We start from the raw sequence: 83,462 nt of genomic DNA on the forward strand, positions 1-83,462 counted from the left end.
CCAACATCCCCAAATTGCTCCCTCAATCCTTTGAGGAAGCTTCTGAAACGAAATATCAGGGGGGTCACTTTTGGACGCCGATTACCCCAATACAGGGGTCAAATTTGCATGCCGGTTCACAGAATAGCGTTTCCGCTTCGTCATCTGGGGTATTCCTTCGTCAGTCGCTAAAGCTTAGCAACTGGTCCGAAATCTCGCGACCACCTCTGCTGTTGATCGTCTTGGCCGCGATCTTCTTGTGACCGGGTTCCTTGATGACCTGCATCAACGGCATGGCTTTCAACTTGGGCTTGGTGTTCCGGCTGGACGGTAGCGCCTGCAAGACCTTCTTGACCTCGCTTGCATCCTGCTTGGTGATCGTGGCAAGCAAACGATCAGGGCCGAAGTACTCGACAAGGATGTTCAGGTAAGCCCGGTTCTGGCCGGTCGTCTTGTCGGCCCATTGGCGGGAATGCTCTGCAATGAAATCATCCACCGCCAAGCCCAAGGGCGATGAGGCGGGCGGAGGAGCGGCAGGAGCTATGGCTGGGGCATCGTCATAGGAATAATGCTCAAGGCGCTCAGCGGCTTCCAGTACGCGCCTGAGCATGTCCCGGCGTCCCTTGCGCCATTCCCGCCGCAGAGACGGCAGGTTTTCGTCCCATTGCAAGCCGCTAAGACCTGACGCCTCGCAAAAGGTTTCGCTGTTGAGATAAGCGTCTGCGAGTAGGTCTTCGCCTTCAATCGCGTTCTCGTGCACGGCCAACTCTTGCTGCATTGCGCCAATCGACTGTTCGGGGAAGCCCTTATCATTCATGTGCTCAACATACGTATCGAGTTGCGACCGAAAGTATCGCTGTACAAGTGTACGTATCTCGTCCTGCCTTAGTCGCATCAACGCTCTGTTATCCCGCAGCAATCTACCACAAGATGCAAGATAACGGGCCAAATCACCAGCCCGATCCGGGCAACGTGTGCGCAAAGAGATGCGAACAGTGGTCCGCTTTCCCTCTATGTACGGAGGGATAGGCCACCGGAAGTAGTAAATCCCGTGTCTTGAGGGGCTTAGATAGGATGACAGCATCATAGGGCGTGTGTCCCACTTTGTGTCACACCCGACTGCTAAGCCGCTAACCCTATGATTTAGAAGTGAATGGAGGCGAGTACCGGAATCGAACCGGTGTACACGGATTTGCAATCCGCTGCGTCACCACTCCGCCAACTCGCCAGACTCGTGGTCTGGGGTCGATGTAATCAACTGTTTTCGGATTGTCCATCCACAGAGTGCCTTTTGCCGTGCCCGGCTTTCAGAAAGACCGGCTTTGGCGTTCGGCGGCTTGCGATGGCTGTTTCGCTTGGAAAGCCGATGCGGCCCGGCGGCATCCGGCATGTCGGCGCTGGACATTTCCGGTTTCCCTCCTGGGTGGGTATCAATGACCTCACTGTCGGTGATTTCGCGTTGCGCCCTGTTGCCCGCGCCGATGCGATGTGTCAGAACCAATACAATCGACTGAACAGAAGAGTTTAGCAATGACAGACTTTGCCGCCCGCAGACGACTGATGGTCGATACGCAGATCCGTCCGTCGGACGTGACCAAATACCCGATCATCGACGCCCTGCTGTCCGTGGAACGCGAGAAATTCCTGCCCGAGAGCCTGGGCGAAGCGGCCTATGCCGGCGAGAACCTCGATCTGGGAAACGGGCGCGTGGTGCTTGAGCCGCGGACGCTTGCGAAGATGCTGGATGCGCTGGATATCGAGGGCGACGAGCTGGTCATGGACCTGGGATCGGCCTTTGGCTACTCCGCCGCGGTGGCGGCCCGTATGGCGCAGGCGGTGGTGGCCGTCGAGGAAGACGCCGCCCTGGCGGACGAGGCGCAGGCGATCCTGTCATCGGCCGGAGCCGACAATGTCATCGTGCATGCCGGTCCCCTGGCCGAGGGCGCGGCGGAGCATGGACCCTATGACGTGATCCTTCTGCAAGGGGCGGCGGAAACGCTCCCGGAAGCGATCGAGGCCCAGCTCAAGGATGGCGGGCGCATCGCCTGCCTGTTCATGGAGGGTGCCCTGGGCGTGGTGCGTATCGGATACAAGTCCGCAGGACGTATTTCGTGGCGGTTCGACTTCAACGCCTCCGCACCCGTCTTGCCGGGTTTCGAGAAGGAAAAGGCATTCGCTCTTTAGGCAGGGGCGCAGAAAATTGGTCGACCGCCGTGACTTCGGAATCGTCACAGCTTTGAGCAGGAGGCTGAAATGAGCAGGAAATGGACGGCAGGATGGATCAGGACCGGGGCGTTTTCGGCGGTTCTGGCGCTTGCAACCGTCGGTGCCGGAGCGACGAGGGCCGAGAATCTCGCCGATGCGCTGATCGGGGCCTATAACACCAGCGGGTTGTTGGAACAGAACCGGGCCGTGCTCCGGGCCGCGGATGAAGACGTGGCCCAGGCCATTTCCACATTGCGGCCGGTGCTGGATTTCGTCGCGCGGGCCAGGACCACGAACCAGCGTCTGAATCCCGGTGGGATCCTGAGCGAACTGGCCAGCAACCGCATCACGGCCGGCCTTGAGCTGACCTGGCTGCTGTTTGACGGCGGTGCCCGCGAGCTGGGGCTGACAGCCGCGAAAGAGATCGTTCTGGCGACGCGCCAGACCCTCCTGTCCTTCGAGCAGCGGGTCTTGCAGCGCGCCGTGGCGGCCTATATGAACGTCATCCTGCAGACGGAAAACGTGTCCCTGCGTGAAAACAACGTGCGGGTGCTGGGCGAGGAATTGCGGGCGGCGCAGGACCGGTTCGAGGTCGGCGAAGTGACGCGCACCGACGTGGCGCTGGCGGAATCCCGGCTTGCCGCCGCACGCAGCAACCTGGCCGCGGCGCGCGGGCTTCTGGTCAATGCGCAGGCGGAATATACCAATGCCGTGGGGCGCAGACCCGGAACACTGGTGACGCCGACAAATCTTCCGAGGAAACCGGCGTCGATCGAGGCGGCCCAGGCCGTCGCGGTGCGAACCCATCCGGATATCCTCGCGGCTCAGCGACAGGTCGCGGCATTGGAATTGCGGATTCTCCAAGCCGAGAGAGGGCTTGGGCCAAGCGTGGCCGGCAGTGTCGCGGTCGGGCTGATCGATAGCTGGGACAGTGACAATGATGGCTTCGATTCCTCCGTTTCCCTGGACCTGAGGCAGCCGATCTATCGCGGCGGCGCGTTGCAATCCAATGTCCGCAGCGCGATGGCCAACCGGGACGCCGCGCGCGGAAATCTTCTGAATGTGCAGCGAGATACGGTTCAGGGGGTGAATGACGCCTACGTACGTCTGGAGGTGGCCAGGGCCAGCCTCGTGGCGACCGCCGAACGTGTCCGGGCGGCGCAGGTTGCGTTTGACGGCATCCGCGAAGAGGCGACTTTGGGCGCGCGCACCACGCTGGACGTTCTGGCCGCCGAGCAGGAATTGCTGGATGCGCTGACCTCGCAGATCTCAGCCCGCGCCGAAGAAGTCATCGCCTCTTACCAGCTGCTTGCGACGCAGGGCCTGTTGACGGCGGAACGTCTTGGGCTTGCGGTCCAGATCTATGACCCGACGATCTATTACAACCTCGCCAAGGATGCGCCGGCCAGGGTATCGAGGCAATCCAGGGACCTGGATCGCGTATTGGAAGCGCTTGGGAAAAAGTGACAATTTTTCCTGTCGGTTGTGAGGCACTCTGACAGACGCTAGGCTCGGATGCGAGTTGCGAGTGGTTCTTGTCGATGTCCGATCCCGTTTCAAAGGCCGATATCGAGGATGTCCTGTCTTCGATACGGCGGCTGGTTTCCCATCAGAACCGGCCTCAAGAGGCCAAGCCCAGCTTGGTTCCCTCCGATCCGAAGGCGCCATTGATCCTGACATCGGCCCATCGGGTGTGCTTGGCCGATACGGCGCCGGACAAGGTGAAGGATGCGGGAGGGACGCCGCAGTCCGATTATCCGACGCATGCGGCCAGAGTCACCGCGGATGACCAGATCGGCGTATCTGCCGCAGGCAGCGGCGCGGACCGCCAGGGGCATCCGGCGTCCCGTCCTGCCGATGGTGAATTTCCCATGAAGGCAAAGACGTCCTTGCCGATGCCGGATGCGGTGCGGTCAACACCGGAGGACGGTCAGGGCATGGATCGGGCAAGATCCCGCGAAGAAACCCCAGCAGACGATGGTTGCGGACCGGTCCCGGCTGGTTTTGCACCGGCCCCGCCGCGAACGCCTGTCAGTGGCATGGGATGTGCGCCCACCGACCTGCGCGCCGGCGCGGATGCACCGGAAATCCACGGCGCCGACAAGACCTCGCCTGACCGCGCGCAGGCGGATTCCGGCAATGCCGTTTCAAATGACGGCATCGGCGAAACGACCGCCTGGCCTGGGCCCGAACACGGGCCGGCCGGGTCCCCGGAGGCTGGGAGGGACGGAACGTCGCGACCGCCGGATTTCCATTTCGCCGGGAACCTGCCGGAGCCCGACCGCCTCAGGGAACTCGTCGCTGAAATCGTCCGAGAGGAACTGACAGGTGTTCTGGGCGACCGGATCAAGCAAAATATGAGAAAGCTGGTACGGCGCGAAATCCACAGGGTCTTGACGATACAGGATCTCGATCCGGCCTAGCCCTCTTGCGCCGTGCAATGGGGCTTGCAGTATCGCGGCAGCAGACGTGCAGACCCGGGACAGGGCTGGCACGGACGCGCATCCACGGCCGGAAGGCCCAAAAAGAAATCGCGCAGCCGGGGACCGGACTGCGCGGTTTCCTTGATCCTGGCTGATTCAGGCCGCTTCGGCCTGTTGCGCGGCGTTGCGCCGTTCGCTTTCTTCGCGGGACAGGGCGACGGATGTGCGCACACCACGTCCGACGAAATCCATCAAACCCGTCACGACCCGTTCATTGGGGTCGATACCGGCGCAGGACAGCACCTCGCGCCCGTCGCGCGACCTTGCCCATCGGGCGATCTGTTCCGGGCCGTTGCCGTATTTCTTGTCATCGGCGATGGCGTCGTCCAATGCAGCCAATACGACGGCCGCAAAAAGTTTACGTGCACGATTGCCTTGTTCATTGTTAAAGGCTGTGCCGTCAACGAAATCTCTCATCTCGTCTTCCTTGTTATTCTTGCTCTTGCGTTTTCGGCGTGGCGTTCCTTATGACTGATCGCGAACGATTCGGGTACCCCGAAACTGCATATCACCCTTGCGTAATTTGCATGGCTTTCTGCGCGTGCAGCACGAGATATCGTTGTCTTGCCAGCCCCTGACTCGCCATATATAGGTGCCGCAGTTTCTGTATCAAGCATGCGCGAAGGTCACATCCATGCCCAAGATCAACGGCAATGAAATCCGCCCCGGCAATGTACTGGAGCATAACGGCAGCCTGTGGGCCGCAGTGAAGGTCGATCATGTCAAACCGGGCAAGGGCGGGGCTTTCGCCCAGGTGGAACTGCGCAACCTGCGCAACGGAAGCAAGCTCAATGAACGCTTTCGCAGCGCGGACAAGGTCGAGAAAGTGCGCCTGGAACAGAAGGACCAGCAGTTTCTCTACGAGAACGACGGCATGCTGGTCTTCATGGATGCGGAAACCTACGAACAGGTTGAACTCCCGGCAGAAATTCTGGGCGACAGGCGTCCGTTCCTTCAGGACGGCATGACGGTCGTGGTCGAGTTCCACGAGTCCGAGGCGCTCAGCGCGTCGCTGCCGCAAAAGGTGACGTGCAAGATCGTCGAAACCGAACCGGTGGTCAAAGGTCAGACGGCGGCCAATTCGTTCAAGCCGGCGATCCTGGACAACGGCATCAAGGTCATGGTTCCGCCCTTTGTCGGGCAGGATGAAATGATCATCGTGAACACCGAAACCATGGAATATTCCGAACGCGCCTGAGGCCGGCGGGGATTGGATCAGACCGCCATTTTGCTTGGGCGTCGAGGCGCGATCTCGACAAGTTCCCGCACCAGATCGAACTTGACGCGGGCGGCGCTGACCTGCCGGTAGAATGCGATCAGGAACGATGTGGGGGATTGCAGGCGGGCAAGCCCCATCGTAGCGGCGACAACCGTGCCCACATCGGTGCGCCCCTGCAAGACCAGCCAGCCCCCAAAGGCCAGCACCCCGACGGTGGCTGCGGCATTGAGCGAGCTGAGAACGAATTTCGTCGACAGTTTCCAGATGAACATCTGCCGGCGGGTTTCAAAGATCGCGTCGAACTCCTCTTCGATGGTGATATCCGGAGCGGAGTCGTGTTGCCTGACGAGCTGGTTCGTCGCGCCCCGCAGGATCCGTACCCGTCGCGCGACCAGCTCGTTCACCTTCCGTTGCGTGATCAGCACGATGATGACCTGTGGCGTGATCATCGCCAGCGCGATGACGCCCAGACCGGGTTGCGAGGTCGCGATAAAGCCGACCACCGCGATCAAGGTGCCAATCTGCACCACCGGATTGGAAACGGCGCCGCCAGCGAATTTACCCAGTTCTTCGGCCTCGGCGGAAATCGTGGTGGCCAGCGTACCCTGCGGGATCTGCTTGCCGTCGCTGCGGACACTGGCATCGGAGTTCTCATAGAGGTGCTTGCGCAACCGCCGCGTGATGTCCTCACCCAGTGTGCCCGACCGATAGGAGACCAGCCATTTCAGAAACAGGCTGAGCAGGACGATTCCCATCATCTCGGCACACATCAGAAATAGGGCCGACGCTCCGATCTCGGCTTCGCTCAGCGCGTTAATGATGTCTTTCTGATAGCTCAGCGGCACCGCAGACAGGCCGGCAACCGCGAGCGACAGAAGGATAAGGATCAGCTGGCGCCGACCGCTGGAGCGCCAGATGGCCAAGTAGAGTTCGATCACGCCGCACGGTTCCTATGAAGATGGGGTCGAGCGGCAACCTTACCGAGGCGGCCGCCAAACTCAATCGGTGATGCGTATCATTCCGCCAGAACCGTCGCAGTTCCGGCGGTCATGTCATCGCTGATCCGGTCAAATCTAAGATGGGCGAGGGCCTGATCGCCGGAGCGCGTGAACAGCGTCCCGACAGGCTTTCCATCGGCGGTGATCGGGGCGCCCGCAGGTGCCGCCCCGTCGATCCGGACCCGGCGCAGCCCCTTGCGCAGCTCGGTCTTGTGGCGCATGCGCGCGGTGACTTCCTGCCCGACATAGCAACCCTTGCGGAAATCGACCCCGTTCAACCTGTCAAAACCCATTTCGAGAATGAACGAGTCCGGCGTCAGTTCGATGCCGGTTTCGGGGATGCAATGCGCGACGCGGATGGCGTCCCAGTCGGTGCCGTCGTCGCTGGCCGGATTGGCCGAATAGGCGCGCCATCCCATGTCGGGATGGCGGGGGTCCGCATCGGCATTTTCCGGCGCTGTGCCGGTGCCGCGCTGAAGGTTCAGGCCGGAATCCGCTATCGTCACATCGGCCCGCAACTTGTAGAGCGACAGCCGGCGGACCAGGTCGTCGGCCAGCGCTTCGGCCACGTCCAGCAGGATCGCCTCGCCATCGCGTTTCAACATGAAGTCGGCGATATACTTGCCTTGCGGGGTCAGAAGCGCGGCATAGACCAGCCCGTCCGTCAGGCGCGCGATGTCATTCGTGACCAGTCCCTGCAGGAAACTGTCGGCATCTCGACCGGACAGTCGAAGAATGCGGCGCTGCGTCATTGGTGAACTCCCGGTTTTCATTGCCTTGTCATATAGGTAAGCGTGTCCGAAAGAACAGGGGAACACCAGTGCCTGCCGAACTCTCCGTCGTGGTTCCGACACTGAACGCCGAAGACGGCCTCCCGGACTGCCTGTCGGCGCTGATCGAGGGGCTGACGGCAGGGCTGATCCGGGAACTGATCGTCACCGATGGCGGCAGCAGCGATCATACGCTGCGCATCGCCGAAGCGGCCGGCGCCGAAATCGTGACCGGCGCTGCGTCGCGCGGCGGGCAGTTGCGGCGCGCTGTTGCATGTGCGCGCGGCGCATGGATACTCGTCCTGCACGCCGATACCGAGCTTGAACCCGGCTGGGCGCGGGCGGTGAAGGACCATCTGGAGACGGGGCAGGGGCAGAGCGCCTGTTTCCGGCTCGCGTTCCGCGAACGGGGCTTCTGGCCGGGTTGGGTGGCTGGCTGGGCGAACTTCCGCTCCTCGCTGGTGTCCTTGCCCTATGGGGATCAGGGCCTTCTGATGACCCGCAGCGCCTATGAGCGCGCCGGTGGTTATCCGGATCAGCCCCTGATGGAAGATGTGGCGCTGGTGCGGGCCTTGCCCCGACCGCTCCTGATCCTGCCGGTGCGGGCGTTCACGAGCGCCCGGCGGTATCGACAGGCCGGATGGCTGCGCCGCGGCGCGCGCAATCTCTGGACCCTCACGCGTTATCTCTGCGGGGCGGATCCCGTGGCGCTGGCAAGGGACTACCGCCGCTGACGATCAGCCGAACAGGCGCTGGCCGATGCGGCGCATCCAGGACGGCTGCGGCGCCGACAGGGCGGGCGCGCGCGGCAACAGCGCCGCCGCGCCTTTCGGGTCGATCACGGTCTTTCCGCCCTTGAACTGCAGATGATACAGGTCGGCATAGATTCCGCCGCGATCCAGCAGTTCCTGGTGGGTGCCCTGATCGACCATCTGCCCGCTGTCCATGACGATGATCTTGTCGGCGCTGATGATGGTGGCCAGGCGATGCGCGATCACCAGCGTCGTGCGCCCGCCCGCCAGCCGGTCCAGCGCGCTTTGCACGACCTTTTCGGATTGCGCGTCCAGCGCGCTTGTGGCTTCGTCCAGAAGCAGGATCGGCGTGTCCCGAAGCAGGGCGCGGGCAATCACCACCCGCTGGCGCTGCCCGCCCGACAAGGCCGAGCCGCGCGGACCCACCAGGGTATCAAGCCCGTCCGGCAGGTTCGCCAGGTAGTCGCTGACATGCGCGGCGTCGAGCACCGGTTTGAGGTCCTCGTCGCTGACATCCTTGCGCCCCAGCAGGATATTCTCCCGCAGGGTTTCGTCAAACAGCAAGGCTTCCTGGCTGACGACAGAATAGAGATCGCGCAGGTCTTGCAGGGCAATGTCCTTGACGTCGATGCCGCCGACACGGATCGTTCCCGCTTGCGGGTCGACCAGCCGTGTCAGCAGGTTGAATATTGTCGATTTCCCGGCTCCGGAGGCGCCGACAAGCGCCGTCGTCTTGCCGGATTCAGCCCGCAGCGACAGGTTGTTCAGGACTTTCGCATCGCCATAGCTGAGCGATACCTCGTCGAGCTGGATATCGGGCAGGCCCTCGGGGGGCGGCACCGGGTGTTCCGGAGATTTGAGCCGGATCGGTGCGTCCATCAGTTCCTTCAGGCGCTCCAGAGCGGCGGCGGCGGCCTGCCAGCTGCCGCTGAGACTCGCAAGGCGGCGCATCGGGTCGAATGCAAGGCCGATCGCGGTAAAGAAGCTCATGAACTGGCCGACGGTCTTTTCACCTGAAATGATCTCGGACCCGCCGTAGAGCAACACGCCCATGAAGCCGACACCGGCCATGATGTCGATCATGCCGGTGATCGCCGCGGTCCCGAAGGCGGCGCGGATTTCGGATCGTACGAAGGTGTCGGTGTAGCCGGAATAGCGTTCGGCCTGATAATTCTCGAGCCGGTTCAGCTTGATCGGAACGATGCCGTGAAACACCTCGTCAAGGCGCGTCGACAGGGTGGCGCCCAGGTCGCGGGCGGCGGAGGCTTTCTTTCGCACATAGCGTTGTCCGGCGCCGATCGGCAGGAACATCAGCGGCACGCCGATCAGCATGATCGCGGTCCAGACCCAGTCTATATTGATCGCGACGCCGATCAGGATGATCAGGGATATCGCATCCCGGCCGGCCCCGGTGATGATCCCGCGCCAGACATCGTTGACGGCCCCGACATCTCCCTGAATGCGCTGGATCAGAAATCCGGGAGGATGGGTCTGATGAAATGACGTATCCTGCCGGATCATGCGATTCAGCAGGTCGATCCGCAGGCTCGCCGCCGTCAATTGCGACACCCGTGCCAGCAGAACCTTCTGGACGACGCCCGCCACACCCCGCATCGAAAAGATCAGCAGGAACGCGATGCTGACCCATTTCAGGGCCGAGGTGTTGCCGGCGACGAGCACTTCATCGAACATCGGCTGCATCATGTAGCTGACCGCACCGATCATGCTGCCTTCGACCAACATGAACACCATGGCGATCGCCATGGTGCCGGTGTGCTGGTGCAGGTAGTTGCGCCATAGCCACCCCAGCAATTCGCGTGAGGATTTCGGGGGGCTGCTCATAAGGGATTGATCCGATTGAAGAGTGGGACTAGGCATCCCCGCGTTTGCACCTGGGCCATTTAACCAAATGGGCCGTTTGACGCAACCCGCGTGATCGGGTGCATTGACGGCGGGTTCGACTTGGATAGGGTGAGCGAGAAATGCAAACGAGGGTGCAATGGGCAAGTCACTGACGCTGTCGCAGGGGCGTGAATATCTGGCGATACCGGGGCCTTCCGTGATCCCGGACAGGGTGTTGCAGGCGATGCATCAACCCGCTCCCAACATCTATGCCGGGGCGCTGCTGGACATGACAGCCACGCTCATTCCCGACCTCAAGAGAGTCGCGCGCACCGGCCATTCGGCGGCGATCTACATCAGCAACGGGCATGGCGCCTGGGAAGCCGCGCTGGCCAATGTCATTGCGCCGGGCGAACGGGTCCTGGTGCCGGCCACCGGGCGTTTCGGGCACGGCTGGGGCGAAATGGCGGCCGGATTGGGAGCCGAGGTCGAGGTGATCGACTTTGGCAAGTCGTCTCCGATGGACCTGTCCCGCGTCGCCGAAACGCTTCGGGCCGATGCGGGCCACCGGATCAAGGCCGTCCTGGCGACCCATGTTGATACATCGAGTTCGGTCCGCAACGACATCGCCGCCCTGCGGGCTGCGATGGACGAGGCCGGCCATCCCGCGTTGCTGATGGCGGACTGCATCGCCTCACTTGGCTGCGACCGGTTCGAAATGGATGCCTGGGGCGTCGATGTCGCGGTCACAGGTTGCCAGAAGGGTCTGATGGTGCCGCCGGGCGTCAGCTTCGTGTTCTTCAATGAAAGGGCGGCGGAAAAGCGGCGCTCCATGCCGCGCGTCAGCCGCTACTGGGACTGGGCCCCACGCAGCGACCCGGACGAGTTCTATCAATTTTTCGGCGGCACCGCGCCGACCCACCATCTTCTCGGGCTGCGGGCCGCGCTGGACATGATCCATGCCGAAGGCATCGAACATGTCTGGGACCGGCATGAACGGCTCGCGCAGGCCGTCTGGGCCGCCTGCGAGGCATGGGGGCGGGACGGCGGCCCGTTGCGCCTGAACGTGGCCGACCGGGCGGATCGCAGCCACGCCGTCACCGCGCTCCGGCTGGAGGCGCCGAACGGAACCGCGTTGCGGAACTGGGTCCAGGAAAACCTCGGACTGACCCTTGGAATCGGACTCGGCATGGCCGCCCCGACGGACCCGTCCTGGCATGGCTTCTTCCGTCTCGGCCATATGGGGCATGTCAATGGCCACATGATACTGGGGCTGCTCGGCGGGATCGAGGCCGGCATGAACGGACTGGGCATCGCCCATGGGGCGGGTGCGCTGGATGCCGCGGCCAGGGTGATCGCCGGTGGCTAGCGGGTCCGCGCGGCCTTGCGGTGGATCAGATGATTGATCGCGGTGGCCAGCAGCAGGACCGGGATCAGCCCGAACATCGCCCAGATCGTCACGAACACCCATGTGAGGTTGACCCCCAGCATGATCAGCGCGGCGTTGGTGTAATTCGGGGCGGGGGTCAGGCGGCGTTCGCTCATGGTAGAGTCCTTCGGACCGGTCCGGGCCAGTTTAGCGCAGTTTGCGCAAAAGTCAGGTCAAACCGCTGCGATCAGCTTCGCGCCGCCGCCAGGGCTGCCGGCAGGGCTGCCGCGAATGCATCCATATCCGCCGGCCTGCCGCAACTGACCCGGATGCAGCGGTTCTGCGGGGCGGCGAATGGCATTCGCACAAAGATCCCTTGCGCGATCAACCCGTCAAGAACTGCCTTGGCAAAGGCGCCATCCCGCCCGCAGTCGATGGCCACGAAATTGGTCGCCGAAGGCAGCGGAACAAGTCCGTTGTCGCGGGCGATGCTTGCGATCCGGTCGCGCGCGGATGCGATCTCGCTCCGGACATGGTCCAGCCATGCCCGGTCCCGAAGCGCCGCGAGCGCGCCTGCCTGAGCCGTCCGGTTCATGCCGAAATGGTTCCTCACCTTGTTGAAGGCGGAAATCAGGCCCTTGGCCGCTATGCCATAGCCGACACGAGCCCCGGCCATGCCGTGAACCTTCGAAAACGTCCGCATCCGGATCAGCCGCGGGTCGTCGACGGAAACGGGCGCTTCGGTTCCGTGTGGGGCGCATTCGACATAGGCTTCGTCCAGCACCAGAAGGCACCCGTCGGGCAGGCTGTCCAGCGCCGCCACGATGTCCGCCCCTGCGTGCCAGCTTCCCATCGGATTGTCGGGATTGGCAAGGTAGACCAGTTTCGCATCGACTTCTGCCGCCCTGGCGAACAGCCGCGCCGGGTCTTCGCGGTCGTCCACATAGGGCACCTTGTGCAGCGTGCCGCCAAAGCCCGCCACATGGTAATTGAAGGTCGGATAGGCACCCTCGGACGTGACCACCGCGTCACCCGGCTCGACGAGCAGTCGCACGACATAGCCGAGCAGGCCGTCGATCCCTTCGCCGACCACGATGTTGTCGGCGGACACCCCGTGGTGATCGGCGAGCGCCTGCCGCAAATCGTGGTTTTCCGGGTCGCCATACATCCAGACCCCGTCGACGGCCTGCCGCATCGCTTCGGCGGCGCGCGGGGACGGGCCGAACACGCTTTCATTCGCGCCGAGCCGCGCCAGGAAGGCGGCGCCTCGCTGCCGTTCCTGCGTTTCAGGGCCGACGAACGGCACGGTTGCGGGCAGGGACTGGGCGAGCGGTGTGTATCTGGGATCGGTCATGGCCGCAGATAAGCCCAACCCCGCGCGGGCGGCAAGCATTGCTTTGCGCCAGATCCGCGGCGGACAATCCTGACCGGACTGCCCCCACGTTTCACTGGCATCCCGGCCCGGATTTCGGCAGGGTTGCGGAAAAAGCGGAGGACACCGGGATGGCGCGCGTATCAGTCGAGTATTCGGATCACATCGCGCGGGTCACTTTGACCCGCGGCGACAAGATGAACGCCCTGGACGATGCCATGTTCGAGGCGATCGTGAACGCGGGCGAAGAGGTCGCCGCATCGGACGCCCGCGCAGTGGTTCTTTCCGGCGAGGGAAAAAGTTTCTGCGCGGGACTCGATCTGGCCAGCTTCGCCAAGATGGGGCAGATGGATCCCGTGGAATGGCTGATGGGCCGCAGCCATGGCGACACCAATCTCTTGCAGGAGATGTCCCTGTGCTGGCGCCGGGTTCCGGTTCCGGTCATCGCGGCGCTGCACGGTGCGGTCTTCGGCGGCGGGCTGCAACTGGCGCTGGGGGCCGACATCCGCATCGCCGGACCCGATGCGAAACTGTCCCTGATGGAAATGAAATGGGGTCTCGTGCCCGATCTTGGCGGCATGGTGTTGCTGCCGCATCTCGTGCGGTCGGATGTATTGCGGCAACTGACCTACACGGCGCGGCCGATCAAGGCGGATCAGGCGGAACGATGGGGGCTTGTCACCTCGCAGGCGGACGACCCGCTGGCGGCGGCGATCGATCTGGCCAGGGAAATCGCGGAAAAGAGTCCCTCGGCGATCCGGGCGGCCAAGCGGCTGATCGACGTGGCGGAAACCAGATCTCGCCAGGACGTTCTTCTGGCCGAATCCCGCGAATCCGCCAGTCTGATCGGCAAGCCCGATCAGATGGAAGTGGTGGCGGCGCAGATGGAAGGCCGCAAGCCGTCGTTCAAGTAAGCCGGCGCCGTCAGCGCAGGAATGCGCGCCGCGCATCGCGGGCCATGTTGTAACGCATTTCGAGATCGGCCACGCGGGCCATTGCCGCCTTCCGCTCCTGCGGCTCCGTCAGAGCCGCCAACTCGGCGCGGGCGGCGAGCAGTTGCTCCTTGAGGTCGAATTCCTCCGGTTTCACACCTGCCTGCGCCATGATCCGCATGCCCGCCGCCAGCACCGGATCGACCATCGCCGCTTCGGGGCGGTCGGGCAGGGGGTCGCCCTCTCCCTCAAGCCCGGTCAATTCGCCCCGAGCGCGGGCTTTCTGGATCTGACGTTCGATCAGGGCGCGTAAGGATCTGGACATGCGGCGACGATACCGCACGGCCCCGGCAAAGGCGAGGGCCGGGTTGCGAGGCGTCCTAGGCGAGTTCCGCCAGGCGCGCGAGCGCTTCCTTGATCCGGCTTTCCTCTTCTTCGCGGGCGGCCAGATTGGCGCGGGTTTCCTCGACCACGTCGTCCGGCGCGCTCTCGGCGAATTTCGGATTGTTCAGCCGTCCGCGCAAACCGCCCAGTTCCTTGGCCAGCTTGCCCAGCGTCTTTTCCAGCCGTTCTTTTTCCGAGTCGATATCGATGATGCCGGCAAGGGGCAGACCGAAACTCGCGCCTTCGGCGGTGATCGCCACGGTGCCCTTGGGCAGGCTGTCGGCATCGGTGAGGCTTTCGATGCGGGCGAGCCGCTTGATCAGCACCTCGTTGCGGGCCCATGCGGTGCGGCCCCGGTCGTCGAGTTCGGTGACCAGCATCGGCACGTGCAGGCCGGCAGGCACATGCATCTGCGCGCGGGCAGAGCGGACGCTGTCGATCAGTCCGATGACCCAGTTCATTTCCTGATCCGCCGCCGAATCCACCAGTTCGGTTCCGTAGTCCGGCCAGTCGCCGTGGATCAGCATCTTGGCCCGGTCGCCGGACAGCCCCCAGAGTTCTTCGGTGATGAAGGGCATGATCGGATGCAGCATCAGAAGGCACTGATCCAGGACCCATTTCATCACCTGCCGGGTCTCGTCCCGCGCCGGGTTTTCGTCCTGAAGCAGCGGTTTGGAAAATTCCACATACCAGTCGCAGACCTTGCCCCAGACAAAGGCGTAGAGCGCATTGGCCGCATCGTTGAAGCGATAGCCTTGCAGCGCCTCGTCCACCTCGACGCGCACCTTTGCGACCTCACCGATGATCCACCTGTTCAGCGTTTGCCCGGCGCTGGGGATGCCGTGGCCGGGCGCGGTGAACACGTCGTTCATCTCTGCGAACCGCATCGCGTTCCACAGCTTGGTGCCGAAGTTCCGGTATCCCGCGATACGCTGGGTATCGAGCTTGAGCGCCCCGCCGAGGCTGGCCATCGCCGCGTTGGTAAAGCGCAGCGCGTCGGCACCGTATTCGTCGATCAGGTCCAGCGGATCGACGACATTGCCGGTCGACTTGGACATCTTCTTGCCCTTGGCGTCGCGCACGAGGCCATGCAGGTAGACGGTATGAAACGGGATCTGTCCGACCACCGAAAGCTGCATCATCATCATCCGCGCCACCCAGAAGAACAGGATGTCGGTGCCGGTGATCAGGTCGCTGGTCGGGAAATACTTGCGCAGTTCCTCCGTATCCTCGGGCCAGCCCAGGGTGCCGATGGGCCAGAGACCGGAGGAGAACCAGGTGTCCAGCACATCCGGGTCGCGCCAGACCGGGTAGACCAGTTTCGTCGGGTCCTGATTCAGCGCGTATTGCGCCAGGCTCTCGGCCAGCATGTGGATGGCCGCGTGCTTGTCGGCGACTTCGACGATCGCGGCGTGATTGATCGGCACCGGCGTATCGGCGATCTCGTCGCGGAACGCGTCCTGCACCGCGTCAAAGGACGGGGCGCAATGCATCACCGCGCCCGCATGCAGCATGCCGCCGTCGATCAGCAGGCGGTGCAGTTCGACAAGGTCCAGCGTCCCGTCGCCTTCGTCGTCCAGGAACTCCGGAGCCGACAGGTCCAGACCGTACCAGACCGGGATCTGATGGCCCCACCACAACTGGCGGCTGATGCACCAGGGTTCGATATTCTCCAGCCAGTGGAAATAGACCTTCTCCTCGCGCTCGGGCAGGATCTTCACGTCGCCGTTACGCACCGCGTCAAGGGCGGGGCCGACGATCTTGCCGGTGTCCACGAACCACTGATCGGTCAGCAGAGGTTCGATCACGACCTTTGAGCGGTCGCCAAAGGGCTGCATGATCGGCTTGTTCTCGACCAGGGGCTCGGACAGGACGATATCCTCGCCGCTGTCCGGATCGGTCTTGGCGATGGCTTGCATCACCGCCAGCCCCTCGGAGGTGATCTGTTCGACCACCTTCGCCCGCGCCTCGAAACGGTCCAGCCCGCGCAATTCGTCCGGCACCAGGTTCATCGCGGCGATCATCGCTTCGTCGAAGTCCTGTTCACCCGCTGCGATGGCCTGGGCCACGGCGGCCTCTTCGGCATAGGGTTTACCGTCGCTGCGCATCGCGCCCCTGGTGTCCATCAGGTTGTACATCGGAATGTTGCCGCGCTTCGCGACCTGATAGTCGTTGAAATCATGCGCGCCGGTGATCTTGACCGCGCCAGAGCCGAAATCCGGGTCCGGGTAGTCGTCTGTGATAATCGGGATCAGGCGGCGATGTTCCTTTGGGCCGACCGGTATTTCGCATAGTTTTCCAATAATTGGAGCATACCGTTCATCCGATGGATGAACTGCGACAGCGCCGTCGCCCAGCATGGTTTCAGGCCGCGTGGTCGCGATCGAGATATAGTCGCGGGTCTCGCGCAGGGTGACGTTTCCGTCCTCGTCCTTCTCGACGTATTCATAGGTTGCGCCACCCGCCAGCGGGTATTTGAAGTGCCACATATGGCCCGCGACCTCGACATTCTCGACTTCCAGATCGGAAATCGCGGTTTCGAAATGCGGGTCCCAGTTGACCAGGCGCTTGCCGCGATAGATCAGGCCACGGTTGTACATTTCGACAAAGACCTTGATGACGGCGTCGTGGAAATTGCCCTCTTCTCCCGCCGGCGCACCCGGAGCCCCGGACATGGTGAAGGCGTTGCGCGACCAGTCGCAGGAGGCCCCGAGGCGGCGCAGCTGGTTGATGATGGTGTCGCCGCTTTCGGTCTTCCATTCCCAGACCTTTTCCAGGAACTTCTCGCGGCCAAGATCACGTCGGCCCGGCTGGCCTTCCGTGGCGAGCTTGCGTTCCACGACCATCTGCGTTGCGATGCCCGCATGATCCTGGCCCGGCTGCCAGAGCGTGTCGAAGCCGCGCATCCGGTGCCAGCGGATCAGGATGTCCTGCAACGTGTTGTTGAAAGCATGGCCCATGTGCAGGCTGCCGGTGACATTGGGCGGCGGGATCATGATGCAATAGGTTTCGGGGAGCGAGGCATTCGCGCCGGCCTTGAAGCACCCGGCGTCTTCCCAGGCCTTGTAGATCCGATCCTCGGCCGATGCCGCATCGAAGGTTTTGTCCAGTGCCATCTTCGCTGTCCTTTTCCGGTCGCGCTCCGTCTAGCGAAAGCCGGCCTGAAGGGAAAGATGGCCGAATGCTTTTCTTTCCCGGCAGGTGCAGCCGGCGGGCGCGACCGGCCATGCTTCAATGCCGGGCCGATCAGTCGGCGCGGTCGTTTTCCGGCCGGCCTGGGACGGACTGGACCGCCTTCCGGGCAGGCTGGATATGTCCTGAGACTGCCAGGCGGGCGATCAGGTTCTTGTTGACGGGATGGGCGCCTGTTCCATCGCAAAGAGCACGGCATTCAATGGCTATGGTTTGCGCCACGTGGTTTCGGTGCGTCGACCGACTGGACATCGCTCCCTCCGGGGCTAGTGTCGCCATGATGCAGCATCAGGGGTATGGCCGTGGAAAAGTTCGGAAAAAGCCAGCCGGTTTCGCGGGTCGAAGACCAGCGGTTCCTGACCGGGAAGGGGCGGTATGTCGGCAATGCCCGATTGCCGGACGCCCTGCATGGCTATGTCCTGCGCAGCCAGGTGGCGCATGGGGAGATTGAAAAACTTGACGTTTCGGCGGCAAAGGCGTCGGAGGGGGTGCATCTCGTCGTCACTGCCGCCGATCTGGAAGCCGCCGGTGTCGGTATCGCGATGGATGCAACGGTCGTGACGAACCGGGACGGAACCGAGGCGGCGCAGCCCCTGCGCCCGGTGCTGGCCAGGGATCGGGTCAGGTTCGTCGGCGAACCGGTCGCGATGGTCTTTGCCGAAACGCTGGATCAGGCCCGCGATGCGGCGGAACGGATCGAACTGGACATCCGGGATCTCCCGGTGAAGCTGGATGTCTGCGCCGGCGGTCCGCTCATTCACCCGGAAGCGCCGGAGAACCGCGCGTTCGACTGGGGCATGGGCGACGAGGACAAGACCCGCGCCGCCTTTGAGGCTGCGGCGCGGGTCGTCAGCCTTCAGGTCGAGGACAATCGCATCTTGGTCAACGCGATGGAACCGCGCGCCTGTCATGCGAACTGGGTCGACGACCGGTTGCATTTTTCCTTCGGCGGCCAGAACGTGTGGAGCATCAAGGACCGGCTGGCCAAGGCGTTCGGCCTGGACAGCAACCGTGTCCGGGTCACGATCCCCGATGTCGGCGGCGGGTTTGGGATGAAGGCTATGGCTTATCCCGAATACTATGTCGTCGCCCATGCGGCGCGGGTTCTTGGCCGTCCGGCGCGATGGGCGTCTGATCGGACCGAAGCGATGCTGAGCGACAATTCGGGCCGTGACCTGACGTCGCTGGCCGAACTGGCTTTCGACGACACCGGCAGGATCACGGCATACCGGGTCCATACCCGCGTGAATCTCGGCGCGTATAACAGCCAGATGGGGCAACCGATCCAGACGCAGCTTTTTTCGCGGGTGCTGATGGGCTGCTACGACGTGCAGGCGGTCTGGCTGCGGGTCGAAGGGTTCTACACCAACACCACGCAGGTCGATGCCTATCGCGGCGCGGGGCGGCCCGAGGCGATCTATGTCCTGGAACGGGCGATGGACCGGGCCGCGCGGGAACTTGGCATCGATCCCTGGGAGCTGCGCACGCGCAATTTCATACCCGCCGCGCGGTTCCCCTACATGAGCGCGACCGGCGAGCTTTACGATGTCGGGGAGTTCCAAAGGGTGCTCGGTCGCGCCGCCGTCGAGGCGGACAAGGCGGGGTTCGAACGCCGCCGGGCCGCCGATGCGGCGCGCGGGCTGCTGCGCGGGCAGGGACTCTGTTACTATATCGAAAGTATTCTGGGCGATCCTTCGGAAGGCGCGAAGGTCGAATTTCACGAGGACGGGACGGTGAGCATCTATGTCGGCACCCAGAGCAACGGACAGGGGCATGAAACCGTCTATGCCCGGTTCCTGTCGGATCAGACCGGGATCCCGGCGGAACGGATCCGGGTGGTTCAGGGCGATTCCGGCCTGATCGCGCAGGGCGGCGGCACTGGCGGGTCGCGTTCTGTGACGACCCAAACCCACGCGACCCTTGCCACGGTGGACAAGATGATCGCGGCCTTTTCGCCCTACCTGGCCGACCGGTTCGGGACAGACGGGCAGGGCGTGACCTTTGACGGCGAAACCTTCCGCTTGCCGGGGTCGAACCTGACCCCGACGCTGCTGGAAGCCGCCGACATGGCGCGTGACGACGGGCGCGCCGATCTCTTGCGGCACGAGGCGCGCGCCACCTTGCCCGCGCGCAGCTTTCCGAACGGCGCGCATGTCGCCGAAGTGGTGGTCGACCCTGAGACCGGCGTCGCGCGGGTGGACCGCTATACGGTGGTGGATGATTTCGGGAACCTGATCAACCCGATGCTGGCCGAGGGGCAGGTGCACGGCGGGGTGGCGCAAGGCATAGGTCAAGCCATCGCCGAACATGTGGTATACGATGAAGATGGCCAGATTCTGACCGCCAGTTTCATGGATTACGCGATGCCGAGGGCCACCGATGTTCCGATGATCCGGTTTGTCTCCGAACCGGTGCCATCGACGGCGAACCCCATGGGGATGAAAGGCTGCGGAGAGGCGGGGACCGTCGGCTCCATGGCCGCGGTGGCGAACGCGGTCCAGGATGCGCTGTGGGAACGGGGCGTCCGGCAGGCGGACATGCCGTTCACGCCGCTAAGAGTATGGGAAATGTTGAACGATGAACCTGTCATGGCTGACCGGTAAGATTTTCGGATGGCTCGGGCGGCCGCTTCGGTCCGAGCATTCCGCTGAAACGAGGACACGCGGTCCTCTGACCCATGTCATCATCCTGGATGGCACCTTGTCCTCGCTCGAGCCCGGATTTGAAACCCATGCCGGGGTGACCTACCGGCTCTGCCGGGAAATGGGTGCGCAGGTTTCCGTGTTCTACGAAGCCGGGGTGCAGTGGAACAACTGGCGCAATACCGTCGATGTCATGATGGGGCGCGGCATCAACCGGCAGATCCGCCGCGCCTACGGCTATCTCGCGTCGCGCTATCGGCCCGGCGACAGGATTTTCCTGATCGGTTATTCGCGCGGCGCATTCGCCGTGAGATCGCTTGCCGGGGTGATCGACATGGTCGGTCTTCTGAAGACGGAACATGCGACCGAGCGGAATATCAAGACCGCCTACCGCCACTATGAACTGCGGTCCAGCGCGCTGCATGCGGCAGCCTTCCGGACGGCGTTCTGCCACGCCGAAGTGCCCATCGAAATGGTAGGGGTCTGGGATACGGTCAAGGCGCTCGGCCTGCGCCTGCCCCTGTTCTGGAAAGTTTCGGACGCGCAGCACGCGTTTCACAATCACCAGCTCGGCGGCAGTGTCCGCAACGGATTCCATGCGCTTGCCCTGGACGAAACGCGCCAGGTCTACGAACCCGAAATGTGGGTCTGTCCGCCGGATTTTGCCGGCCACGTCGAACAGGTCTGGTTCCGTGGGACGCATGGCGACATCGGCGGGCAACTCAGCGGCTATGAGGCGGCGCGCCCGCTGTCCAACATTTCTCTGGTCTGGATGCTGGAGCGCGCCGCCGCCTGCGGGTTGCCGCTTCCGGAAACCTGGCGGGCGCGGTTCTTCACCGATCCCGACGGCCCGTCCGTCGGAACCTGGCGGGGCTGGGGCAAGATCTTCTGGCTGCGCCGCCGCAGGATCGTTGGCCGGGACCGATCCGAATCGATCCATGACTCGGTGCGTCTGGACAGCCTGCCCAAGAACGCCAGGGGGATATTGCGGTTCCGGTCAAAGGACGCCTGATCTCGCGGCGGGGGCGACGCCGGGCGATCTAGCTGCGGGCCATGTCCATGATGATGCAGGTGGTCGACCCGGTCGCATAAAGACGCCCGTCCTCGACACCACGGATTTCGCCATGCGCGATACCCGTCGATCTGCCCGCGTGATCGGTTTCGCCGATGCAGTCGATCACCATGCCGATGGGGATCGGGCGTATGATGTTGATCTTGTATTCGAGCGTTGTGTAGACCGACCCGCGCGGCACCTTGGTCATCACGGCGCAGGCCATGGCGCTGTCCAGAAGGGTGCCGTACCAGCCGCCGTGCACCGTGCCCATCGGGTTCGTCACGCTGAATTCGGGGGCGCCGCGAAACACCGCCCGGCCGTCCGAAACGGCATGCAGCGTATAGCCCATGGTCCGGCTGATCGGCGGGCCGGGATGGCGCCCTTCGAGCATGCCGCGCATGTATTCCAGCCCGGACATCGACAGCACGTCGTCCAGGGGCATCAAGTCCGAAGGGTCATTGGCGATGTTCATCTGCGTCTCCCGTTTCGGGAGACGCTAGCAGCAATTTCCGGGTGCGCAATCGCTACGCGACGTTCTGCAATTGCGCCTTCGGTGAAACCCCCAGCGCATGACAGACATCCCGTGTCAGTTCCGGCCGGTTCAGCGTGTAGAAGTGCAGCTTGTCGACGCCGCCTTCGATCAGGTCGCTGCAAAGCTCCGTGCAGAGCGCCGTGGCCAGCAGGTCTTCACGACCGTCGCGCAGCGCCTTTGCGAAGGCTTCGTCGATCCATGCCGGAACCGGCGTTCCGCAGCGCAGGGCGAAATTGCGCGCACCTTTCCAGTTCTCGATCGGCAGGATGCCCGGCGTGATGTCCGCGTCGATCCCCGCCTTCGCGCAGGCGTCGCGGAAGCGGAAAAAGGTTTCCGCTTCGAAGAAGAACTGGGTCAGAGCCTCGCTCGCGCCGACGTCCAGCTTGGCCTTGAGCCAGGCGATGTCCGCGTCTAGGTCGGCGGCTTCCGGGTGCTTGTCGGGATAGGCCCCGACCCGGATGTTGAACCGGCGGGTTTCCGCCAGCGCCCCGATCAGTTCGACGGAATTGGCGAAGCCGTCGGGATGCGCCACGAAGGCGCCGCTGCCCCTGGGCGGATCGCCCCGCAGGGCGACGATATCGCTGACACCGGCCTCGGCGAATGTGTCGGCGATGGCCAGCGTCTCGGCGCGGGTCGCGTTGACGCAGGTCAGGTGCGCGGCGACGTTCAGGCCCGACGACTTGTGCAGGGTCGCGACCGCGTCCCGCGTCAGGTCGCGGGTGGTTCCGCCGGCGCCATAGGTGACCGAGACGAACCGCGGGTCCAGCGGGGCCAGGGTCTGAACCGTGTCCCAAAGGCGAAACGATCCCTCCAGATTCTGGGGCGGGAAGAATTCGAAAGAGATGCTTGGAACGGTCATGGCGGAATCCTCTGATTTCACCCCTTGTTGCACGGGTTTTGTTGTGAGACAATTTCATAATACTCAAGAACAACATGAGTCAGATATGAGATTGATCATTGCGCTCCTCCTGCCTTTCCTGGTGTTCTTCACCATCGGGCGGCCGTTTCAGGGCATGCTCTGCCTGCTTCTGCAGCTGACGCTGATCGGATGGATTCCCGCCGCGATCTGGGCGGTCTACGCGCTAAGCCAGTATAACACCGACAAGAAAATCGCCGCCAGCCGCCGTGGCGACTGACGGAACGGGGGGCGGATGCATCTGGAATTTCGACATCTTCGCACGATCAAGGCGATTCACGATTGCGGCGGCCTGGCCCGCGCCGCCGATCAGTTGAACATCACGCAAAGCGCGCTCAGCCATCAGATCAAGGGGCTTGAGGAACAGGCCGGTGTCGACCTGTTCGTGCGACGGTCCAAGCCGATGACCCTGTCGCCCGCCGGATTCCGGTTGCTCAGGCTCGCGGAACAGGTTCTTCCGCAGATCGAAGCGACGCTGGCGGATTTCGGAAACCTGCGCGATGGCAAGACCGGGCGGATGCACATCGCGATCGAATGCCACGCGTGTTTCGAATGGCTTTTCCCGGTGCTCGAAGAGTTCCGGAAGAACTGGCCGGATGTGGATGTGGACATCCGGCCGGGGCTGGCCTTCGACGCGCTGCCCGCCTTGCAGAAGGAAGAGGTCGATCTGGTGGTCTCGTCCGATCCCGAAGATCTGCCGGGCGTGGAATTCATCGAACTGTTCGACTATGCGCCGGTCTTCGTGGCTTCCGCCGCGCATCCGCTGGCGAAGAAGGACTGGATCGCCGCCGAGGATTTCCGCGGCCAGACGCTGATCACCTATCCGGTCGAACGTAGCCGTCTCGACGTTTTCAGCCAGCTTCTGATCCCGGCAAAGGTCGAACCCGCCGCGATCCGGCAGGTGGAACTGACGGCGGTGATCCTGCTGCTGGTGGCGTCCAACCGCGGCGTTGCCGTGTTGCCCGACTGGGTGGTGCGCGAGGTCAAGTATTCTTCGGATTACGTGACCCGCCCGCTCACCGAAACCGGCATCACCCGCAGGCTCTATGCCGCGATCCGGACCGAGGACCGGAACAAGCCGTTCATGCAGAACCTGCTGTCGCTGGCGGGCATCGAAGCGCGCAAGTTGCAGGCGCAGTAGGACGTGCCGGTTTCAGGTGTCTGAAAACATTGCCTTGACCCGCTCGATATCCAGCGGGTTTTCATGCAGCGAATCCGGATCCCATTCGGAGCGTTCCGCTTCGAAAAAATCGCCGCCATAGACATGCAGCGCGCCTGTCAGCCTGGGGATCGGGTTGGTCACGGAGTGGATGATATCCTGACCGAGGGGCGTCCAGTCCCCGGTTCCCAGGTTGCGGGCGCCCGCCGCTTCGATCCGGTCATCGGGGTCGTCCCTGAGCCGCCGCCAGAAGATGTTGTCTTCGCGTCCGTTGTAGATGCCGATCGTGGCCCACATTTCGTGGTTGTGGGGCTGCACGGTCATCAAGGGCTTCCAGACCACGTTGAGAATGGTCAGCCGGTCGGATCGGTATATCGGCGTGATCCCCGAACCAGAGGGTTCCCCAAGAGCCGACGTCACCGCGCAAGGGTCGTGCATGGCGTGATCGAGCAGGCTCCCGATCGCTTGCTGACTGTCGGAGCGGTCGATTGCGTCCACGCAATCCGCAACGAAGTGTTCCAGGTTCCACATGATGTTCTCCCCGTCCGCAGAAGGGGAGAATACCATATTTTGCTCAAGATCGGTAGGTGGCGATCAGGCCACCTTGACGATCTGCTTGCCGACGTTCCTGCCCTGAAGCAGGCCCATGAAGGCTTCGGGCGCGTTTTCCAGCCCTTCCGCGATGTCTTCGAGATAGGCGATTTCGCCCTTGGCGACCTTCGGCCCGATCTCGCCCAGGAAGGTCGGGAAGCGGTCCCAGTGGTTGGAGATGATAAAGCCGTTTACCGACAGGAACCTGACGAGGATGTTGCGCCACAGCGCCGGGGCGGTCAGCTGGTCCTGCGCCGCACCCGCGCCCAGCCCGCCGGCATTGTACCAGCTGATCATGCCGCAGATCGGAATGCGCCCGTGCGGGTTCATCAGGGGGAACACCGCTTCGAGCACCTTGCCGCCGACGTTTTCGAAATAGATGTCCACGCCGTCCGGGCATTCGGCGGCCAGCGCCTTGCGCAGATCCGGTGCGCTGTCATAGGCGCGATGGTCAAGGCAGGCGTCAAAGCCGAATTTCTCGACCGCCAGCTTGCATTTGTCGGCCCCGCCCGCGATGGCGACAGTGCGCAGGCCCAGGCCCTTGGCGACCTGGCCGACCATGGACCCCACGGGACCGGTGGCGGCGGCGACGACGAGCGTTTCACCCGCTTTGGGACGGCCGTATTCCATCAGGCCGTGCCAGCCGGTGAAGCCCGGCATTCCAAGGACGCCGAGGGCGGCGGTGATCGGGCCATGCGCGGGGTCGAGCTTGCGCAGCATCTTCGCCGGTTGCACGGCATGGGTGGCCCAGCCCAGCATGCCGAAGGCAAAATCGCCGATCTTGAAATCGGGGCTGTTGGAGGCGATGACCTCGCCCACGCCGCCGGCCTCCATCGTCCCGCCGAGCGGCACCGGCGCGGCATAGGATTTCGCGTCGTCCATGCGCCCCCGCATATAGGGATCCAGCGACATGTAGTGGACCTTGACCAGAACCTCTCCGTCGCCGGGCACAGGCAGGGGATTGCTTTCCAGGCGGAAGTTCTCGGCTTTGGGCGCCCCGTCCGGGCGGCTGGCAAGTGCGATGCGCTGCATCTGTTCGGTCATGTCTGGCGTCCTCCGGTTGATTGTGCGGAACGGTGGCGCTCTGTCCGCCAAATGGCAAGGGCCATCGGCGCTGACGCGGCGGCATCGCGGCGAAGGGGCGTCGCGACGGCTTGGCAATGGCGGCTGTCACGCGTATACGCGCGGCCTGACCCGACAGGAGCGTGTGACAATGGTAGGCAGTGCAAATCTCAACGTGATGATCAAGGCCGCGCGCAAGGCCGGTCGGTCGCTGGTGAAGGATTTCCGCGAAGTCGAGAATCTCCAGGTCTCCAGAAAGGGCGCGGGCGATTTCGTGACCAAGGCCGACCTGGCGTCCGAAAAGATCATCCGGGACGAACTGATGGGCGCACGGCCGACCTATGGGTGGATCGCCGAAGAGGGCGGCGCGGCCGAAGGTCAGGATCCGACGCGGCGCTGGATCGTGGACCCTTTGGACGGCACCACCAACTTCCTGCACGGATTGCCGCATTGGGGCGTTTCGATCGCGCTGGAACACAAGGGCGAGGTCGTCGCCGGGGTCGTGTTCGATCCGGCCAAGGACGAGATGTTCTTTGCCGAAAAGGGGGCCGGCGCCTGGATGAACGACACGCGTCTGCGGGTTTCGGGACGGCACCGGATGATCGAAAGCATCTTTGCCACCGGCCTGCCGTTTGCCGGGCGCGCGGACTTGCCGGAAACCCTGCAGGATCTGGCTCGGCTCCTGCCGGTCTGCGCTGGCGTGCGGCGGTGGGGCGCAGCGGCGTTGGACATGGCCTATGTCGCCGCGGGTCGCTATGACGGCTTCTGGGAGCGGCGGTTGCAGGCATGGGACATGGCGGCAGGCGTCGTCATCGTGCGCGAGGCAGGCGGTTTGATCGAACCGCTGGATCCGCGCGGCGACATTCTGGGCGACGGCGAGGTGATCTGCGCCAACGACGCCCTGTTTGACGGTTTCGCCAAGGTGATCCGCGGCTGAACCACGCCCGGAACTGAACGAGCGTCAGCGGATCGGGTCCGGTCGGCGACGCGGGACCGTTTCCGGCATGAGTATTTGGACAAAGATGAAGAGCCGGGCGCGTCTTACTTGCGGGGCACGCGCGGGATGCGGGTCTGGCTGAGCCGGTAACGGGTTTCCGGATGCTGCGGCAGGCCGTGGGTTCGGCTCCAGAACGCCGGACCGCCCAGGCGGAACCAGACCGGTGCAATCAATGCAAGACCGATCGCGAAGCCGCCGGCATGTGCCCAGTAGGCGACCCCGCCCGCGTCCGGATCTGCACCAAGACCGCCGATGAACTGCATTGTGAACCAGGCCGCCAGCATGACCCAGGCCGGGATCGCGAAAACGCGGAAGAACACAATCAGGATCAGCAGAATATCCACGCGCGCCCTTGGAAACAGCAGCAGGTAGCCGCCCATGACCCCGGCGATCGCACCCGAAGCGCCAACCGTCGGCACCATGGAAACCGGGGCCGCGAGCACATGCACGAGTCCGGCCCCGATGCCGCAGGCGAGATAGAAGGCGAGGAACCTGCCATGGCCCAGCTTGTCTTCGAGATTGTCCCCGAAGATCCAGAGAAACAGCATGTTGCCGGCCAGGTGCATCCAGCCGCCGTGCAGGAAGATGGAACTTACCAGGGTGTGATAGCCGTCGCCGCTGCTGATCCGGGCCGGAATGATCGACCAGTCGAAATAGAGTTGCGACAGGGCGCGGCCGTCGGACATGATGCCCAGTTGGCTGAGAAAGACCAGCACGTTCGCCGCGATCAGCCCGTAGACGACATAGGGCGTTCGCCCGGACGGATTGTGATCGCGGATCGGAAACATGGCCGGACGCTGGGCGCAATCCCGCCCGGCGTCAAGATCGCTCAGGCATTTCCGCCCAGAAGCGCGGCGTTGCCGCCCGCCGCCGTCGTATCGACGCAGACATGGCGCTCGCCCAACACGCGGGCGATATCGGGCGTGCCGGGGATCAGGGGAACGATCGGGCCATCGCGCAGGGCGAGCGCCTTTTCGATCTTCCGGGCGGTTTCGCTGTCGCCCCACCAGAGCACCCCTCCGATGCCTGACAGCGTCGTCAGGCGGTCCGGGTCGATCTGGCCATTGGCGACGATGGCGCGCCCGCCAAGGCGACGAACGCTTTCAGCTTGCCGGCTGGCGGTCTGTGCGCCCGGTCCCATGCAGAGGATCGGCGAACGGGCCATCAGCGACAGGCGGTTGGATTCGCCGGTCGGACCAGGCAGGGTGCGGGTCGCCGGGGGTGTCGCGGTGCCGGTCGGGACGGGCAGCGCCGTTGACGGCTGCGTCCAGGTTTCGGCGCTGGTCTGCCGGTCGGGGGCGCAGAAGCGGGGCATGTAGTTGGGGCCGCCCGCCTTGGGGCCGGTACCCGAAAGACCCTCGCCGCCAAAGGGCTGGCTGCCGACAATGGCGCCGATCTGGTTACGGTTGACATAGATGTTGCCCGCATGCACCGCCTCGGTCACCTGCTGCACCCGGTCGTCGATGCGGGTGTGCAACCCGAAGGTGAGACCGTAGCCGGTGGCGTTTATATCGTCGATCACCTTGTCGAGTTGGTGCGACCTGAAGCGCGCGACATGCAGGACCGGGCCGAAGATTTCGCGGGTGAGATCGCCGATGCCGGTGACCGAGATCATCGTGGGGGCGACGAAGGTGCCGCCGGCGGGCGGGCGCAGTTCCTTGAGCACCCTTCCCTCGTTGCGGGCGGCGTCGATATGGGCGTTGATGCCTTGTTGCGCCTGCGCGTCGATCACCGGGCCTGAATCTGTCGAAAGCAGCCAGGGGTCGCCGATCGAGAGCGCGTCCATCGCGCCCCTGAGCATCTTGAGCAGGTCCTCGGCCACGTCGTCCTGCACGTAGAGGCAGCGCAGCGCCGAACAGCGCTGGCCCGCCGATTGGAAGGCGCTTTCGACGATCGCCTGCACCGCCTGTTCCGGCAACGCGGTGGAATCCACGATCATCGCGTTCAGACCGCCGGTTTCGGCGATCAGCGGCGCGCCGGGGGCGAGGTGTTCGGCCATGGCGGCGCGGATTTTCAGCGCGGTGGCGGTGGAGCCGGTGAAGGCGACGCCATCGACGCGGGGGTCGGAGGTGAGCGCGGCACCGACCGCACCACCGCCGGGCAACAGTTGCAGCGCGGTGGCGGGCACGCCGGCCCGGTGCAGCAGGGTGACGGCGAGTTGGGCGATCAGCGGGGTCTGTTCCGCCGGTTTCGCCAGCACGGCGTTGCCGGTGGCGAGGGCAGCGGCGATCTGGCCGGTGAAGATGGCCAGCGGGAAGTTCCACGGGCTGATGCAGGTGAAGGTGCCGGCGGGCGCGGCATCTGGAATGTTGGCGGCGTAGTAGCGCAGGAAATCCACCGCCTCGCGCAGCTCGGCGACGCCGTCGAGCAGGGATTTCCCGGCCTCGCGGGTGAGGATCGCGAAGATCTCGCCGAAATTTTCCTCGTAGAGATCGGCGGCGGCGTTGAGGATTTCGGCGCGTTGGGCGGCGGGGGCGCCCCAGGGTTTTACGGAGGCGAGCGCGGTCTCGATATCGGCAGCACTTGCCGGGGCCACGGTGCCGGTTTCGGTGCCATTGGCCGGGTTGGTCATGGGCTGTTCGGCATCGGGGGCGACAGGGCCGGCGAGCAGCGGCGCGGCGTTCCAGTGATGGGTCTTGAACGGCGCGCGCGCCGCGTCGATCATCTTCAGCGTCGGTGCATGAGTCAGATCGAAGCCGCGCGAGTTGCGCCGTTCGGGCAGGAACAGGTCGGCGCCAGTGGGCAGCCTAGGGGCGCTGTCGGCAAGCTGGGCGAAAGGATCGGCGGCGACGGTTTCAGGCGGTACGGTTTCATCGACGATCTGGTTGACGAAGGAGCTGTTGGCGCCGTTTTCCAAGAGGCGGCGCACCAGATAGGCCAGCAGGTCGCGATGTGCGCCGACCGGGGCGTAGATGCGGCAGCGGGTGGCGTTCCGGGTCTTGACGATCTGGTGCAGGGTTTCGCCCATGCCGTGCAGGCGCTGGAATTCGTAGGACGTGTTGTCACTCGCCATGTGCAGGATCGACGCGACGGTATGCGCGTTATGGGTGGCGAATTGCGGGTAGATGCGGTCGGTCATCCCCAAAAGCTTGCGCGCGTTGGCGATGTAGGAAATGTCGGTATGCACCTTGCGGGTGAAGACCGGGAAGCCGGTCATGCCGTCGACCTGGGCGCGTTTCACCTCGGTGTCCCAATAGGCGCCCTTGACCAGCCGCACCATGATGCGGCGGTCGTGGCGGGTGGCCATGTCATAGAGCGTGTCGATGACGATGCCGGCGCGGGGGCCATAGGCCTGCACCACCACGCCGAACCCGTCCCAGCCGGCCAGCGCCGGTTCGCCCAGCACCTCTTGGATCACGTCGAGCGACAGGGCGAGGCGGTTGGCCTCTTCGGCATCGACATTGAGCCCCATGCCGGCGGATTTGGCGAGCAGGGCGAGCGAGCGCAGGCGCGGCACAAGATCGGACATGACGCGGGCCTCCTGTGCCACCTCGTAGCGGGGGTGCAGGGCCGAGAGCTTGACCGAGATGCCGGGATTGGCGCGGATGTCGTCGGAAGTGCAGGCGGCGGCGATGGCCGAGATCGCGTGGGAATAGCTGAGATGATAGCGGGAGGCATCGGCCTCGGTGCGGGCGGCTTCGCCCAGCATGTCGTAGCTGTAGGTATAGCCCTTGGCCTCCATGCCGGCGGCGCGTTTCATCGCCGAATCGATGGTTTCGCCCAGCACGAACTGCCGGCCCATCTCCTTCATCGCGCGGGTGGTGGCGGTGCGGATCACCGGTTCGCCCAGCCGCTTGATGGCACCGCGCAGGGCGCGCACCGGGCTGGGGCGGTCATCGTCGAGCACCTTGCCGGTGAGCATCAGCGCCCAGGTGCTGGCATTGACCAGCGAGGAGGAGGAATGGCCCAGGTGCTTGCCCCAATCGCTGGGGGCGATCTTGTCCTCGATCAGCGCGTCGATCGTGTCGGCATCGGGCACCCGCAAGAGCGCCTCGGCCAGGCACATCAGCGCGATTCCCTCGTCGGTGGAGAGGCCGTATTCGGCGAGGAACACTTCCATCAGGCCGGGCGCGGTGCTGGCGCGGATGTTGCGCACGAGGTCGGCGCCGGCGGCGCGGATCGCCGCGCGGTCGGCAGCCGACAGCCCGGCCTCTTCGATCAAGCGGGCGATGACGGCGGCTTCATCGGCGAATTTCTCGGCATCGATGCGGTGGCGAAGAGTGGGTGTGGCGGTCATATCGGGTCTCCGGGTTGTCCGGGCACTATAGACGGAAATATCCGGGCGATTGTCCTGAAAATGGTCTATGCTCGGGCGAAATGGCTGAAGATAAGGGAAAATGCGATGCAAATGGACTGGCCGGGGCTCGACCGCTATGATCGGAAGATTCTCGAGGTGCTGTCGGAGGACGGGCGCATCAGCATCGCCGATCTCGCCCGACGGATCGGGTTGAGCAAATCACCCACCCAGGCAAGGCTGCGCAGGCTGGAAGGCGAAGGCGTCATAACCGGCTACCGGGCGCTGATCGACCCGATCCGGTTGGGTCTGGATCACGTCGCCTTCGTCGAAGTCCGCCTGAAAGACACGCGGGAAGCGGCCCTTGCGGCGTTCAACGCGGCGGTCGCGAAAATCGGCGAAATAGAGCAGGTGCACCTGATCGCCGGGAGTTTCGATTACCTGATGAAGATACGAACCCGGTCGATGAGCGAATACCGCCTTGTTCTGGCGGAAAAAATATCGACACTGCCGCATGTTTCCGGAACCTCGACCTATGTGGCCATGCAGGCGGTGAAGGAAGACGCGTCGCTCGGTCCGCTCGGAAACGTGACTTGACCGCGGGCGGTCGACGGTCAGCATATGAACCATGAAACGGTTCGGCATATCGCTGCTCACCGGCATCCTGTCGTCCGGCCCGGTCCTTGCGGACGGATGCCCAGCGGCACCGGACCATTCCGGTCGTCTGAAGGACCTGGTCGCGCAGATTCGGGCCGCGACGACGGAAACCCAGGCGCGCGACCTGTCAAACCAGATGTGGGCGCTTTGGGCCGATGCGCCGGACGAACCGTCCCAGGAAATGCTTGACCACGGGATGAGTCGCCGCGGCGCCTATGATTTTCTGGGCGCGCTCGAATCCTTCAACCGGCTGGTGGATTATTGCCCGCACTATGCCGAAGGCTACAACCAGCGGGCCTTTGTCAACTACCTGCGGCACGACTTTGCCGCCGCGCTGATCGATCTCGATCAGGCCATCGCCCTGTCGCCCAATCATGTCGCCGCGATTTCGGGACGCGCCCTGACCCTGCTCGGGTTGAACCGGCTGGACGAGGCGCGCGAGGACATGGCGCGCGCGCTGGAGCTGAACCCCTGGTTGCCGGAGCGCGGTCTGGCCGCGCCGGGCGGACCGCTGGCCCCGCCCGGCAAGGATATCTGACAGCGCGCCGCTGGCGCGGCGGATCGGGCGCAAAGGTTGCGCGTCCGGCGCGAAACGGTCAATGTCCCCTGTGCGCAGCCTGAGGAAGACCGCCGAGATGACTGGACATGATTCCGACCTGGATGCGTTGATCGCCTGCCCGGTCTGCGATGCGTTGTATCGCATGGCCGAGGTGCCCAACGGCGGCAGGGCCCGGTGCCGGCGCTGCGACACCGTGCTGATGGCGCCGCGCGCAGGGGCGATGACCCAGATCGTGATGCTGTCGGCGACGGCGCTGATCCTGATGATCGCCGCGATCTTCTTTCCGTTTCTGGAAATGAGCACCGGGGGAGTCGACCGCCGCAGTTCGGTGATCGACGCCATCCTGGCTTATTCCAACGGGCTGATGCTGCCGTTGTCCGTTGCCGTGGCGTCGCTGATCGTCATCCTGCCGACGCTGCGCCTGATGGCGATTCTTTACGCGATCGGGCCGATGATGATCGGCCATGCGCCCTGGCGCCATGCGACAGAGGCATTCCGGCTGGCGACTGCGCTGAAACCCTGGGCGATGGCCGAGGTGTTCATCGTCGGGGTCGCCGTCGCCCTGGTCAAGATGTCCGGCCTGGCAACGGTGTCCATGGGGCCGGCCTTCTGGGCCTTTGTTGCGCTGGTTCTGGTGACGACGCTCAAGGACACGTTCATGTGCAGGCTCACGGTCTGGAAAACCATCGAGGAGCGCCAGCGATGACATCGGTGGCAGATTCCGGCGCAGGGCCGCAAACCGACACGCATTTCCGTGATCCACCAGCGCAGGCGCCGGCTCTGACGGCGCGCAGTGCCGGCCTCGTGGCGTGCACGAGCTGCGGCCGGGTGCACAGGCCTGACGAACCGGTCTGCGTGCGCTGCGGCTCCGCATTGTCGAGCCGAGACAGGAAAAGCCTGCAAAAGGTCTGGGCCTGGTTGGTCGCCGGACTGATCTGCTATGTGCCCGCCAATATCTATACGATGATGCGCACGTCCATGTTTGGATACGAGCTTGACAGCACCATCGTCGGCGGGGTGATCGACCTGATCGAATACCAAAGCTATAGCGTGGCAGTGATCGTCTTTTTCGCGTCGGTGATGATCCCGATCGGCAAGTTCATCGCGATCGCCTTTCTGGCCTACAGCGTTCACAACCCGGCGATTCTGGGTGGCCGCGCGCGGCAACGCCTCTATGATGTCGTCGAGTTCATCGGCCGGTGGTCGATGATCGATGTCTTCGTCGTCGCGATCCTGTCGTCGCTCGTGCAGTTCAATTTCATCGCGACGATCAATCCGGGAATCGCCGCGGTGTCTTTCGCCTTGTCGGTTGCATTCACCATGCTTTCCGCCCAAAGCTTCGATTCCAGATTGATCTGGGACGCAGACGAGATCGCAGACGCATGACAGACGAATTCGCACCGGGGGACCTGGACGTGCAGGCCGCCAGACCATCGCGCTGGCGCAATCTGTCGGTGGTCTGGCTGGTTCCGGTCCTGGCCCTGGCCGTATCGCTGGCGGTCGCCTGGCGCAGCTTTGCCGATCGCGGCGAACTGATCGAGATCGTGTTCCAGAACGCGGCGGGCGTGACGGCCGGCGAAACGACTCTGAACTACCGCGAAGTCGTCATCGGAAAGGTGGAAAAGGTGGGGTTCACCGACGATCTGGAACAGGTGGTCGTAACGGCGCGAGTGGACAAGACGATCGCGCCCTTTCTGAATTCCAGCGCGCAGTTCTGGGTGGTGCGGCCCGAAGTGTCCGCCTCGGGGGTGTCCGGGCTCTCGACGGTTCTGTCGGGCGTCTACATCGAAGGGACCTGGGACAGGTCCGGCGGACCGGCGCTGACCCGGTTCCAGGGTCTCGAGCAACGGCCGCTGATCGGGCTGAACAACCAGGGCACCCGGATCACGCTGCAAACCGAGGACGGCAGCATCATGTCGGCCGGAATGCCGGTGTTCTACCGCGGCGTCGCGGTCGGCCGGACCGAAAAACCACGCCTGGACGACTCCGGGGCGGTGGTGCTTCTGGAAGCGTTCGTCGAAGCGCCCCACGATCGGTTTCTGACCACGGCCACCCGGTTCTGGGATACCTCCGGGTTTTCGGTGTCCTTTGGCGCCGGCGGCCTGAAGCTGGACGTGGGGAGTTTCGCGACGCTTGTCACCGGCGGCATTGCCTTTGACACGTTTTTTTCGGGTGGCCAGCCCATCGAATCCGGACAGATCTACGAACTCCATGCCGACCGGAGCGCCGCCCGCGAGGACGCGTTTTCCCGCGCGTCCGGCAACGTCGTGACCCTTGCCACTACCTTTGACGGCGGCGTGTCCGGACTGTCGCCCGGCACGGCCCTGCAATACGAAGGGCTGAAGATCGGAAAGGTCTCGGCGCTTTCGGCTTTCGTGACCGGGGAAGGTCGGGACATGCGGGTGAACCAGAAAGTGATCCTGGAGGTCGAACCGGAATTGATGGGCCTGCCGGACGACGCCACGCTTGCCGATGTGCTCGACCTGCTGGAACCGGCGGTCGAAGCGGGGCTGCGCGCACGGGTTTCCAGCGCCAATCTGCTGGGGTCGTCCCTGATCGTAGAACTGGTCGAGATTGAGGATGCTGCGCCCGCGACGCTGGATCTCGAGGCCGATCCCTATCCGACGATCCCCAGTGTGCAATCCGATCTGAAGGACATCAACGCCACCCTGGAAGGGGTCATGAAGCGGGTGAACAGCCTCAAGATCGAAGACCTGATCGAGCAGGCGATCCGTGCGATGGCCAGCATCGAAGCAATCGCCTCGGACGAGAGACTGCGTGAAGTCCCCGAACAGATCGCCGGGATTCTCGAAGACGCGCGGGCGCTGATCGGCAGCGAGGAAACGCGCGCCTTGCCCGGCGAACTGCGCGACACGATCGCCGACTTGCGCGCGACCGTGAAACGGATCACGACCGACGGCGTGATCGAACGGCTCGTGTCGACCCTCAAGAGCGCGGATGCGGCGATGGCGAACCTGTCCACGGCCTCCGATGAGTTTCCGGCACTGGTGGCCGACCTGCGCGCGGTCGTGGCCAAGGCGAACGATCTCAAGGCGCAGGAACTGATCGAATCCGCTACTGCTTTCCTGGACAGCGCGGATGCCCTGATCGCCACCGAGGATGCGCGCGCCGTGCCCGCCTCGCTGAACGCGTCGCTGGACGAACTTCGCACGCTTCTGGGGGAATTGCGCGAAGGCGGGGCCGTGGACAACGCCAACGGTGCGTTGGCCTCGGTGCGCTCGGCCTCCGACAGCCTGGACAGGGCGACACAGAACCTTCCGGAACTGACGGCCCGGTTGGACCGGCTGATCGCAAGATCCGAAGACCTTGTCACGGCCTATGGCACCCGGTCGGATTTCAACGCCGAAACCCTGTCGATGCTGCGCGAAGTGCGGTCCGCGGCCCGCACCATCACCGCGCTGGCCCGGTCGCTCGAACGCAGCCCCAATTCCATTCTTTTCGGAAAGTGAAGCCATGACCGCCTGTTTTCCCGCCCGTCTGATGCTTCTCCTGTCGCTCGCGGTGGCGGCCTGCGGCGACAATTCGGCGCGCTTTCTGCTGGACACGCCGCCGCCCCAGCAGAAGACCGGCGTCAGGGTATCGACCATCGAAATCCGCGACGTGACGCTGCCCGCCTATGCGGCGGCGTCCGAGATCATGGTCCAGTCCGAAGACGGGGCCTTGCGCCCGGTGTCGCAGGCCGTCTGGGCGGACGACCCGGTGCGCGCGGTGACGCTGTCCCTGGCGCGCGATCTCGAGGCGGTTTCGACGGCGACGGTTTCGACCGAACCCTGGCCGCTGGCCGATCCGGCGCAGGTGCGGATCGACGTGCGCCTTGACCGCATGGTGGCCCGGAACGACGGGCAGTTCCAACTGGCCGGCCAGTTCGCGATTGCTGCGCCGGACGGCGCGGTGCGCGAGTCGATCAACAGGTTCGACATCATGCAACCGATTGCCGGAGATACACCGGACGCAATCGCGCGGGCCACGAGCTCTGCGCTGCTGGCGCTGGCGCGGCAGATCGCAGCCCGGCTGGGGCGCTGAGCACATCCGGCCAGCGGTCCGCATAAGGCGTTGAGATGGCGTTCTTTCTGCTCTAGTAAGTGGGTCTGATGCGGGCGTGATGGAATGGTGGACATACCAGACCTAAAATCCCGGCATCTCGTCCGGGAAGTGAATTGTTTTCAGCGTCTTAGGGCGGTAGGGAGAATCTCGGGTCCGAAAAAGGCCCCGAACGCGCCGTGCGGGCGTGGTGGAATGGTAGACACAAGCGACTTAAAATCGCTAGAGCGTAGCTCGTGCGGGTTCGACTCCCGCCGCCCGCACCAGTTTTTTGCTTATTGGGAGGCGGATAGGGCAAGGAGAAAGGGAAATCAGTTCTATCATTATTTGACCAGCGCCTATGTTGGCAAATTATCTGGTCAACCCCTTTCGCATCGCGCAGCCCTCGACATGTGCGGTTTTTGTCGATCGTTCGAACGACGGTTTGGGCTCGATATGGACGACTTAGTCGCGACGACCTACGATCTTACTTCTACGCTTGAAGCAATTTCTACGGAAAGAAATGAGCGGAACGCTTTAAACCCAATCCATCAGATGCCAGTCCGGACCGGCCAGCTTCAACGAGCTTTCGGCAAACCCTGCCGTCTGCCGCGGCGGCGGACCGGACATGCCCGGGACGCCCTTCGCCCTTCATCGTCAGACAGGTCCGGATCGCCGCGTCGCCGCCGACCACGTTTCCCGCTCGGTGGCGGCGTCCGGTTCATCTCGGGATCGAACCAGACCGAAAGCGATCCGCGCCGCTTCAACGCTTCACTGCAAGCCGACCCGTTCGCGGTCTTGTGCTTCGTGGGAGCCCAACGGCTCATGCCGCCCGGCTCTCATGCTGGATGCATGCGGTGAAGCCCTCAGTCGATTTGTGCGGCAAGGGCCGGAAGCGCCAATGGTCTTCATCGATTGACACAAATCACGCAGAAGAATTGACAGGAAGATCCCTTCTGCCTCCCATCAGCACACCCGCTCCACATAATCTGCCCAACGCTGCATCAGTTCGCGCCGCTGCTCCAGGAAATCCGTCCGCTTGTAGGACCGTTCCACCTTGCCCCCGGTTCTGTGCGCGAGACAGGCCTCGGCCACCTCCCAGGGGACGTTGGCGGCCTCCGAACACCAGTTCCCGAAACTCGAGCGGAAACCGTGAGGGCGCGCCTCCATGCCGCGCCGCTCCATCAGGCGGGCATGGTGGCGTCGGAAATCACGCCTTTCCTGACGCTCGGGAAGAAATATCCGTCGCGCTTGTATTCGGCGGCCTGCTCGACAATTCTCAGGGCCTGCGTTGAAAGCGGGCACCGGAAATCCGTGCCGGCATCGTGCCGCCCTTTCATGACCTCGGCGGGCACGACCCAGATGTCCCCCTGTACTTGCTCTTCCCGCAGAAAACGGAGCGGCCGCGAGCGCGTCCAGATTGTCCGGATCAGCAGGCGCAGGGCCAGGTGCGCGACCGTTCCCTGGTCCAGCGAGGCGTAGAAGACGGGCACCTCCGACCACGGCAGGAACGGGGTGTGGGTGACCCGGTGGCGTTGGGCGCCCAGCAGCGCGCGCCTTCGCCGGCGCCTGCAGATCGACGTCGAGGCCCGGCGCCGCACCGTGCTGGAGGCAGACGGCCAGGCGATCCATCGCCTTCTTGGCGGTCGCCGCCTTGTTGTGCCAGATCGGGGCGAGGGCGTTGCGAATGTCGATCTGGTCGATCTCGGCCACGGGCACCTTGCCGAGCTTTGGCAACACGTGAAGTTCAAGCGGCGAGAACCAGCATCCCGCCTTGCCGTCGCCTTTCAGCCCGGCCTTGCGCGCTTCCAAGCAATCCCGCGCCACATCCTTCAACTGGTGCAGATTGCGTTCAGCCTGAAGACGCTGCCGCTCACGTTCCTTGATCGGTTCCTTGCCTTCCTGGGCCACCGCGCGCCACGTCTCGGCCTCCCTGCGCGCCTCTTTCAGGGAAACAGCGGGCAGCCCTCCCAAGCCATCTCCCGTCGCCGTCTGTGAGCTGTCAAGCGAAGCACCCACTGCGCGCCACCATCCCGGCACTGGTGAAGCCAGAGTCCGCCACCATCGGAATGTTTTCCCAAGGGTGCGGATTTGACGAAAGCCGCCGAAAGTTTGTTCAATGCCCTGCTCAACCTGTCCCCCTCTCTGTCCACCCCAGGATGTGGGATGCCTTGATGCATCGTGATACCATGAGAAACGGAAAATTGATTAAAAACAGACGAATACACCATGTACCAGACATCATGAGACAACAAGATATAGGGCTTCAATGCGCACCACCCGCACCAGCAACCTGAAAAGCGGACCCAAGGGCGACCTTTCAGAACGTGGCGCATGGGGTCCGGCGATGGCGGGCCATCGCGGGTTCGCGAGACCAGTCCGGGCCTTGCGGAAACAATGGACAGAGTCGGGAAAACCGGGAAGATATCCGCCAGTGAACCTGCGGCCGAAGTGGTTGAACAAGAGAACGCCGATGCGCCAAACGATATTCTCCCTGTTGTGTTGTCTTTTCGCGGTGTTGGTCGTGACCCCGCTCGCCGCGACGGCCCAGCAGGCGCAGGAACAAAACCCCTGCGCGCTACCGTCCTACCGGACGGATGTCCGGCCCGATCCCACCGGCGAACCGACCGAGGTCCTGATCGGCATGCGGCTGGTCGATCTGCTGGCGATCAACGACGTGGATCAGACCATTTCACTGGACCTGTCGATCAGGATGCAATGGACGGACAGCCGTCTGGCGGCCTGGGAAGGCTGCAAGTTGCCGATCGGGTCGATCTGGTTTCCCAAGCTCGCCCTGAAGAACTCGGGCAGGATTTTCGAACGCTGGCCGGACATGGTCAGCGTCGGGGAGGGCGGCCGCATCATCTATCTGCAGCGGTCCTCGGGGACGTTTTCGAGTTACCACAAACTCGGGGAGTTCCCGTTCGACACGCAGAATATCTCGCTGCATTTCTTTCCGCTGGATTGGAGCGCCGAGAAACTGGTGTTCATGAATGATACCGCCTTCACCGGTGCGTCCGAGGTGCTGAACATCTCGGACTGGCAGTTTCTCGGGATCAAGGCGGCTCTGCGCGAGGCGAATTTCGAGTTTCTGGACCAGGTTCGCGCCGGCTATGACCTGACGATCACCGCCAAGCGGCACCTGAGTTTCTACATGTGGAAGATATTTCTTCCGATCACCATGATCGTGATGATGTCCTGGTCGGTCTTCTGGATCGACCCGGCGCAATACGGCACGCAGATCGGGCTGTCCGCAACGACGGTTCTGACGATGGTGGCGTTCATCTTCGCCACGACCAGCATGCTTCCGAGCCTTGGGTATTTCACGATGCTGGACCGCTACATCGCTTTGGCGACGCTGTTCGTGTTTCTGGCCCTGCTGCAATCGCTGACAACCAGTTTTCTGGTGTCGCGGAAACACGTGGAACAAGCGAAGACACTGGATATCGTCAGCCGTTTCGCCTTCCCGATCGGATTTGTCGCGATTTGCTGGCTGGTCTATTCCAAGGCGATCTAGGCAACGGGCGGCCTGCCTGCAATCCCGTCGCCGTGATCATGATTTCCGCAAGAGCGCCCCTGCGGCCGTGGCCGCCGAAAACAGAAAGGCCGCCACGCAGACGATACTGGGTCCGGTGGGCGTGTCCAGCATCAGCGCGCCCCACAGTCCGCCCAGAACCGACCCCATGCCGATGAGCGTCGCGCCGACCGCCATCGCTTCGGGCGTGCGCACGAGCGGCCGGGCCGCCGCCGCGGGAATCACCAGGAGGGCGGCGATCAGAAGCACGCCCACCACCTTGATGGCCACCGCGACCACGATGGCCAGCGCCAGGGTCATGGCGAATTCCTCGCGCCGCGGGTTGACGCCACTGGCGCGCGCAAGGTCGGGATTGAGGGTCGCCGCGAGAAGAGCGGACCAGCGCCAGGACATAAGCGTCAGAACCAGCGCGGCGCCCGCCCAGATCACCAGGAGATCCGACCGGGTCACGGCGAGGATGTCGCCGAACAGGAAGGCCATGAGATCCAGGCGCACATCGGCCATCAGGGCGACCGCGACCAGTCCGATCGCCAATGCGCTGTGCGCCATGACCCCAAGGACCGTATCCATCGCGTATCCGCGGCCGGTCAGGGCCGACACGGCGCTGGCCATGATCAGCGCGGCGGTCAGGATCATCGGCAGCACCGGGAGGCTCAGAGACAGGGCCAGCGCCACGCCCAGGATCGCGGCATGGGCCGTCGCCTCGCCGAAATAGGCCATGCGCCGCCAGACGACGAAACAGCCCAGAGGCGCCGCTGCCAGAGCCACGCCGAGACCGGCCAGCGCGGCCCGGATCAGGAAGTCATCCAGCATCAGGCGGACTTTTCGTGATCGTGACCATGGTCGTGATCATGGTCATGCCTGTGGCTGTGTTCGTGACGGTAGAGCGCCAATGCGCCCCTGGTGCCGGTTCCGAACAGGGCGCGATATTCGGGCGCGCTGGCGACGGTCTCCGGCGCGCCTTCGCAGCAGACATGGCCGTTGATGCACAGCACCCTGTCGGACGCCGCCATGACCACATGCAGGTCGTGACTGACCATCACAACCGCGCAGCCGAGTTCGCGCCGCACCTCTTCGATCTGCCGATAGAATGCAGCGGATCCGGGCTGGTCCAGACCCTGCGTGGCTTCGTCCAGCAGCAGAAGTTCCGGTCGTTCCATCAATGCGCGCGCCAGGAGAACCCGCTGGAACTGACCGCCCGACAGGTCGGCCATTTGCCGTGGACCGAGATCGGGAACGCCTGCCTGTTCCAGCGCGCGCGCCGCGGTGGCGTTGTCGATCCGACGGGGCAGGGACAGGAACCGCCGGACCGTCATCGGCAGCGCGCCGTCGATCGCAAGTTTCTGCGGGACATATCCGATGCGCAGGCCGGCGCGTTTCCTGACGAATCCGTCGGCCGGCCGGATCGCCCCGATCAGGGCGCGCAGGAGCGTCGATTTGCCGGACCCGTTGGGACCCACCACGGTCACGATCTCACCCGGCGCGATGTCGATGTTCACATCCCGAAGGACGGTGCGATTGTTCACGTCGATCCGGAGGTTCCGCGTGGAAACCAGCGCGGCCGGCGTCATGCCGACCCCTCGGCGCAGGCAGGGCACAGGCCTTCGGCCTCCACCACGATCCGTTCGATGACAAAGCCGGAATGGCGCGCGGCGATGCCCAGCCGGCCCTGGTTCAGTTCGGTTTCCGCTTCGGCGACGGCCTTGCAGCCGCGGCAGACCAGAAAGGCCGGCGCATGGTCGCGGTCGGCGTGAACGCAGGCGGTGTAGGCGTTCAATTGCTCGATCCGGTGGGCCAGCCCGTTCTGCACGAGAAAGTCGAGCGCACGGTAGACCGCGGGGGGCTGCGAGCCGAGACCGTCTTTCGCCAGTTCGGCGAGTATCCCGTAGGCCCCGAGTGCCCGATGTTCCTGAAGAAGGATTTCCAGAACCCGCCGCCGCACCGGAGTGAATTGCAGTTTGCGTTGCGCGCACAGGGTTTCGGCCGCTTTCAATGCGTCCGCGATACAATGCGAATGATCGTGTGTTGGAAATCCGATCGCGTTCATGGCCTGGTCCAAGGAGTGTTTTGTCTATTGATATGTTATAACATTGCACATTACAAGCGCGGTGTCGTTTTCTTTGAAAAGGTGCTGCCGCAATGCTGAAGCGTTTGAGTCTTTGTCTGATCGTCCTGTCCGGACCGGCGGTCGCCGATGTGCCACGGGTGGCCGTCGATATCGCCCCGGTTCATTCGCTGGTCGCGTCGGTGATGGAAGGGGTCGGCGTGCCGGAACTGGTGCTGGACGCACAGGCGTCGCCGCATAGCTATGCCCTGCGCCCGTCCCAGGCGCGCGCTCTGCAACTCAGCGACCTGGTGATCTGGATGGGGCCGGAACTGACGCCATGGCTGGCGAAACCTCTGGCTGCACTGGCGGAGGGGACCCCGACCATGAGGTTGCTGGCCGTGGAAGGCGGAACGATCCTCGCAACCCGGAACGTGATCGGGGACATTGGCGACGACCACGAGCACGAGCACGATCATGACCACGACCACAACCATGACCACGATCATGACCATGACAACCATGGCCATATCGATCCCCATGCCTGGCTGGACCCGGTGAATGCCCAGGTCTGGATCGGGGTCATCGCGGATGCGCTGGCCGGGATGGACTCGGAAAACGCGGCCATCTACCGAAGCAACGCGGACAAGGCGCAGGCGGCGCTGGCCGATCTGACAGGGGAACTGTCCGGGACACTGGCCCCGGTCCGGGATCGTCCCTACGTCGCGTTCCACGATGCCTATCAGTATTTCGAGAACCGCTTCGGGTTGACCTTTGCGGGAACCGTCAGCCTGAGCGATGCCGCGGATGCGAGTCCGGCGCAGGTGGCGCGGTTCAGGGATGTGCTGGTCGACCGCAACGTGCGCTGCGCCTTTCGCGAACCGCAGTTCGACGACCGACTCCTGGTATCAGCGGCCGAGGGCGCGGAACTTCAGGTCGCGGTTCTGGACCCGCTGGGCAGCACGCTCGATCCCGGACCGGAACTCTATGCCAGGCTGCTGCGGGACATGGCGCAGAGCCTGGCATCCTGTCGTTAGCCGGTCGATCAGACCGCGATCTTGCCGCCGCCCTTCCGTGTGACGACCACCACCGAGGGGCGCGGCGGCATCGCCGGGTCGAAATCGGGCCAGCGGGTCGCCGGATCTTCGAACACCGATTCCCGTTCGAACCCCTTCAGGTCCTTCGTGCCGTCGGTTCCGGGGTGCTGCACGGCAAGGAACAGGGTTTCGCCGTTATTGGTGAAATAGGGTCCACAGAGTTCGCCGCCGACCGGGCAACGGAAGAAGAGTTGCGAATGGCCGCGCAATGCGCCTTCGGTCTCCAGGGCATAAAGCCCGTCGGACTTGCCGGTCTTGCCCCAGCTGCCGCCCTGGTCGGTGCTGATCCAAAGCCGCCCGTCGGCGTCGAAAGCGCAGTTGTCCGGAGAGCCGAACCAGCCGTTTTCGCTGGTTTCCGGATTCCACTGGGCGCCGACCTCGGCAACCGACGGATCGCCGCATTTCACCAGGATCGACCATGTGCCGCTGGTGGCGGCATGGTCGCCTCCGGCTTCCTTGATCTCGATGATATGGCCAAAGCTGCTTTCGGCGCGCGGGTTGGCGGCGTTGACCTGGTCGGCCTTGCGCCGCGTGTTGTTGGTCAGCATGACATAGGCGGTGCCGTCGCCGCGCGGCTGCACGTCTTCCGGGCGGTCCATCGGCGTCGCGCCGAGCGCGTCCGCCGCCAGGCGCGTGTCGATCAGCACATCCGCCTGGCTGACAAACCCGTTCGCGGCGGTCAGCGGGCCGGTCCCGTGGACCAGAGGCATCCAGGTGATGCTGCCGTCCTCGTCAAACCGCGCGACATAGAGCGTTCCGTCGCTCAGCAGGGCCGAATTCGCGGCGCGATCGTCGGACAGGGTGCCGGTCGAGACGTATTTGTAGAGGTAGTCGAACCGGTTGTCGTCGCCGGAATAGACCACCAGGCGCCCATCGGGCGACACGGTGGTTTCCGCGCCTTCGTGGCGGAACCGTCCGAGCGCCGTGTGCTTGACCGGCGTGGCGGTCGGGTCCATCGGGTCGACTTCGACGATCCAGCCCCAGCGGTTGGGTTCGTTGGGCTCCTTGTCGATGTTCCAGCGGTCGTGGAACCTGCCCCAGGCATACCAGAGGCCCGGCACGCCATAGCGTTTCAGGCTGGCGGCGTCCAGGTGGGCAGACAGGTCGGGCTTGCCTTCGGCGTCCAGAACGTCGGTCCAGAAATAGCCGTGGAAGTTTTCCTCGGCCATCAGGTAGGTGCCCCAGGGGGTCATGCCACCGGCGCAGTTGTTCACCGTGCCGATCACGGTCATGCCGTCCGGATCGGCGTTGGTTTTCATCCGGTCATGTCCGGCAGCGGGGCCGCTGAAGGTCATTTCGGTGTCCAGAGGCGTGATCCGGCGGTTCAGCCTGCTGTCGCGCACCAGCGCCCATTTCCCATCCTCGCCCCTGGCGATCTCGACCACGGTGCCGCCGTGGGCCGCCATCTCGATATCGATCAGTTCGGGTGTCATGCCGGCGAAGTCCTGGTTGTCCTGTCGTCCGAGACCGGGGAACATCACCTCTTCGTTGGTATATTCGTGGTTGACGCAGAGCACGCCTCTGGTGCCTTCGTCGTTCAGCGGCCAGAAGCCCACGTAATCGTTGTTGTAGCCGAATTGCTTCAACTGCGCCGCCGCGGTCTGGTTCATCACGTCGAACTCGGGCGCATCGGTTGTGATCGGGTCGCCCCAACGCAGCAGCATGTCGGCGTCATAACCGTCGGCGATGTGGTGGGTCTCGTCGTTGCCCCAGGCCAGTTCCTTGAACTTGTAGCGGCTGTCCGGCGCAGCGGCGGCCTGCCGCGGCGCGACGAGGGCCGAGGTTCCGAACAGCGCGGTCGTGGCGGAGACGCCGAGAAAGCCACGCAACACGTCGCGACGCCCGTAGCGGGCGTTGATCACGTCGCCGATGGTGCGGTTCAGGTTCGGGTTGGTGGGGATGTCGTCGAAAGCCTCGAAGGCTTCCGCCTTGTTGCCGATCTCCGGGTCGGACAGGATGGACGTGCGGTTCATACGTGCGTTTTCCTTTGTTGTTCGGACGTGTGATGTCCGCGCGCTGCTACTGCCCGGCTGTAACAGGCGCATGAAAGCCTGAGCGGTCTTGGACAGGGACCGGATGCTATTCCGCCGGGCTGAAGCCTTCGATCAGCTGGCGCAGGCCGAACGCGGCGCCGGCAAAGATCGCGGCGCAGGTCACGGGGGCGCTGATCGCCAGTATGCTAAAGGCCGACAGGCCCTGGCCCACGGTGCAGCCCATGGCGATGACCGCGCCGGCGCCCATGATCGCCGCCCCGATGATCTGGCGGCGCAATTCGCGTGGGTCCTCGCAGGCTTCCCAGCGGAAATGCCCCTTGATCAGCGATCCGATGAAGGCGCCGACCCAGACCCCGGCGACGGAACCGACGGCGAAGGAAACCTCGCGCGCGCTGCCGGTCATCGCATAGAGGATCGCTTCCCCCACCGGCGCGGAAAAGCTGTGCGACACGACGGGCACGGCGTCGAATCCGGTGTGCGCCATGTGATAGGTGCCGGCCCAACCGACCACGATGGCCAGACCTACGACGACGGACCAGAACACGGATTTCGCGTCCGACCGGAACGCGGCGGAGCCGAGAGCCAGCAGGCAGAACAGCAGTCCGACGCCTATTCCGATTCCGGCCACCGGCAATCCGGTGACGGCCGCCGCGTGATGGGCCAGACCGGGGGGCACATCGGTCGTGACCGGAGTCTGATGAAACAGCGCGTCGCGCAGGGGCGCGAGCGGGCCGGCCAGGACGACATATGTGGAAACGCCCATCACCAGGACGATGACGAAGGATCGCAGATCGCCGCCGCCGAGCCGGGCGATCGCGCCATAGCCGCAGTTGCCGGACAAGGCCATGCCGTAGCCGAACATCAGCCCGCCGACAATCGACGCAAAAGGCATCCATCGGATCGACAGGTAGTAGGTCTCGGAGCCGTCCATCAGGCCCGATCCGATCAGGGCGAAACTGCCGACCACCGCGGTGCCGATGGCCAACGCCCACATGCGCAGGCGCTGATCGCTGCCTCCGTAGAGCAGATCTTCGATGGCGCCGAGCGTGCAGAATCGGCCGAGCCGCGCGGCCAATCCCAGCATCACGCCGCCGACCAGACCGACCAGTGCGACCGTCTGGCTATCCGTCAAGATGGACTGCATGACAACGCCCCCCGCTACCGGTTCCAGATTGATCAATCCGGAGGTGGCGATCAAGAGTCAGTTTGCTGTCCGCCCGGTGACGCGCAGAAGAGATCGTAGACCACTTCCAGAATGCGTCTTGGCCTGTCATCCGCCAGCCGGTAGTAGATTGCCTTTCCGTCCCGGCGCGGCACCACAAGCCCTTCGAGGCGCAGGCGGGACAACTGCTGGGACACCGCAGCCTGGCGCGCCGACAGCAATTCCTCGAGCTCGGTAACGGATTTTTCACCCGTGACCAGATGGCACAGGATCATCAGCCGTCCCTCGTGGCTGATCGCCTTCAGGAAGTTGGACGCGGTCGTCGCGTTTTCCACCATGGCGTCCAGTTCCGAGTCAGCCATATCCGTCGAAAATTGCGGTAAGGTCATGAATCCGGTTCCCGATCGTTGTCTCGGCCTAGAATGCGATCTGATCCGCGATGGCGGCGATTCCCGCCTCGGCGCAAACGTCGTCCAGATCGGGTCCCGGTGCGCCCGATACACCGATCCCGGCGACAATGGAACCTCCGCCTTCGTAGACCACGAGGCCGCCGCCCAAGGGCAGCGCTTCGCTCAGGTGACGGATGCCGGACGAGATTTCGCCGGCCCTGGTGGATTCGGCAAGATCGGTCGTGGACGTGCGGAAACTGACGGCTGTCCAGGCCTTGCGCCGCGATGTTTCATATACATGCACCCCGGCGAAGCGGTCGCGCACGAAGACCTGCGGGATGCCGAATCGGTCCACGACCGTGACCCCGACCTGATAGCCGGCCTGGCGGCAGGCCAGCAGGGCCGCATCGGCCATTTCCTGCGCGACTTCGGGTTTCAGAACCTGGAACTCGACGAACGCGTTGGATTCATCCGCGACGGCGGGTGCGGCGGTCGCGATCAGAAGCGCGGTAAGCGCGGAACTGCGGATCATCCCTTTTCCTCTCTGTATACGGTATTCTCGGCCAGCAGTTTGTTCAGGACCGGCCAAAAGAAATCTTCGCCCGGATAGCCTTCCAGCCGGGTGATTTCCTTGCCATTCTCGACAATCAGGAAGGTCGGGGTGAAGGTCACGCGCCGGGCCGTGACGAGATCGTCCGGCATCGCCCGCAGATCGACCCTCCGCAGGGGCGCGAACTTGCCTTCGCTGCTGTTCGGATAGGCTGGCGCGATCTCCTGGTTCCAGCGTGCGCACCACTCGCAGCCCGTCTGTTCGACCATGACAAGTTCGGTGGCCTGCGCGGCCGTGCCGACCAGCAAGGGCAGGATCAGGACCCATCGCGCAATCGCGGCGCGGACATTTGGAAAACTGCGCATCGGGTTCCCGTTGACGTTTCGTTGTTGCACAACGTAATCTGAATATGTGAATGATTCAAGCTCTGACGGTTCGCGAGCTTGCCGCGTCTATGGGAGAAGATGACGTGCTGGAAATTTCCCTGGTTGGGGCTGCCTTTGCCGGGCTGCTCAGCTTCTTCACCCCCTGCATTCTGCCGATGGTGCCGTTCTACCTGTCCTACATGGGCGGTCTGTCGATGGCGGAACTGCGCGGTGACGGCGCGATCGCGCCGGGCGCGCAGCGCAGGCTGATTGTATCGGCTGCGTTCTTCTCGATGGGGGTGACGACGGTATTCATGCTGCTGGGCATGGGCGCGACGGCGCTCGGCCAGGCGTTCGGCCAGTATCTTGAGCCGCTGTCCTACGTGGCGGCCGCCATCCTGATCGTCTTCGGCCTGCATTTCCTTGGAGTGATCAAGGTGCCGCTGCTCTATCGGGAAGCGCGCCTGGAAAGCAAGGCCGAGGCGAGCACCGTGTTGGGCGCCTACCTGATGGGACTGGCCTTTGGTTTCGGCTGGACGCCTTGCGTCGGACCCGCCCTGGCCTCGATCCTGATGATCGCCAGCGGCATGGGCGACATCTGGCGCGGCGCCCTGCTGCTGTTCGTCTACGGTGTCGGCATGACCGCGCCCTTCATCGTGGCCGCGTTTTTCGCCAAGCCCTTTCTGGCGTGGGTGCAGCGGCACCGCGCGGCCTTTGCCTGGGTGGAAAAAGGCATGGGAGCGATGCTGATCGTTTTTGCTGTTCTGATCGTGACCGGCGGCGTCAATCTGATCGCGCAAGCGATGATCGACTGGTTTCCCGGTTTCGGATCCATTGGATAACGAAGGAGGAAAATATGAGACACTGGATTGTGGCGGCTTTCGCCGCCGTGCTGGCGATGCCGCTTTGGGCAACCGAAATGGGTGACGACGGCCTGCACAAGGCCGATTGGATGCGCGACACCTTCAAGGATCTGAAGGAAGATTTCGCCGAGGCCAAGGCCGAAGGCAAGCGCCTGCTGATTCTGGTCGAGCAACGCGGCTGCCTGTACTGCAAGGACATGCACGAGAACACTTTCACCGATCCCCGGGTCAAGGCGATGCTGGAAGAAACCTATTTCCCGGTGCAGATCAATTTGCACGGAGATACCGAGATCGTCGATACCGATGGCGAAGCCCTGTCGGAAAAAGACGCGACCCGCAAATGGAGGGTATTGTTCACGCCGACGATGATCTTCTTTCCGCCTGAACTGGAGGATGGCAAGCCGGCAAACGAGCAGGCGGTCGCGATCATGCCGGGTGCGTTTTCCGCAGGAACGACCTTCGACCTGTTCAACTGGGTGGCGGAAGAACGGTATCTGGACCAGTCCGAAGAGGATTTCCAGCGCTATCACGCCCGGATGATTCGCGAGCGCAACGATGGCGACACCCGGTAGACGCCGTGCGGCACTGTCATGCGCGCGAAAAGATCAACTAAACAGGGCTGCTCCGGCGCAATAATTCACAATCGTGAATTTGTTGTTGCGTTCCGGGCCGGCAGTGTCCTACGGTATGCCGAACTGTTCAAGCTGCATCAAGCGGCAGTCATGGGAGGGAACATGAAGCTGACGAGATTGACATTGGCGACGGCGCTGGTCGCCGGGGCGGCCTTCGCGGAAGACATCAAGCCGGCGGATGTCGCCTTTTCGGATGGCGCGATCGAAACGTCTCTGACCGGGATGCCCGGTGATCCGGCCCGAGCGCCGGAGATCATGGACAAGGGCGCGGGCAACTGCATCGCCTGTCACGAAGTGACCGCGCTCAACGATATTCCGTTCCACGGCGAGGTCGGCCCGACTCTGGACGGCGCCGGCAGCCGCTGGAGCGAAGGCGAACTGCGCGGCATCGTGGCCAATGCCAAGATGACCTTCGAAGGCTCGATGATGCCGGCTTTCTACAAGACGGACGGGTTCAACCGGCCGGGCGACGCATACACCGGCAAGGCGGCCGAAGGGGAATTGGCGCCGCTTCTGACCGCCCAGCAGGTCGAAGATGTCGTCGCCTTCCTCATGACATTGAAAGACGAGTGACGCCGCGCGCGTCACAGGACACACAGGAGACAAGAGATGGAATTCTCAAGACGTGAAACCCTGGCGCTTGGAATGGGCGCCGCCGCGTTGGCGGTTCTGCCGATCCGGGCCTATGCCTCGCTCACCGACGATGCGATCGCGGCCTTCACCGGCGGCGCTGAAATGGCGGACGGCGGCGTGACCCTGACCGCGCCGGAAATCGCCGAAAACGGAAACACGGTTCCGATCGAGGTGTCCGCGCCCGGAGCTTCGGCGATCATGGTTCTGGCGACAGGCAACCCGACGCCTGCTGTTGCCACCTTCAATTTCGGCCCGCTGGCCGCAAGCCAGGCGGCCTCGACCCGCATTCGCCTGGCCGGCACGCAGGATGTCATGGCCATCGCCAAGATGGCCGACGGATCCTTCGCGCGCGCCACGTCGACCGTAAAAGTCACAATCGGGGGCTGCGGCGGCTGACCAGCCGTCTCGCACTCACCTGACATCAAGGAGAAAATGAAATGGCATCTGGTGTAAAACCCCGCGTCAAAGTTCCGAAATCGGCCGCCGCCGGCGAAGCGGTCACGATCAAGACCCTGATCAGCCACAAGATGGAAAGCGGCCAGCGCAAGGATAGCGATGGAAACGCGATCCCGCGCTCGATCATCAATCGTTTTACCTGCGATTTCAACGGTCAGAACGTGATCGACGTCACGCTCGAACCGGCGATTTCCACAAACCCCTACATCCAGTTCGATGCGACTGTCCCCGAAGCCGGAGACTTTGCCTTCAAGTGGTTCGACGATGATGGGTCCGTCTACGAAGACACCAAAACCATCGAAATCGGCTGACAACCGCAACAGGGAGGAAACAAGAATGAAAAAAGGCATGGCGACACGAACGCTGACATGGGTGGCGCTTGCGTCGGTGGCATTTGCCGCCCCGGCGCTGGCCGACGAAGATGCCGAACTGGTGGTGAATGGAGAGATCGAAATGGTCACCAAAACCGCCGCTCCGGCCCATTTGGCGGACAGTGTGGACGAAATCCTGTCCGGATGGCGGTTCCGCTCTGATGAAACCCAGGTCTTGCAGTTAGACGATTTCGACAATCCGGGGATGGTCTTTGTCGACCAAGCCATGGATCGGTGGAACACCGTCGAGGGAAGCGAAGGAAAGTCCTGCGCGTCCTGTCACGAGGATGTGGAAACATCCATGAAAGGCGTGCGCGCAACCTATCCGAAATGGAACGACCCGGCGGAAGAAGTGCGCACGCTCGTGATGCAGATCAACGACTGTCGTGAAAACAGGATGGGTGCCGAAAAGCTGAAGTACACCTCCGGCGACATGGTGTCGATGGAAGCGCTGATCAGCCTTCAGTCGCGCGGCATGCCGGTCGATGTCGCCATCGACGGTCCCGCGCAGTCGGCATGGGAAGAGGGTAAGGAACTCTACTATACCCGCTTTGGTCAACTCGATCTGTCCTGCGCCAATTGCCACGAAGACAACTTTGGCAACATGATCCGCGCTGACCACCTGAGCCAGGGGCAAATCAACGGCTTCCCGGTCTATCGCCTGAAGAACACCAAGCTGAACACGGCGCATGACCGGTTCAAAGGGTGCATCCGCGATACGCGCGCGGAAACCTTCAACCCCGGCAGCAAGGAATTCGTGGCGCTGGAACTCTATGTCGCCAGCCGCGGAAACGGGCTGTCCGTCGAGGCGCCGTCCGTCAGAAACTGATTTCGATCCCCGCGTCGAGACCTTGGCGCGGGGTTTTTCCTGCTCAATAAATTCACACATGCGCATGTGTGTAAATCAACGAAAGACCTGTCCCATGCTTTCACGTCGAGATTTTCTGCAAGTGTCCATGGCGGCGTCGGCCATGGTCGGCGCGTCGGGCTTCGGCAACTGGGCGCGACTGGCTGCGCAGCAGGCGCTGACGCAGGATCAGCTGCTTGAATTCGACACGTTCGGCAATGTGAGCCTCATTCACGTCACCGATATACACGCCCAGCTTAAACCGATCTTTTTCCGCGAACCTGAGATCAACATCGGCGTCGGAGAGAATCGCGGACGGGTGCCGCATGTGACCGGCGCGGATTTCCGCAAGCTCTACGGGATCGAGGACGGAAGCCCGTCCGCCTATGCCCTGACCTACAGCGATTTCACGTCCCTCGCGCAGACCTATGGCAGGGTAGGCGGGCTCGACCGCGTGTCCACCGTGATCAACGCGATCCGGGCGGCGCGGCCGGACGCCCTGCTGCTGGACGGCGGCGACACCTGGCACGGCAGCTATACCTGCTACCAGACCGAAGGTCAGGATATGGTCAACGTGATGAACGCGCTCAAACCCGACGCGATGACCTTCCACTGGGAATTCACCCTGGGCAGCGCTCGCGTCAACGAGATCGTCGAAGGATTGCCGTTCGCGGCATTGGGTCAGAACATCTTTGACGCGGAATGGGACGAGCCGGCGGAACTGTTCAAGCCCTACAAGTTCTTCGAACGCGGCGGCGTCAAGATCGCCGTGATCGGTCAGGCCTTTCCCTACATGCCGATTGCCAACCCCGGATGGATGTTCCCGGAATATTCCTTTGGCATCCGGGACGAGAACATGCAGGCGATGGTGGACGAGGTTCGCGCCGAGGGTGCGGAACTGGTGGTCTGCCTGTCCCACAACGGGTTCGACGTGGACAAGAAGATGGCGAGCCGCGTGGCCGGGATCGACGTGATCCTGTCGGGGCACACCCATGACGCGCTGCCCGAACCGGTGCTGGTCGGGGATACGATCATCGTCGCCTCGGGGTCGAACGGCAAGTTCGTGTCCCGCGTCGACCTGGACGTCCGGGACGGAAGGATGATGGGGTTCCGCCACAAGCTGATCCCGATCTTTTCCGACGTGATCGCTCCGGATCCGCAGATCGCCGCGCTGATCGACGAACAGCGCGCGCCGTTCCAGGCGGAACTGGAAGAAGTGATCGGCCAGACGGACAGCCTGCTCTACCGCCGGGGGAATTTCAACGGAACCTGGGACGATCTGATCTGCGATGCGCTCATTTCCGAGCGTGAAGCCGATATCGCCATGTCGCCCGGTGTGCGCTGGGGGCCGTCGATCTTGCCGGGGCAGGACATCACCCGCGAAGACATCTGGAACGTCACCTCGATGACCTATGGCAAGGCATATCGGACCGAAATGACCGGAGAGTTCATCAAGGTCATTCTGGAAGACGTCGGCGACAATCTGTTCAATCCCGATCCCTACTACCAGCAGGGCGGCGACATGGTGCGCATCGGGGGCCTTGGCTACCGGATCGACGTGACCAAGCCGCAGGGCGAACGGATCAGCGACATGACCTTTCTGAAGACCGGCGAGCAGATCGATCCGGCCAAGACCTACGTGGTCGCGGGCTGGGCCAGCGTCAACGAAGGAACGGAAGGTCCGCAGATCTGGGACGTGGTGGAAAGCCACATCAGGAAACAGGGCACGATCACGGTTGCCCCCAATACATCCGTCAAGGTTGTCGGGGCCTGATCATGTGCCACGATCATAAGCAAGAGGAGCAAGACGCATGACGTTTGGTTTCAAGAACAGGAAACCGTCGCGCCGCCAGTTTCTGTCCGGAGCGGCCGCGGTCGGCGCCGGGGCTGTCGCAGCGGGAACCGCCAGGGCCGGTGATCCGCTGATCACCGAAGTGCAATACTGGGCGCAGGGATTTGGCGAAGGCGTCGATGCCACGCCCTACGGGCTGCCCATCGAATACGAATCCGACGTGATCCGGCGCAACGTGGAATGGCTGACGGCGGACACGATCAGTTCGATCAACTTCACGCCGATCCATGCGCTGGATGGCACCATCACGCCGCAGGGCTGCGCCTTCGAACGCCATCACTCCGGCGCGATCGATCTGCGCAAGGAAGACTACCGGCTGATGATCAACGGGTTGGTCGATACGCCGCTGGTCTTCACCTATGCCGATCTGGAACGTTTCCCGCGCGAAAACCACGTCTATTTCTGCGAATGCGCCGCGAATACCGGCATGGAATGGGCCGGCGCGCAGCTCAACGGTGCGCAGTTCACCCACGGCATGATCCACAACATGGAATACACCGGGGTTCCGCTGCGCACGATCCTGGAAGAGGCGGGTCTGAATGCCGCTGGCGACCTATCCGACAAGTGGGTCTATGTGGAAGGTGCCGATGCGTCCAGCAACGGGCGTTCGATCCCGATGGAAAAGGCGCTCGATGACGTTCTGGTCGCCTTCAAGGCCAATGGCGAGGCGCTGCGCATGGAACACGGCTATCCTGTCCGGCTCGTGGTGCCGGGCTGGGAAGGCAACATGTGGGTCAAGTGGCTGCGCCGCGTCGAGGTGAGCGATGCGCCGGTCGAATCCCGCGAGGAGACCAGCAAATACACCGACACGCTCGCCAATGGCATATCGCGCAAGTGGACGTGGGAAATGGATGCGAAATCGGTCGTCACCTCGCCCAGTCCGCAATCCCCGATCACCCATGGCAAGGGGCCGCTGGTGATCTCCGGCCTGGCCTGGTCCGGCCGCGGCGCGATTACCCGCGTGGACGTGTCCAAGGACGGCGGCAAGACCTGGGAAACCGCCCGGCTCGCCAAGCCCGGTGAACGCATGGCTCTGACCCGATTCTATCTGGACACCGATTGGGACGGCGAAGAAATGCTGCTGCAATCGCGGGCGATGGATGAAACCGGATATGTCCAGCCGACCAAGGCGCAGTTGCGCGAGGTGCGGGGACTGAATTCGATTTATCACAACAACTGCATCCAGACCTGGTGGGTGAAGGCAAGCGGAGAGGCGGAAAATGTCGAAGTATCGTAAGCTTCTGGCCGGAATGGCAATCGCGGTGACGCTGGCGACGGGTCCGGTCGCCGCCGACAAGTTCGGTCTCGGACGCCCCGCCTTGCCCGAGGAAGTCGCCGCCTGGGATCTGGATGTGCGCCCCGACGGCACCGGCCTGCCCGAAGGCTCCGGCGATGTCTGGACCGGGGACGAACTGTTCGGAGAATACTGCGCCGTGTGCCATGGGGATTTCGCGGAAGGTATCGACAACTGGCCCAAGCTCGCCGGCGGAATGGGAACGCTCGACCACGAGGATCCGCTCAAGACGGTCGGCTCCTACTGGCCGTATCTGTCGACGACCTGGGACTATGTGAACCGCTCCATGCCCTTTGGCAATGCGCAGTCCCTGACAACGGACGAGGTCTATGCGATCGTCGCTTATATCCTGTATTCCAACAACCTCGTGGACGAGGATTTCGTTCTGTCGAACGAGACCTTTCCGGATGTCGAAATGCCCAATGCCGACGGGTTCATCATCGACGACAGGAAAACGGCGGAGGCACATTTCGTAACGGAACCCTGCATGGCGAACTGCAAGGAATCCGTGGAAATCACAATGCGCGCCCGTGTGCTGGACGTGACGCCGGAGACGCAATAACCTGAGGCGGATATGCCCATGTGTGCGATGAAACAGAACCGGGCGGCCATGGCCGCCTGTTCGACAAGACGGTCCGGGTGATCCCGTGCGGGCGGTGGCGATTGCAGTTTTTTTCTGGATCGCGCTGTCTGCGTCGGGTGGGGCGGAACAGGAGGCGCGGGAAATCGGCGATGCCCGGCGGGGCGAGACGATTTTCCGGCAATGCGCCGACTGTCATCAGGTCGGCAGCGATGCGAAAGACCGGGTCGGACCTCACCTGAACGGAATTTTCGGCCGGAAGGCGGCGGCGAATGACGGATTCGGCTATTCCGACGGGATCGTTCGGGCCGCCAATGACGGGCTTGTCTGGGATTTGAGGCGTCTGGACGCCTACCTGGAAAATCCGAAAGCCCTGGTGTCGGGAACCCGCATGAATTTTCGCGGTCTTGCAGAGCCGCGCGACCGCGCCGATGTGCTCGCCTATCTGCGCGGCTTTTCCGACAACCCGTCGGACATTCCCGAAGCCCAGCCGACCGCGCGCCCGCGCGAGGTGGAGCTGTCGCCTGAAATTCTGGCAATTGTCGGGGATGCGGAGTATGGTGAATACCTGTCCAGCGAATGCACCGGATGCCATCAGCGCGATGGCGGATACGACGGAATCCCGTCCATCACGCAATGGTCTGCGGAAGACTTCATGATCGCGATGCAAGCCTACAAGAGAAAGATTCGTCCCCATCCCGTGATGCAAATGATGGCGGGCCGGCTTTCGGACGAAGAAATCGCGGCGCTCGCCGCCTATTTCGGGACGATTGAATAACATCATGCAATTGCGGGAGGAGGCCCACATGACGCTCAACAGAAGAAACTTCCTCGGCGTTGCGGCCGGAACGGCGGCCGCCCTGAGCGCGCCGATGGTCATGGGGCAGGGCAGGCCGCGCGTCGTGGTCGTCGGTGGCGGGGCAGGCGGGGCAACCGCCGCGCGCTATCTTGCAAAGGACAGCGACGGGGCGATCGACGTGACCCTGGTCGAACCGACCCGCAGCTATTACACCTGCTTCTTCTCCAACCTCTATATCGGCGGGTTTCGCGAGATCGACAGCCTCGCCCATTCCTATGGCGGGCTGGCCGCGTCCGGCGTGAACGTGGTTCACGACTGGGCCGTGGGAATCGACCGGGACGCCCGGACCGTGTCCCTTGCCGGAGGCGGGGTGCTGCCTTACGACCGGCTGATTCTGGCGCCGGGGATCGATTTCGTCGATGGCTCCGTTCCGGGCTGGGACGTGTCGGCCCAGAATGCGATGCCCCACGCCTACAAGGGCGGGTCGCAGACCGAATTGCTGAAGGCGCAGATCATGGCCATGCCCGAGGGCGGCCTGTTCGCGATGGTGGCCCCACCCAACCCCTATCGCTGCCCGCCGGGTCCGTATGAACGGATCAGCATGGTGGCGCATCTGCTCAAGGCAAACAACCCGACGGCCAAGATCCTGCTGATCGACCCGAAGGACAAGTATTCCAAGCAGGCTTTGTTCGAAGAAGGCTGGCAGAACCACTATCCCGGCATGATCGACCGCATCGGACCGGATTTCGGCGCCGCCAATGTCGAGGTGAACCCGGTGGACATGACGGTGACCATCGACGGAACGGTCGAAAAGGTCGATGCGTGCAACGTCATTCCGGCGCAGAAGGCGGGCCGGATCTGCGAACTCGCCGGAATCACCGAAGGTAACTGGGTCCCGGTATCCGGGCACACGATGCAGTCGCGGCTGGACGAAAACATCCACGTTCTGGGCGATGCGACGAACCAGGGCGACATGCCGAAGTCCGGCTTTTCCGCCAACAGCCAGGCCAAGGTCGCGGCGATGGCCGTGCGCGGGGCGCTCACCGGCTCCAGGGTGTTTCCGGCGAAGTTCTCCAACACCTGCTGGTCGCTGATCGCGACGGACGACGGGGTGAAGGTCGGGGCGACCTACGAGGCCACCGACGAAAAGATCGCCAAGGTCGACGGGTTCATCAGCCAGACCGGCGAAAATCCCGATCTGCGCCGGGTGACCTACGAGGAAAGCATCGGCTGGTATGCGGGTATAACCTCGGACATGTTCGGCTGAACACGGCGCGTATTCCGCGATGCTGCCGCCCGGCCGCCCCGGTGTGCGCCGGGACGGCCTTGCATCTTCTAATTGTCCGCCTCCCCTTGCAGCCTCCCAAAGGCAATACTAAGACTCTGCTAACGTATCATCGGGTATGGTCCCGTTTCACCAGATAAGCAGGCAGGCATACATGTTTGATCCCACAGAAACCTACATGAACACTCTCGTCCCGATGGTGGTCGAACAGACCAGTCGCGGCGAGCGGGCCTACGATATTTTCTCGCGCCTCCTGAAGGAACGGATCATTTTCATCAACGGCCCGATCCATGACGGCATGAGCCATCTGGTGGTGGCGCAGCTCCTGCATCTGGAGGCGGAGAACCCGTCCAAGGAAATCAGCCTCTACATCAACTCGCCCGGCGGCGTGGTGACCTCGGGCCTGTCGATCTATGACACGATGCAATACATCAAACCGAAGGTCAGTACGCTCTGCATCGGGCAGGCGGCGTCCATGGGGTCGGTGCTGCTTGCGGGCGGCGAACCGGGCATGCGGTTCTCGTTGCCGAACAGCCGGATCATGGTGCACCAGCCCAGCGGCGGCTATCAGGGCCAGGCCAGCGACATCATGATCCACGCCGCCGAGACGCAAAAGCTCAAGGACCGGCTCTACGACATCTATGTCAAGCACACGGGCCAAACCAAGAAAGCCGTGGAAAAGGCGCTGGACCGCGACAATTTCATGTCGCCGGAAGAGGCCAAGGAATGGGGGCACATCGACGAGATCGTGGCCAACCGGGACAAGGGCGAAGACAAGGGCGCATGATCACCCGCGTCCGCCGGGGTGCCGCGGCGCGGCGCGTTTTGCGATTGTGGACCATGGATAGCTGTCCTAAGCTGATGCGAAGCGGGTGACCCTGCCCTGCGAACGGCAGGGTGGCGTTGAAAATCGAAGCCGGAAAGGTTGACAATGGCAACGAACTCAAGCGGCGATAGCAAGAACACGCTTTATTGCAGTTTCTGCGGTAAGAGCCAGCACGAGGTGCGCAAGCTGATCGCGGGCCCCACCGTATTCATCTGCGATGAATGCGTCGAACTCTGCATGGACATCATCCGCGAAGAAACCAAGGCAAGCGGCCTGAAATCGACCGATGGCGTTCCGACGCCGAAAGACATCTGCGCGGTCCTGGATGACTACGTGATCGGACAGGCCAATGCGAAGAAGGTTCTGTCGGTTGCGGTCCACAACCATTACAAGCGTCTGAACCATGCCCAGAAGGCGGGCAACGACATCGAACTGGCGAAGTCGAACATTCTGCTGATCGGCCCCACCGGCTGCGGCAAGACGCTACTGGCCCAGACGCTCGCCCGGATTCTGGACGTGCCGTTCACCATGGCCGATGCAACCACGCTGACCGAGGCCGGCTATGTCGGCGAAGATGTCGAGAACATCATTCTGAAACTGCTGCAATCGAGCGAATACAATGTCGAACGCGCGCAGCGCGGCATCGTCTATATCGACGAGGTCGACAAGATCACCCGCAAGTCCGAAAACCCGTCGATCACCCGCGATGTTTCGGGTGAAGGTGTGCAGCAGGCGTTGCTGAAGCTGATGGAAGGCACCGTGGCCTCGGTTCCGCCGCAAGGCGGGCGCAAGCACCCGCAGCAGGAATTCCTGCAGGTGGACACGACCAACATCCTGTTCATCTGCGGCGGGGCGTTCGCCGGCCTCGACAAGATCATCTCGGCGCGCGGCAAGGGCAGCGCGATGGGGTTCGGAGCGGATGTGCGCGACAATGACGAACGCGGCGTGGGTGAGGTCTTTACCGACCTGGAACCGGAAGATCTGCTGAAGTTCGGCCTGATTCCGGAATTCGTCGGCCGCCTGCCGGTTCTGGCGACGCTGGAGGATCTGGACGAGGATGCCCTGGTCACGATCCTGACCAAGCCCAAGAACGCCCTGGTAAAGCAGTATCAGCGCCTCTTCGAACTTGAAGACACCGAACTCCAGTTCACCGACGATGCGCTGAAGGCCATCGCCAAGCGGGCCATCCAGCGCAAGACGGGCGCACGCGGGCTGCGCTCCATTCTCGAAGACATCCTGCTGGATACCATGTTCGACCTGCCGGGGTTGGACAGCGTGACAAAGGTGGTGGTGAACGAGGAAGCGGCCATGTCCGATGCTGCGCCGCTGATGATCCACGCGGATGCAGAAAAGGACTCCGCCTCGGCGGGGTGAGAAATGGCGATCCGGCGGATTTCTTCGGGCGGGGCGTTCGAGCCGAAAATCGGGTACTGTCGGGCGGTGGTCGCGGGCGGCTTCGTCCATGTGGCGGGCACCGTCGGTCAGGGCGACAGCGTGACGGAACAGTGCCGGTCGGCGCTGGCTGTCATCGGCGATGCTCTGGCGCAGGCCAATGCAAGCTTCGCCGACGTGGTGCGGGTGACTTACATGTTGCCCGACCGGAGCGAATTCGAACCGTGCTGGCCGATCCTCGCCGAAACCTTCGGCGACAACCCCCCGGCGGCGACAATGATCGAATGCGGTCTCATCGATCCCAGCTATAAAATAGAAATCGAGGTCACGGCGCTCTTGCCGGGATGACGCCGGTCCGCGTCCTGCGCGGCCTTGTCACTGGACCTTGGCGGCAGGATCGGTCATATCAGGGGCAACAACGCGGAGATTTCCATGGGCATCCTGAATTCCTTATTGCGCGCCGTGACCTGGTGGAACGGGCAGACCCTGAACACGCAGATTTTCACCTGGCGCAAGGGTCGGAAGGTCGGTGAAGACGATCAGGGCAACATCTATTATTCCAACGCGGATGACAGCAAACGCTGGGTCATCTTCAATGGCGAGATCGAAGCGAGCAGGATCAATCCGGACTGGCACGGATGGCTGCACCGCACCTGGGACGAACCTCCGACCGACAGACCACTGCCGCACAACGCCTGGGAAAAACCGCATCAGGAGAACCTGACCGGCACGGTTATGGCCTATGCGCCGTCGGGGTCGATCCGGCAGGCGCAACCGGCGCCGCGCCGGGATTACGAGGCATGGACGCCCGAATAGGACGCCTGATCGACGGAGCGCACCATGTCGCACAATACCACCGAAGTCCTGGTCGGCGGCGTCGTTCTTGCCGGCGCGCTGGCCTTCGCCATCTATGCCGGCCAGGCGACCGGCTTTTCCACCGGCGGCAACGGCTATCAGCTGAACGCCAGCTTCCGGTCGCTTGAGGGCGTCGGCGTCGGGACGGACGTGCGTATGGCCGGCGTCAAGATCGGGACGGTGACGAAGGTCGAGCTGAACCCCGAAACCTACCGTGCGGACACCAGTTTCTCCGTGCAGAATGGTATTGAAGTGCCGGACGACAGCGCGGTCGTCGTGGCCTCCGAAGGGCTGCTGGGCGGAAATTTTGTCGAGATCGTGCCGGGCGGGTCGCCCTTCTTCTTCGATCCCGGCGCCGAAATCGAGGACACGCAGGGTGCCGTGAGCCTGATTTCCCTGTTGATCAAATTCGTTGCCGGCAGCGGAGACGCGGAGTGATCCGGGCAATCGTTTCGGCCGCATTCGTCCTGACGTTGTCGCTTTCCGCCACGGCGCAGGACCGGGCGGTGTCCGGGCGGGGAGCGGTGCTGCGCGGTCTGGACAAGGTAAACGGGCAGACGCAGGACATCGAGGTTCCGCAGGGCGGGCGCGCCGAACTGTTCGGCCTGACCATCGACCTGGCGGATTGCCGATATCCGGCCGACAACCCGTCCGGGGACGCGTTCGCTTTCCTGACGATACTTGACACCGGCCAGACAGAGGTGCGGTTTCAGGGATGGATGATCGCGTCCTCCCCGGCCTTGAACGCCCTGGATCACAGCCGCTACGATGTCTGGGTGTTGCGCTGTATAACTTCCTGAGGTGACGGTATCCGGTGGCCGGTGAAATCGGCCTGCGCCTCGATGGCGGAACTCAGGCGGCGGTGGTATTCGGCGCGGGTGATTTCGACCGCGCCCAGCGAAGCGAGATGGGCGGTCAGGAACTGCGTGTCGAACAGTCGAAACCCGGCCATCTTCAGACGATCCACGAGATAGGCGAGCGCGATTTTCGACGCATCCCTGCGGCGCGAGAACATGCTCTCGCCGAAAAACGCCGCCCCGATGGCGACACCGTAGACGCCGCCGACCAGGTCGTCGCCCTCCCAGATCTCCAGCGAATGGGCGTGTCCAGCGTGAAACAGCGACAGGTAATGCTGGCGGATTTCGGTGCTGATCCAGGTTTCGGCGCGATCTGCGCACCCATCGACCACACCGGGGAATTCGGTGTCGATCGTGACGCGGAAACCGCAATTCCTGAGACGCCGCCGGAGCGAGCGCGACAGCCGGAACCCATCCAGGGGAATGATGCCCCGGCGCTTCGGATCGACCCAGAAGATTTCGGCGTCGTTGCGATGTTCCGCCATCGGGAAAATGCCGATGGCATAGCCTTGCAACAGCAGTTCCGGGGTCAAGGCCATGCGATTCCGCCCGGCCTATCCGTCGGCCAGATGGGTTTCCAACCAGTGTTCCAGCCAGTGAATGTTATAGCTTCCGTTCTGGATGTCCGGTTCTTTGAGAAGCGCGTGGAACAGCGGAACGGTGGTATCGACCCCGTCGACGATCAACTCTCCCAGCGCCCGGTTGAGACGCGCAAGCGCCTCGGGCCGGTCGCGGCCATGCACGATCAGCTTGCCGATCAGGCTGTCGTAATAGGGCGGGATCGAATAGCCGTCGTAAAGCGCGGAATCCATCCTGACGCCAAGACCGCCCGGCGCATGATACTGGGTGATCCGGCCGGGGCAGGGGGAAAAGTTCGGCAGTTTCTCGGCGTTGATCCGAACTTCGATCGCGTGACCATTGATCGAAAGATCGTCCTGCGTAAAGGACATCGGCAGGCCTTCGGCCACCCGGATCTGTTCGCGCACCAGATCGACGCCGAAGATGGCTTCGGTCACCGGGTGTTCGACCTGCAGGCGGGTGTTCATCTCGATGAAGTAGAATTCGCCATCCTCATACAGGAACTCGATCGTGCCGGCCCCGATGTAGTTGATCTTGGCCACGGCATCGGCGCAGACCTTGCCGATCTGCGCGCGCTCCTGCGCGGTGATCACCGGACCGGGCGCTTCCTCGAACACTTTCTGGTGCCGGCGCTGCAACGAACAGTCGCGTTCGCCCAGATGCACCGCCTGGCCCCTGCCGTCGCCGAAGACCTGGATTTCGATGTGGCGCGGCGTGGTCAGGTATTTTTCGATGTAGACCTCGTCATTGCCGAAGTTGCTCTTGCCTTCGGCGCGGGCTGTCTGGAACGCGCGTTCCATGTCTGCCGCGCTCTGGGCCACTTTCATGCCCTTGCCGCCGCCGCCGGCGGTGGCCTTGATGATCACCGGATAGCCGATTTCTTCGCCGATCCGTTTCGCTGTAGCGAGATCGGGCACACCGCCGTCGCTGCCGGGCACGCAGGGCACGCCGAGCGCCTTCATGGTGTCCTTGGCGGTGATCTTGTCGCCCATGATGCGGATGTGTTCGGCGGTGGGGCCGATGAAGGTCAGGCCATGATCTTCGACCACCTGCACGAAATTGGCGTTTTCCGACAGGAAGCCATAGCCGGGATGGATCGCCTGCGCCCCGGTGATTTCACAGGCGGAGATGATCGCCGGAATGGACAGATAGCTCTGCGGGCTGGGAGGCGGGCCGATGCAGATGCTTTCATCTGCCATGCGCACATGCATCGCGTCGCTGTCCGCCGTGGAATGCACGGCGACCGTGGCGATCCCCATCTCGCGCGCGGCCCGCACCACGCGCAAGGCGATCTCGCCGCGGTTGGCAATCAGGATTTTTTCAAACATGGGATTGCCTTATTCGATGATGACCAACGGGGTGCCGTATTCCACTGCCGCGCCGTCCTCGACGAGGATGCGTTTCACGATCCCGGACCTGGGGGCGGGAATATGGTTCATCGTCTTCATGGCTTCCACGATCAGCAGGGTGTCGCCTTCGGAAACGCTCGCGCCGACGGTCATGAAGGCGGGCGCATCCGGTTCGGGCTGCATGTAGACGGTGCCGACCATCGGCGACAGCACGGCTCCGGGATGGCTGGCGGGATCGTCGCTGTTGCCGGTCGGCGCTGCGGCGGCCACGGGTGCCGGGGCCGCGGATACGGCGGCCGGCGCCGGCGCGGGGGCGACGACGGCCGCCGCGGGGGCGGCCCGGCTGACGCGCACGTTCAGGCTGTCGTCCTCGCCATAGTCGCGCTTCACCTGCAATTCCGTGAGGTCGTTTTCCCGCAGCAATTCGGCCAGAGCTCTGATGAATGCCACGTCCGACTCGTGTTTGGTGTCTGTCATGTTGTCCTCGACCGGTTCTGCATTGCCCGTCTGTGTTGCGGGATTTTCCTGACGGCGCTTATAGGCGATGGTTTCTGCCGTGAAAAGCGCCCTTGGGTCGGCTCACCATGGCGGCAAACCCGGCGAATTTCCAGAGTTGTCGGGATCAAAACGGCATTCCGGACAATTTGGAAACCAGTTCCGCCAGTTTCCGGGCCTGGAATTTGTCCAGGAGCCGGGCGCGATGGGTTTCCACGGTCCGGGGCGACAATTCCAGTTCGATCCCGATTTCCTTCGCGGAGCGGCCGCGGCAGGTCAGCATGGCGACTTCCCGTTCGCGTGGCGTCAACGTCACGACGGGCCGTTCGGCAGACATGTCGGCAAAGGACCAGATCCCGTGACGAAACGGGTCTTCCGGCGTCAGGGACTGACCCCGGACGCGGCACCAGAACAGATCGCCGGACAGGCGCCGCATGATCCGTTCGTCCATGTAGCGGCCGGTCTTTTGCAGAACGATCAGGCCGCGCGTGCCGATCCGGTCGAATTCCGCCTGGCTGGGATAGAGCGACACGATCGGCATGTTGGCAAATTCGCCGGTCTGCCCGCCAAAGCTCGTGGCGAATTCGGCGTTGCATCGCCGTATGACGCGGTTTTCCAGTTCCGCCAGGCCAATCGGGGCATGTTCGAATGCGACGTCGCTCATGGTGTGATTGTGTCGGGTATTTCTACGGAATTGAAGAGCCGTGCCGGCGGACGATAGGATCCGCTCAACAGGAGGAGATTCCGACATGACCTATATCGCAGGCTGGGGCCACACGAAATTCGGCAAACTCGCGGATCAGGGGCTGGAGGATCTGATCGTGTCCGCCGGTCGCGAAGCCCTGGCCGACGCAGGCCTGAGCGGCGCGGACGTGGACGGCATCTGGATCGGCCATTTCAACGGAGGGCTGGTGGCCGACGGATTCCCGTCCTCGCTGGCGCTTCAGATCGATCCGGACCTGCGGTTCAAGCCCGCGACGCGGTTGGAAAACGCCTGCGCCTCCGGTTCTGCCGCGGTGTTTGCCGCCCGTCAGGCGATCCTGGCCGGCGAAGCCAGGGTCGCCCTTGTGATCGGGGTCGAGAAGATGACCCATCTCGCCAATGCGGAGGTCGCCGCCGCCCTGGGGCATGCGGCCTATCAGAAGGAAGAGGCGGGCCTGTCCTTTCCCGGTGTGTTCGCGCAATTCGCGCAGGCCTATTTCGATCGCTATGGGGATCAGAGCCGCGCGCTTGCCCGGATCGCCGCGAAGAACCATGGCAATTCCGTCAACAACCCGCTGGCGCAGTTGCAGAAACCGATGGATGAAGAGTTCTGCGCCAGCGTTTCGGACCGCAACCCGATCATCGCCGCGCCCCTGAAGAAAACGGATTGCTCGCTGGTCAGCGATGGCGCCGCTGCCCTGGTGCTGGTGGCGGAGGACAGGCTTGGCGATGTGGCCAAGGCGGTTCACTTGCGCGGGGTGGCGCAGGTGAACGATCTGTTGCCGATGTCGAGACGCGATCTGCTGGCCTTCGAAGGACCGCGCCGCGCCATCCATACCGCGTATGACCGGGCGTCGATCACCGTTTCGGACATCGATGTCGCCGAAGTGCATGACTGTTTCACGATTGCCGAGCTGATGATCTACGAAGCGATGGGCCTGGCCGCGCATGGACATGCCGCCAATCTGCTGAAAGGCGGTGTCGTGCATGCGGGCGGGCGCCTGCCGGTGAACCTGAGCGGCGGGTTGAAAGCCAAGGGGCACCCGGTCGGCGCGTCCGGCGTGTCGATGCACACGCTCGTGGCGCGGCAGGTGCTGGGTCAGGCGGACGCGATGCAGCATCCGGGGGCGGAACTGGGGCTGGTGTTCAACATGGGCGGATCGGGCGTGGCGAACTATGCCAGCATTCTGGAAGGGACCAAGGCATGAATCTGGGAAATTGGCTGTTTCGGCAGGCGACGGCGCACCCGGACCGCCCCGCCCTGTTCCTCGGGCGTCTGATGGTCGCGGATTATGCCACATTCCATCGCCGGGCCGCAGAGGTGGCCGGCTGGCTCGCCGGACGGGGTATCGCGCCCGGAGACCGCGTTGCGATCTTCATGAAGAATTGCCCCGACTACCTGATCGTACAATACGGGATCTGGTATGCCGGTGCCGTCGCGGTGCCGATCAATGCCAAGCTGCATGGCCGCGAAGCAGCGTTCATCATCGGCAATGCGGAGGCCAGGCTGACCTTTGCCTCCGAAGGGTTGTTCGAAACGCTGCTGGAGGTCGACTCCGGGATGGAAACGCTTCTCGTGGATGGCGCGGACTACAGGGCGATCCAGCAATGCGACCCGCTGCCGGAACCGGTGGAAAGGGCGGCGGACGATCTGGCCTGGTTGTTCTACACGTCCGGAACGACCGGTCGCCCCAAGGGCGTGATGATCACCAACCGCATGCTGATCGCGATGTCGCTGGCCTACCCGGTCGATGTGGATGCGGTCCATGCCGAAGACGCGGCGATCTATGCCGCTCCGATGAGCCACGGGGCGGGGATCTACAACATTGTTCACGTGTTGGTCGGGGCGCGCCATGTCTGCCCTGAATCGGGCGGCTTTGACGAGGCGGAAATCTTCGATCTCGCGCGCCACTTCGGCAATGCGCAGATGTTCGCGGCACCGACGATGGTGAAGCGCATGACCGAAGCGGCGAAACGGTCCGGGGAAACCGGCGAAGGTTTGCGGACGGTGGTCTATGGCGGCGGGCCGATGTATGGCGCCGACATCATCGAGGCGGTCGCGCATTTCGGCCCGGTCTTCGTTCAGATCTACGGGCAGGGGGAATGTCCGATGGGCATTTCCGCACTGTCCCGCCACGACGTTTGCGACCGCGCCCATCCGCGCTGGAAACAGCGGCTTGCCAGCGTCGGTCGGGCACAGGCGCCGGTCGAGGTCAGGATCGGCGGACCGGACGGCGCATGGACCGCACAGGGCGAGCCGGGCGAAATCATGGTGCGCGGCGACGTGGTGATGCCGGGCTACTGGCAGGATCCGGAGGCCACGGCGAAGGCGCTGAAAGGCGGGTGGCTGATGACCGGCGACATGGGGTTCATGGACGAAGACGGCTATGTCACCATGCAGGACCGTTCCAAGGACATGATCATCACCGGCGGCTCCAACGTCTACCCCCGCGAGGTGGAAGAGGTGCTTCTGACTCATCCGGGCGTGCGCGAGGTGTCGGTCGTCGGGCATCCGCATCCGGATTGGGGCGAGATCGTCGTGGCCTTCGTGGTGGGCGATGCCGATCCGGGGGAACTGGATGCGCTGTGCATCGACAACATCGCACGGTTCAAGCGGCCAAAGAAGTATTTGCGGCTGCCCGACCTGCCGAAGAACAATTATGGCAAGGTTCTGAAGACGGAACTGCGCCGGATGCTGGAGGAAGATACATGACGGATCTGACGGGAAAAACCGCGCTGGTCACGGGATCGGTTCAGGGAATCGGTCTGGCCATCGCACGGGCGCTGGCCGGGGCGGGCGCGCGGATCGCGGTGCATGGCATCGCCGGGGACATGCAGATCGAGGAAGCCTGCAAGGACCTGCGAAAGGCCGGCGCGCCGCAGGCCGAATTCTTTCACGGCGACTTGCGAAATCCGGATCGCATCGCGGAACTGATGTCCGCCGTTGATGCCTGGGGTGGGGCCGATATCCTGGTGAACAACGCCGGCATTCAGCATACCGCGCCCCTGGCCGACATGCCGGCGCAGACCTGGGATTCAATTCTTGCGATCAATCTGAGCGCGGCCTTTCACACGATGCAGGCCGCCATGCCGGCGATGGCCGAACGCGGCTATGGCCGGGTCATCAACATCTCTTCAGTGCACGGTCTGGTCGCCAGCAAGTTCAAGGCGCCCTATGTCGCCGCCAAGCATGGCCTGATCGGGTTGAGCAAGGTCGCGGCGCTGGAATATGCGGCGCAGGGCGACAGCCGGAAAGGCGGCGTGACCGTGAATTGCATCTGCCCCGGCTGGACCAATACCGCCATCATCGAACCGCAGATCGAGGAACGGCTGGCGTCCTTCGGCGGAGACAGGGATGCGGCGATCGCGGATCTGATGAAGGAAAAGCAGCCCAGCCTGCGCGGGTCGGACCCGTCGGAAATCGGCGCTCTGGCGCTCTGGCTGTGCAACCCGGTGGCGCACAATATCACCGGGGCGGCGATTCCGGTCGACGGTGGCTGGACCGCGCAATAGCGTCGGGTCACTCGGACGCGGATTCGGCGTTTTCCGCCATTTCCTTGGCCTGTTGTTCCAGGATCTCCATGATCTTGATCTGAATGGCCGAAGGCGGGGCCGTTTTCTGTTCCTTCTGCGCGGCATGGTCGCGCTGGTGCGTCTCGGCAGAACCGGACCCGGCTGCCGGTTGCGCGATTTTCTGATCGGAGGCGGGTTCTGGCGGCGTCGGCGGCAGTGATGCCGGATGCCCGGTCGGCTGCGGGGCCAAGGCAGGCAAAGCGATAGGAAAGTTCATTCGATAGCTCCAACTACTGTCCGGAGCCCTCACCCGAGCATCATGATATTTCAATCCGGGTTAACGATTCCTGAAGCCGGACGTTTTCGACAAAGGATCGATACTCGAAAACGATTAAAAAGCCGGATGTCTGAAATGGCCTCCCGATGCTCCGGCCTTTCTGGGGTAGCGGCGGCGAGGCCGGTTCCATTTTGGCTGGCTTCGCATCCACTCTTGCAGCAGTCGCCCCGCGCCCGGTCAGATCGCCAGATATTCGGCCCTAAGATCCGCGTTTCCGAGAACCTCGGCGGCGGACCCGTCGAACACGATGCCGCCGGTGTCCAGGATAACCGCGCGGTCCGCCAGTTCCAGCGCGCGCACGGCGTTCTGTTCCACGATGACGGTGGTCATGCCCTGTTCCTTGATGTGGATCAGCGTCTTTTCGATCTCATCCACGATGACCGGGGCCAAACCTTCATAGGGTTCATCCAGCAGCAATACCTTGATGTCGCGGGCCAGAGCCCGCGCAATGGCCAGCATCTGCTGTTCTCCACCGGACAGGGTCACGCCTTCCTGGTTGCGGCGTTCGCCCAGGCGCGGGAAAAGTTCGTAGAGCCGTTCGATGGACCAGCCCACGGGCGGGGCGATCTGCGCCAGCTTCAGGTTTTCCTCGACCGTGAGCCCGGCGAAGATGCGGCGGTCTTCCGGGACAAGGCCCAGTCCGACAGTCGCGGCCTCGTAGCTGGTCATGTTGTGCAAAGGCTGGTGATCGAGCCAGATCTCGCCGTGCTTCACCTGCGGGTTGCCCAGCCGGGCGATAGAGCGCAGGGTCGATGTCTTGCCGGCCCCGTTGCGCCCAAGGAGGGCGAGAATCTCGCCTTCGTGCACGTTGAAGCTGATGCCCTGAACGATATAGCTTTCGCCATAATAGGCATGCACGTCCCAAACCGACAGAAACGCCGGTGCGGTGGTCGCCATGTTGGCGTTCTTGGAAAAGTCCGGTTTGACGTTCATGGTCCTCTCCCTTACGCGCTTTCGCCCAGATACGCTTCGCGCACCTTGGGGTTACCCTTGATGTTCTGCGGGTCGTCTTCGACCAGCGGCGTGCCCTGCGCCAGAACCGTGATCCTGTCGGCCAGCGAAAACACAACATGCATGTCGTGCTCGATGATCGCGATGGTGATATCGCGGTCTTCCTTGATCTGTTTCAGGAGATCGATGGTGTTGTTGGTGTCGGCCCGCGCCATCCCGGCGGTCGGTTCGTCCAGCAGCAGCAGGCGCGGTTCCTGGGACAGGCACATGCCGATTTCCAGCCGCCGCTTGTCGCCGCGGGACATCGCCGCGGCATGCATGTCGCGCTTGTCGATCATTTTCATGTCGACAAGCATCGCTTCGGCCTTTTCGACCACGTCCTTCTGGGACGGGATCGAGGTTATCGCATTCAGTTCGAACGCCCCGTCGCGCTTGGCGAAACAGGGGATCATCATGTTTTCCATGACCGTGAGATCCCCGAAGATTTCCGGTGTCTGGAAGACGCGGGAAATACCCATCTGGTTGATTTCGTATGGCGCGCGTCCAAGCACCGACTGGCCGTCGAACATGACGCTGCCGGTGTCCGGGATCAGCTTGCCGACGAGACAGTTCAAAAGCGTGGACTTGCCGGCGCCGTTGGGGCCGATGATGGCATGCACGGTGTTTTCTTTCACCGACAGGTTCACGTTTCCAAGGGCCTGCAACCCACCGAAGCGCTTGTTCACGCCTTTGACTTCAAGGATTCCCATGCGACTGTCTCCCTATTCCGCAGGCTCTGTGGATTTTGTGGTCTCGTCCTTGGCTCCGGGGGTCTTGCTGCGGAGCCAGGCCGCGATCCGCTGGCCGCCTTCGACCAGCCCGCCGGGCAGGAAGATCACCACCAGCATGAACAGGATGCCCAGGGTCAGATGCCAGCCCTTGCCGATGAACGGGTGGATGATGAAGACCATGAAGTCTTCCAGCCCGTCCGGCATGAAGGCGAACCACTGGTGCAGCACGGAATCGTTGATCTTGGAAAAGATGTTTTCGAAGTATTTGATGAACCCGGCGCCCAGGATCGGCCCGATCAGCGTGCCGGCGCCGCCGAGGATGGTCATAAGAACCACCTCGCCGCTGGCGGTCCACTGCATGCGCTCGGCCCCGGCCAGCGGGTCCATGGAGGCCATCAGCCCCCCGGCCAGCCCGGCATACATGCCCGAGATGACAAAGGCCGCCAGTGTGTAGGGACGGGTGTTCAACCCGGTGAAGTTCATTCGCTGCTGGTTGGACTTCACCGCCTTCAGCATCAGACCGAAGGGCGACCGGAAGATACGGATGGACAGGTAGACAGCCGCCAGCATGAACAGCGCGCACATGTAGTAGCCCGCGTTGAAGTCAAAGGACCATGGCCCCATGTCCAGCGTGTAGGTGGAACGCATTTCGAGACCGAACAGGTTCGTCACGGTCGGGCTGTCCGGCCCCATCAGGTATTGCGGATCGTCGTTATAGACCTGCAGCCCGGTTTCGCCATTGGTGATCGGCGTCAGCACCGAATAGGCCAGGGCAAAGGACATCTGGGCGAAGGCCAGCGTCAGGATCGAGAAATAGATCCCCGAGCGGCGCAGGCTGACATAGCCGATGACCAGCGCGAAAAGGCCGGAGACGATGACCGCCAGGATGATCGCCGGGACCACGTTCATGCTCAGCAGCTTGAACATCCAGACCGCGGAATAGGACCCGACGCCCAGGAATGCGGCATGGCCGAAGGACAGATAACCGGTCAGGCCGAACAGGATATTGAACCCGACGGCGAAGATCCCGAAGATCACGAACCGCTGCATCAGGTCGGGATAGCCGGCGTTGAATTGCGCCATGGCCGATCCCTCCGGAAACGGGTTCAGGATGAAGGGGGCGAACATGGTCAGCAGGGTGACGATGATCAGCAGGGTGGCGTCACGCTTGTCGAGTCCGAGCATCGGATTATTCCTCCATCACGCCTTTGCGGCCCATCAGGCCGCGCGGGCGGGTGAGCAGAATGATGATTGCGACCAGGTAGATGATGATCTGGTCGATGCCGGGCAGCAGGCTTTTCACCTCGTTCATCGAGGCGAAGCTTTCCAGAATGCCCAGCAGGAAACCGGCCAGCACCGCGCCCGGCAGGCTGCCCATGCCGCCGACGACCACGACGACGAAGGACAGCACGAGGAAATCCATGCCCATGTGATAGTTCGGCGAGTTGATCGGCGCATACATCACGCCCGCCAGCCCCGCGACGGCGGCGGCGATGCCGAACATGATGGTGAAGCGGCGGTCGATGTTGATGCCGAGCAGGCCGACGGTCTCGCGGTCGGCCATCCCCGCGCGCACCACCATGCCGAAGGTGGTGAACTGGAGGAACGCGAAAACGGCGCCGATGATGGCGGCTGCGAACAGGAAATAGACCAGGCGCCAGTAGGGATAGATGATCACGTTGGGATCAAAACCCAGCAGCACTCCGAAATCCAGCGACCCGCGAAAGACCTCCGGCGCGCCGGTCGGGATCGGGTTGGCGCCATAGAAATACTTGATGATCTCTTGCAGGACGATGGCCAGGCCGAACGTCACCAGGATCTGGTCGGCGTGGGGCCGGTTGTAGAAATGCTTGATCAGGCCGCGTTCCATGATGAAGCCGATGGCGACCATCACCGGGATCGCGAACAGGATCGCGAGAGGGACCGACCAGTCGATGATGGCCGCGCCCAGTTCCGGGCCGAACCAGGTCTCGACATAGGTGTTTTCCACCTTCAGCGGATTGCCGAGAAAGTCCTTCTGGGTTTCGTCTATGGTGATATAGCCGAGGGTCAGGATCTTGTTCAGGGTCACGGCGCAGAACGCGCCGATCATGAACAGGGCGCCGTGGGCGAAGTTGACCACGCCCAACGTGCCGAAGATCAGGGTCAGCCCCAGGGCGATCAGCGCATAGGCCGATCCCTTGTCCAGGCCGTTCAGAATTTGCAGGATGATTGCGTCCATTGTCCCCACCTGTTGGTCCGGGCTGGCATCTGTTGCGTGTCAGACGGCATGGTCGACCGCGCCTCGCGCGGTCGACCGGGTTTGCGGATCAGGCTCCGGGGTTGCAGGACCCCAGGTCGCCGCCGGCGAACATCGGGTGGTCCGGCGCATAGGTGACCTGCTCGGCCGGAGTGACCTCGACGATTTCAACGAGATCGAACTCGTTGCTCGGGTTTTCAGCCCCGCGCACGACCAGCACGTCCTTGAAGCACTGGTGATCGTCGGCGCGATAGAGCGTCGGCCCGTTGCCGAGACCGTCGAACTCGAACCCTTCGAGCGCTTCGACCACGGCGCAGGGGTCGAAGCTGCCCGCGCGGGTCACGGCATCGGCGTAAAGCAGCGCCTGCGCATAGCAGGTCTGCGCGGCCTGGGACGGCGGGAAGCCGTATTTTTCGCCAAAGGATTTCACGAAGGCGTTGGTGCCCGTGTAGCGCGATCCCATCTGGTTCTCGAGTTTCCAGTCCCAGTTCTGCGAGCCGACGATGCCCTTGATGTTGGCGCCTGCGCCCTTGGCCATCAGCTCGGAATAGAGCGGCACGACGATCTCGAAGTTCTTGCCGTTCACCTGCTTTTCGCGCAGGCCGAACTGAACTGCGTTGGTCAGCGAGTTGACCATGTTCCCGCCGTAGTGGTTCAGAACCAGAACGTCGGCACCGGAGTTCAGAACCGGCGCGATATACGAGGAGAAATCGGTCGCGGCGAGCGGGGTGAGCACGTTCTCGACGGTTTCCCAACCCAGGGCTTCGGTCGCGGCCTGGATCGATTCCTGCTGCGTCCAGCCCCAGGTGTAATCCGCGGTCAGGTGGTAGGCGCGGCGGTCGTCACCATAAAGGCTGCGCAGCACCGGCGCGAGGGCCGCGCCTGACATGTAGGCATTGAAGAAGTGGCGGAAACCGTTGGCCTTCTTGTCCTTGCCCGTGGTGTCGTTGGAATGGGTGAGGCCGGCCATGAAGATGACGCCGGCTTCCTGGCAGAGGCCCTGAACGGCCACGGCGACGCCCGAAGAGGAACCGCCGGTGATCATCACCGCGCCGTCCTTTTCGATCATCGACTTGGCGCTGGCGCGGGCGGCGTCGGACTTGGTCTGGGTGTCTCCGGTGACGAACTCGACCTTCTTGCCCAGGATGCCGGTGCCGTCCAGAACCTTGGAACTGAAGGTGCTCAACATGCCGCCGTCGCCGCCGCCGTTCAGATGCTCGACCGCCAGTTCGTAGGCGCGCAGCTCATCGGCGCCTTCGTCTGCGTAGGGGCCGGTCTGAGGCACGTTGAAGCCCAGCGTGACCGAACCGCCGGTGGGCGCGTTGGTGAACGCGGACGCCGAGCCGGCTGTGAAGATCGTGGGCAACGCGATGCCTGCACTGCCAACGGCGCCGGTCTTGAGCAACCCGCGGCGTGTAAAGTTCGACTTGGACATTTATTCCCTCCCGTTTCGTGAAAGGTGCGGTGCGGTTCCTCTTCCCGCACGGCACGAGCACTATTGTGCAAAATCATTATTGAGAGGGGCTGGAAAATTTCGCAATAACTCCCTTGAAAAGCACAATAATTCTGTAAATAAATACACAGACCGGAATGCGCTTCTGTAAATATGATTATGTTGCATCGCAGAAAGCCGTTGATAAGCCGGTGAAAAGGGGATTGGTCCGACATGGCGCGCGACACGCTCACCGGCAGCCGCATACGGGAACGGCGCTCAATCGCAGGTTTAAGGCAGGCGGATCTTGCACGGCAGGTGGGAATTTCCGCGTCCTACCTCAACCTCATCGAACACAACCGCCGCAGAATCGGCGGCAAGCTGCTGCTGAACATCGCCGAAGTGCTGGGTGTCGAACTGTCGATGCTGACCCAGGGCGCGGAGGCGGCCCTGATCGCGACCCTGCGGGAAGCTGCCGCGGATGCGGGCGCCGTCGCTGCCGAAATCGACCGTGTCGATGAATTCGCGGGGCGGTTTCCGGGGTGGGCGGAGGTCCTTGCCGCCAACCACCGGCGTATCGCCTCGCTGGAACGCACTGTCGAAACCCTGTCCGATCGCCTGACCCACGATCCGCATCTCGCCGCGTCGCTGCATGAAGTGCTGTCGACTGCGACGGCAATCCGCTCCACCGCGTCGATCCTGGCCGAAACCGGCGAACTGGAAGAGGAATGGCGCGATCGTTTTCACCGGAACCTGAACGAAGACAGCCTGCGTCTGGCCGAGAGCAGCAAGGCGCTGGTCGCCTATCTCGACGAAAGCGGCGAGACGGAGGATCGCCGTGGGGCGCCGCAGGAAGAGGTCGAAGCCTTCGTCGCCGGGCAGGGCCATTTCTTCGAGGCCATTGAAAAGACCGGCGCGGAACCTGACGAACTGGTCGAGAATGCACCGGAACTGACGTCGCGCGCGGCGCGCATGATCGGCCGCGCGGTCCTGACGCGCTACGCGGCGGACGCCAGGTCGATGCCGCTGGCGGCATTTCGCGCGGCGTTGACGCGCCTCGGGCAGGATCCGCTCGCGCTGGCCGCGGAGTTTGACGTCGACCTGGCCGCGGTCTTCCGGCGGCTGGCCACCATGCCGCAAGGCGTTCTGGCGGGCGAGGTCGGGCTTGTCGTCTGCGATGCCTCGGGCAGTATCGTGTATCGCAAGCAGATCGACGGGTTTGCCTTGCCGAGGTTCGGCGCGTCCTGTCCGCTCTGGCCGGTGTTCGCGGCCTTCACCCGGCCAATGGTTCCGATCAGGCGGCGGGTGTCGCAGCTTGGGCGGTCGGCGATGCTGTTCGATTGCCTTGCGGTGGCGCAGCCGGTGTCTCGGCCGGTGTTCGATGCGGACCCTCTGTTCCAGTCCACCATGCTGATCCTGCCGGTGAAGGGCGGCGCGCCGCCGGATCAGGACGTGCAGCCGGTGGGCAGCAGTTGCCGCGTCTGCCCAAGGGGAGATTGCCGCGCCAGACGGGAACCGTCCATCCTGAACGAAGGGTTTTGACAGCTCCGTGATCGCAGGGTTAAGCTGACGAAAAGCAATAATGGTGCGCCGCCAAATCGCGCACCGGGGGAGAAGGGCTTGGATGAGCCGACATGTGCTGCTGATCGAGGACGAGCCGAACATCATTGAGGCGATCCGTTTCCTGCTGACGCGGGACGGATGGCGGGTGGACACTCATTGCGACGGAACCGACGCGGTTCAGGTGATCGAGGCGGCAAAGCCCGATCTGGTGATCCTGGACCTGATGCTGCCCGGCAAAAGCGGCATGGACGTGTTGCGCGACGTGCGCGGCATTCCGGAATTCGCCGAGCTTCCGGTGCTGATGTTGACGGCGCGCGGACAATCGCGGGATCGCGACATGGCCGAAAAGGCCGGTGTGAGCCGGTTCATGACCAAGCCGTTTTCCAATGCCGAGGTCGTGACGGCGGTTCGGGATCTTCTGGCGCAGGCATCGCGCCCGTGACCGATCCGGCGGACGGCCCGGATCTGAACGGACGCAGCGCGCCCGCGGTGTTCCTGCAACGCCAGAGTTATCGCCGGCGCCGGCTGATGGATGCGGCACGCCTGTTGCCGCTGTTCGGCGCCCTGCTGCTGGCGGTTCCCCTGCTGTGGCCGGTGCCGCGGCCCGGAGACGATCCGGTGGAGGGCGCGGTCTCGATGTCCGATGCGATGATCTATATCTTTTCAGCCTGGCTGGTTCTGATCGCGACCATCGCCCTGTTCGGTCTCAGCACCCGGCTGTGGACAGGGAGCGACAGCCCGCTTGGCAAGGGACGCAGCAGGTGACTTCCCTGAACCTGCTGGTGGTGGTGTGCCTGAGCTATGTCGCACTGCTGTTCATCGTCGCATTCGCGGCGGACCGGCTGGCGGCCCGCGGCAAGAGCACATGGCTGCGCTCTCCCATCGTCTATACCCTGTCCCTGTCGATCTATTGCACGGCGTGGACGTTTTACGGGGCGGTGGGATACGCCGCCCGCTCGGGGCTCGAATTCGTCACCATCTATCTGGGGCCGACGCTGGTCATGCTGGGCTGGTGGTGGGGTCTGCGCAAGCTCGTGCGCATCGGGCGCAGCCAGCGGGTCACATCCATCGCCGACCTGATCTCGTCCCGCTACGGCAAGTCCAACGCCCTGGCGATCTGTGTGACCCTGTTGGCGGTCGTCGGGGTGACGCCCTATATCGCGCTGCAACTGCAATCCGTTACCCTGTCCTTCTCGATCTTCGCGGATGCGGATTCCGGGGCGAGCTATGCCGAAGGCCAGAGCGTTCTGCTGGTGACGGCCGGGCTGGCAGTGTTCGCCATTCTGTTCGGAACCCGGAACCTCGATGCGAACGAACGCCACCACGGGGTCGTCACGGCCGTCGCGCTGGAAGCGGTGGTCAAGCTGGTTGCCCTTCTGGCGGTCGGCGTGTTCGTCGTCTGGGGCCTCGCGGGGGGCGTCGCCCCGATGATGGACATGATCGACGCGTCTTCCATAGGGGCCTGGCAGGTCAATCCGGGACGCTGGGCGACGATCACCTTTCTGGCGGCGGCGGCCTTTGTCTGTCTGCCCCGCATGTTTCAGGTGATGGTGGTCGAGAACGACGATGAACGTCATCTGCGCACCGCGGCCTGGGCGTTTCCGCTCTATCTCTTTCTGATGAGCCTGTTCGTCGTGCCGATTGCCGTCGTTGGGCTCGGTATCATGCCGGCGGGGACAAATCCGGACATGTTCGTCCTGACCATTCCGCTGAGCCAGGGGCGCGAAGGTCTGGCCATGCTGTCGTTCCTCGGCGGTTTCTCGTCTGCCACGTCGATGGTGATCGTGGCCGCGATGGCCCTGTCGACGATGGTTTCCAATCACATCGTCATGCCGATCTGGCTGTCGTCCAGGGGCGGCGGCGCGTCGGTGTCGGGGGATGTGCGGAACGTGGTGCTGCTGTCGCGGCGCATTTCGATCGCCGCGATCATGGCTTTCGGCTATTTTTATTACCGCCTGTCCGGCGGCGGGGTGGCGCTGGCGTCGATCGGACTGATCGCCTTTGCCGGGATCGCACAGATCCTCCCGGCGCTCGTCGGCGGGCTGTTCTGGCGCGGGGCGACCCGGACCGGCGCGCTTGCCGGTCTGCTGGTCGGGTTCGCCCTGTGGGTCTACACCCTGTTGATTCCGGCCCTTGGCGGCGGGCTGATGCCAGAGTCGGTGCTGACCGACGGTCTGATGGGCATTGGCTTTCTGCGCCCGCAGGCCCTTTTCGGGATCGGCGGGATGGATCCCATGGTGCATTCCGTGATGTGGAGCCTGGCCCTGAACGCGGCGGTGTTCTGTGCTGTTTCGCTGGCGAGTTTTCCCAGTCCGCTGGAACGGTTGCAGGGCGCGCAATATGTGAACGTGTTCGACCATTCCGCCGGGCCGCGCGGGTGGACCGGATCGGTGGCGCAAAGCGAAGACCTGATGATCATGGCGCAGCGCATTCTCGGTGCCGATCAGGCACAGGACCTGTTTTATCGGGCGGCGGCGGGGCAGGGCGTGCACGGTCATCTGCCGGAACCGACACCGGCCTTTCTGGAACAGCTGGAGCGGGAACTGGCCGGGTCGGTCGGCGCCGCGACCGCCCATGCCATGGTCGGACAGATCGTCGGAGGATCTTCGGTGTCGGTCGAGGATCTGCTGGCGGTTGCGGATGAAAGCGCGCAATTGCTCGAATATTCCAGCCAGCTCGAGGCGAAATCCGCCGAACTGAGCCGCACCGCGCGGAAACTGCGGGAGGCCAACGAGAAGCTGACCCGGCTTTCGGCGCAGAAGGACGCGTTTCTGAGCCAGGTCAGCCATGAACTGCGCACGCCAATGACCTCGATCCGGGCGTTTTCCGAAATCCTCCGGGACACGGACGGGTTGGCGACCGAAGAGCAGGTGCGCTACGCGGCGATCATCCATGGTGAAGCGTTGCGCCTGACCCGGCTGCTCAACGATCTTCTGGACCTGAGCGTTCTGGAAAGCGGACAGGTCAGCCTTAACATGCGCAGCGGCCTTTTGTCCGACGTTCTGGATCGCGCCGAATCGGCGGCGCTTGCCGGGTCCGGGGATACGCTGACCGTCAGGCGGAACCGGCAGGACGAGGCGATTGAACTGACTACCGATCTGGACCGGCTGGCGCAGGTCTTCATCAACCTCATCGCCAACGCCCAGAAATACTGCGACGCGGAGTCCCCCGAATTGCGGATCGAGGTGCGGTGCCTGAACGACGGTCTGGTGATCGACTTTCTGGACAATGGAAGCGGCTTGCCCGACGAGGCGCAGGATTTCATCTTCGAGAAATTCGCCCGTGTCGGCGCGGAAAAGGCCGGTGGGGCGGGTCTGGGTCTGGCCATCTGCCGCGAGATCATGCAGCGGCTGGACGGAAACGTGAACTATCTGCCCGGAACGGGGGGCGGTGCATTTCGCGTCGACCTGCCCGCGGCGGTGCGCGTGGCGGCGGAGTGAGCCTCCAATTCCCGGATGCGTAAAGACATTTGTAACCACGCCCGCGTTAGACCGGAGGGTGTCAATGCCCGTGGGGCAGGTCGGAGCTGATGGCGAAACCGGGATCAAGTTCAGCATTGCAGCGCAAGATGGACGCGAGCCGCGACTCGGCGGCCAGCAACGGCCGGTCGGCTGCGGCGGCGCTTCGCGTCGCCATCGCCCGCGCCGCCGATGATCTGTTCAGCCTGCCGCTTTCGGTCATCGGGTTGAGCCAGGCCAGGCTCCCGCAGGACGAACTCGACCCCTATCTGCCGGACGACCGCCTGTTGATCCTTCTGGACGGACCGCAGGGACAATTGGGCGTTGCCGCTTTGGATCGCGCCTTCCTGGTGTCGCTGATACAGCAACAGACCATGGGCTGTCTGACCGGCGCGGCCCCGGACGAGAGACCGTTCACCGCGACGGATGCCGCATTGGCGGCCCCCTTGATCGACGCGACGATCGCCCGTGCGGCCGAGATGGCGGACCGGCCCCTGGATATCAGATGCCTGTCCGGCTACCGCTTCGGCGCCAGGGCCGAAAGCGCCCGCGCGGCAAAGCTGGTTCTGGACACGCAGCCGTTCCGGCTTTTCGAACTGACGCTTGAATTCGGCGGCGGGCCGCAACAGGGATCGGTGGCCCTGATGCTCCCGGAACCGAAAGAGATCGCGGCAGCCGAAGACGGCGTTCCGCCGGACATGTCGCGGCCAAGGCTCGGGCAGGCGGTGGAGATGGCGAGAGCCGAACTTACGGCCGTGATCTGCACGGTGAAAATGTCCTTGTCGGACCTGTCCAGAATGAAGCCGGGGGACATTCTGCCCCTGGTTCAGGAACATCTGGACCGCACCGAGCTGGTGACGATTGCGGGCCATGGCGTCGCGGCCGGCCGGCTTGGGCAGATCAATGGTCTGCGGGCCTTGCGGCTGAATGAAACTGGCCTCCGGCAGGCCAGCACGCCCGAACCCAAGGCATTCGCCGCGGACATCGGTGCGCAGCCGTCTTTCAAGAACGATCCGGATATCCTGGATGGCGAACTGGCGCCCGTCGCGGAGCCGGCAAAGGCACAGGCCCCCGCCGGCTCCCTGGATGATTTTCCGGTCGAACACGACACCGACGATGCCCTTGCCGGCATGACCCCCGATGAGGCGGCTCAGGAGATTTCAACCCTGGCCGGGCTGTCGCGGGATGAAATGGAATACGACGATCTGCCGTTGACCATCGACTGAGCTTCGGACCTTTGGATGCGCGGCCCGAGGCGGCACCAGATGCGCCGCTCGCCTGCGCTTCGGGTCTGCGCCATGCGGTTTGCAGGAACCGCGAGATCAGGTCTCGGCTCCCGATCGGCGACTGTTCTGGAAACGTCGGGCGATGTCAGCGTTGCGATTGCTGTTCCAGGGCCGGGCGCAAGCCGTCAAGCTGGTAGCCGGCCGCCGCGGTGCTTGCGAGGATATCATCCACCGGTTGCGTCGCGGCCTGTCCCAGCGCCCAGATTACCGAACAGCGGGTTCCCGAAGCGCAATACGCGAGAACCGGGCCGTCCGCGCCGTCCATCAGGTCGCGCTGGCGCGCGATGTTTTCCGGCGTCATGGTCTGATGGGTCAGGGGCAGCACTTCGAACCGGAGTCCGGCCTCCCGGACCGCGGCGCCGATCTTGTCGGCCTTGTGGCTCGGCGGGACTTCTTCGTCGGGCCGGTTACAGATCACGAGCGATATGCCCGCGCCCACAAGCGCGGGAACATCTTCGGCCGAAATCTGCGGCGACACGCTGTAGCGGGGGGAGAGAGGGCGCAATTCCATGCCGGATGATTACGCCGGCGTGGCGAGCCTGTCCAGATGCTGTGCGATGGTCGGCGCCGCGCCCATTCCAACCAGCATGGAAGCCATGAAGACCAGACCTCCGGCCCCGCCATAGCTGAGCGACGCGACGGACGGGCCGGGACACAAGCCGGCAAGTCCCCAGCCGACGCCAAAGAGCACCGATCCGATGATCAGCCGATGGTCGAGTTCGGGCCTTGGCAGTTCCGGGAAGGCGCCCCCGGCAAGCGGGGTGCGACCAGCGGTCAAACGCCAGGCGAAAAACATCGGGATGATCGCTCCGCCCATCACGAAGGCAAGGGTGGGATCCCAATCGCCGAAGACGTCGAGCCAGCCCTGAACCTTTCGGGTGTCGGTCATTCCGGAGACGAACAGGCCGGCGCCGAACAGGCTGCCGGACAGCAAGGACAGAAGAATGCGCATCAGATCAACCCCAGAACGTGACGGAAGACCGCAAGGGCGAGGCCTCCGGCCAGAATATAGAAAACCGTGGCCACGATCCCGCGCAGCGAGAACCGCGAGATGCCGCAGACACCGTGACCGGACGTGCAGCCGTTGGCGATCCGCGATCCGACCCCGACCAGCAGGCCGGCCGCGATGATCACGCCCCAATTGTCGGTGATGTGGGTGGCGATCGAAACATTGTAGAGCGGCGTCAGGATGATCGGCAGGACGACGACGCCCAGCAGGAACGCCAGCCGTTCCCATGCCGTATTGCGGCCGCTTCCGTCAACCAGCCCGCCGATGATGCCGCTGGCGCCCATGATGCGGCCGTTGCCCAGCAGATAAACCGCCCCCGCGAGGCCGATCAGCCCACCGCCGACCAGGCCCCAGATCCAATCCTGTTGCATTTCTTGTATGTTCCTTGTGTTCGCTTCGCGTTCTGGCTCAGATCTTGTTGACCGGGAGTTTCAGAAAGACATCGCCCTGCTCGTCGGCGGGCGGCATCTGACCGGCACGCATGTTGACCTGAAGCGACGGCAGGATCAGCCGCGGCATCGGAAGCGTCGCATCGCGGGCATCGCGCATCGCCTTGAAATCTTCCAGTTTGCGGCCCTGGCCGACATGGACGTTCAACGCTTTCTGTTCGCCAACCGTGGTTTCCCAGGCGTATTCGTCCCGGCCCGGCGCCTTGTAGTCATGGCCGACGAAGATCCGGGTGTTGTCCGGCAGGGCGAGGATCTTCTGAATCGACCTGAACAGCATTTCGGACGATCCGCCGGGAAAATCACAGCGCGCCGTGCCGAAATCGGGCATGAACAGCGTATCCCCGACAAAGGCCGCGTCGCCGATCACATAGGTCAGGCAGGCCGGGGTATGTCCCGGCGTATGCAGCACGTCACCGCGCATCTGTCCGATGTGAAAGCTGTCGCCTTCCTTGAACAGGGCGTCGAACTGGCTGCCATCGCGCTGGAATTCGGTGCCTTCGTTGAAGACCTTGCCAAAGGTGTCCTGCACCACGGTGATCTGGTCGCCGATCCCGATCTTGCCGCCGACCTTTTCCTGAATATAGGGCGCGGCCGACAGGTGGTCGGCGTGGACATGGCTCTCCAGGATCCATTCCACGTTCAGATCCTGCTCGCGCACATAGGCCACGATCGCATCGGCAGAGGCCGTGTTCGTCCGCCCCGATGCGTGATCGAAATCCAGAACGCTGTCGATGATCGCGCAGGCACGGCCCTGGGGTTCGCGCACCACGTAGGACACCGTGTTGGTGGCGTCGTCGAAAAAGGCTTTGACGTGAGGTGTCATGGGAGTCTCCGTTCGCTTTCGGGTCGCTGTCGGAAAACATATAACAATTGATGCATATGTATCAAGCCCCCGCAACTGTCCGATTCGATCGCCGCGGTTTCGGCGGTGTTTGACCTGAGTCAACGCGGGCCCCGGATTCGATGCAATAGTCAGGTCACTGTCGCCGGTTGTTTCGGTGGGTGGCTTTGCGTCGGCAAGATCCGGCGCGCGGGCGGTGCTACGGGATGCCATTCCATCATGCGCTTGTTACTTCTGACGGGCACAGAGAACCTGCGACAGAACCGGGAGGATCCATCATGACCATCGAAGACCTGAAGAAGAAAGCCGAAAACCTGGAACGGATGATCGTCAGCGCAGGGCCGGCTGACAGGTTGACCTTGCAGCCGCAGTTTTCCAAGGTTTTGTACAAGCTGAAAGCCGAAGGCGAAGATGTTCCGATGCGCATGCGCCGGCTGGACGCCGTATTGGTCGAAGAGGCGATCGAGGAGCGTTTCGACAACCTGCCGGTCTAGGTATTTCGCCGCGCGGAGGGCTTCGTTCCGGGCCATCGCCCCAGCGGTGACGGCTTTCCAGGGCTTCGCGTTCTTTCGGGGAGGAATGACGGCATGAGCGCCCCGATCGGCGATGGCGTCGTGGCATTTGCGCGTGTCGTGGGCGCCGTCTGCCGTAACGTTGCCGATTTCCTGGTCCTCTGGAATCTGACTGAGCAGATCGGGTAGCACCGGCGCATCACCGATATGGCGCCCGGTGATCTCCACGGCGCGGATCTCCAGTGTTTCTTCGTCGATGCCGATGTGGATCTTACGCCCGACCCGCCCCCCCCAGGGCGGGCGCGTTCCGCACCCACCCTCGGGCCGGGCGCGAATTTGAGGCTCAAGCAGTAGATTGGAAGCCAGACCTACGCTTGTGGTTCGTGAGGGGGCGTCACATCCAACGCTGCATACACGTCATCGAGAGAAATCTGAGATGCAGGAATAGGTATAACAGGTTGTCTCCCGCGAATACCTTTCTGCATGGTGCTTGGTCTGCGCTGCAAGTTCGAAGCTCGTGCTTTGCTCAATCGATCCGATGCCCAGCGAAACTCTCCCTCAATAATCGCGTCAGACCCATGAAAGGTGGGAACAAGATAGATGTCCCATTGCTTCGGGTCTCTCTGATCTGCAACGCGCAGATCGATTTTGAGCTATGGCTGAATCTGGTGTTTGGGCGGTTTGAACGCTGGCGGTGCATCTGGTTGGTTTGATGTCGCCAAACAAACCCCCAACCATCGAGGACGCACCACCATGGATGACGCTACCATCATCGAATTTTCCGGTCGAGACACCGTGTCGGACCCGCTGACGGATCTTCTGCGCAAGGGCGCGCGGGAGCTTCTGCAAACGGCTGTAGAGGCGGAGCTGGACGCATTCCTGGCCGAGTTTGCGAAACATCGCACCCCGGAGGGCCGGGCAGCGGTTGTTCGGAACGGACACCACCCCGAACGCGCCGTGCAGACCGGGATCGGCCCGGTCACGGTCCAGATCCCGAAGGTGCGCTCCAAGACGGGCGCGCCGGTGGCATTCCGCTCGGCGCTGGTCCCGCCTTACGTCCGCAAGGCGAAGTCGATCGAGGCGGCGCTGCCCTGGCTGTACCTCAAGGGCATCTCTACGGGCGAGATGGGCGCGGCACTCAAGGCGCTACTGGGCCCGGACGCGACCGGCTTCTCAGCCAAGACGGTATCTCGGCTAGAGCGGTTTGCCTTTGATCGGATTCGGGGTGTCCAACTGATCTGAAACGTGATTCCTTGTTTGAAAACAAGCAAGGGCGGTCATCATGGGCAAACCTCATCCAATCGAGCTTCGGCAACGTGTTGTGGCGCATGTCGAGGCGGGCCACACGCATCATTCGG

The 83,462-nt window shown here is 63.4% G+C and carries 86 protein-coding genes, 2 tRNA genes and 4 pseudogenes; 48 read left to right on the forward strand and 44 right to left on the reverse strand.

Annotation, left to right across the window (positions count from 1 at the left end; genetic code table 11):
- Positions 1 to 160: 160 nt before the first annotated feature.
- From QO034_RS14700 to QO034_RS14710, 3 genes are all read right to left on the reverse strand, one after another.
- Positions 161 to 796, reverse strand: a complete 636-nt coding sequence (locus QO034_RS14700; RefSeq protein ID WP_284486289.1) for a hypothetical protein — start codon at positions 794 to 796, stop codon at positions 161 to 163.
- A 337-nt stretch (positions 797 to 1,133) separates the two neighbouring features.
- A tRNA-Cys gene (locus QO034_RS14705) sits at positions 1,134 to 1,207 on the reverse strand.
- A complete protein-coding gene (locus tag QO034_RS14710; RefSeq protein WP_284486290.1) occupies positions 1,187 to 1,384 on the reverse strand; it encodes a hypothetical protein in 198 nt (65 codons plus the stop codon). The genes QO034_RS14705 and QO034_RS14710 overlap by 21 nt, the downstream gene beginning before the upstream one ends.
- A 125-nt stretch (positions 1,385 to 1,509) precedes the next feature.
- Between QO034_RS14710 and QO034_RS14715 the strand changes: the two genes are divergently transcribed.
- From QO034_RS14715 to QO034_RS14725, 3 genes are all read left to right on the forward strand, one after another.
- Positions 1,510 to 2,163 carry a protein-L-isoaspartate O-methyltransferase family protein gene (locus QO034_RS14715; RefSeq protein ID WP_284486291.1) on the forward strand — a complete coding sequence of 218 codons (654 nt, stop codon included), beginning with the start codon at positions 1,510 to 1,512 and terminating at the stop codon, positions 2,161 to 2,163.
- Positions 2,164 to 2,232: 69 nt separating this feature from the next.
- Complete coding sequence (locus QO034_RS14720; RefSeq protein ID WP_284486292.1) at positions 2,233 to 3,651, forward strand: TolC family outer membrane protein; 1,419 nt, start codon at positions 2,233 to 2,235, stop codon at positions 3,649 to 3,651.
- A gap of 572 nt (positions 3,652 to 4,223) precedes the next feature.
- On the forward strand, positions 4,224 to 4,607 hold the full coding sequence (locus tag QO034_RS14725; protein WP_284486293.1) for a hypothetical protein: 384 nt from the start codon (positions 4,224 to 4,226) through the stop codon (positions 4,605 to 4,607).
- Positions 4,608 to 4,763: 156 nt separating this feature from the next.
- On the opposite strand, the gene QO034_RS14730 is transcribed toward QO034_RS14725, so the two are convergent.
- The gene (locus tag QO034_RS14730; protein ID WP_284486294.1) at positions 4,764 to 5,084 is read right to left on the reverse strand and encodes a DUF6280 family protein; all 321 of its coding nucleotides are present in this window, start codon (positions 5,082 to 5,084) and stop codon (positions 4,764 to 4,766) included.
- Positions 5,085 to 5,301: 217 nt separating this feature from the next.
- Here QO034_RS14730 and efp point away from each other — a divergent pair, with 217 nt between their 5' ends.
- Positions 5,302 to 5,865: an elongation factor P gene (efp, locus tag QO034_RS14735; RefSeq protein ID WP_284486295.1), complete on the forward strand. Its 564-nt coding sequence runs from the start codon at positions 5,302 to 5,304 to the stop codon at positions 5,863 to 5,865.
- Positions 5,866 to 5,882: 17 nt separating this feature from the next.
- On the opposite strand, the gene QO034_RS14740 is transcribed toward efp, so the two are convergent.
- Together QO034_RS14740 and ygfZ are read right to left on the reverse strand one after the other, a co-directional pair.
- Positions 5,883 to 6,824 (reverse strand): ABC transporter transmembrane domain-containing protein, encoded by a 942-nt coding sequence (locus QO034_RS14740; RefSeq protein ID WP_284486296.1) that lies wholly within the window; start codon positions 6,822 to 6,824, stop codon positions 5,883 to 5,885.
- A 77-nt stretch (positions 6,825 to 6,901) separates the two neighbouring features.
- Entirely contained in the window at positions 6,902 to 7,636 is a 735-nt protein-coding gene (gene ygfZ / locus QO034_RS14745; RefSeq protein WP_284486297.1) for a CAF17-like 4Fe-4S cluster assembly/insertion protein YgfZ, read from the reverse strand.
- Positions 7,637 to 7,704: 68 nt separating this feature from the next.
- On the opposite strand from ygfZ, the gene QO034_RS14750 reads away from it, so the two are divergent.
- Positions 7,705 to 8,388, forward strand: a complete 684-nt coding sequence (locus QO034_RS14750) for a TIGR04283 family arsenosugar biosynthesis glycosyltransferase (protein WP_284486298.1) — start codon at positions 7,705 to 7,707, stop codon at positions 8,386 to 8,388.
- A 3-nt stretch (positions 8,389 to 8,391) separates the two neighbouring features.
- Here the strand turns inward: QO034_RS14750 and QO034_RS14755 are convergent, their stop codons facing one another.
- A complete protein-coding gene (locus QO034_RS14755) occupies positions 8,392 to 10,248 on the reverse strand; it encodes an ABC transporter ATP-binding protein (protein WP_284486299.1) in 1,857 nt (618 codons plus the stop codon).
- A 157-nt stretch (positions 10,249 to 10,405) separates the two neighbouring features.
- Here QO034_RS14755 and QO034_RS14760 point away from each other — a divergent pair, with 157 nt between their 5' ends.
- On the forward strand, positions 10,406 to 11,617 hold the full coding sequence (locus QO034_RS14760) for a pyridoxal-phosphate-dependent aminotransferase family protein (RefSeq protein WP_284486300.1): 1,212 nt from the start codon (positions 10,406 to 10,408) through the stop codon (positions 11,615 to 11,617).
- Here the strand turns inward: QO034_RS14760 and QO034_RS14765 are convergent.
- Together QO034_RS14765 and QO034_RS14770 are read right to left on the reverse strand one after the other, a co-directional pair.
- Positions 11,614 to 11,793 (reverse strand): hypothetical protein, encoded by a 180-nt coding sequence (locus tag QO034_RS14765; RefSeq protein WP_284486301.1) that lies wholly within the window; start codon positions 11,791 to 11,793, stop codon positions 11,614 to 11,616. The two genes, QO034_RS14760 and QO034_RS14765, sit on opposite strands and share 4 nt — an antisense overlap.
- Before the next feature lie 71 nt (positions 11,794 to 11,864).
- Positions 11,865 to 12,971: a pyridoxal phosphate-dependent aminotransferase gene (locus tag QO034_RS14770; RefSeq protein ID WP_284486302.1), complete on the reverse strand. Its 1,107-nt coding sequence runs from the start codon at positions 12,969 to 12,971 to the stop codon at positions 11,865 to 11,867.
- A gap of 149 nt (positions 12,972 to 13,120) precedes the next feature.
- Here QO034_RS14770 and QO034_RS14775 point away from each other — a divergent pair, with 149 nt between their 5' ends.
- Complete coding sequence (locus tag QO034_RS14775; protein ID WP_284486303.1) at positions 13,121 to 13,903, forward strand: crotonase/enoyl-CoA hydratase family protein; 783 nt, start codon at positions 13,121 to 13,123, stop codon at positions 13,901 to 13,903.
- Between the two features lie 10 nt (positions 13,904 to 13,913).
- Here the strand turns inward: QO034_RS14775 and QO034_RS14780 are convergent, their stop codons facing one another.
- Together QO034_RS14780 and QO034_RS14785 are read right to left on the reverse strand one after the other, a co-directional pair.
- Positions 13,914 to 14,246, reverse strand: a complete 333-nt coding sequence (locus QO034_RS14780) for a DnaJ family domain-containing protein (RefSeq protein ID WP_284486304.1) — start codon at positions 14,244 to 14,246, stop codon at positions 13,914 to 13,916.
- Positions 14,247 to 14,301: 55 nt separating this feature from the next.
- Positions 14,302 to 17,421 carry a valine--tRNA ligase gene (locus tag QO034_RS14785; protein ID WP_284486305.1) on the reverse strand — a complete coding sequence of 1,040 codons (3,120 nt, stop codon included), beginning with the start codon at positions 17,419 to 17,421 and terminating at the stop codon, positions 14,302 to 14,304.
- Positions 17,422 to 17,799: 378 nt separating this feature from the next.
- On the opposite strand from QO034_RS14785, the gene QO034_RS14790 reads away from it, so the two are divergent.
- Complete coding sequence (locus QO034_RS14790) at positions 17,800 to 20,100, forward strand: xanthine dehydrogenase family protein molybdopterin-binding subunit (protein ID WP_284486306.1); 2,301 nt, start codon at positions 17,800 to 17,802, stop codon at positions 20,098 to 20,100.
- Positions 20,075 to 21,151: a DUF2235 domain-containing protein gene (locus QO034_RS14795; protein ID WP_284486307.1), complete on the forward strand. Its 1,077-nt coding sequence runs from the start codon at positions 20,075 to 20,077 to the stop codon at positions 21,149 to 21,151. The genes QO034_RS14790 and QO034_RS14795 overlap by 26 nt, the downstream gene beginning before the upstream one ends.
- 28 nt (positions 21,152 to 21,179) lie before the next feature.
- Here the strand turns inward: QO034_RS14795 and QO034_RS14800 are convergent, their stop codons facing one another.
- Positions 21,180 to 21,665 carry a PaaI family thioesterase gene (locus QO034_RS14800; RefSeq protein ID WP_284486308.1) on the reverse strand — a complete coding sequence of 162 codons (486 nt, stop codon included), beginning with the start codon at positions 21,663 to 21,665 and terminating at the stop codon, positions 21,180 to 21,182.
- Positions 21,666 to 21,717: 52 nt separating this feature from the next.
- Complete coding sequence (metF, locus tag QO034_RS14805; protein ID WP_284486309.1) at positions 21,718 to 22,584, reverse strand: methylenetetrahydrofolate reductase [NAD(P)H]; 867 nt, start codon at positions 22,582 to 22,584, stop codon at positions 21,718 to 21,720.
- 85 nt (positions 22,585 to 22,669) lie between these two features.
- Here metF and QO034_RS14810 point away from each other — a divergent pair, with 85 nt between their 5' ends.
- Together QO034_RS14810 and QO034_RS14815 are read left to right on the forward strand one after the other, a co-directional pair.
- Positions 22,670 to 22,861, forward strand: coding sequence for a YqaE/Pmp3 family membrane protein (locus QO034_RS14810; protein ID WP_284486310.1), 192 nt, complete (start codon positions 22,670 to 22,672; stop codon positions 22,859 to 22,861).
- A gap of 15 nt (positions 22,862 to 22,876) precedes the next feature.
- Positions 22,877 to 23,782, forward strand: coding sequence for a LysR family transcriptional regulator (locus QO034_RS14815; RefSeq protein WP_284486311.1), 906 nt, complete (start codon positions 22,877 to 22,879; stop codon positions 23,780 to 23,782).
- 12 nt (positions 23,783 to 23,794) lie between these two features.
- Here QO034_RS14815 and QO034_RS14820 read toward each other — a convergent pair whose 3' ends face one another.
- Positions 23,795 to 24,331, reverse strand: coding sequence for a hypothetical protein (locus tag QO034_RS14820; protein WP_284486312.1), 537 nt, complete (start codon positions 24,329 to 24,331; stop codon positions 23,795 to 23,797).
- A 63-nt stretch (positions 24,332 to 24,394) separates the two neighbouring features.
- On the reverse strand, positions 24,395 to 25,435 hold the full coding sequence (locus tag QO034_RS14825; RefSeq protein ID WP_284486313.1) for an NADP-dependent oxidoreductase: 1,041 nt from the start codon (positions 25,433 to 25,435) through the stop codon (positions 24,395 to 24,397).
- Between the two features lie 169 nt (positions 25,436 to 25,604).
- Between QO034_RS14825 and QO034_RS14830 the strand changes: the two genes are divergently transcribed.
- Positions 25,605 to 26,390, forward strand: coding sequence for an inositol monophosphatase family protein (locus QO034_RS14830; protein ID WP_284486314.1), 786 nt, complete (start codon positions 25,605 to 25,607; stop codon positions 26,388 to 26,390).
- A gap of 104 nt (positions 26,391 to 26,494) precedes the next feature.
- Here the strand turns inward: QO034_RS14830 and QO034_RS14835 are convergent, their stop codons facing one another.
- Complete coding sequence (locus QO034_RS14835; RefSeq protein WP_284486315.1) at positions 26,495 to 27,238, reverse strand: rhomboid family intramembrane serine protease; 744 nt, start codon at positions 27,236 to 27,238, stop codon at positions 26,495 to 26,497.
- A gap of 41 nt (positions 27,239 to 27,279) precedes the next feature.
- Entirely contained in the window at positions 27,280 to 30,687 is a 3,408-nt protein-coding gene (gene putA, locus QO034_RS14840; RefSeq protein ID WP_284486316.1) for a bifunctional proline dehydrogenase/L-glutamate gamma-semialdehyde dehydrogenase PutA, read from the reverse strand.
- A 105-nt stretch (positions 30,688 to 30,792) separates the two neighbouring features.
- On the opposite strand from putA, the gene QO034_RS14845 reads away from it, so the two are divergent.
- The 7 genes from QO034_RS14845 (at position 30,793) to QO034_RS14875 (ending at position 36,228) form a co-directional block, all read left to right on the forward strand.
- Positions 30,793 to 31,281 (forward strand): Lrp/AsnC family transcriptional regulator, encoded by a 489-nt coding sequence (locus tag QO034_RS14845; protein WP_284486317.1) that lies wholly within the window; start codon positions 30,793 to 30,795, stop codon positions 31,279 to 31,281.
- Positions 31,282 to 31,312: 31 nt separating this feature from the next.
- A complete protein-coding gene (locus QO034_RS14850) occupies positions 31,313 to 31,879 on the forward strand; it encodes a tetratricopeptide repeat protein (RefSeq protein WP_284486318.1) in 567 nt (188 codons plus the stop codon).
- 97 nt (positions 31,880 to 31,976) lie between these two features.
- The gene (locus QO034_RS14855) at positions 31,977 to 32,606 is read left to right on the forward strand and encodes a paraquat-inducible protein A (protein ID WP_284486319.1); all 630 of its coding nucleotides are present in this window, start codon (positions 31,977 to 31,979) and stop codon (positions 32,604 to 32,606) included.
- Entirely contained in the window at positions 32,603 to 33,286 is a 684-nt protein-coding gene (locus QO034_RS14860; protein ID WP_284486320.1) for a paraquat-inducible protein A, read from the forward strand. Before QO034_RS14855 ends, QO034_RS14860 begins: the two co-directional genes overlap by 4 nt.
- On the forward strand, positions 33,283 to 35,370 hold the full coding sequence (locus QO034_RS14865) for an MlaD family protein (RefSeq protein WP_284486321.1): 2,088 nt from the start codon (positions 33,283 to 33,285) through the stop codon (positions 35,368 to 35,370). Before QO034_RS14860 ends, QO034_RS14865 begins: the two co-directional genes overlap by 4 nt.
- A 4-nt stretch (positions 35,371 to 35,374) precedes the next feature.
- Complete coding sequence (locus QO034_RS14870; RefSeq protein WP_284486322.1) at positions 35,375 to 35,944, forward strand: PqiC family protein; 570 nt, start codon at positions 35,375 to 35,377, stop codon at positions 35,942 to 35,944.
- 199 nt (positions 35,945 to 36,143) lie between these two features.
- A tRNA-Leu gene (locus QO034_RS14875) sits at positions 36,144 to 36,228 on the forward strand.
- A 256-nt stretch (positions 36,229 to 36,484) separates the two neighbouring features.
- Here QO034_RS14875 and QO034_RS23365 read toward each other — a convergent pair.
- The 4 genes and pseudogenes from QO034_RS23365 to QO034_RS23370 all read right to left on the reverse strand — a co-directional run.
- Positions 36,485 to 36,768 (reverse strand): annotated as a pseudogene (locus QO034_RS23365) (transposase); the annotation flags it as partial.
- A gap of 139 nt (positions 36,769 to 36,907) precedes the next feature.
- Positions 36,908 to 37,111, reverse strand: coding sequence for an integrase (locus QO034_RS23295; protein WP_321170014.1), 204 nt, complete (start codon positions 37,109 to 37,111; stop codon positions 36,908 to 36,910).
- A 14-nt stretch (positions 37,112 to 37,125) separates the two neighbouring features.
- Positions 37,126 to 37,434, reverse strand: a complete 309-nt coding sequence (locus tag QO034_RS23300) for a hypothetical protein (RefSeq protein ID WP_321170015.1) — start codon at positions 37,432 to 37,434, stop codon at positions 37,126 to 37,128.
- Positions 37,435 to 37,588: 154 nt separating this feature from the next.
- Positions 37,589 to 37,981 (reverse strand): annotated as a pseudogene (locus QO034_RS23370) (phage integrase central domain-containing protein); the annotation flags it as partial.
- 433 nt (positions 37,982 to 38,414) lie between these two features.
- Between QO034_RS23370 and QO034_RS14890 the strand changes: the two are divergent.
- Positions 38,415 to 39,458 carry a ligand-gated ion channel gene (locus tag QO034_RS14890; RefSeq protein WP_284486323.1) on the forward strand — a complete coding sequence of 348 codons (1,044 nt, stop codon included), beginning with the start codon at positions 38,415 to 38,417 and terminating at the stop codon, positions 39,456 to 39,458.
- Positions 39,459 to 39,494: 36 nt separating this feature from the next.
- On the opposite strand, the gene QO034_RS14895 is transcribed toward QO034_RS14890, so the two are convergent.
- The 3 genes from QO034_RS14895 to QO034_RS14905 are packed head-to-tail and all read right to left on the reverse strand — an operon-like array spanning position 39,495 to position 41,523.
- Positions 39,495 to 40,289 carry a metal ABC transporter permease gene (locus tag QO034_RS14895; RefSeq protein ID WP_284486324.1) on the reverse strand — a complete coding sequence of 265 codons (795 nt, stop codon included), beginning with the start codon at positions 40,287 to 40,289 and terminating at the stop codon, positions 39,495 to 39,497.
- A complete protein-coding gene (locus QO034_RS14900; RefSeq protein WP_284486325.1) occupies positions 40,289 to 41,047 on the reverse strand; it encodes a metal ABC transporter ATP-binding protein in 759 nt (252 codons plus the stop codon). Before QO034_RS14900 ends, QO034_RS14895 begins: the two co-directional genes overlap by 1 nt.
- Positions 41,044 to 41,523: a Fur family transcriptional regulator gene (locus tag QO034_RS14905; RefSeq protein WP_284486326.1), complete on the reverse strand. Its 480-nt coding sequence runs from the start codon at positions 41,521 to 41,523 to the stop codon at positions 41,044 to 41,046. The genes QO034_RS14900 and QO034_RS14905 overlap by 4 nt, the downstream gene beginning before the upstream one ends.
- 92 nt (positions 41,524 to 41,615) lie before the next feature.
- On the opposite strand from QO034_RS14905, the gene QO034_RS14910 reads away from it, so the two are divergent.
- Entirely contained in the window at positions 41,616 to 42,557 is a 942-nt protein-coding gene (locus tag QO034_RS14910) for a zinc ABC transporter substrate-binding protein (protein WP_284486327.1), read from the forward strand.
- A gap of 8 nt (positions 42,558 to 42,565) precedes the next feature.
- Here QO034_RS14910 and QO034_RS14915 read toward each other — a convergent pair whose 3' ends face one another.
- The 5 genes from QO034_RS14915 to QO034_RS14935 form a co-directional block, all read right to left on the reverse strand.
- Positions 42,566 to 44,590, reverse strand: a complete 2,025-nt coding sequence (locus QO034_RS14915; protein ID WP_284486328.1) for a PhoX family protein — start codon at positions 44,588 to 44,590, stop codon at positions 42,566 to 42,568.
- Between the two features lie 106 nt (positions 44,591 to 44,696).
- Entirely contained in the window at positions 44,697 to 45,755 is a 1,059-nt protein-coding gene (locus QO034_RS14920; RefSeq protein ID WP_284486329.1) for a YeeE/YedE family protein, read from the reverse strand.
- A gap of 50 nt (positions 45,756 to 45,805) precedes the next feature.
- The gene (locus QO034_RS14925) at positions 45,806 to 46,162 is read right to left on the reverse strand and encodes an ArsR/SmtB family transcription factor (RefSeq protein ID WP_284486330.1); all 357 of its coding nucleotides are present in this window, start codon (positions 46,160 to 46,162) and stop codon (positions 45,806 to 45,808) included.
- A 28-nt stretch (positions 46,163 to 46,190) separates the two neighbouring features.
- On the reverse strand, positions 46,191 to 46,694 hold the full coding sequence (locus QO034_RS14930; protein ID WP_284486331.1) for a GlcG/HbpS family heme-binding protein: 504 nt from the start codon (positions 46,692 to 46,694) through the stop codon (positions 46,191 to 46,193).
- The gene (locus QO034_RS14935) at positions 46,691 to 47,077 is read right to left on the reverse strand and encodes a thioredoxin domain-containing protein (protein ID WP_284486332.1); all 387 of its coding nucleotides are present in this window, start codon (positions 47,075 to 47,077) and stop codon (positions 46,691 to 46,693) included. Before QO034_RS14935 ends, QO034_RS14930 begins: the two co-directional genes overlap by 4 nt.
- A 104-nt stretch (positions 47,078 to 47,181) precedes the next feature.
- On the opposite strand from QO034_RS14935, the gene QO034_RS14940 reads away from it, so the two are divergent.
- The 17 genes from QO034_RS14940 (at position 47,182) to QO034_RS15020 (ending at position 60,562) form a co-directional block, all read left to right on the forward strand.
- On the forward strand, positions 47,182 to 47,919 hold the full coding sequence (locus tag QO034_RS14940) for a cytochrome c biogenesis CcdA family protein (protein ID WP_284486333.1): 738 nt from the start codon (positions 47,182 to 47,184) through the stop codon (positions 47,917 to 47,919).
- 14 nt (positions 47,920 to 47,933) lie between these two features.
- Positions 47,934 to 48,512 (forward strand): thioredoxin family protein, encoded by a 579-nt coding sequence (locus tag QO034_RS14945; protein WP_284486334.1) that lies wholly within the window; start codon positions 47,934 to 47,936, stop codon positions 48,510 to 48,512.
- 162 nt (positions 48,513 to 48,674) lie between these two features.
- The gene (gene soxX / locus QO034_RS14950) at positions 48,675 to 49,145 is read left to right on the forward strand and encodes a sulfur oxidation c-type cytochrome SoxX (protein WP_284486335.1); all 471 of its coding nucleotides are present in this window, start codon (positions 48,675 to 48,677) and stop codon (positions 49,143 to 49,145) included.
- Positions 49,146 to 49,181: 36 nt separating this feature from the next.
- Entirely contained in the window at positions 49,182 to 49,601 is a 420-nt protein-coding gene (gene soxY / locus QO034_RS14955) for a thiosulfate oxidation carrier protein SoxY (RefSeq protein WP_284486336.1), read from the forward strand.
- 41 nt (positions 49,602 to 49,642) lie between these two features.
- Positions 49,643 to 49,972 carry a thiosulfate oxidation carrier complex protein SoxZ gene (gene soxZ, locus QO034_RS14960; RefSeq protein WP_284486337.1) on the forward strand — a complete coding sequence of 110 codons (330 nt, stop codon included), beginning with the start codon at positions 49,643 to 49,645 and terminating at the stop codon, positions 49,970 to 49,972.
- A gap of 25 nt (positions 49,973 to 49,997) precedes the next feature.
- The gene (gene soxA / locus QO034_RS14965) at positions 49,998 to 50,861 is read left to right on the forward strand and encodes a sulfur oxidation c-type cytochrome SoxA (RefSeq protein WP_407696771.1); all 864 of its coding nucleotides are present in this window, start codon (positions 49,998 to 50,000) and stop codon (positions 50,859 to 50,861) included.
- A gap of 94 nt (positions 50,862 to 50,955) precedes the next feature.
- Positions 50,956 to 52,653, forward strand: a complete 1,698-nt coding sequence (soxB, locus tag QO034_RS14970; protein WP_284486338.1) for a thiosulfohydrolase SoxB — start codon at positions 50,956 to 50,958, stop codon at positions 52,651 to 52,653.
- A 37-nt stretch (positions 52,654 to 52,690) separates the two neighbouring features.
- A complete protein-coding gene (gene soxC / locus QO034_RS14975; RefSeq protein ID WP_284486339.1) occupies positions 52,691 to 53,968 on the forward strand; it encodes a sulfite dehydrogenase in 1,278 nt (425 codons plus the stop codon).
- Positions 53,952 to 54,587: a c-type cytochrome gene (locus QO034_RS14980; protein ID WP_407696772.1), complete on the forward strand. Its 636-nt coding sequence runs from the start codon at positions 53,952 to 53,954 to the stop codon at positions 54,585 to 54,587. The genes soxC and QO034_RS14980 overlap by 17 nt, the downstream gene beginning before the upstream one ends.
- A 94-nt stretch (positions 54,588 to 54,681) precedes the next feature.
- Positions 54,682 to 55,383: a c-type cytochrome gene (locus QO034_RS14985; RefSeq protein ID WP_284486340.1), complete on the forward strand. Its 702-nt coding sequence runs from the start codon at positions 54,682 to 54,684 to the stop codon at positions 55,381 to 55,383.
- A gap of 28 nt (positions 55,384 to 55,411) precedes the next feature.
- The gene (locus QO034_RS14990; protein ID WP_284486341.1) at positions 55,412 to 56,671 is read left to right on the forward strand and encodes an NAD(P)/FAD-dependent oxidoreductase; all 1,260 of its coding nucleotides are present in this window, start codon (positions 55,412 to 55,414) and stop codon (positions 56,669 to 56,671) included.
- 172 nt (positions 56,672 to 56,843) lie between these two features.
- On the forward strand, positions 56,844 to 57,476 hold the full coding sequence (locus QO034_RS14995; RefSeq protein ID WP_284486342.1) for an ATP-dependent Clp protease proteolytic subunit: 633 nt from the start codon (positions 56,844 to 56,846) through the stop codon (positions 57,474 to 57,476).
- 144 nt (positions 57,477 to 57,620) lie between these two features.
- Positions 57,621 to 58,889, forward strand: coding sequence for an ATP-dependent Clp protease ATP-binding subunit ClpX (clpX, locus tag QO034_RS15000; RefSeq protein ID WP_284486343.1), 1,269 nt, complete (start codon positions 57,621 to 57,623; stop codon positions 58,887 to 58,889).
- A gap of 3 nt (positions 58,890 to 58,892) precedes the next feature.
- Positions 58,893 to 59,255, forward strand: a complete 363-nt coding sequence (locus QO034_RS15005) for a RidA family protein (protein ID WP_284486344.1) — start codon at positions 58,893 to 58,895, stop codon at positions 59,253 to 59,255.
- Positions 59,256 to 59,339: 84 nt separating this feature from the next.
- Positions 59,340 to 59,723 carry an NADH:ubiquinone oxidoreductase subunit NDUFA12 gene (locus tag QO034_RS15010; RefSeq protein ID WP_284486345.1) on the forward strand — a complete coding sequence of 128 codons (384 nt, stop codon included), beginning with the start codon at positions 59,340 to 59,342 and terminating at the stop codon, positions 59,721 to 59,723.
- A 24-nt stretch (positions 59,724 to 59,747) separates the two neighbouring features.
- Positions 59,748 to 60,200, forward strand: a complete 453-nt coding sequence (gene mlaD, locus QO034_RS15015; RefSeq protein ID WP_284486346.1) for an outer membrane lipid asymmetry maintenance protein MlaD — start codon at positions 59,748 to 59,750, stop codon at positions 60,198 to 60,200.
- Complete coding sequence (locus QO034_RS15020) at positions 60,197 to 60,562, forward strand: DUF2155 domain-containing protein (RefSeq protein ID WP_284486347.1); 366 nt, start codon at positions 60,197 to 60,199, stop codon at positions 60,560 to 60,562. The genes mlaD and QO034_RS15020 overlap by 4 nt, the downstream gene beginning before the upstream one ends.
- Here QO034_RS15020 and aat read toward each other — a convergent pair.
- From aat to QO034_RS15040, 4 genes are all read right to left on the reverse strand, one after another.
- Entirely contained in the window at positions 60,526 to 61,158 is a 633-nt protein-coding gene (aat, locus tag QO034_RS15025; protein ID WP_284486348.1) for a leucyl/phenylalanyl-tRNA--protein transferase, read from the reverse strand. The two genes, QO034_RS15020 and aat, sit on opposite strands and share 37 nt — an antisense overlap.
- A gap of 15 nt (positions 61,159 to 61,173) precedes the next feature.
- Positions 61,174 to 62,526, reverse strand: a complete 1,353-nt coding sequence (gene accC, locus QO034_RS15030; RefSeq protein WP_284486349.1) for an acetyl-CoA carboxylase biotin carboxylase subunit — start codon at positions 62,524 to 62,526, stop codon at positions 61,174 to 61,176.
- Between the two features lie 9 nt (positions 62,527 to 62,535).
- Positions 62,536 to 63,024, reverse strand: coding sequence for an acetyl-CoA carboxylase biotin carboxyl carrier protein (gene accB, locus QO034_RS15035; protein ID WP_284486350.1), 489 nt, complete (start codon positions 63,022 to 63,024; stop codon positions 62,536 to 62,538).
- Between the two features lie 145 nt (positions 63,025 to 63,169).
- Positions 63,170 to 63,706 (reverse strand): LuxR C-terminal-related transcriptional regulator, encoded by a 537-nt coding sequence (locus QO034_RS15040; protein ID WP_284486351.1) that lies wholly within the window; start codon positions 63,704 to 63,706, stop codon positions 63,170 to 63,172.
- 85 nt (positions 63,707 to 63,791) lie between these two features.
- On the opposite strand from QO034_RS15040, the gene QO034_RS15045 reads away from it, so the two are divergent.
- From QO034_RS15045 to QO034_RS15055, 3 genes are read left to right on the forward strand one after another with little or no spacing between them, the layout of a single operon-like run.
- Positions 63,792 to 64,952: an acetyl-CoA acetyltransferase gene (locus tag QO034_RS15045; RefSeq protein ID WP_284486352.1), complete on the forward strand. Its 1,161-nt coding sequence runs from the start codon at positions 63,792 to 63,794 to the stop codon at positions 64,950 to 64,952.
- Positions 64,949 to 66,457 (forward strand): class I adenylate-forming enzyme family protein, encoded by a 1,509-nt coding sequence (locus tag QO034_RS15050; RefSeq protein WP_284486353.1) that lies wholly within the window; start codon positions 64,949 to 64,951, stop codon positions 66,455 to 66,457. Before QO034_RS15045 ends, QO034_RS15050 begins: the two co-directional genes overlap by 4 nt.
- Positions 66,454 to 67,257 (forward strand): 3-hydroxybutyrate dehydrogenase, encoded by an 804-nt coding sequence (locus tag QO034_RS15055; protein ID WP_284486354.1) that lies wholly within the window; start codon positions 66,454 to 66,456, stop codon positions 67,255 to 67,257. Before QO034_RS15050 ends, QO034_RS15055 begins: the two co-directional genes overlap by 4 nt.
- Positions 67,258 to 67,264: 7 nt before the next feature.
- Here the strand turns inward: QO034_RS15055 and QO034_RS15060 are convergent, their stop codons facing one another.
- The 6 genes from QO034_RS15060 to QO034_RS15085 form a co-directional block, all read right to left on the reverse strand.
- The gene (locus QO034_RS15060; RefSeq protein ID WP_284486355.1) at positions 67,265 to 67,534 is read right to left on the reverse strand and encodes a hypothetical protein; all 270 of its coding nucleotides are present in this window, start codon (positions 67,532 to 67,534) and stop codon (positions 67,265 to 67,267) included.
- Positions 67,535 to 67,771: 237 nt separating this feature from the next.
- Positions 67,772 to 68,527, reverse strand: a complete 756-nt coding sequence (locus QO034_RS15065; protein ID WP_284486356.1) for an ABC transporter ATP-binding protein — start codon at positions 68,525 to 68,527, stop codon at positions 67,772 to 67,774.
- A gap of 11 nt (positions 68,528 to 68,538) precedes the next feature.
- Positions 68,539 to 69,294, reverse strand: coding sequence for an ABC transporter ATP-binding protein (locus QO034_RS15070; protein ID WP_284486357.1), 756 nt, complete (start codon positions 69,292 to 69,294; stop codon positions 68,539 to 68,541).
- A gap of 12 nt (positions 69,295 to 69,306) precedes the next feature.
- Positions 69,307 to 70,500, reverse strand: a complete 1,194-nt coding sequence (locus QO034_RS15075) for a branched-chain amino acid ABC transporter permease (protein WP_284486358.1) — start codon at positions 70,498 to 70,500, stop codon at positions 69,307 to 69,309.
- A gap of 4 nt (positions 70,501 to 70,504) precedes the next feature.
- Positions 70,505 to 71,536: a branched-chain amino acid ABC transporter permease gene (locus tag QO034_RS15080; protein ID WP_284486359.1), complete on the reverse strand. Its 1,032-nt coding sequence runs from the start codon at positions 71,534 to 71,536 to the stop codon at positions 70,505 to 70,507.
- Between the two features lie 88 nt (positions 71,537 to 71,624).
- On the reverse strand, positions 71,625 to 72,989 hold the full coding sequence (locus tag QO034_RS15085; protein WP_284486360.1) for a substrate-binding protein: 1,365 nt from the start codon (positions 72,987 to 72,989) through the stop codon (positions 71,625 to 71,627).
- Between the two features lie 231 nt (positions 72,990 to 73,220).
- Here QO034_RS15085 and QO034_RS15090 point away from each other — a divergent pair, with 231 nt between their 5' ends.
- The 5 genes from QO034_RS15090 (at position 73,221) to QO034_RS15110 (ending at position 79,233) form a co-directional block, all read left to right on the forward strand.
- Positions 73,221 to 74,528, forward strand: coding sequence for a short-chain fatty acyl-CoA regulator family protein (locus tag QO034_RS15090; RefSeq protein WP_284486361.1), 1,308 nt, complete (start codon positions 73,221 to 73,223; stop codon positions 74,526 to 74,528).
- An 82-nt stretch (positions 74,529 to 74,610) separates the two neighbouring features.
- A complete protein-coding gene (locus tag QO034_RS15095; RefSeq protein ID WP_284486362.1) occupies positions 74,611 to 74,991 on the forward strand; it encodes a response regulator transcription factor in 381 nt (126 codons plus the stop codon).
- Positions 74,988 to 75,314, forward strand: a complete 327-nt coding sequence (locus QO034_RS15100) for a hypothetical protein (RefSeq protein WP_321170017.1) — start codon at positions 74,988 to 74,990, stop codon at positions 75,312 to 75,314. The genes QO034_RS15095 and QO034_RS15100 overlap by 4 nt, the downstream gene beginning before the upstream one ends.
- The gene (locus QO034_RS15105; RefSeq protein WP_284486363.1) at positions 75,311 to 77,989 is read left to right on the forward strand and encodes a sensor histidine kinase; all 2,679 of its coding nucleotides are present in this window, start codon (positions 75,311 to 75,313) and stop codon (positions 77,987 to 77,989) included. Before QO034_RS15100 ends, QO034_RS15105 begins: the two co-directional genes overlap by 4 nt.
- Before the next feature lie 89 nt (positions 77,990 to 78,078).
- Positions 78,079 to 79,233, forward strand: a complete 1,155-nt coding sequence (locus tag QO034_RS15110) for a FliM/FliN family flagellar motor switch protein (protein WP_284486364.1) — start codon at positions 78,079 to 78,081, stop codon at positions 79,231 to 79,233.
- A 145-nt stretch (positions 79,234 to 79,378) separates the two neighbouring features.
- Here QO034_RS15110 and QO034_RS15115 read toward each other — a convergent pair whose 3' ends face one another.
- From QO034_RS15115 to QO034_RS15130, 4 genes are read right to left on the reverse strand one after another with little or no spacing between them, the layout of a single operon-like run.
- The gene (locus tag QO034_RS15115) at positions 79,379 to 79,804 is read right to left on the reverse strand and encodes a TIGR01244 family sulfur transferase (RefSeq protein ID WP_284486365.1); all 426 of its coding nucleotides are present in this window, start codon (positions 79,802 to 79,804) and stop codon (positions 79,379 to 79,381) included.
- Between the two features lie 9 nt (positions 79,805 to 79,813).
- Positions 79,814 to 80,245 carry a DUF6691 family protein gene (locus tag QO034_RS15120; RefSeq protein ID WP_284486366.1) on the reverse strand — a complete coding sequence of 144 codons (432 nt, stop codon included), beginning with the start codon at positions 80,243 to 80,245 and terminating at the stop codon, positions 79,814 to 79,816.
- Positions 80,245 to 80,673: a YeeE/YedE family protein gene (locus QO034_RS15125; protein ID WP_284486367.1), complete on the reverse strand. Its 429-nt coding sequence runs from the start codon at positions 80,671 to 80,673 to the stop codon at positions 80,245 to 80,247. The genes QO034_RS15120 and QO034_RS15125 overlap by 1 nt, the downstream gene beginning before the upstream one ends.
- A gap of 37 nt (positions 80,674 to 80,710) precedes the next feature.
- Positions 80,711 to 81,574 (reverse strand): MBL fold metallo-hydrolase, encoded by an 864-nt coding sequence (locus QO034_RS15130; protein WP_284486368.1) that lies wholly within the window; start codon positions 81,572 to 81,574, stop codon positions 80,711 to 80,713.
- 296 nt (positions 81,575 to 81,870) lie between these two features.
- Here QO034_RS15130 and QO034_RS15135 point away from each other — a divergent pair, with 296 nt between their 5' ends.
- Positions 81,871 to 82,086, forward strand: a complete 216-nt coding sequence (locus QO034_RS15135; protein ID WP_284486369.1) for a hypothetical protein — start codon at positions 81,871 to 81,873, stop codon at positions 82,084 to 82,086.
- Here QO034_RS15135 and QO034_RS15140 read toward each other — a convergent pair.
- A pseudogene (locus QO034_RS15140) lies at positions 82,078 to 82,389 on the reverse strand (transposase); the annotation flags it as partial. The gene QO034_RS15135 and the pseudogene QO034_RS15140 overlap by 9 nt on opposite strands.
- A gap of 468 nt (positions 82,390 to 82,857) precedes the next feature.
- Between QO034_RS15140 and QO034_RS15145 the strand changes: the two are divergent.
- Positions 82,858 to 83,307 (forward strand): annotated as a pseudogene (locus QO034_RS15145) (transposase); the annotation flags it as partial.
- Positions 83,308 to 83,462 lie beyond the last annotated feature (155 nt).

This window comes from Sedimentitalea xiamensis (genome assembly GCF_030164465.1).
GTDB classification, from domain to species: Bacteria; Pseudomonadota; Alphaproteobacteria; order Rhodobacterales; family Rhodobacteraceae; genus Sedimentitalea; species Sedimentitalea xiamensis.

What these genes read in the sequence shown, in the direction of transcription:
- QO034_RS14700 (WP_284486289.1), bottom strand. Translation starts at nt 796, where the DNA reads ATGAATGATAAGGGCTTCCCCGAACAGTCGATTGGCGCAATGCAGCAA.
- QO034_RS14710 (WP_284486290.1), bottom strand. Translation starts at nt 1,384, where the DNA reads ATGTCCAGCGCCGACATGCCGGATGCCGCCGGGCCGCATCGGCTTTCC.
- QO034_RS14715 (WP_284486291.1), top strand. Translation starts at nt 1,510, where the DNA reads ATGACAGACTTTGCCGCCCGCAGACGACTGATGGTCGATACGCAGATC.
- QO034_RS14720 (WP_284486292.1), top strand. Translation starts at nt 2,233, where the DNA reads ATGAGCAGGAAATGGACGGCAGGATGGATCAGGACCGGGGCGTTTTCG.
- QO034_RS14725 (WP_284486293.1), top strand. Translation starts at nt 4,224, where the DNA reads ATGGGATGTGCGCCCACCGACCTGCGCGCCGGCGCGGATGCACCGGAA.
- QO034_RS14730 (WP_284486294.1), bottom strand. Translation starts at nt 5,084, where the DNA reads ATGAGAGATTTCGTTGACGGCACAGCCTTTAACAATGAACAAGGCAAT.
- efp (WP_284486295.1), top strand. Translation starts at nt 5,302, where the DNA reads ATGCCCAAGATCAACGGCAATGAAATCCGCCCCGGCAATGTACTGGAG.
- ygfZ (WP_284486297.1), bottom strand. Translation starts at nt 7,636, where the DNA reads ATGACGCAGCGCCGCATTCTTCGACTGTCCGGTCGAGATGCCGACAGT.
- QO034_RS14755 (WP_284486299.1), bottom strand. Translation starts at nt 10,248, where the DNA reads ATGAGCAGCCCCCCGAAATCCTCACGCGAATTGCTGGGGTGGCTATGG.
- QO034_RS14760 (WP_284486300.1), top strand. Translation starts at nt 10,406, where the DNA reads ATGGGCAAGTCACTGACGCTGTCGCAGGGGCGTGAATATCTGGCGATA.
- QO034_RS14765 (WP_284486301.1), bottom strand. Translation starts at nt 11,793, where the DNA reads ATGAGCGAACGCCGCCTGACCCCCGCCCCGAATTACACCAACGCCGCG.
- QO034_RS14770 (WP_284486302.1), bottom strand. Translation starts at nt 12,971, where the DNA reads ATGACCGATCCCAGATACACACCGCTCGCCCAGTCCCTGCCCGCAACC.
- QO034_RS14775 (WP_284486303.1), top strand. Translation starts at nt 13,121, where the DNA reads ATGGCGCGCGTATCAGTCGAGTATTCGGATCACATCGCGCGGGTCACT.
- QO034_RS14780 (WP_284486304.1), bottom strand. Translation starts at nt 14,246, where the DNA reads ATGTCCAGATCCTTACGCGCCCTGATCGAACGTCAGATCCAGAAAGCC.
- QO034_RS14785 (WP_284486305.1), bottom strand. Translation starts at nt 17,421, where the DNA reads ATGGCACTGGACAAAACCTTCGATGCGGCATCGGCCGAGGATCGGATC.
- QO034_RS14795 (WP_284486307.1), top strand. Translation starts at nt 20,075, where the DNA reads ATGAACCTGTCATGGCTGACCGGTAAGATTTTCGGATGGCTCGGGCGG.
- QO034_RS14800 (WP_284486308.1), bottom strand. Translation starts at nt 21,665, where the DNA reads ATGAACATCGCCAATGACCCTTCGGACTTGATGCCCCTGGACGACGTG.
- metF (WP_284486309.1), bottom strand. Translation starts at nt 22,584, where the DNA reads ATGACCGTTCCAAGCATCTCTTTCGAATTCTTCCCGCCCCAGAATCTG.
- QO034_RS14810 (WP_284486310.1), top strand. Translation starts at nt 22,670, where the DNA reads ATGAGATTGATCATTGCGCTCCTCCTGCCTTTCCTGGTGTTCTTCACC.
- QO034_RS14815 (WP_284486311.1), top strand. Translation starts at nt 22,877, where the DNA reads ATGCATCTGGAATTTCGACATCTTCGCACGATCAAGGCGATTCACGAT.
- QO034_RS14820 (WP_284486312.1), bottom strand. Translation starts at nt 24,331, where the DNA reads ATGTGGAACCTGGAACACTTCGTTGCGGATTGCGTGGACGCAATCGAC.
- QO034_RS14825 (WP_284486313.1), bottom strand. Translation starts at nt 25,435, where the DNA reads ATGACCGAACAGATGCAGCGCATCGCACTTGCCAGCCGCCCGGACGGG.
- QO034_RS14830 (WP_284486314.1), top strand. Translation starts at nt 25,605, where the DNA reads ATGGTAGGCAGTGCAAATCTCAACGTGATGATCAAGGCCGCGCGCAAG.
- QO034_RS14835 (WP_284486315.1), bottom strand. Translation starts at nt 27,238, where the DNA reads ATGTTTCCGATCCGCGATCACAATCCGTCCGGGCGAACGCCCTATGTC.
- putA (WP_284486316.1), bottom strand. Translation starts at nt 30,687, where the DNA reads ATGACCGCCACACCCACTCTTCGCCACCGCATCGATGCCGAGAAATTC.
- QO034_RS14845 (WP_284486317.1), top strand. Translation starts at nt 30,793, where the DNA reads ATGCAAATGGACTGGCCGGGGCTCGACCGCTATGATCGGAAGATTCTC.
- QO034_RS14850 (WP_284486318.1), top strand. Translation starts at nt 31,313, where the DNA reads ATGAAACGGTTCGGCATATCGCTGCTCACCGGCATCCTGTCGTCCGGC.
- QO034_RS14855 (WP_284486319.1), top strand. Translation starts at nt 31,977, where the DNA reads ATGACTGGACATGATTCCGACCTGGATGCGTTGATCGCCTGCCCGGTC.
- QO034_RS14860 (WP_284486320.1), top strand. Translation starts at nt 32,603, where the DNA reads ATGACATCGGTGGCAGATTCCGGCGCAGGGCCGCAAACCGACACGCAT.
- QO034_RS14865 (WP_284486321.1), top strand. Translation starts at nt 33,283, where the DNA reads ATGACAGACGAATTCGCACCGGGGGACCTGGACGTGCAGGCCGCCAGA.
- QO034_RS14870 (WP_284486322.1), top strand. Translation starts at nt 35,375, where the DNA reads ATGACCGCCTGTTTTCCCGCCCGTCTGATGCTTCTCCTGTCGCTCGCG.
- QO034_RS23295 (WP_321170014.1), bottom strand. Translation starts at nt 37,111, where the DNA reads ATGGAGGCGCGCCCTCACGGTTTCCGCTCGAGTTTCGGGAACTGGTGT.
- QO034_RS14890 (WP_284486323.1), top strand. Translation starts at nt 38,415, where the DNA reads ATGCGCCAAACGATATTCTCCCTGTTGTGTTGTCTTTTCGCGGTGTTG.
- QO034_RS14895 (WP_284486324.1), bottom strand. Translation starts at nt 40,289, where the DNA reads ATGCTGGATGACTTCCTGATCCGGGCCGCGCTGGCCGGTCTCGGCGTG.
- QO034_RS14900 (WP_284486325.1), bottom strand. Translation starts at nt 41,047, where the DNA reads ATGACGCCGGCCGCGCTGGTTTCCACGCGGAACCTCCGGATCGACGTG.
- QO034_RS14905 (WP_284486326.1), bottom strand. Translation starts at nt 41,523, where the DNA reads ATGAACGCGATCGGATTTCCAACACACGATCATTCGCATTGTATCGCG.
- QO034_RS14910 (WP_284486327.1), top strand. Translation starts at nt 41,616, where the DNA reads ATGCTGAAGCGTTTGAGTCTTTGTCTGATCGTCCTGTCCGGACCGGCG.
- QO034_RS14915 (WP_284486328.1), bottom strand. Translation starts at nt 44,590, where the DNA reads ATGAACCGCACGTCCATCCTGTCCGACCCGGAGATCGGCAACAAGGCG.
- QO034_RS14920 (WP_284486329.1), bottom strand. Translation starts at nt 45,755, where the DNA reads ATGCAGTCCATCTTGACGGATAGCCAGACGGTCGCACTGGTCGGTCTG.
- QO034_RS14925 (WP_284486330.1), bottom strand. Translation starts at nt 46,162, where the DNA reads ATGACCTTACCGCAATTTTCGACGGATATGGCTGACTCGGAACTGGAC.
- QO034_RS14930 (WP_284486331.1), bottom strand. Translation starts at nt 46,694, where the DNA reads ATGATCCGCAGTTCCGCGCTTACCGCGCTTCTGATCGCGACCGCCGCA.
- QO034_RS14935 (WP_284486332.1), bottom strand. Translation starts at nt 47,077, where the DNA reads ATGCGCAGTTTTCCAAATGTCCGCGCCGCGATTGCGCGATGGGTCCTG.
- QO034_RS14945 (WP_284486334.1), top strand. Translation starts at nt 47,934, where the DNA reads ATGAGACACTGGATTGTGGCGGCTTTCGCCGCCGTGCTGGCGATGCCG.
- soxX (WP_284486335.1), top strand. Translation starts at nt 48,675, where the DNA reads ATGAAGCTGACGAGATTGACATTGGCGACGGCGCTGGTCGCCGGGGCG.
- soxY (WP_284486336.1), top strand. Translation starts at nt 49,182, where the DNA reads ATGGAATTCTCAAGACGTGAAACCCTGGCGCTTGGAATGGGCGCCGCC.
- soxZ (WP_284486337.1), top strand. Translation starts at nt 49,643, where the DNA reads ATGGCATCTGGTGTAAAACCCCGCGTCAAAGTTCCGAAATCGGCCGCC.
- soxA (WP_407696771.1), top strand. Translation starts at nt 49,998, where the DNA reads ATGAAAAAAGGCATGGCGACACGAACGCTGACATGGGTGGCGCTTGCG.
- soxB (WP_284486338.1), top strand. Translation starts at nt 50,956, where the DNA reads ATGCTTTCACGTCGAGATTTTCTGCAAGTGTCCATGGCGGCGTCGGCC.
- soxC (WP_284486339.1), top strand. Translation starts at nt 52,691, where the DNA reads ATGACGTTTGGTTTCAAGAACAGGAAACCGTCGCGCCGCCAGTTTCTG.
- QO034_RS14980 (WP_407696772.1), top strand. Translation starts at nt 53,952, where the DNA reads ATGTCGAAGTATCGTAAGCTTCTGGCCGGAATGGCAATCGCGGTGACG.
- QO034_RS14990 (WP_284486341.1), top strand. Translation starts at nt 55,412, where the DNA reads ATGACGCTCAACAGAAGAAACTTCCTCGGCGTTGCGGCCGGAACGGCG.
- QO034_RS14995 (WP_284486342.1), top strand. Translation starts at nt 56,844, where the DNA reads ATGTTTGATCCCACAGAAACCTACATGAACACTCTCGTCCCGATGGTG.
- clpX (WP_284486343.1), top strand. Translation starts at nt 57,621, where the DNA reads ATGGCAACGAACTCAAGCGGCGATAGCAAGAACACGCTTTATTGCAGT.
- QO034_RS15005 (WP_284486344.1), top strand. Translation starts at nt 58,893, where the DNA reads ATGGCGATCCGGCGGATTTCTTCGGGCGGGGCGTTCGAGCCGAAAATC.
- QO034_RS15010 (WP_284486345.1), top strand. Translation starts at nt 59,340, where the DNA reads ATGGGCATCCTGAATTCCTTATTGCGCGCCGTGACCTGGTGGAACGGG.
- mlaD (WP_284486346.1), top strand. Translation starts at nt 59,748, where the DNA reads ATGTCGCACAATACCACCGAAGTCCTGGTCGGCGGCGTCGTTCTTGCC.
- aat (WP_284486348.1), bottom strand. Translation starts at nt 61,158, where the DNA reads ATGGCCTTGACCCCGGAACTGCTGTTGCAAGGCTATGCCATCGGCATT.
- accC (WP_284486349.1), bottom strand. Translation starts at nt 62,526, where the DNA reads ATGTTTGAAAAAATCCTGATTGCCAACCGCGGCGAGATCGCCTTGCGC.
- accB (WP_284486350.1), bottom strand. Translation starts at nt 63,024, where the DNA reads ATGACAGACACCAAACACGAGTCGGACGTGGCATTCATCAGAGCTCTG.
- QO034_RS15040 (WP_284486351.1), bottom strand. Translation starts at nt 63,706, where the DNA reads ATGAGCGACGTCGCATTCGAACATGCCCCGATTGGCCTGGCGGAACTG.
- QO034_RS15045 (WP_284486352.1), top strand. Translation starts at nt 63,792, where the DNA reads ATGACCTATATCGCAGGCTGGGGCCACACGAAATTCGGCAAACTCGCG.
- QO034_RS15050 (WP_284486353.1), top strand. Translation starts at nt 64,949, where the DNA reads ATGAATCTGGGAAATTGGCTGTTTCGGCAGGCGACGGCGCACCCGGAC.
- QO034_RS15055 (WP_284486354.1), top strand. Translation starts at nt 66,454, where the DNA reads ATGACGGATCTGACGGGAAAAACCGCGCTGGTCACGGGATCGGTTCAG.
- QO034_RS15060 (WP_284486355.1), bottom strand. Translation starts at nt 67,534, where the DNA reads ATGAACTTTCCTATCGCTTTGCCTGCCTTGGCCCCGCAGCCGACCGGG.
- QO034_RS15065 (WP_284486356.1), bottom strand. Translation starts at nt 68,527, where the DNA reads ATGAACGTCAAACCGGACTTTTCCAAGAACGCCAACATGGCGACCACC.
- QO034_RS15070 (WP_284486357.1), bottom strand. Translation starts at nt 69,294, where the DNA reads ATGGGAATCCTTGAAGTCAAAGGCGTGAACAAGCGCTTCGGTGGGTTG.
- QO034_RS15075 (WP_284486358.1), bottom strand. Translation starts at nt 70,500, where the DNA reads ATGCTCGGACTCGACAAGCGTGACGCCACCCTGCTGATCATCGTCACC.
- QO034_RS15080 (WP_284486359.1), bottom strand. Translation starts at nt 71,536, where the DNA reads ATGGACGCAATCATCCTGCAAATTCTGAACGGCCTGGACAAGGGATCG.
- QO034_RS15085 (WP_284486360.1), bottom strand. Translation starts at nt 72,989, where the DNA reads ATGTCCAAGTCGAACTTTACACGCCGCGGGTTGCTCAAGACCGGCGCC.
- QO034_RS15090 (WP_284486361.1), top strand. Translation starts at nt 73,221, where the DNA reads ATGGCGCGCGACACGCTCACCGGCAGCCGCATACGGGAACGGCGCTCA.
- QO034_RS15095 (WP_284486362.1), top strand. Translation starts at nt 74,611, where the DNA reads ATGAGCCGACATGTGCTGCTGATCGAGGACGAGCCGAACATCATTGAG.
- QO034_RS15110 (WP_284486364.1), top strand. Translation starts at nt 78,079, where the DNA reads ATGGCGAAACCGGGATCAAGTTCAGCATTGCAGCGCAAGATGGACGCG.
- QO034_RS15115 (WP_284486365.1), bottom strand. Translation starts at nt 79,804, where the DNA reads ATGGAATTGCGCCCTCTCTCCCCCCGCTACAGCGTGTCGCCGCAGATT.
- QO034_RS15120 (WP_284486366.1), bottom strand. Translation starts at nt 80,245, where the DNA reads ATGCGCATTCTTCTGTCCTTGCTGTCCGGCAGCCTGTTCGGCGCCGGC.
- QO034_RS15125 (WP_284486367.1), bottom strand. Translation starts at nt 80,673, where the DNA reads ATGCAACAGGATTGGATCTGGGGCCTGGTCGGCGGTGGGCTGATCGGC.
- QO034_RS15130 (WP_284486368.1), bottom strand. Translation starts at nt 81,574, where the DNA reads ATGACACCTCACGTCAAAGCCTTTTTCGACGACGCCACCAACACGGTG.
- QO034_RS15135 (WP_284486369.1), top strand. Translation starts at nt 81,871, where the DNA reads ATGACCATCGAAGACCTGAAGAAGAAAGCCGAAAACCTGGAACGGATG.